The organism is Paenibacillus montaniterrae (genome assembly GCF_018403185.1).
GTDB lineage: Bacteria > Bacillota > Bacilli > Paenibacillales > Paenibacillaceae > Pristimantibacillus > Pristimantibacillus montaniterrae.
The window spans coordinates 1-115,343 of record NZ_BOSE01000010.1 but is presented as its reverse complement, the minus strand read 5'-3'; the positions used below and the strand labels follow the sequence as shown (position 1 = coordinate 115,343).

The following is a 115,343-nucleotide window of genomic DNA, read 5'->3' as shown; positions in this document are numbered from 1 at the left end:
CAATAAGCCAAGCTTCGCAACCGAGCTTTTATAAAATGCCCTGTTCCTTTTCCCAATTTGCAACTTCCTCACGCACCATTGGCGCCACAACCTTGCCATACAGCTCGATTCCGTGCATTACCTGCTCATGCGGCATCGTGCCTAGCGGCATATGCAGCATAAAGCGAGTAATGCCTACATGCTTGCGCAAATTAATAATTTTTTTCGCTACATACTCAGGATCGCCTACGTACAGTGCGCCTTCTACGCTGCGCGCATAGTCATACGTCTGGCGAGTATAAGAGCTCCAGCCGCGCTCCTTGCCCAGCTGATTCATAACCGCAGCAGTCGAAGGATAGAACTGCTCTGCCGCAAGCTCCATCGTATCTGCAACAAAGCCATGGGAATGCGAGGCTACAGGCAGCTTGCTGACATCGTGTCCACTGCGTTCGGCAGCACGCTTATACAGCTCAACAAGCGGGGCAAAATGATAAGGGCTGCCTCCGATAATAGCCAGCACAAGCGGATAACCGAGCATGCCAGCGCGGATGACCGAGCCTTGGTTGCCGCCACTGCCAATCCAGATCGGCAGCGGGTCCTGCACCGGGCGCGGATATACGCCTCGACCTTTTATGCTTGGGCGATGGTTGCCCTCCCAAGTCACGACCTCTTCTTGCGTCAGCTTAATAAGCAGCTCCAGCTTCTCGTCAAACAGCTCATCATAATCAGACAAGTCATAGCCAAACAACGGAAAAGACTCTATAAACGAGCCTCTGCCTGCCATAATTTCCGCACGCCCGTTTGAAATTGCGTCGACCGTGGCAAACTGCTGGAATACCCGTACCGGATCGTCTGACGACAGCACCGTAACCGCGCTCGTCAAACGAATTGATTTCGTACGAGCAGCCGCCGCAGCCAAAATCGTCGCAGGACTGGAAGCCGCATAATCGCTGCGATGATGCTCGCCTACTCCATATACATCAAGTCCGACCTGATCGGCCAGCACAATTTCTTCAACGACCTGACGAATCCGCTCTGCATGTGAGATCAGCTCGCCTGTTTGCGGATCGGGATTGCATTCTACAAAGGTTGAAATTCCTAGCTCCATAAGATCACTCCTATATCTTGTTAGCATTCTTTCTTTATTGTGACCGTTTTTCGATAATTTTACAAGTTACTTTATTTTTTAATGTTCAATAATATAAAGATAGCAGGCACGGCTGCTGCGCTTGGCAGCACGTGCCTGCTTCATTAAAGGCCTTGTACAAGGCAGTTAAACGCTATAATTGCAACTTAAAGCTCCTCGCTCTCGTCTACGCTTGTAAGATCGAACTCGACAAAAGATTCAGAAACTGTAGAATTGCTGCAAAGCATTCTCTCGTCAGCCAACAAAGAAGGCGGCATAGTCAATGTAAGCAAGCCGCACTACGATTTGCAAATCATCGATGCACAAGGCGTAGAGCAAGGCTACCATTTATGGGTAGGAAAAGCCGGGCAGCAAGGTATGCTAATGGATGTACAAAACTCACATACCGTCTACACAATATCCGAACAATTAACCGAAACATTAATGACTCTAGTTGAAAAGCTGCAAAACGAACAGCCTCTATGATACTCGTACTGTTTTATTAGCTACTAGAGTGACAACAAACGCAATCAACAACGCTGCAAGCATTGATATAACAAAGCCTAGCGGATTATCTGACAGATACGGCGCCACGACCGATGGAACATAAGCCGTACCCCTTACAGCAAACAATCCGACAAAGCCGCCGCCAATGCCTGAGGCGATAATCGCTCCGGCAAATACAACCTTATTAGAGAACATAAACGGATAAGCCGCTTCTACAAATGTACCAAAGCCAATATTGATTAAAAAGCCGGGCGCTGCCACTGCCGCCTCACCCTTATCACGCGGCCCAATAATATTGGCCAGCGTAATTCCGGCAGAAACCATCACCAAACCGACCATATCAATCGCACCGAGGAAGCTATTGCCTGTCGATTCCATTTCCAGCATCACAATCGGCAAAATAGCCGCATGGTAAACCCCGGCAATAATCGCTGGCCAAATCAGAAGGCCTGCGCATACCCCTGCCAGAATCGGATTGAAATCGATAGCTGCATTAATGAGCAGCTTCACCCATTCGCCAAGCTGCAAGGCAAGCGGCGATACAAGAAAATACATGACTAGACCAGAAGCAAGACCAGCAACGCCGCCTGCTACAATATTGACGGTAGTCATCGGAAAGCGCCACTGCACACATTTGGTAAATAAATAGTGCACAAGCAAGCCTGCCAAAATACCGCCAAGCATCCCGCCGATAATGCCGCCCTTGCTCGAAAGGATACCTGCGATAACTCCAGCTACAATTGAGACCTCATCCAGCTCGGAAATCTGTTTAGCCGCAATCACTGCAATAAGAACGGGCAAAGCGCCTATCAATAGATCAAAAACGCCTGATAATGACGACAATCCCGGAATTTTGCCAAGCGCCAAAATGATAGCCATGGCGATAAAGCCAGGCAACGATGCCTGCATAATGCCTTTAAAATTAATTCGTTTCCATATGCTTACTGGTGCAGTCTGCTCGCCGCTTGATGCTTGCGCATGTCCCAGCACTGGCATATAGGATATTTTCCAATATTTACACAAGGAGGTTAAAAACGAAACAGCGCGCGTACGATTAGTCGTTCCGGTCGTGCCAGAGGTCGCAATCACATTAGCACCTTTAGAGCTAATTAATGCCATCGAAGTTCCGCCTGTACCAACAATCGGTATGCCTTTCGCTGCTGCAGCCAATATCGACTGCTCATTCGCACCCTCCGGATCACCGCTCATCACAATCAAGCCATCTACTAAGCCAGTCTCTATTAGTTGAGCGAGCTTTTGATCGCTTTCCTTAGCTAATATATTGATCTCTGCCAGCGTCATGATGTCGCCCTGTACAATACGCTGGGATTCAGCATCATAACTGAACAGTGATGCATTGGTTTTGCCTTTTGCTACATCCATCGATTCATTTGCAGCGATAAACTGTATAGCTGCAATTTGTACTTGCGCACTTTGACATTGCGCAATTATTTCTCCTAAAAGCTTGTCTGGCTGCCTTCCACCCAGATTAAATAAATTGCCGCCGCTGCTGCCTATAATTGCTACATTCATTGCTGACACTCCTTAAGTCTGAGTTGAATCTCTTTAGTCTAGTAGTGCATTAACTAATTATAAGAATGATACGTTAATATGACAATCAATATTTCATATTCATATTAACTTGTTAAGGAATGCTAATTTGGACTTATTGGACAAAAGGTAGAAAATGGTTATATATGTAAAGATACGGATATTGTTGTCGGAAGAAAGCGCTGTCATAATGAATGTAAACCTTTATGAAGGAGTTGGTATAATGTGTTAAAGGCAAAAAATTGGTTAAAGATCGTGATGATGTTTGCTATGCTGCTTGCTTTGCTGGCACCAGCTGGTGTCTCTGTTCATGCATGGCAGGGCATGCCGATGTCCAAGCTCCATGTAAGCGGCAATCAGTTGGTTAACAGCAGCGGAGAGCCCGTTTTATTGAGCGGCTGGCATCAGCCATCAGGCTCCTACTGGACGTATCAAAGCAGTAATTACTATTTGAATCGCAACGGCGGCAATCGACATGCAGCAATTTTAGAGTATCTAAAGGACATAACCGATACCTTTACCGACACTTCTCCGAAATATGGCAATAACCATGGCTGGTATATGAACCAGGTGCGACTATTTATTGACCGTGAGGATATGGGTGATGTGGCAGCTGGAACTTACAGCTTCGCAGGCTTGCAAGCGGTTACTCAAAATGTCATCATTCCCTACATTCAATACGCGCGAACAAAAGGACTCTACGTAACGCTAGGCCTTGACTTTACCTTCTCCAACAATCAGGCGACAACCCCATCCAACCTCAACAAATTTAACGAAATTTGGGGCTATCTTTCATCACAGCCTGAAATAAAAAGCGCTGATAATGTAATGTTCGAATTGGTTAATGAGCCAGTTTTATCCTATGCCAACGGCCGCTGGGGAGGGCATCCGTCCGATCCTCAGTTTTCAGATTTTTGGAATGCGCTGCGAGACTTCCAAAACTCAATGATTTCTACTATTCGCAGCAATGGGGCTGACAACGTAATTTGGGCTGCAGGTCTTGGTTGGGATCAATACTACCAGCTATGCGCAACGAATCCGTTGACAGACCCATTAAACAATATAGGCTATGCGGTTCACTGGTATCCGGGCTATGGCGCTAACAATAATTATTCTACTCTGCAGCAGCAATGGGATACGAATATTAAGCCATGTGCTGATCATTACCCGATTAACATTACAGAAACAACATGGTTTAATACGCTGCCAGGAGATCCGGAATACTGGAATCTTTTTAACGGCAGCAATGAAGGCTTCGGCAAAAATACGAAAGCAATCTTTACGGCTGCAGGCAACGTAAGCATTGCGGTTCACATGAATGGATTTTTGCTGCAGCCAGGAGCAAGAAGCTCATTTGCAGATCCGACTGCAGGCTTGCTCTATGATGGCAACTCCGCGCGTGACGGTATGGCTCGTTTTATTTTTGAATGGTATTACGAGCGCGCGCAAATGAATCCGTGGAATGGCATATGGAATGGGTTAACGTCCGGCTCCACCTACAAGCTGATCAACCGTCAGTCCGGGAAGGTATTGGAGGTCCCAGGCGGACAAAACACAAATAATTTACAATTGCAGCAATATACGGATCTCGGAACTACTGCCCAGCAATGGGTGGCCACAGATATGGGGACCTCTACCAATATTTATCGTTTAAGGAGTGTCAGCTCTTCTGATGGAAAAGTGATGGACGTTCGCAATGGAACGAAAAACAACGGGGAAGCCATTCAACTAATGCAGGACTTTGCCAATACGGCTCAACGCTTCCGCATTATTAAGCTGAGCAACGGTTATTGGAGCATTATCAATATAAACAGCAATAAAGCTGTAGAAGTTGCTAATTCATCAACCGCAAATGGAGCGCTAATTCAACAAAATCTGTATCGCGGAAATTTGAATCAGCAATGGCAGCTTACAAAAGTCAATTAATTCGTTTTCGTGTTGTTGAAATAGAAGGGAAAACTTCTTACGATGGTAAATACTTCTTAACCGTAAGTGACTTTAATCCCGTCGGAGCAGAGTTTTCTGATTACTTAAGTCAATTTCAAGATCCAGAAATAGCAGTTAAGTATATTATTTTAACAAAGGACACCTATATTTTTGATCATCGAACTACCCCAGGTAAAATTATAACGATGGAAGACATTCAACTCTCGTTGTTTACATCGTCGGATCATCTTCAGTTCAAATTTTACATTGACAGATCCGATGGAATCCACCTAATCACAAAGGTATTAGAGTTATATTAAGATCGCAGCTTATATGTAAAGGTAATGACTCTTAAAAGTTAGAGATTTGGCAATTAGCTTTTTGGCTGGTTTAAGTTCGGTATTGGACTTAAACCAGCCATTTTTGTCTATTGAATCGTATAGCAATATATTAGTTCTTCTTAATTTCGCTGTATCCAGCCAGCTACACATCAGCCAACGCATCCGCGTGCATGCGAATTTCTTCAATAAAATGATTTAAGGAGCGCGTAATATAAGCATCCTTGCGCCAAATAAAGATGGTCGTAATATCGCAATACGGCTCTGGCAACGGATGCTCATCCACTACCTGCTTTTCCACAAGCTCGGTCACAGTTGACTGCGGAATAACGGTTATGCCGATTCCAGCCGCTACACTGCCAATGATCGTGCCGAAGGTGCCAAACTCCATCACCTTGCGCGGAATAATCCCTTCAACCTTCATCCAGCTCTCCAGCCTCCCCCGATAGCCGCAGCCTTTATGGTACAGCAAAAATGGCGTCGTCGTCAGCTGATCCATCGTAAAGCTGTCGCGCTTGGCAACAAGCACCAGCCGCTCGGAAATGACAGCAAGCTGCTCCACATTAGGATGGCGAATCGGCCCCGTTACGAATGCCCCGTCGAGCTTCATATCCAGCACATCCTGCACCAATTGATCCGTTACACCTGCCATAAGCGACACTTCAATATTCGGATAATGATCGTTAAATGAGGAAAGAATATGTGGCAGCGCATTGACGGTTTCGACTATGCCGATTTTCAGCAAGCCGCCTGCATCGGCTTTATCCTGAAAGCTAAGCTTCATTTCTTCTACTTTAGCTGTAATGTCCTTGGCATATTCCAGCAAACGCTTGCCTTCGGAATTGATGATCATGCCGCGCTTATGTCTGCTGAATAGCGGCGTATGCAGCTCCTTCTCAAGCAGCTTGATTCTGGCTGTTACGTTGGATTGCACATAGTTCAATTCCGCCGCTGCCTTGCTAATGCTGCCGCATTCGGCAACCTTCTGAAAAATGATTAAATCATTCAATTCCATCATACTCATCCTTCTCTCAGGAATTTTACTTCCTTCTGCAATACTATCATTATAAATGATGGATAACTTTATTTTCAATCATTTTACATGTTGCCTGCATCGTAATATGATGAATGACGGAGCTACATATACGAACGATAGGATGGAGATTATGAATAAACGTACGGTATTAATCGGAGCGGTACTATGTTTAATTGCGAGCATGTCCTGGGGTGCAATGTTTCCTGTTGCGCATGAGGCATTAAAGCATATTGATCCTTTCTACTTTTCTTTTATTCGTTATTTTATTGTCGGCATTATATTATCTGTCATTTTGCTTGTAAAGGAAGGCCGGTCAGCTTTTCGTCTGGAAGGCCGCGGTTTGGCGCTTACCTTTTACGGCTCGATGGCATTTGTCGTTTATAATATGTGTGTGTTTCTTGGCCAGCAAAAAATGGGCACTGCCGGCACGATTGTTGCCTCCATTATGGAGGTGCTGATGCCCGTTATTACAATTGTACTATTATGGCTGTTTGCGCGCCGCAAGCCTAATGCAACTACGCTGCGCAATATTGCAATCGCATTTGTCGGAGCGATTTTCGTCATTACTAGAGGGGATTTCGGCTTTTTCTCAATGAAAGGCGGGCAGCTGTTTCCGCTGCTGCTTATTTTTATCGGAGTGACAGGCTGGGTCGTATATTCGCTTGGCGGCTCCCGCTTCCAGGCATGGTCGATCCTGCGCTATTCAACATTAACATGCCTGCTTGGCAATGGGGTGGCACTGCTCGTTGTTGCTTCCGGGACGGCTGCTGGCTGGTTAAGCATACCGACTCTTGAAACATTGTCCAGCATTAAATATGAAATGACCTTTATGAGCCTGCTGCCAGGGCTGGTGGCGCTGCTCAGCTGGAACAAAGGGCTTAAAATGCTCTCCTCCACGCACGGCATTTTATTCATAAACTTTGTTCCGATTACGACCTTTGTTATTTTGGCGTTCCAAGGGTACAGCATTAATGCCTTTGAAATAGGCGGAACATTGCTTATTATCGCTGCACTGGCACACAATACTTTAATCCAAGGCGGAGCGGCAAATCGCTGGGTGCCACGAACAATTCGTACCTATGCCCGCTACTCGCGCTTGCAGCTAGTTAAAGCGATGCGCATGCTAACCTCTAAAGTATAAGCCTGCAAATGATGAGAGGGTGTACAGAATGTCAGTCAAGCCTGACAAGCTGTACACCCTTCTTATTCGTCATGCATTGCTGTGGAGTACAGCATTCCTCCAATCGCTGTCAAATGTTGCTGCTATTGATGAAGCTGGGCGATTTCCTCAGCAGTTAAGGCATAGTCGAAAATGTAAAGCTCATCCACGATGCCTTTACTTGGGATATCCCAATGATTGACAGCAAGCGCTGCTGTCGATGAGTCATCGTTGAACAGCACTGGCATATTGCTGTACTCCTTCTTCAATTCCCCGTCAATATAAAGCTTCAGATTAGCGCCATCTACGGCAGCGGTTAACGTTACCCATTTGTCCAGCTCCAGCTTGACTCCGCTTAAGCCGTCAAACCACACCTGATCCCCCGACCACAATAAATATTCATTGTCGGCGTTCAGCCCGCCAGGTACAAGACTTAGCCATGAGCCAGCCGGATTTTGCGCAAAGAACAAGGTAGAATACGGACTTACCGCATCGAGCTTGGCGCGAATTGAAATCGTATAGCTTTGGCCGCTAAAATAATGATTCGGCAGCGTGACGCCATGCTCCCCATCCAGCACAAGACCAATATGCTCGCGAGAACCGTCATTAAAGCTTGTAAACTGCGGCTCATCAGCCGTTGTGCTTATAATGCGATTGCCAACATAGCGACCTGCCTCGAGACCAGCGACCGCTTTATTGGTCAAATCCATATTAAAATCGTAATAAGCGACCGCCCCTTCTACAACATATAGCGAATAGCTGCGGGTTACAGCGGGATTGGCAGCAGAGGTAGCGGTAATCTGCGCCGTTCCACTGGCAAGTGCAGTAACAGCGCCAGTGTGCTCATCGATTGTTGCAACCTGCGGGTTGTCAATGCTCCAGCTTAGCGGCGTACCTGCTGCTGGACCTGGCAGCGCTGTAATTTGATATGGAGTATAGCTTTGACCGACAGACATAATTTTGTGCGTAATTGGCATATTAATGTCGGTTACCTCGACTTCGCTTGCCAGCAAGGCCTTGACTTCAACCTGCGTCAACACTCCTTCATAAACCTTCAGCTCATCCATATAGCCTTTATACGGAGCATCCCAGTAGTTTACAGCAAGGGAGAATATAGAATCACCCTCAGAAAATAGATCAGCAATACCGTAGCTTCTATGCGTCAGGTCTCCGTTAATATACAAGCTTACGAGCCCTTCCTCTACAGTTATCGCCAGATGCGTCCATTCTCCGATAGCCAGCTTGCCCTTTCCTTTCGCATCGAACCAGGTATCAGTCACTGCTGCACGATGCCATACTTGAGTATCAGCCGCTGCATTGCCGCCCGGCAGCACGCTAATCCAATGATCCGGGTCAGCCGCCGCGAAAAATGCTGTTGTGTAGCTGTTCAATTGCTCGGGATTCAGCCACATTGCGACTGAATAATTGTAGCTGTCGATCAAATCATTCGGCAGCACAATCCCGGTCTCACCGTCGAAATACAACGCTTGATTGGACACGCCCTGTCCATAAGCCGCCTCGCCTGCAGGCGCTGCATCAATTCGATTGCCTACAACAGTTCCGCTCTTGCTTGGATCAAGCTCATCCTTCAAGCTGCTTTCAAACGAATACTGCGCCTTTAACGTGGCAGCAGGTACTGGCTTAAGCGTAACCGCAAATGATTTCGTATAGCTTTGTCCATCCACCACAAAGCTTGCTGTCATCGTAACAGCTTCAGGCTTATCGGCTGACGAAGGCCGCGTAATCTTTCCATCGTTAGAAATTAAAGCCGGGTTGGAGGAGGTCCAAGTAATCGGTATGCCGCGCGTTGCAATAGTCGGCAGCGTCAAATCATTGGCAACAAGGTCCGTGCTGCCAAGCGACAGATCCTGCAAAATGTCCTGCGCAATGCCAAGCTTAACCGTCAGCTTGCTGCCCCAAATCGTTTGCCCCTGATCGCTTAACGCAGCAAATACCATTACATTTGCCTGTGAAGCAGAATCCCATTGATACAGGAAAGCTCCTTTATACTGCTCATCGCCAATCGTAATGATCGCCGTATAATCGTCCTTGAGCTCCCATTTGCCTGCTGCAGCCCCGCTAATGCTGCCGTCCGCCTCCAGCTTTATATATGCGGAGCGATGCACCGTTTTGGAGCTGTCCTTCCCGTGATTAATGTAGCGATACTCGCCAACAATTTCATTTGCCGTCACCTTGCCAAGCGTTTCCCCGCTGTAGCGATATGGCGTCGCGACCAGCCAGCCATCCTCATTCATGATAAGCTGATGGACGCGAAGCTGGTGCCCGTCTACTGTTTGCGAGAAGCGTGTATGGAAGACAACAAAGCGCTTGCCATTTTCATCGATGAAAGCAGAGTTATGGCCTGGTGAAATATATTGAATGCCGTTGCCGCTGCCTGGCTCGCCAATATAGCGGTCGAAGGCATAATGGCCCATCAGCTTGTTGCCGTAGTCTGCATTGGATGCACTCGCATCAGGCAGCACTGCATTTTTTCCGCTGGCGTCAAGGAATGGGCCAGTAGGAGATTCAGAGCGGAACAGGCGCATATTGTATTCCCCATCGATGCCCAGCCAGCCATAGGTAACAAACAGATAGTAATATTTCGTTTTCGGATCATACATAACATACGGACCTTCACCGGACTTCGTATAGCCGCCGGAAATTTTCGTGCCGAAATAACGGTCAATCATACGGCCATCATCAGTTGTACCATCCTCGCCCGGATAGACAGGCTTGCCTGTTGTCGGATCAATTTCCAGAACGAAAATGCCGCCGGACCAGGAGCCGTAGCTCATCCACAGCTTATTGTCGGTATCGCGGTACAAATTGGCGTCAATTGCATTCGGGAACAAAGCATTGTTGTAGCTGCCATTGCTTGTAAACCAGTCAGGACGAACACCGTCGAGCACTTCAGCCTCGATCAAATCAGCAATTTTCGTATTTTCCCAATGCTTGTCGATTTCACTATTGTTGTCCTTGGCGGACACACTCGTAAAGCCAGAATACATAATCGTATCGACATATTGGTACGGCCCTTCAATCGTTTTCGAGGCTGCCACACCAATGGCGGAGCGGATATAGGTGGAGGATACCGAGTAGTAAATTAGATATGCACCCTCCGTGCCATCCTCATTTTTAAACTCCGGAACCCATACGACATCAGGTGCCCACACCGCAAAGCCTCCAAGGCTGTCGGAATCATTGTGTCCAGCCCATGCGAACGATTCCTGCAAATTATCCACCAGATCGCCATACAGCTTATTGCCGACTGGCGTGTAGCCGTTGCCGATCGCCTGCCAGCTTATAAGATCGCTGGAGACAGCCGTATCGCCATGTGTACCAAACACATAGTAAAGCTTGTCCTTCTTTACAATCGATGGATCATGCACAGAGACTTCCGCGAAGGCTGGTGGTGTTGCTGTCGGTGATGTCGGCGGCGTAGTGACTGGCGGAGTTGTTGGTGGCGGTGTAGCAGCCGACGGCGGTGCTGTCGGGCTCGCAGTTGGCGTTGGCTCCGGCGCTTCTCCAAATGAAACATTCGTCAGCTTGATAGCAGCTTCATCCACGCTCGAGATGATGCTGCGGCCAATCGTGCTGTTCTCGATTTCAATCTGTCCAGCCACTGCTCCACGGCTAACATATAAATTGCGCTCAATGCTGCTATCCTTCAGCACGACGTTCGGTGCAGTGATAAGCAAATTTCGGGCTGTAAGTTCGCTGTATTCGCCTGGCTTGGATATAATTACGTCAACTATATTATTTAGCATTGTTATAAGCTCAGCAAATGTAACACCTCGTTCCGGCTTAAAGCTGCCGTCTGGATATCCCTTTAAGTAGCCTTCCGCTACGAGTGCCAGCACAGCGGATTTGCTCCAGTTTTTCAACTGCTTCTCATCCTTAAAAGAAACAGACGCTGCAGCAGCTTCCACAGAAAAAATTCGTGCAATAATTACAGCTGCTTCTTCTCGTGTAATGAGCTTGGCCGGGCGAAAGCTTCCGTCAGCATAGCCTTTAATATAGCCAGCTTCAGCTGCTATATTAACAATTCTCCCTTCCTCAGACTGAGGATCGAGATCGGTAAACAAAGTCTCGCCTTGCTCATCAATGCCCAGCATATGGTTAATAGCTGCGACAAAGCCAAGTCTGGTCAGCTGCTCGTCAGGCGCGAAATCCGGCAGCAGCAAGCCCTGCTCCTCCCACTTGTTTAACGTCTGTGCTGCCCAATGGCTGGTGCCCGCTTGCGCTAATAACGGAGTCTTGCCCGGCAGCATAATAACTACCGCGAGAAATGCACACAAAAACATGTTCAAGCTCTTTCGTGGCATGAGGTAATTCCTCCCTTTCGCTTATGTTTTTTAATGAACGAGTGGTTTTATTGCCGAGACCCGCTTTCCTCCTTCCAGTAAAGTAAACGTTTACAGTAAACGCTTGCAAAAGCATCCAAATAAGGATAAGTCTTAAAGCATGAGCAGTTACTGCGCTACATCTGCCATTTAATTAATGATATTATTAATGATTAGTTATAACATTAATGTTAATATAGCGAATCTTGCTTACTCCGTCAACAACATTTTCCTTTAATGCTCGTAAACATTCAGCATATACCATAGTCATCAGCATGATTAATTAAAACATTAATAAATTAAATAATGTGCAAATTAATCGGCAATAAAAAACCGCGCATGCTCCAAGGCAGCTGTGACAGCTGAACCTAAAGCATGCGCGGTTATGTAGCAGTAGTTGGATTACTTAATTTCCAACAGCTTATATACAATTGTGCCTACCGGCGCTTCAACTTGAACCGTATCGTTTATCTTTTTGCCGATAAGGCTTTTTCCTAACGGACTTTCGAAGGAAATACGATTGTTGGCAACATCCGCTTCCGCTTGCCCAACAATGGTATACTCTACATTTTCGTCGAATTCCTCATCATACAGCACGACCGTTGCGCCAATTGTGACGGCAGATGCCTGCTCTGCCTTGACAATTCTAGCCTTGCGCAGCATGCCCTCGAGCTGCTTGATGCGCGTTTCCATAAAGGCCTGGTCATCCTTGGCTGCATGGTATTCACTATTTTCTCTCAAATCACCATAGCTGATCGCCAGTTTAAGGCGCTCGGCAACCTCACGGCGCTTTGGTCCTTTTAATTGCTCCAGCTCTTCAACCAGCTTGTCATATCCTTCTTGAGTCAATACTACTTCTTCATTTCCCATTGCGTACACCCCTTTATGCTACTACTTCTATTGTACCTTATAAGCCCCAGTTCAGTGTAGCGTCCAAAAGTAATGATTTTATCGGCTGTCATGTCTACGTGCAGACAGCTAACAGATTACGTCCTAGTATACGCTTAATGCTTCGCTTTCATTAATGTTCATTAAAAATTGATTAAACTGGCCAGCCACTCCTTGCCCAAGCTGTATATGCCAAGCAATAGCAAAATATAAGTAAGTGTTAACGTATAATAAGGGTCAAGAAATGATTTACCGCCTTGTTGCCCTACCTTGTACTGCTGCAGCATAGCTGCCGCGGCTGCAAGGATGGACAAATACATGGCGAGCACCAATACGGAATAGAGTGCGATTAGATTGAGCAAGGAAACGAGCAGCAGCACAAGCGCAATCGCTGCTGGCAATACCATATAAGCAAACCACTGGGCGAGCACCTCAGTAAATGGCTTGCGCAGCTTATGAATATAGAGGACGCCGTAAATCAAACAGCCCGACAGTGCAGCATATACAAGCATGCCGAGAGCCGGTCTTAGAAACATCGAGAAGAACGATACTTGTACCTGAAACAGCCCTAACACACTGCGATTCACAAACGAACTGACAAAGCTTACATTCGCCAATCCAAATAAAATGGCTAAAGCTATAATCGTAACAAGTCCAAAGGCCAGGTTCTCTCTCTTTGCAGCAAAAGCATGCTGATAAGGAGATTTCATAATGTTCAGCGCGTATGCACCGTAATCCTTCGCATACTGGATAATTGGCTGCGCCTTCGAAGCCGCCTTAGCGCTATTTGCTGCCAAACCAGCCGCACTTTCCTGTTCCGCTGAACGATAGCTCGTCGGATTATCTTGCTGCGCTGAGTCTGCTGCCTGATTGCTGCATCGCTCACAAATCATTTGTCCTTCTTGCATTAGTTGACCGCATTGTTCACACTTCAAATCTCCATACCTCTCTTTTCTTTTTTGGCATATCGCAATTTCAATCCACATCTAATATTTTACAGTTTTCCAGCTAATTATCAATCACTATATACAACAGAGAGTAATGAACGATCCAGAGAGTAATAAACGGACTTTACATGCGGCAATAAAAGACAATAAAAAGGCAACAAAAAAGCTGTACGGCCATCAAGACCGTACAGCTTGTCTCTATTTGTTAGATTAAGCTTTGTTGTTAGAACCGAATTCGCGGATCTTGCCGATAACCGTTGCTTTAATCGCGTCACGGCCTGGAACGATATATTTACGAGGATCATAAACCTCTTGATCTTTCGCAAGCACTTCACGAACTTTTTTCGTGAAAGAGATTTGGTTCTCAGTGTTAACGTTGATTTTGGAAGTACCGCGAGCAATCGCTTTTTGAATATGCTCAGTCGGGATACCAGTACCGCCATGAAGTACAAGTGGTACATTTGTCAATTTACAAATTTCTTCCATTTCATCAAAACCTAGCTTTGGTTCGCCTTTGTAAGGACCATGTACAGAGCCTAGTGCTGGCGCTAGTGTGTCGATGCCAGTACGTTTAACAAGCTCCAGGCATTCTTGAGGGTCAGCATAGATAACGCCGTCAGCAACAACATCATCCTCTTGGCCGCCAACTGTACCAAGCTCAGCTTCTACAGACACGCCTCTTGCATGTGCATATTCAACAACTTTAGTTGTTTCTTCAACATTTTCTTCAAATGGATGGTGAGAAGCGTCAATCATAACAGAAGTGAATCCTGCATCGATTGCTGCTTTACATTTGTCAAAGCTGGAGCCATGGTCAAGGTGGATCGCAACTGGAACAGTGATGTTCATTTCCTCGATCAACGCTTTAGTCATTGCTGTAACAACTTTGAATCCGCCCATATGACGAGCTGCGCCTTCAGAAACACCAAGAATAACTGGAGAGTTTTCTTCTTGTGCTGCTGCAAGGATCGCTTGCGTCCATTCAAGGTTATTGATGTTGAATTGACCAACTGCATAACCTTCTTTAAGTGCCTTGTTCAACATGTCTTTCATTGAAACCAATGCCATTATAATTCCTCCTAAAACTGATTCCATTAACTATACTTATTAATCATATCCATTTTGCGTCGGAATTACAAATGGTAATCCTTAAAATATTGGCATAAAAATGAATGTAACCGCATACTTTTCGATTATTTTCATCAAGTTTGCAGCCAAATTAAAACTTTCATAAAAAATTCACGTATTTCGCAGGGCGAAAGCGCTAAATCAAGCAAAAATATCGTTCAGCTGTTCAAGCTCAACCTCAACGTCTGGAGCAAATTGGTCAGAAGCGACATAACGCTGCAGACCATTCATAAAATGTCTGCCTTCCAGGCTTGACGCTATTGGCTGCGGATCTGCAGCGAGCACCAGCAGCTTGCCTTGCTTCACCTTACATTCAAGCATTAAAGCCAGCTTATGGTTGCGCTCCACATTATCAATCGTCTGAACAATAGGGATTAGCTCGTACGGCAAGTCGTCAATAATGAGCGAGCTGCTGTTCATCACAATTTCCCACCACGGATATGTTGAATACGACTCTGAAGCAAAATGCGCCAACGCCGGGTGCTCCTTTTGAATCGATAAGCCTAACGTGCCTACCGGCTCCGGCTTGTTCATGCTCGCTGAAATCGATCTAAACATCGGATAATTCCAGAAATCAGTGCAATATTGTCCTTCAATTGCATGCTTCAGCCGTTTGCGATCCGGCATTAATAGTACAGCGTGACCCGCTTCAAGCAAGGAAATGACCTCTTCATTCCACTCCCGATAAATAGGTGCGTCGATCCTGTCGCGCTCCTGCTCCTGCTCCTGCTGCGGATAAACCCATAGCGAATATTCATTGCAAATTGACGTTCCTTCTATATTCAGCTTCAGCTTCATGCTGGTCATTTCCGTTACGGAAGGCATATTAAAGCATAACTGACCAATCGCCGTATAAGCGGTAGGCGATGCTGCCTGCTCTTCCAGCGTTCCTGCCGCAATCGTCGCAGTCTGTGTGCATAGCTGCCAGCCTATTTTTACGCTGGCTAGCGGCTGCGCACTGTAATCCACCAGCTCGATGCTCGCCTTGAACGGACTGCCTGCAGCATAGTGGAATGTTTCGATTCTTGCAAGCAGCACAATGTCCGAGCAAAACTGCTGCCATTGCTGCGGCTCAATCAACCCTTTTGATTCCATAAACGCATCGAGAACACCTACGAGCGCGGTTCCTTGACCGGGAAAGTCTTGCAGGTCGAGCAGCTGAAAGCCTGCCAGCTCCTTTGAACGAAATGCTGCTTCAAGCTCTTCCTTATAGCATGCGATTGCCAGCTGTCCGGATCTTTCAAAAAAATGAGGAGCCAGCTCCAGCATACCCTTCTCCTTTAACCGCTCTCTGAACACTTCGAGGTTGCGCGCCTTAATCGAGCCTGTATACTTTGCAATCTCAGCGAAATTCGGGTACATCGCATATTGCCCGATCTCATGTGAGACAACCGGAAGATGCGGAACAAGCGGAGTTGTGACCGCTTCCGCTTTCACAGTGCGCGCCTCTGTGCCATATTGAATCTGGATCAGCTGTTCATCTGCTTCCGTTGCTTCATCGGCTGTGCGGACTGCTGCTGTTGGTTTGATCGCTTGATCATAATCCTTCATCGTGCTCGGCCGATCCGTCTGTACATGTCCTAGCGGCGCATCGCACATCGCATATGAGCCGCGAATAAGCCGCTGCTCGGCAAAGCGAACGCCGCAATAAAAGTCCTCCTGCTCCAAAATATCCGGCTGAAACTGAAAGTTGTTGGAGCCCTGCGTATAAAGATGACGCGGGTCATAGCTTTTGTAGGCTGCAAGTATTTCATTTAGTCTCGCTTTATTTCCCCACAGCTCATTGCCCAAAGAAAACATGACAAACGAAGGATGATTGCCAAAATGCCGAAGCATGCGATAGCCTTCTTCAATAAGGTACTGCTGCTCTTCGGTCAGCTCATCAGCAATCGTTCCCCAAAATGGCAGCTCAGGCTCCATGTAAATGCCGAGCAGATCAGCCGCTGCAAATGCTGCTTGCGGCGGACAGCAGGTATGAAAGCGATAATGATTAATGCCGTAGTCCTTCGCTGTCTGAAGCACCTCCAACCACTCCGCGGTTGTCGTCGGAGCATAGCCTGTTCGCGGAAAAATTAATCCATCATGCTTGCCGCGCAGAAATGTTTTTCGACCATTGATCGTAAATTTGCTGCCGTCCGCATGAAAGCCTCTAATGCCGATGCGCTGCTCGACGCGATCAACGACGCGATCTGCGTCATCCAGCAATTCCAGGCTAACCTGATACAAATTAGGCGCATGCTCCGACCATAATAAAGCATCCTCGCCAAACGCCACCTCAACATCGATATTCGCATGCCTTAGCAGAGCCTCTATTGGCGCGATGCGATGCTCCCTTTCCGATTCAGTAGTAGCTTGAGCTGCAATACGCAGCTTGCCGCCAGAAGCTCCCAGCAGCTCGGCGCATATGCGGACTACCTTCCGCTTATAGTCCGGGTAGAACTGTACGTTTTCCAGTCTGGCCTGAGCAAAAAATTGCAGCTCGATCAATCCTGTAATGCCGTTCCAGTTCGTTTGCGTATCCGCCGATGTCAAATGTCCGCCCTTTGTCGGGTAATCGGTATTGTCAACGCAAATAATAAGCTCATGCTCTCCTTCGCCAAGCGGAGCCGCCAGCTCATAAATATGCGGCGTCGTAAGGCTGTTGCAGCTGCCCAGCCTCACTCCATCGATCCAAACGGTCGTCTTTCGCGTCCTTTCCAAAAACAGCCGCGGCTTCAGTATCGATTGCCCCTTCGTTACCTCGAACGTGCGACGAAACCATACCAGCCCTTCAAACGCATACTCATCAGTTAGCGCATTAACTTTTCGCTCATCGTGCTTTGCCCCTTTTTTCGCATATGACGTCGTGCCTGGCAAAACCATCGTATCGCCAAATGCTAGCGGCATCCCTTTCTTCTGCTCGTCTAGCTGCACCTGCCAAAGCCCCTTTAATTCCAATCTTTCAAGCATCTCAACACATCCTCGTTTTTAATGATAATCCCGATATTCTTGCGGTGTTCTGCCTGTATGCTTTTTGAATAAATACGTAAAATAGGCCGATGTTTGAAAGCCCACCTGCTCCGCAACCTCGTAAATGCGAATTTGCGGATCTTCAAGCAGTTGCTTCGCTTTCTTTATGCGCAATTCCTGTAAAAACTCAGATACCGTTTTGCCTGTCTCCTTTTTGAACAGCACACTCAAATAACTGGCATTCATTTGAAAGCTTTCAGCAATTTGCTTTAATGTAATTGGCTCATGAAGGCTGTGTTGCAAGCAGTCGATCATTTTGCCGACTAAATGATGCTGTTGATCCTTTTGCTGGACTTCCCTGCTTTGCAGCAGCTCTTCTATAAAGGAAAGCATAATATCGCGAATACCATTGGCATGCTGACAGTCGATCAGCCGCTGCCACACCGCCACGCTCGCTTCTGATCTTTCATCGCCCTGCTGCTTTTTGAATCTTGTCAGCTCGCTAATCAAGCCAATCGCAAACGCTTGAATATATGAAAACGATCGCTCTGCTCGCAGCAAATCACATACATGCGCCACATAATCGACAATCTCCTTGCGATCACCAGCCTGCTCAATTAACGCTATAATTTGCGGTATATATTCTTCCCGTACTCGATAATCCTGAAATTCACGCTCATTCATCCGATCCTCATACAGAAGCTGATCTCCTCCTGCTGCGCGATCATGGGCAAGCATAAAGGTCATCTTTTTGTAGCGCAGCGCCGCTTCCTGCCAAGCTTTGAAGATCAAGCTAAAGCCGATCGTCACGCTAGAAGCAAATTGCTCGCGGAGCATTTGCTGCACAAGCAGGCATTGCTTCTCAACCTGCACGAGCTGGGCCAGCTGAGGGTTGATATGAATCGCAACGACTTCATCCGCCCCTAACCTGGCGACGATCATATTGGTCATATCCTGCAAACAAATTTGTACCGCTTTCAACAATCCGCTGCTGCGCACAATCCGGCTATGGGCATCATCGTACTGTGCATCTCGCTGATCATACTTGAACAGCAGCATACGGATGCCTTGCTTTAGCGCAGGCAGCTGCAATAGATCGCTCCAGGCTTGCATCGCATCTTGAGAAATCGCTTCTCCTGACAGCAAATCATGAATAAACCTTTCACGTACGACATCGAGGCTTTCAAGCACCTTCTTTTGCAGCTTTTGCGTTTCTGTCTCAATGTCCCGCAGCTTTTTAACCGTGTCGCGCATCGAGATCAGCTTCGCTTCGATTTCCTCCATTTTCAATGGCTTTAATACATAGCCTTGCGCTCCGACATCTATCGCCTCCTGTACAAATTCAAATTCGTCATAGCCGCTGATCATAAGCGCCTGGAGCTGCGGAAGCTTCTTTTTCGCTTGAGCAACCAGCTCGATCCCGTTCATAATCGGCATCGAAACATCTGAAATTAATACATCCACGCTTTGCTTTTCCAGCAGCTCGAGCGCCAGCTGGCCCGACATCGCCGTCAAGGGCTGCTCATAACCCAGCTTCTGCCACTTAACATGACGGACCAGCCCTTGAATATGCATCGGTTCATCATCTACGATTAAAGCTCTAATCATCGTTGAGACTCCTTTCTCAGCTCAGGCGGCTGAACAAACATTGGAATTTTGATTTCAATCAACGTCCAATGGCCTTGCTCGCTTTCAATGGTAAATTCGCCTTCTTCGCCAAAATAAAGAAATAATCGTTCACGTATATTCGCCAATCCATACCCATTACCTGAGCCTGCTCGCTCGCCTTGCCGGATTTTTCGCAATGTATCCGGCGCTATGCCGATTCCTTCATCGTAGATCGACATGCAAATGCGCTGCTCCTGTTTTTGAATTGATATTTTCAAGGTTGGAGCCGCCTTGCTCGTAATTGCACCATGAATATAGCTGTTCTCGACTAGCGGCTGCAGCAGCAGCTTGATCGTATAGTAGGAAAGCAATGATTCATCAATATCCCATACAACGTTTACGAGTCCTTGATACCGCAATTGCTGAATTTCTAAATAAGCTTGAACATGCTGCAGCTCCTGCTCGATTCTGGTGACATTAATCGCATTATCAAGCGCCAGGCGATAAAATGTCGTTAACGCATCTATCGTTTTAATTTGCTCCTGATCATCCAGATCCATCGCGCGCCATCTAATCAAGCTTAAGGAATTATATATAAAATGCGGATTGATTTGCGCTTGCAGCGCACGAAACGACTGCTCTCTTTCCTTTAGCTTTGCTTGCGTAATATCCTCTACCAGTACAGACAGCTTTCCGGACATCGAATTGAACAAGCTTTCCAGCTCACCCAGCTCATCATTTCCCCGATTTCTTACCGAAACCGAAAACTGACCTTGGGCAATATCATTCATTCGATTGCCCAGCTTCTGAATGCGCAGCACAATATTTTTCATAACGATCAGCACAAGCGACGTCGATAAAAACAAGAAAAAGACAATCGCTAGCAAAATTAAATACATAATCCAGGTCGACTGTCGCTCTAGCTCACTCACATGCAGCACACCAACAATCGTCCAGTCCGCTTCAATATTTTTCATAAAATATTGCTTTCCTTCCGTTACCGAGCCGACCGCCGCCTGACCGTCTCCTGCTTCCGCCGCAGCAAACAGCGTCGAAAATTGCTCGCTAACCGTTCCGATCTCCTCGCGGATGGAGGAAGCGATTATCGTATTCGATTTATCAAGCACATACAGCTCTCCCAAGCCATTGAACGGATCACCCAATAAGTCGCCAAACACCTCTTCATAGTCAAGCTCCATAAAAATCGCGCCGATGCCTTGACCATTAGATGAAATGATTTTATGAGAGACAACCAACTGGTCATTAGAGTGAGGGACGTTCATCCAGCTTGGTGATTTTTCCTCCTTTAAGGAGGCGTTGTACCAAATCTCCTCTGACATTCCGGCAAATATACGGTCCTCCGGCTTCCACAACAGGTTTCCATCCTGTACAAGCGTCGGATTAGTATGATAAATTCTAAAGCTTTTTACCCCTCTAAGCTGCTTGCCAATCATCGCAAAGGAGCGATCAACGTACTCCACCGTCGCCAGCTGATCGAACATATCCTGATGCTCCCTCGACAGTCTGGCAATCAACTCGCCATCCGTTGCAGTGCGCACCGCCAGTAGATCATAGCTTTGCTTGCGAAATTCAATATTTTGCGAGGTTTGCTTGACGGCTTCGTTAATGGTCACCATATAATTGTCTCTGACTGCTTTCATCGAGTAATGGATCGCAAACATACTGAATACGATCGTCGGAATGAGTACAATTAAGCCGTAGAGCAGCAAAATTTTTCTGCGAAGATTAAGATAGCTGGTCACTTTTATTACAACTCTTTCAAATCGCCTCATCATACTCACCCCCTCTGGCGAAGATGCAAAACGACAAAGGGAGCACCCCCTATTCAGGGCTGCTCCATTGCTTATAAACTAGAAAGAACCGTTAGCTTGAACGAGCGCATCGTAAGATTGCTGCCACTCCTGCTTCAATTCACTCCAATGAGCGCGTTTTTCCAGTGCATCTGTAAATTGTGTCCATGACTCCTCAAATTGAGCGTCATCCTTTGCCATAATTAATTTGGCACGGTATTCCTTGCGCAGGTTTTCCAGCTCAGGCGCATATTTCTCCCATAGTCCGCCTGCTTTAGCGGTAACCATATCGTACGTATGCGCGCTTCTGACTCCGCCCATTTCACCAATCGCCTTCGTAAATTGCTGCGTTTTCAAGCTTCCCTGCTTATCCACCTCGCCGTAGTTCCACCAAGGATACCATTCATTATTATAAGAAGAAAGCATATAGAGCTCAGGCGTTACCGTAGATTTTTGCGCAACATCTCCTGAATTGCGTGCTGCGCTATAGCTTTCATCAATGTATTTCCACTTGCCAAGCGGAGCATCCATCCAATCCCAGTATAGACCAGCAGGGCCTTCATTAATGACCTGCTGCTGCTCTGGCGCAGGGTTGAGGCTATAATCAAAAAACGTCAAAATCGCCTCTAAATTTTTACTGTTTTTATTGATATATACATCATACCCCGGATACGGATTGACAACCTGGCTTGCTCCGATTGCATCCACCCCTTCGATCTTCGGAAATGCAATTGGCTCATAGTACCAGCCCGGCTCAGTCGGGCCATCGAGCGTTTCCCATACAGAGGTATCGATATTCCAGAAAGTACCGACGTTAAGCGCCGTTCTGCCTGCTTTATTTTTCTCTTTATAACGCTCCTTCTTATCGGTCACAACCTCTGGATCAATAAGTCCCTCACGATACATTTTGTTCAACCATTTGTAAGCCTCTTTATATTGAGGGTCGTCGTACAGCAGAACAAACTCGCCGTTTTTCTGCTCAACAGGAATGACACCGCCAGCACCGCCTGTTGTAACGCCAAAGGCGCTTAGCACAGCATTTTCATCATTCCAGCCAACGGTATCGTTAGGATCCATTAAAAAGCCCATCCCGTTAAGCGGTTTGCCCGATTCATCCTTAAGCTGTGTCGCTTTTCTCAAATATTGCTCCACACCCTCCAGCGTAGCGAGATCGTCTTTTGTCATGCCGACCTGCTCAAGCACATCAGTGCGAACCATCCACGCTACCGAAGCCCAGCCTGGCCATGGATCATCAGGATTTTGATCAAACCAGGTAGGAATCGACCAGATGTGCCCATCCTCGTCCTTGAGCGCTTCAAGATATTGCTTAGGAATTGCCGCCAAATTCGGATATTTATCCGGCATCTCAAAATACTGCTCGAGCGATAAAATCGTATTTGAATTTTTCATCGCATTTTTAACTACATCGCTATGAGTGAATATAGCTGCATCCTTAAAGCCACCTGTATTCAGCTTTAGATTCAACGCCGTATTCGCATCTCCCTGCGTCGCTTCAAGAATAACCTCTACTCCCGGCTCCTGCTCCTTCCAATACTTTTGAACCAGGCTGTCATTGTTGATCGTTGCCGACCAGCCGAGCCATAATTCAAAGGATTGGTTTTTAGGCGCAGCGCCTTGCTGTTGTTCCCCGTTGCCATTAGCAGGCTGATTAGTTGTCGAGGAACAAGCAGATACTATGAGCATTAGCGCCAGCAAGCCTGCGATAATACTAATCTTGCTTCCTTTCACCATATACGTTAACCTCCCCATAACTCTCCATAAATTTGGTATATTTGAACAATAGCGTATACCTGTTTGTTGCACTAGCCTTTTACAGAGCCGATCAAAACACCCTTTACAAAATACTTTTGCAAAAATGGATACACACATAAAATCGGAATCGCACTGACCATAACAACCGCCATTTTAATCGACATCAACGTAATATTTTGCATTTGAGCGCCGCGAGCAAGCGCCTCCTGATTGCTGTTGGAGCCAAGCACGGTTGACAGGTCGGAAGCGGATAGCAGCTGCTGCAAAAAGGTTTGTACCGGAATCAGGCTTTGATCGGTTACATAAAATGCGCCGGCAAACCAATCATTCCAATGTCCCACTGCTGTAAACAAGCCAAGCGCTGCAAGCATCGGCTTGGAAAGTGGAACGATTAATTGAAATAGAATGCGTACAGGGCTCGCTCCGTCCAGCTCAGCGGACTCGATTAACGCTTCCGGAATGCCTTGAATGAACTTTAGCATGACGAACATATTCCATGCCGAAAACATGCCCGGAATAATAAATACCCAAAACGAATTGACCAGTCCCAAATTATGAAGCTGAATATAAAACGGTACGAGACCGCCATTGAACAGCATCGTAACCAATACATAGCCAAGCAAATATTTACGCATAGGCAGCAGGCGGTAGGATAGGCCGAAGGCAGCAATTAACGTAACCAGCATGCCTGTAATCGTTCCGACTACTGTACGCAATATCGTAATCAAATACGCATGGCGAATAACCGAATTGCCAAGCACGATTTCGTAGTTGATCCATGTAAAGGCTCGCGGCCACAAGTAAACACCGCCCTTGGCAGCGTCTGTCCCTTCGTTAAGCGAGACCGCCATCATATATAGAAACGGGTAGATAACCGACAGACATAGCAGCGCCAGCAAGCTTATAATGACGATTTGCCCCAGCTTTTCTTGAAATGACATTCTCATCGTTACCAAAGCCCTTCTCCGTTAATTTTTCGCGACAGCTGATTGGTCGATAATACGAGCAATAAGGCGATAATAGACGATAGCAGTCCTACAGCGGTGGCCATTCCAAAGTAACCCTGCTGCAAGCCGCTGCGCAGCACATACGTATCGAGCACATCCGCAACCGGCATATTGGCCGAGTTCATCAACGGATAAATTTGATCCATACCGACTGTAATTAAGCCCGGAATGCTTAAAATGAGCACAATCGAGACGGTTGGCAAAATACCAGGAAACGTAATGTATCGAATTTGCGCCCATCTTCCAGCGCCTTCAACCTTGGCTGCTTCATACAGCTGCGGGTCAATCGCTGTAATTGCCGCTAAATACAAGATCGAATTCCAGCCAATTTCCTTCCATAAGCCGCTCGATACAATCATCGGCCTGAACCATTCTGTCGAACCGAGGAAAAAGATCGGCTCGCCTCCGGCTTTAACGATAAGATCATTGACCAGTCCGCCATCAAGCGTCAGAAACGACTGCAAAATGTAAGCGATAACAATCCATGAGAAAAAATGCGGCAAATAGCTGACTGACTGCACAAAGCGCTTAAAGCCGCGATGGGCAACCTCGTTAATCATTAACGCTAAAATAATCGGTGCCGGAAAACCGAAAATGAACTTTAACACTGAAATATAGAGCGTATTTTTTACGACAACCCAAAACTGCGGCTCAGATAAAAATGTAAAGTTGTCGAATCCGACCCATGGACTATTCCAAATAGAAGAGCCGATGCGGAAATCTCGAAATGCGACCATAATACCAGCCATTGGAATATAAGAGAACAAAAACAATAATAGGACTGCCGGTGCAATCATAAGAAATTGCCAGCGGTATTTGTATAGTTTGCCCATAGCGCCCCTCCTTTTTCTTAATCTTAAGTTGCGCGCCGTGGTTGCACCATATCACAATGATTGGTTATGTATCACAATGATTTGGTTGCCAACCAGTATGGGAATCAGCTTAGACATAAAAAAGAGGTGTTCAAAAAGTCAGCTACACCTGACAATTTGAACACCTCAGCTTTATATATTGAATATTAAATTTTCATCGGCTCGCCTTTATAGTTAATGAAAGCAAGCTCCGAGTCAACTGCGATTTTTCGCTCGATGATGCTGACGATATGCTGTGCGCTTTCCTGTGGCGACAATGGCGCTGACGGTCCGCCCATATCCGTATGCATCCAGCCTGGATGAATGCTCCACACCTGCACATCCTCCTGTGCAAGCACTCGTTTTAGCTGCTCCGAGAACAAATTCAACGCGCATTTTGATAAGGAGTATGGATAGTCGCCGCCGTAAGCATGTTGGATGCTTCCTGCCTCTGATGAAATATTGATAATGCTTGCTTTCTCCCTTGCCAAATGCGGCAGCAGATGCTTCACTACCCGCATAGGTCCGTACAAATTGACATCAAAGCTTAGCACCACATCTTTCATATCCAGCTGTTCGATTGGTGTATTGCGCGCTTCCAATACAGCCGCGCTATTCATAATAGACGTCAGCTTAATGTTTGATGCTTTAAAATATTGTGCGATTTTTTCAATATCATCTTCATTTCTTACATCACATATAAACGTTGTCAGCTGTTCAGCATTCAAGCCAGAGGATTCAACCTCTTGGAGCAATTGCTCTCTAGCCTGTTCATGCCTTACTGTTGCATAGACATGATAGTTTTTGCGCAAGCATTCGAGCAAAAGCTGAAGACCTAAGCCTCTATTTGCTCCGGTAATAAATATGCTCATCCTATCGCCTCCACTATTAGGGTGTGTCTGACAGTGGCCCTAGTCATTCTCAAGCAGCTCTACCAATACTTTAAGCTGCGGAATCGTATCAATATAGGCGTAACGCCCGCCCGGGTATTCACCTTTTTGCTGCAATGGAAATCCCGATTGAGCCAGCAGCTCGATCTTTTCCTGCATCCCTTTTACCGAAAACGCGATATGATGCGGACCTTCGCCATGCTCATTCAAATAATTTCTCCATGTGCTTTCGTGATGGTCAGGCTCAATAAGCTCAAGCTGCAGCGAGCCCATATCAAAGAAAGCAAGCTTTGCTCGCGCTTGACTCGGCTTGCCCTCGAACTCGGTTTGTGCCAGCTCATAGCCGTCCGTCCAAGAAATATTCGGCTTTTCTACCCCAAAAAACTTGGCGTACGCTTCGCTTACCTTCTCGATATCATGAACCAAAATCCCAATTTGCGTTACAATGTGATTTCCTAAAAGTCCTGACATTTTCATCCCTCCGGCGGTAGATTGACACGCATTTATTTTTTATTTATGTTAGTCCAGGCGCCGACACGACTGCCTTATAATTAGCGTACAGTCATAGGCTACTTCCTTTACAGCATCGCTCTGCTCTTCGATTTGCGCTATAACCATTTGCATCAAATCCTTAAACAGCTGCTTGAAATCAACTCTTACCGTTGTAAGCGGCGGGTTATGCTTTTCACTAAGCACATGATCGTCAAAGCCGATCACCGATACATGCTCCGGCACCAGCAAGCCCGCTTCACGCAGCGCTCGTATCGCGCCAAAGGCAATGCTGTCATTGGCAGCTACCCAGGCCGTAGGTCGCGCAGCATCCGCTCCGCTCCGCCGCAAATAATGCTGCATCGCCTCGTAGCCAGCCTGCTCGCTAAAGTCTCCGTTCAGCACCCATTGTTCATGAACAGGCAAGCCCTGCTGTCGCATTGCACTCAGGAAGCCCTCGTATTTCTCAATGCCCGACAAGCGCTGGCGGTCGCCATTAATGATGCCGATGTCGCGATGGCCCAGCCCTAACAAATAAGCAATCGCCTGCTTCATCCCCGATTCATTGTTGAAATTGGCGACGATCCGGTTAGGCACTCGCTCTGCGGGATGCTCCTGGTCAAATACGCCTACGATAAAGCCCTGCTTAACCAAATCGTCGACAAATGCCTCGTCATGCTTTGTACCGATAAAAATGCCTCCATCGATCCGTCGCTGATAAAACATCTCGCGTACGTTGTTGATCGTGCCTTCATCGCTTGCATCCCGAATAATATAGGTTAGCACATAATAGTTCAGGTCAGAGGCGCTTTCGATGACGCTAACAATCATCATATTGGTCAGCACGTCGACTGCGATTTCGCCAGAGCTTACCATGAACAGCCCGATTGTGCGCGACTTCTTGCCAGCCAGCATTTGCGCCGAAACATTAGGGAAATAATTGAGCTCCTTGATCGCTTTCAACACTTTTTCCCTTGTTTTAAGCGGCACATTGCTGTAGTTGTTAATGACTCTGCTAACGGTGCTGCGCGATACGCCAGCCAAGCGCGCTACCTCGTTGCTGTTGATCTCCATCTTTTTCAAATTAAACCCTACCTTTAATAAACGCGTGTTTACATTCTTATCATAGACGTCGCTTCCTTTTGTTGTCAACATGCTGTTTGACAATCTGCTTTGTATAGAAGCTGGCAAGGAAAGAAAGCATTTACATAAACGCGCGTTCATGATAATCTGTCGCTATAAGCGAAGCAAGCTATATTGACAAACGAATGAAGGAGGAATAATCAATGCTACGACTTGGAGGACAAGTATTTCTTGAGGATCAGCAGCCGGAGCTGTGGGCTCAGGCGATGCAGCGCGCAGGCTTTCGCGCTGCGACCTGCCCCTTTGATGGCAAGGATCGCCCCTTAATGCAGGAATATCTCAAGCAAGCCGAGCGCAGCGATATTGTAATTGCTGAAGTGGGCGCCTGGAGCAATCCAATCAGCCTTGACCAAAGCATCGCGCAGCAGGCGATTTCCTACTGTGCGGAGCGGCTTCAGCTTGCGGATGAAATCGGAGCGCGCGTTTGCGTAAATATTGCAGGCTCGAGAGGAACAGTATGGGATGGGCCGCATGAGCTCAATTTGAGCGAGGACACTTTTGCCTTAATTGTCGATACGGTGCGCGCTATAATCGATCAGGTGAAGCCGACTCGAGCCAAATATGCGCTGGAAATGATGCCCTGGGTTTATCCCAACAGCGCAGACAGCTATTTGCGCTTGCTCCAGGCGATAGATCGTCCGCAATTTGCCGTTCATTTTGATCCCGTTAACATTATTAACAGCCCTGATGTCTATTATTATAGCGATCAGCTAATTACCGATTTTATTCAAAAGCTGGGAGCCCATATTGTCAATGTTCATGCCAAGGATGTTTATTTGCAGCCGAAGCTGACGCTTCATCTTGATGAGGTTGTTCCGGGACGCGGCAATTTGCGCTACGATGTGCTGCTGCGGCAGCTGCACGCGCTGCAGCGAGACATTCCCGTTATAATCGAGCATCTGTCGACCAATGAGCAGGTGGCAGAAGCAGCAGCTTATATCCGCTCCGTAGCAGCAGCGCATAACATCAGCCTGTAACCCAAAGGCCCTGTTATCCAAAGCTTGCTCCCCCTGTCCGATGCGCAGCATTGTAGCACCTGCCTGGCAGCCAGCAAGAGTAGACTAAAAACAGCTCTGCCCAGCCTGATATGCAGGCTGAGCAGAGCTGTTTCAGCAGTCGCGATTCGTTAATTAGTTGTCTAGCACTTCGCGACGGTTTTTCTTAAGCATTTTCGAAAGCATTTCATATACAAGCGGTACAATAATTAGCGTTAGCAAGGTGGAGCTCGTTAGACCGCCGATTACGGTAATCGCCAAGCCTTTGGAGATAAGACCTCCGCCTGCACCAAGCAGCATCGGAATCATCGCACCAATCGTAGCAATAGCTGTCATCAGGATCGGACGCAGGCGAGTTGCTCCAGCTTCCAGAATGGCTTCACGCAGCGTCATGCCATCGCGTTCCATATGAATGATCCGGTCGACGAGCACGATCGCATTCGTGACGACGATACCTATGAGCATCAGCAAGCCCATCATAACTTGAACCGAAATCGTTTCTCCGGCAATTAGCAGACCGACGAATACCCCGATTACGGTAAATGGCAAGGATAGCAGGATGACGAACGGAGCCAAGCCCTCGCCGAAGGTTACGACCAGTATGAAGTATACGATCGCGATTGCTGCCAGCATTGCAATTCCTAGCTGAGTGAAGGTTTCTTGAATATCAGCCATTGCACCGGCAGTTCCAAGCTCTACTCCTTTAGGGAATTCCAGATCATCAATCTTTTTGTCGATTTCACTGGATGCCTTCGATACATCATTACCCTCAATTGTTCCGGACACCGTAGCGTAGTATTGGCCTTTGCTGCGTGCCAATGTATTCAAGGCATAGCCTTCTTCAACCTCAACAATATCTTTCAACTGAACTACGCCGCCAGTAGCTGATGGAACTGGAGTCGCCAGCAAATCGTCAACGGATTCAGGCGTGATAACCTCTTTCTGTACAATAACTTCAACCTTGTTGCCATCTTTTTCTACAGTAGTCAGTACATCCTTGGAGTTGTCAGGATAAAGCATCATAACAATTTGCCCTGTCGTTAAACCATGCTGCAGCAAGGTAGCCTGATCAACATGGAATACAAACTCCTCGTAGCTTTCCTCGCGAGTTGAGGAAACATCTGTCAACTGCTCGCTGTTTTGCATAACCTCTTCAACCATCAGTACGGATTGCTCCAGATCATCCAGGCTTTCACTGTAAAGCGTGTAGCTGATCTCGTTGCTGGACATGGAAGACATGGAGAAGTTTTGACTACCCCAACGTCCCGGATGGCCGATTTCTTCAACATACTGCTCGATTTCTTCACGAACTTCAGGGAAGTTTTTCATATCCGGATCAAAAATAACATACATCAATGATCCGCCAGCGCCGCCCATCATCATTGTTTGCATATCAGCACTATCCGAGGATGAGATAGAAAGCTGCACAATATCAACATCTTCGCGCTCCAACAGCTTTTGCTCTACTTCCGTAACATACTTGATTGTATCCTCCTTCAGCTCACCTGCTTTTGGCGAATACGTTAGATACATAACCTTTTCTTCGTCGCTGCCCAGGAAGCTTACTCCGATAGCCGCTGGCAGGAAGCAGCTGCCGACTAGCAATGCGATTGAAACAATCGCGGTAATCGCTTTATGCTTAAGCGTCCATTCCAAAGCGCCGCGGTACTTTTTCGCAAGCGCGCCAACCTCTTTATGCTTCGATTCTTCCTTCGGCGCATAAAGCTTTTTCTTGAACAAGAAGTGTGACATTGCCGGAACGATCGTAATCGCCACGATCAAGGAAGCAATCAAGGCAAATGACATCGTCAATGCGAATGGCACAAACAGCTCGCCAACCATGCCGCCTACAAACACTAGCGGCGCGAATACCGCTACCGTTACAAGTGTGGAGGACAGAATCGGCTTGAACATTTCAATCGTTGCCTCGCGAATCAAGGCGCGACCCGTAAGCTTCTCGTCCTTCAGATGCAGTCTTCGATATATGTTTTCCACGACGACGATGGAGTCATCGATAACGCGCCCGATCGCAACCGTAATCGCACCAAGCGTCATAATGTTCAATGTAATATCGAGCCAGTTCAGTATGAGCAACGCCATAAATACAGAAACCGGAATCGACACAATGGCAATGAGCGTAGACTTAATGTCGCGCAGGAATAACAAAATAATAATGATCGCGATAAGACCACCGAATAACGCTTTCTCCACCATTGTCATAACAGATTCTTCAATCGGCTCGCCCTGGTCAAGCGTTGTTTCCACAACTAAGCCTGACAAGCGCTCTTGCTCCTCGGTCATCAAGTCCTTGACCGCGTTAACAACCGTTACCGTATTGGCGTCCGGAGCTTTAATGATTTGAATTGCAATAGCATCCTCACCGTTGGTGCGAGAAACCGACTGCACCTTGCCAACCATTTCGATTGTCGCCAAATCGCTAAGCTTGGCAACTGGCGCTGGATGCGTCTCTGTAGGCGTTACTGGAATGAGCATCTCGCTCAGCTCTTCCATTGTCATGAACTTGCCGTCTACCGCAATAGCTTGTTCAGCTTCAGAGAATTCAAACAAGCCAAGAGACGTATACATATCGCTGGCCTTGATCAAATTCGTGATCGTTTCTTCCGTCACACCAAGGCTTGCCATTTTTTCAGTATCATAAGTCAGCTCTACTTCTTCAATATGCTGACCAGTGATCGAAGCAGAAGCAACGCCATCTACCTTTTGCAGCTTAGGCAAAATAATTTCCTCGACCGTGCTGGTCAAATCAACAATATCATCCTCCGTGCTGCTAATGCTGAGCGCCAATACAGGCATCATGTTCATACTGATCGAGGAGACGATTGGCTCCTGCGCATTTTCCGGCAAGGTGATATCGTCCAAAGCCGATTTCAGCTCGCGCTTGGCCTCATCCATATCGGTTCCATAATCATATTCGACCTGGATGCTCGCCATGCTTGAAGAGGAACTGGACATGACGGTTTTTACACCGCTCAAATTTTCCAATGTTTTCTCCAAAGGAATTGTGACGTCCTCCATGACCTGCTCTGCTGTCGCTCCAGGATATACGCCCATTACCATCAAGTACGGGATCGAAATATCCGGAATCGTCTCCATTTTCATTCTGGCAGAGGAGTAAATCCCCGAAAACAACACAATTAGCGTCAGCAACCATACCGCTAACTTGTTGCGCACTACAAAATTTACAATCGAGTTCACTATCACACCTATCCTTTCTTGACTATTTCTATGCTGTTTTTTATAATAATGACCAGTTAGTCAGTTGTCAACTTGGACTTTGGTCGAGGAGAGTTAATATGTCGAAAAAACAATTAATTATTGATGCAGCGATTGAGCTGTTTGCCAAAAAAGGCTATGAAACTACGTCAATTCAAGAAATAACCGAGCACTGCGGTATTTCGAAGGGCGCTTTTTATTTGAGTTTTAAATCCAAGGAAGAGTTGTTTTTATCTATTATCGATCATGTAATCACGAAATTGGGCAGCACAATTGACCACTTGGTCAGTGGCGATCTCGACGATGAATATAAAATGTATATGTACTTCACCCAGCTGTTTGAGTTTCTTAGCTCACATCGCGACTTAGCAACCATATTTAATTGGGAGCGGCCGCATCAGGTGGAGAAGCAGCTATTCGATAAGTTAGTGTTTTACGATAAACAGTTTTCTTATACACTGCTTAAGCTGTTTGAATCGCTTTATGGTGAGGCGATTGTTGAAACCAAATACGATCTGGTGCTCTGTGTCAAAGGCTTACTTAAAGCGTATGGCGAATATATTTTGTTTGAAAAAGGGACTGTCAACATCTCCGCCATTACACAGAGCTTCGTCGATAAAATCAATGTGCTGGCCAAGCATGCGAAAAAACCGTTTCTGACCGAGGATGTTTTCAACAACTATGGGATAATCTCAACATACACGGTGACATTGCAGAAAATTGAAGAGCAAATTAAAGCTGCATATGAACGAGCAGATCAGGAGCTGGAAAAGGAGTCCTTGCTCGTTTTGCAGCAGCAGCTGCAAAGCGAACAGCCAAGCAATGCCATTATAGAGGGCATGCTTCATAATTTGCGCAGCTTTCCAGGATCGCATCATATTAGCTACCTGCTGCGACTTTACAGACGGCAGCAACAGAACGGAAAAAAGCATGGATAACGCTTGCTTGCGCTAAGCTTGAGCAAAACCTGGCGACGTACTTCTAAGCGCAACTTCTATCCAGTTTTGCAGCAACACTCTATTTACGAGTCGAGCCCTGTTCCGTTTCACCTTTTCAACGCTGATGTGAAATTTTTTTCATAGACAATTGCATCACTTTTGGCGCAAAGGCCTCAAGTAGCAAATTCGGCAGCGAATATGGTATGCTTAAACTAAGCGTTAAAACTGCTTTAATTTAGGAGGCTGATGCAGCTTGACTTATATGAATCAACCATTTCACATAAAAGGCATGGAGCTCAAAAATCGTATTGTAATGGCTCCGATGTGCCAATATTCTGTGGAAGCGAACGATGGCATTCCTACGGAATGGCATCATATCCATTACGCCTCGCGCGCGATTGGCGGTACAGGCTTAATCATTGTCGAAATGACCAATGTCGAGCCGCGCGGTCGCATTACGAACCGTTGTCTTGGGCTTTGGTCTGATGATCATATTCCTGCTTTTAAGCAAATTGTAGACTCCGTTCATCGCTATGGCAGCAAAATCGGCATTCAAATCGCTCATGCTGGACGCAAGGCGCAGGATGCGGAGCTGCCTGTTGCACCGTCTAGCATTTCGGTTACACATGATGATACGACGCCAAAGCCATATGCCTTGACTACTGAAGAGGTTGAGCAAATGGTGCTGCGCTACAAGGAAGCTGCAGCTCGCGCAGTTGCTTGCGGCTTTGACTGTATTGAATTGCATGGCGCGCACGGCTATCTGATTCATCAGTTTCATTCGCCGGGCATTAACAAGCGGGATGATCAATACGGAAAGGATCTTGCCTTGTTCGGTGAGCAGGTTGTGCAGGCGGTACGCAGTGTAATGCCGGAGTCGATGCCGCTATTGTTCCGTATTTCTGCGATGGAATATATGCAGGATGGATATCAGGTGGAGCATGCGATTGAGCTGTCCAAGCGTTACTTGGCGGCTGGCGTTGATTGCTTCCATGTATCTTCGGGAGGAGAAGGTCCTGTCTCAGTTGTCAAGCCAGGCAATGACGCAGGTTACCAAGTACCGCTTGCCAAGGCGTTCAAGGAAGCATTTCCCGATGTGCCGATTATCGCTGTCGGCAAGCTGGAAGAAGCTGCTGTTGCTGAAGCGGTGCTGGAAGCTGGCGATGCAGATCTTGTCGCAATTGGCCGCGGCATGCTTAATGACCCTTACTGGGCGCTGCATGCCATTAAACAGCTGACAGGCACGATTACTCCTCCGGAGCCTTATGTGCGCGGCATGTAAGCTTCAAATCTTCTTGTTCGTGCTTATTCAACACTACGGAGCAAATCATTCCGACAATCGTTTTCGGAGTTGATTTGCTCCGTAGTGTTTTTAGCCTCTTTCATTTAACTGCTCGATGTAATGGTCAACAAGCTGCTTTAGATCGTCGCATATAAGATCAGGCTGATGCTCATATGCAAGCGCCTGCTCGCGCGTCGTATTGCCTGTCAGTACGAGTGCGGTAGCCATGCCGTGCTGCTTGCCAAGACCAATATCAGAGCCGAGACTATCCCCTACAACGACGCATTGTTCGGCCTGCAGACCATCCAGCGCCGCCAAAGCGGTATGAGCCATAAGAGCAGACGGCTTGCCCATCACATGAGCCACAGACTCGCCCGTCGCATGCACAATTGCGCCAATCATGCCTGCAACATCAATGCAGTCTCCCTCCTCGCCAGGAAACATGCGATCATTGTTCGTGGCGATAATCGAGGCTCCATTTCTGACCGCGCGAAAGGCCAAATTCAGCTCACGATAGGTTAAGCTTTCATGCAAGGTAATGACCAACCAACGGGCAGATTCCGGCACGTCTGCAATTGGAATATGATGCGAGCGCAGCTCCTCCTCCAGACCCGAATCGCCGAATGGCCAAACTGCTTCTCCTGTATAATGCTGCTGCAAAAAATGGGCGGTAACCGTTGAGCTAAGCACAATCGCGTGCTGCGGCACCTCGATCCCCATCTTGCTTAGCTTTTCCTGACACATTTTCCGCGAATAATTGCCGCGGTTGCTTAAAAAAACAAATGGAATGTTATATTGCTGCAGCTTGCGAACCGCCTCTACCGCTCCTGCAAGTGCATGCTGTCCTGCATAAACCGTTCCATCAAGATCAATAATAAAGCCCTTTATATGATTCAATTCCATATCCCATTTACCTCTCCCGTGTTTTCTGCCTTCCTGACAAGCTTTATGCCAGCAGCGGAATGACGATGCCTCCGTATAAAAATGCCGCTACAACGACGAATGCAGGGTGAATCTTTTTCACAGCCATTGCCCACCAGGCGATCGCAGCCAGCAAAATCGTTTGCAGCCAGCCGATGTCAATCAAGGAGTCATGCACCATATCCCAGGTTAACACAGCCATCAGCACTGCGATAACAGGCTGGACAAGCAGTCCAATTCCTTTGACGATTTTGGATTCGCGATGCTTCTGCAGCAGCTTCAGCATCATAATAAGCGCAATAATCGAAGGCACAACGGTTGCCGCCTGCGCCACAAACGACCCAAACACCCCTCCTGCATTATAGCCTACATATGCAGCAATTTTTGTCGCAATCGGCCCAGGCAGCGCATTCCCCAAAGCAATAATATTGGAAAAATCAGTAGGCGTCACAAACGCATAGCGGTCGACCACTTCAGCGTATGTAAGCGGAATGCTGGCAGGCCCGCCGCCGTATCCGAGTATATTGGAAACGAGAAATGCCATAAACAGCCGAAACAGCTCTAACCAATCCATTACTGCTCGCCTCCTTCTTGCTTGCGCCCTGCCTTCCAACGAGCAGTTAACGAGAAGTGAAAGCTTCCGTACAGCATAAACAGTAAAATGACGATTGCCGGATGCAAATCAATCCAGGCAAGCAGCGCCAAAGCCAGTGCAAAGCTGCCCACTCCGGCGAGAATCCCCAAGCCCTTCACCGCTTTTTCAGCAAATTCATAGGCCATCATGCCAAGCATTACTGCAACAACGGGCACAACCGCGCTAATCATCCCCTGTACGATCGGAGAGCTACTAAAAAAACTAACCATTGACATGCATACTATCATCGCCAGAGACGACGGAAAGATATGCGCCAGCACCGCCACAATTGCGCCAGGCACTCCCTTCAGCTGATAGCCCAGGTAGCCTGCCATTTTCGTTGCGATCGGGCCGGGCAGCGTATTGGCCAGCACGAATATTTCTCCAAATTCATCATCATTCAGCCATCGATACTGCTGCACTGCTTCATGACGAATAAGCGGAACTACCGATGGCCCGCCGCCAAAGCCAATTACGCCCGTTTTAACCATCGCCCATATCAATTGTAGGTATTGCTCTGTCATAATTTTCCCACTCCAAACATTCATGTTAGTATTCCTTACATTAATTTTCTGTTTATTTGGTAACCCCTCACATAAATCGAGCTTATTATTGTGTGATTGCACAACATAATTCGAATATTTTGAAAATTTTTATTGATGTGTTAGGAAATATTACATAAAATAGTGTTATCGCTAGTTCATTATGGAGGAGGTCTAGCTATGACGCTTTCTATTGGAGACGCCTTGAAACTATCACCTTTAGCACATGGTCAGCTCATTGCTGGGGCAGAAGGCATCGCTCGCAATCTTTGCGATGTACATGTGCGAAATCAGCTTGCCCAAAATCATCTCATTAATTACGGTGAGCTAGTTGTGCTTCCGTCAACCTCTATCCAGGATCCAATCGAGCTTGCCAGCTGTGTGCAGGTATTGGATGAGCAGCATGCTGCGGCGCTGGTTATAGCCGATAAAGGGATTCCTAGGCAGCTTATTGAACAATGCGACGCCTTGCAGCTTCCACTTATTCAAATAAGTGATGAAGCGCCGCTCCACGATTTAGAACAGCAATTATTGCATACAATCCACTCACATAAGGAAAAATCAGCATTAATCGATAAGCAAAGACAGCTTATGAGATTTGCCTTGCAGGATGAGCAGCCTGCTGCCCTATTTGACAACATCGCTTATATTCTCAACTACCCGATCGCGATAATCAGCTGCAGCAAGCAGCTGCTCTTTAACAACAGCGGCTTGAAGCCGCAAAAGCTGCTGGAGCATGTTCCTGATAAAGCTGCTGCAGATATGTATATTAAAACAGAAAATAGCATTTGCTGCCTCTCTATTATGTCACATCATGAATGCATCGGCTATTTGCTTATTGTACTAAAGCGCGAATACTGCTATGCCCAGGAAGAACTGCTGTTTATCCAGGCAGCAGAAGTGCTTGCCGCTCATCTTGGGCGGTTCATGAATGCAGAGCTGTCACCAGACAGCTATCGCTGGTCGTTGGCGCTGCAGCTTTATTTGCAGCATAAAATAAGTGATGAGGCATTCGTGCAAGCGGCGGCGGCTTATTGGGGAAAGCACAGAGCCGCTCAATCCTATACATGCCTGATTGCCTCCGTCAAGCCGCGCGATAACCAGCAGCAGCTGCAGCGGCTCGGACAACAGCTTAATCTGCTTGGCAGCACTTATGGCTTTGCCTGCTTTAATCTGATCGATGAGCAGCAGCTCATTACCATTATGCTGCAGCAAGATGAGCATGCCAATCCCCAGGCCGTAGAAGCTGAGCTGGAGAAGCTGCTGGCAGGAGACAGCCATCCAAGGCTGCAAATCGCAATCAGCAAGCCGAAAACCCAACTGCAGCAGCTGCTCGCTGCTTATGAGGAATGCTTGCATGCACTGGAAATGTGTGAGCAGCTTAAGATTACGAAGCAGCTTATTCGCTTTGCTGATCTTGAGTTCAATTATATTTTACAACAAATCCCTCCAGCGATACGCGCACAGTTCAGCAGTAGCCTGCTGCGTCCTTTGCTTGAAAAGGATGAGCAATACAAAGCAGAAATCCTTAAAACATTGGACGCTTATTTAGAGCATGAAGCCAGTGTGTCCGAGACCGCAAAGGCACTGTTCGTTCATCGCAATACTGTGCTGTACCGCATTGATAAGGTTAGCGAGCTGCTCGGGCTCGACTTCAAGAAGATGAGTCATCTTATGCAATTGAAGCTTGCACTCGTTTTCTATAAGCTCGCAGCCTCCCCGTAATTCATTTGCCTCATTGGAAGCTTGTGTCAGCGCTCCGGAGCAAAGCATCCTCCAGTCAGCGCTCCGGAGCAAGCATCCTCCAGTCGCTTTTTAAATCGTAATGCTCTCTATTTGAATTTTTATGGTTGCATTACGATGTTAAAGGCGACACACTTGCGTTTTTCGGATTGCTTGCTCCTCCGCTGGGGCCTTCTTGCAGCCATGCCCAAGAAGCTTGAACGTGAGTAGGATGCTAGAAGCGCTAGCATGGCACTTGTGTTTTTCCGATTGCTTTGCTCCTCCGCTGATGTTTTTCTACCCTCCATTTCCATTTCTCCTAATGACTTATTATTTGCTGCCTTGCTTTTCTGCTGGCTTGTTTATTTTTTAAAGGCAATGGTGCTTTTGTCATGCGCTGTGCTTCGCTGTATAATCAACTGCGTATTGTAGCGAATTCATAGTACGATGGCTAATCGGTCATGCTACGATATAATCTGGCAAAAAGGAGCAGCGTATGTTTAAACGCATCATTTCAGTTGCTTTATCGCTTATTGTGCTCGGCTCGTTAATTGTATTTATTGCCTCGGCGCTGCGCATCAACGCCTCGCTGTCTGATATGAAGCTGCAACCCTCGCCTAATGCTGCGCACAAACGGGTTATTTTAATTGCCCCGGAGCTTGATACCCCCTATTGGAAGCTGCTTGAGCAAGGGGCAAGGCAGCAAGCGGAGCAGTATGGCTACCTGCTGCAATATACGGGACCAGGACGTCATGATGCCGCAGAGCAGCAGCGCTATTTGCAGAAAGCGATTTCCTCCAGGCCAGACGCAATTATTATGCAGGGCCTATCAGCCCATGAAGAGCTGATAGCAGAAGCGAAGCAAAAAAATATAACTGTAGTAACGGTCGATACTGACGCGCCACAGAGCAAAAGAATTGCATATGTTGGCACAGATAATGCAGCGGCCGGCAAGCAATTAGCCGAGCTGATGCTGGAGCGGATCGATTCGGTTAGCGAGATCGGCGTTATTATTGGCAGTCAGGAGGCTCAAAATCAGCTTGCGCGACTACAAGCTTTTCAGGATACAGTTGCGGAGCTGTCGGAGGCAAGTATAGTTGATATCCGGCTTTCCAATATTTCGCGGCTGCAGGCAGCCAGAATGACTGTCGCCATGCTGGAGCAGCACCCGTCTATTGATGTAATCGTTGGCTTAAGCGGTCTGGATGCGGTCGGTATTGTAGACGGGCTGGATGCATTGGATAAGCAACATGTAGCTGTGCTTGGCTTCGATAATTTATCGAATACTGAAGCGCTTATTGCAGAAGGCCGCATTATCGGCAGCATCGTGCAGCAGCCGGAGATTATCGGAAAGCAAGCGATTGAGGTGCTGTATCGCTACTACAATGGCGGAGATTATGAAGTGGAGGACTACGTATCTACCACGGTGCTGACCGATTTCCGATTGGAGGACAAGCCGTGAAGATTCGCACGCTGCTATTTATGATGATCCCGCTCCTGTTCGTCGTAAATAGCGCAATCAGCCTATTGCTGTTCGACAGCAGCCATCGCGTTAATCAAAGCTACGCTCAGCTTCAGGAGCGAATGCTAGTCTATGAGCGCGTCCAGGAACGTGTGCAGCACCAAGTGCAGCTTGCCGGGAGCTGGCTAACAAGTCGCCTGCCAGAGCAGATCAGCGCCCTGCAGACCAACTCCGAGCAGATCGCCTCGCTGCAGGAGCAGCTGCAAGGCTACTCGCCGCCATCCAACGCTGAAGCTGAGGCATTAAGCCTGCAGAAGCTGCTTGCAACCTTTCTGGAGCATGCACAGCAGTTTAACGATGCGATGGCTGAGGAAGAAACGCTCACCTTGAGCGCTTATGTGGAGGAGGCTCAGCTGGTCGCCTCTTATATATCCGAGGAATGCTTCCGCTTGATCAGCCTTGAGCTGGCTGCCTACGAGACTCGCTATCACAGCATTTTGCAAAATATGTCCTTTATGCGCATTTCAGGCATCATTTTGCTGCTCGGCGTATTGCTGCTTTGCTTATGGCTTGCCTATATCATATCGCAGTCGATTTCCAGGCCAATTGGCGAGCTTGTTCAAACTGCGGAGGCTATCTCCCAGGGCAAGCTGGATGGGCCTATTCCCCTTTCCCCCAAGCAAAATGAATTTCATAGCTTGGGCACCGCCTTTCAGCGCATGCAGGTGCAGCTGAAGCAATATATCGCCAAGGAAAAGGAAACACTGGAAAAGGACAAGCAGCTGAAGGAAATGGAGCTCGAGGTGCTGAAAAGTCAAATCAATCCGCATTTCCTCTTCAATTCGCTGAATGTCGTATCCAAGCTAGCGCTCATCGAAGGCGCGGAGCGGACGAGCGATCTTACAGTTGCGATATCCAACCTGCTTCGCTACAGCCTCAAGCAGCTGGACAGCCAGGTTCCGCTGCGGGATGAAGTGAAGCATGCGCGCGACTATGTGTACATTCAGCAGGCGCGCTATCGTGAGCGGGTTCAGTTTCATATGGACATTGATGAAGCGCAGCTGGATACGACTGTCCCTGTGCTTACCATTCAGCCGATTTTGGAAAATATATTCGTCCATGGCATCGAGCAGCTCGAGCATGGCGCACAGATTACGCTAACGATTTACGGCGATGAACGCTATACCTGGATTGCTATCGCCGACAATGGCTCAGGCATGAGCGAGCCAACAAGGCTGCAGCTGCTGCAATATACAGACAAGGAGCAGACTAAGCTGCCCTCTGTCGGACAATCGACAGGACTCGGTACCCGCAATGTGTTTCGCCGCTTGCAGCTGCTGTACGGAGATGAGCATCAGGTTGAAATCGAGAGTGCGCAAGGCAAAGGCACTTCGATCACACTTCGCATACCGAAGCAGAAGGAGGAGTAATGTTGTACCGCATATTAGTTGCAGATGATGAGGCGCTGGAGCGCGAGGGAATGCGCTGGATTATTGACCAAATGGTAGACCAGCCAACCGAGGTAATCGAAGCCGGGAACGGACGCGATGCGCTGCAGCAGGCGAGCATTCATAAGCCGCACATCATCTTTATGGATATTCGCATGCCCGGCATGGATGGGCTGGCTGCTTTGCGCGCTATACGCCAGCTGCTGCCGCAAGCAAAATTTGTGCTAGTAACCGCCTATGAATACTTCGACTACGCGCAGGAAGCCGTGCGGCTCGGCGCCAAGGACTATATCGTAAAGCCTGCCAACCGTCAGGAAATTGCAGCTTTAGTGAAGCGGCTTATTGCTGAAATCGAGCTGGAGCAGGAAGCAGCCCGCTCGCAGCAAGCAAAGGAGCAGCGCTTGCAGGAGCTGCTGCCGCTTGTAAAGGCGGAGCTGGCGCTGCGGCTTATTTCAGCCGCTGCAAATGAGCAGGAATTGTTAGCCATCGCCGACTCGCTGCAATTGGAGCTGGAAGGTCTGTGTGCGGTCGTCGTAGCCCTGCCGCAAGGCGAACAGCATCGCCAGCTGCTGGAGCAGCAGGTGCAACAACTGCTCCAGCAGCAAGCCAGCATACACGGCTATGATCGCTATATAAGCAGCCCGTTCGTTCATGAGCATATCGTGCTGTTTCTTACAGCACGCGAGGCCGACCGCGATAAGCCCGAGGCACTGCTGCAGCATGCCCGTTCGGTTAGCAGTGAGCTGCTGGAGCGCTGCAAGCAGACTATTCCAGAGCAGGAAGTGCAGATTGGAATCGGCAATAAGCATGAGGGCGTAGCCGGCGCGCGCCGCTCCTACTTCGAAGCGGTATTCGCCTCAACTACAGCGGTGGACAGCAGTCATGTCTGCTTGTTTCAGGACATAGAGCATCTTAGTCCACAGCCGCTTCTCTCTAGCAAAGCCGAGCACTATGCTTATGTGCAGCAGGCGATAAAGCTTATTCAACAGGAGCGCGAGCAGCAAACCTTTTCCATGATCGACGCCGCCCTTAGCTATATTGCCCGCAATTATCAACGCGAGCTGCTGCTGGAGGAGGTAGCCGAGCATGTGCATCTCAATCCGTACTACTTCAGCAAAGTGTTCAAGCAGCAAACCGGCCAAACCTTTATCGACTATATTACACGGATTCGCATTGAAAAAGCGAAGCAATGGATGGGCAACAAGGAGATGAGCCTGAAGGAAATCTGCTATCTGGTCGGCTACAATGATCCTAACTATTTTAGCCGCGTGTTCAAGAAAGTAACCGGCATGACCCCTTCGGCTTATCGCTCGCAGCAGTAGACCCGCTGCTGGCACGCTTAAAAATATGCTAGCTTAGCACAAATAAGTGAAGGCATCTCTTTCCCTCAGCACGTGCAGCGCATGCTAGAATAGCACTCGTACACTAAACTGATTGAAGCATAACTATGCTGGAAAGGATGCTTAATGAGTAACATACAACAACAAGATGCTAGCCTCAAATTTGTCACTCTTATATCCATAGTTGCTGCTATTGGCGGCTTATTGTTCGGCTTCGATACTGCTGTTGTCTCAGGCGCGATCGGCTTTATGGGTGATCGCTTCAGCTTAACTGATTTTCAGGTCGGATGGGCGGTATCCAGCCTTATCGTCGGCTGTGTTGTAGGCGCAGCGTTCGCTGGCGTACTGAGCGACAAATTTGGCAGAAAGCGCGTACTGATTGGTGCTGCCCTTTTATTTATCGTTAGCTGTATCGGCTCAGCATTGCCTGACAGCTTTAACACTTATATTTTATTCCGCATCATTGGCGGCCTTGGCATCGGTCTTACCTCAACGCTATGTCCGCTGTACAATGCCGAAATTGCACCGGCTCGCTATCGTGGCCGCCTCGTTGCCTTGAACCAGCTGGCTACCGTTACAGGCATTTTTCTCGTTTATTTTGTAAATTTGTGGATTTCCAATAGCGGCGAGCACGCCTGGCAGGTGGAATATGCTTGGCGCTGGATGTTTGGCGTAGGCGCGATACCGGGCATTATCTTTCTAATCGCATTATTGTTTGTGCCGGAAAGCCCGCGCTGGTTAATGAAGCAGGGGCATCGCGAGCAGGCCTTTACGATTTTGAACAGAATTCACGGCTCAGAGCTGGCGAAGCTGGAAGTGGACGATATTGAGCAATCGTTCAAGCAGAAAAAAGGTAGCTTTCGCGAGCTGTTCCAAAGCCCAACACTGAAGGCTGCGCTTATTGTAGGTGTTGTGCTGGCTGTGATGCAGCAGTTTACTGGGATTAATGCGGTTATGTACTATGCACCGGAAATTTTCAAGCAAGCAGGAGCCGGCACCAACGCCGCGCTCGTCCAAACGATTTTGATCGGCTTCATCAATTTTGTATTTACAATTGTTGCAATATGGCTGATAGATAAGGTCGGTCGCAAGCAGCTGTTGATGGTTGGCTCGGCAGGCATGGCGATCAGCCTGATTGTGATCAGTTTCGCATTTAATGCTGCAGAAACAAACAGCACATTATTGCTTGTCTTTCTGCTCATTTATGTCGCTTCCTTTGCTGTGTCGCTTGGACCAGTTGTATGGGTCATCATGTCGGAAATTTTCCCGAATCATGTACGCGGTATTGCGACTGCTATCGGTTCGATGTCGCTATGGATTGCAGATTACATCGTTTCACAATCGTTCCCGTCGCTGCTGGCATCAATCGGTTCATCTGCAACATTTGCTGCATTTGCCGTGCTTTCTCTGTTTACCTTCTTCTTCACATGGAAAAAGGTTCCCGAAACAAAGGATGTGCCGCTTGAGCAAATCGAGACGCTTTGGCAGGACAATTTATCTGCGCGCACGCTTCAGCCTGTAGAATACGAGCAGGCGCGATAAAAAACTGAAAACAATAAAGGACTCACCAACGTATCGGCTGGTCGATAGGCTCGTGAGTCCTTGTCGTATATAATAGATGATTGCAATGGCGCCAGCATGCTACGCATGCTCAGTGAGCGCTGCACTGGCCCGCGAGCGCCGATGCTTGGCGATGATGCCGTAGCGTGGAGCTGCAATGAAGCTAATCAGGAAAATGATGCCTGTTGCGAACGCCATCGCCCCTGAAATAGACGTATCCAGCCATACTGCCACATAATACCCGATCCATGCTGCGGCAACGCCAAAGCTGCAGCTTAACACGAGCATCGTTGGCAGCTTATCCGTCCACAAGTAGGCGGCAGATGCTGGTGTAATCAGCATGGCTACAACCATAATCGCCCCTACTGCATCAAAGGCTGCAACACTCGTAATCGAAACAAGCGACATAAAGATATAGTGCATAAGCGTCACAGGAATGCCAATGCTTGCGGCAAATACCGGGTCAAATGAAGTTAGCTTCCACTCCTTGTAGAAGAGCAGCAGGACCAGCAGCACAATAAGCAAAACGATGCTTAGGCTGACGACTGCCATCGGTACAGAGCCAACAAACGGCAGCTCCACTGTATTCCACGGAATAAATGTGATTTCACCCATTAAGGAATGCTGAATGTCAAGATGGGCGTTGCCTGCCTTGGTCGAGATTAAAATAACGCCAATCGCAAACAGCGTCGTGAACACGATTCCGATCGACGCCTCCTGCTGTACGCCAAGCTGATGAAAGGATTGGACTAGAAGTGCTGTAACAAGACCAGCAATAATCGCGCCGATAAACATATGAATGCCGCTGAGCTGCAAGGTGACCAAATAAGCCACTACAATACCGAGCAGCACGGAGTGGCTGATCGCATCCGCCATCATCGCCATACGTCGCAAAATTAACAGCACGCCAACCAGACCGCAGGACATTCCTACTAATGAAGCCGTTAATAAAATCCATGCTGAATAGCTCATCCTCTTCCTCCTTCCGTCACCCCGCCTGCCATGATCGCTTTTTGCCCGCTGCCCTTGGCGCGCTTGCGATAGTAGCGCACGACCAGCAGCCCTTTACTTGCTCCAAATAGCAGCGAAATAAAGAACATAGCCGAGGCTGATACGACAATAAATGGCCCGGTAGGCAAACCTTTGCCTAATGTGCTGATCAAGGTACCAATTAGTCCGGCACCGCCGCCAAACAAAGCAGACAATATGAGCATTTTGGCAAAGGAATCAGTCCAGTAGCGTGCGCTAACCGCAGGGATAATCATCAATGCCGCAATTAAAATAACGCCCACTGCTTGAATGCCGATCACGATAACCAGCACAAGCAAAGCGGTATATAAGCTGTTCATCGCTCGTACCGACAAGCCTAGCCCTTGTGCAAAGCTGGCATCAAACAGCGAAACCTTCCACTCTTTAAAAAGCAGAAGGATAACGACTAATACGACTGCCGCTACGATAGCCATCCAGGTCACATCGCTTCTTACCATCGCTGCCGCTTGACCGAATATAAAATGATCAAGCCCGCTCTGCCCGCCACCCGGCATGCGATTGGCGAAGGTAAGCAGCATAATGCCCAAGCCGAAAAAAACTGAAAGCACAATCCCCATCGCTGCATCCTCCTTGACGCGCGAGGAATTGCGAATAGACTGCACCAGCCAAGCGCCGAAGTATGCGCTGACTGCCGCAGCAAGCAGCATAACCGGCAGCTGCTTGCTGCCCATAATCATAAAGCCAATGACAACACCGGGCAGCGCCGCATGCGACAGCGTGTCACTCATCAGGCTCTGTCGCTTCCAGTAAGCGAGCACACCGACGGAGCCGGCTGCCATGCCAAGCAGCAGTGTGCTCAGCAGTACCCATTGTGCGTTATAGGAAAGTAAATTCATAACTACACCTTCTCTCTCATCCAGCGCAGCGCTCCGCCATAGGTTCTGTGCAGCTGCTCGGCCGTAAATACCTCATCGGTCGGACCGTGAGCAACAACGGTGCGATTCAGCAGCAAAACATGGTCATAGTAGTCTTCTACTGTCTGCAGGTCATGATGCACAACCATCACAGTGCGACCGCGGTTTTTAAGCTGCTGCAGCGTATCCATAATGATGCGTTCTGTTGCAGCATCTACGCCCGCCAGCGGTTCGTCCAAAAAATACAGCTCCGCATCCTGCACAAGTGCTCGCGCTAAAAATACCCGCTGCTGCTGTCCACCGGACAGCTGGCTAATTTGCCGATTCGCATATTGCTCCATCCCCATCGAGCGCAGCGCCTCCATCGCCTGCTCGCGATCGGATTTGCGCGGCAGCTTGAGCCAGCCTATTTTGCCGTATAGGCCCATTAGCACGACATCCAGTGCATCAGTCGGGAAATCCCAATCGACTGAGCCGCGCTGCGGCACATAGCCGATTTTCTTTTTGGCCTTCTGGTAGGGCTGGCCGAGGAAGCTGACCTCCCCCGCAGTACGGGGGTGCAGCTCCAGCATGCTTTTGATCAGCGTCGATTTGCCTGCTCCATTTGGTCCAACAATGCTTGTTAACGTGCCGGGCTTAACCGTAAACGATACCTGTGACAGCACCTCAGTCTTGCGGTAGGCAGCGCTTAAGCGGTTGACTACGATTGCCTCGTTCATGTTACTCACCCTTTCCAAGCAAGCCTTCTGTTATCGTCTTTACATTATGTGTATACATCCCGATATACGTTCCTTCATCCGTCCCTGCTGCTCCCATCGCATCCGAGAACAGCTCGCCGCCAAGCTTAACTTCCAATCCGTTCTTTTTGGCGCCTTCAATAACCGCATTAATGCTGTCAGGGTTAATACTGCTTTCAATAAATACTGCCGGCACCTGATGCTCCATCAGCAATGCAATTGTATCGTTAATATCGCTCAAGCCAATTTCATCCTCCGTGCTCAAGCCCTGCAGGCCAACCACCTGCAAATCGTTAGCAGCCCCAAAATAGCCAAATGCGTCGTGCGCCGTTACGAGAATGCGCTGTTCCTGTGGAATTTCAACCAGCTTGGCCTTGCTTTCCTGCTGCAGCTCATCAAGCTTCAAAAAATATTGCTCCATATTTTCTGTTAGCTTAGCCTTATGCTCTGGCACAAGCTCGATAATTTGCTCGACTGCAGTACCAAGAGCGGTTTTCCATAGCTCAATATCGAACCAAATATGCGGGTCGATCGCACCCGTTTCGTCCTTAAGCAGCTGATCCTCTGGAATGGACTCGCCAATTGCTACTACCGGCTTGGATTTGCTCATTTCCTCAAATGCCTTCAGCATGTTCGCTTCAAGATGCAAGCCGCTGTAAAAAATAACATCGCTTTGATCAAGCTTCGTAATATCCCCGGTTGTTGCTTGATGCAGATGCGGGTCCACGCCTGGCCCCATCAGGCTTGTTACCTCGATCATATCTTCACCAATTGCAGCTAGCGGCTCGCCGATTTGAGCAATTGTGGTTACGACCTTTAATTTGTCCCCATTTTCATTAGTATCATTGGATTTTGTACCAGTCTGGCAGCCTGCCAGCAGCAGGCTGAACGCCATCAGTACAACGACAAGATGGCTTGATAATTTTTTCATCTCCCTCATCCCTTCAATTTTTTTATGATACGATCAGTATAATACGAATTTTTCCCTAGTGCAACATTTTTATATTTAAACAAAACTTATTGAGTTGTACAACAGTTATAGTTATAGGCAAATTGATGGACAAATAAAAAAGCTAATCACATATTTTGGACTTTTGTCCTGTGATTAGACTAAAGAATGTCGTAGGACGCAACGAAAAAATTCGACTTAATTCGTAATTTGTCCATGTACATCTATTTTTTTGTTTGTTACACTTTTATTGATAATAATTCTCAATATCAATTAAGACTTTTGTTGAAAGAAATTGAGGTGAATAGATGAATTACCATATCAATCAATTAGTCGATTATTTTGCCGAAGCACCTCTTCACTTTGTTGAAGCATATGCGCATGAAATTCCAATCAGGCAGGCGAGCTCCGGGCATACAGCAATTGATAGCAGCGGTCTCGTTTTCACTTGCAGCGGCAGTGCTTACGTTGCAGTCGATGGAGCGCAGTACAAGCTTGAGCAGGGCGTGCTGCTTCATGCAGCACCGAAGATGAAGCTTAATATTCATGTTATTGGCGATGAGCCTTGGCGATATGCAGTCGTAAATTACCGCTTGCCTGTAGAGGAGCAACAGCAGTTTCCACTCTACCTGCAAAACTTCGTGATGCATACTGGAAGCAGCGCAAGCCTGTCACAGCAGCTAACAACACTTATTGCGCGCTATCAATTGGCAGTTCCACTTACAAAGCTGCAGGCTAAAACCGATTTTTATCAGCTGCTTCGGCTTATGCTGCAGGCTGTTCAGCAGCAAACGAAAACTTCGAAAACCGAGTTGATGCTGCAAGCAGTCGAATATATGCATGAAAGCTACAGCAAGCCGATTTCGGTTACTCAAATTTCACAGTATGTCGGAATTGAGCGAAGACGCTTCGCTTACTTGTTCGAGCGTTATACGGGCATGACCCCTAACCATTATTTAACCAGCTTTCGCATGAAGCGCTCTCGCGAGCTGCTACGCGCCCAGCATTACACAGTGGCACAAGTGGCAGAGCTGGTAGGGTATCACGACAGCTTTTACTTTAGCCGCGTATTTAAAAAATATAACGGAATTTCCCCAAGCGATTATCGCAAAAAGCTGATCTCTTCTCATTATTAGCGGCTGCTCCCGCCTTGCTCTTGCCAGCTCATTGCAGTTGACAGAGCAAGGCATATCTTTTTTCACCTCCGCATGCTGACTTCAGCTGCTTTCCGCATAATTGACTTCAGCTGCTTTCCGCACAAATCACTACTGAACCGCCGAAGCGACTTGCGGAATTCGCAGCATGCATTGAACTCCTGCATGCTTGGCGGTCGTAAAGCTAATTTGCCCGTTTAAGCATTCCACCCTGCTGTAAATCCCTTTCAAGCCGAGCTTTGCTGTAGAGGCCTGCTCAATGCTGTCTATGCCAATTCCATCATCTCTGTATTGGATCAAGAAGCAGTCTCGCTCTTGCTCCATATACAGCTCAACACGGGTAGCATGAGCATGCTTCTCCGTATTGTGAATCAGCTCCTGCAATATCCGATATACATGCAGCGCACGCTCCCCTTCCAATCCTCGCTTCTGCCAGCGATTATGATAAATGACTTCGATATTGGTACGCAGCTGCAGTCGATCGAGCAGCAGCTGGATTTGATTGTTCAGCTCTCCATCCGCAAGCCTGGGTACGAAATGAGACTGGCAAAAATCACGCAGCGTATAAATGCTGCTTGCCTGCTGCTCGCGAATGCGAAACAATCGCTTTTTCAGGTCGAGCCTTTCCTGCAATTCAGGCTCCGTCAGCAATAAATCAAGCTCTCTTAGTGCGATAATTTGCTCCTGCAGCGCAGTATCGTGCAGCTCGCGCGTTAATTTGAGCTTTTCCTGCTCTAACTGGCGAAAATGCACGACGTACTCGAAGGCATTGCCATACTTCTTTCTCAAGTTTTCAATCATGTTCCTCACTCCCCTATTTAAATCATCCACTGATGTTACTTATTAGACTTACTTGAATAGTTGGATTTCCTTAGCAGTTACAGGAAATTGGCAATAAAAATTTGGTAATAGCTGTATTTTGTTTGTGTTATACTATAGATGCTTTTATCTGTTCTGCGTCACGCATATCAATCGAGCAAGCGTTTCAATGCAATATATCAAAGGAGGAAATTGTAATGATTATTACGACTACATCAACAATTGAGGGCTACCCTGTCAAGCAATATCTAGGCGTAGCTACTGGCGAGGTGATTATGGGGGCTAACGTTGTTCGAGATTTTCTGGCTTCGATCACCGATATTGTAGGGGGACGCTCAGGTGCCTACGAGAGCAAGCTGCAAGAAGCGCGTGATGCTGCAATGGCTGAGATGCAGAACAAAGCTCAGCGTGTCGGCGCTAATGCAATCATAGGTGTTGATATTGACTACGAGGTAATCCGTGAAGGCATGCTAATGGTTGCCGTAAGCGGCACTGCTGTACTTATATAGTCCATATGCTGGGAGAGCGCAAATTGGGCTCTCCTTTTCAATTTATTCAGAAAAGGAGCAGATAGACCTATGGCAATGCTTGATACCTTAACGATCTCGACACAACAGCATGATGCAATGATTGATATTACGAGCAAGGTCAAACAATATGTACAAACAACTGGTGTAAAGGAAGGGCAAGTTATCATATACTGCCCTCATACAACAGCTGGCATAACGATTAACGAAAATGCAGATCCCGATGTCGTTACAGATGTGCTGCGCCGTCTGGATGAGCAATATCCATGGCATCACAAGCTTGACCGCCACGCGGAAGGCAATACCGCGGCTCATCTTAAAGCGATTACAACCGGCTCCAGTGCTACTGTCCTTATCCATAAAGGGGAGCTCGTGCTCGGGATATGGCAAGGCATTTATTTATGCGAGTTCGATGGTCCTCGAGCAAGAAAAGTCGTGATCAAGGTGATTGCAGACTAGCATAGCCAGCCGCAGCTTAACCACGATTATTTATACCTTTAACATAACATAGGCCAAGTAGAATGTGCGGATATCGTCATATGATGTCGATTTATCGTCTCAAAAGACCAGCTTGAATAAGCTGGTCTTTCCTGAATTGAGCTATTTAGATCGATTCGCTGTATTCTGGGCGCCACATGCAGGACCAACGGCTTGTCAGGCCGAGCAAATCAACCGCTTTTACGACGATAAATAGCGATGTCTCTGCATGAAGCTGCACTGAGTGAACAAGCTGCTGATCAAGAGAGTGCCATTGATAGAGCAGCCTTTGCTGCTCGTCATAAACTTCCACACTCCAATAATCCAGCAAAGACAAGGAATCGCGATCAAGCTGCTCCAGCAGCCTGGGCTTGCTTCTCGCCTCAAGCGGCAGCGCCTCGCGCGATACATAATCGTATTTCTCCAGCTGCAGCTCAAGCTGCACATGATGTTGAGTCTCTATTGTGCAGTTCAAGCCTACCTGCAAATACGGCAGCGTTGTAAAAAATCGATGCTTCCTTCTCGCCAGCTTGATCCGACTCGCCTTCCATTTCCACTGATCCAGCAGCTCATCTTGAATTTTAAGCACCTGAAGGCGATCATCAGCTGAACGATACAGCGCTTGCCCAAGCTCGGCTTCGACTTGCCAGCAGAGCAGAGCAAGCATCGTACAGTCGTACTGCTCCAGCAGTCGCATTGCTTCATCTACCGTTTGCTGTGTGCAGCAATGCTCAACAGCAAGCAGCAGCACCAATGTCTTGCTCTTGGCAGACCATCCGATATAAAAAGGCTGGCGATATTCGCGCTGCTCTGCATCAAATAAGCGGAAAACAGCCTCGCAAAGCTTCTCCTGCTTGCCGTCAGGCTGCTTGACGAGCAAGCCAAGCCTGGTGTAGTCCTTCAAGGCTGCTATAGCAAAGGGACGCTGCTGATCAGCAAGCAGCCGCTTGCGCGTCAAATGAACGGCCTGATAGTTAATATCTGCGCAAATCCATTTGCGGCCAAGCCGTTCGGCAACAGCAGCCAGCGTACCTGAGCCGGCAAAAAAATCCGCCACCAAATCACCGGGATCGCTCCCCGCAAGCAACACTCGCTCTAGCAGCCGCTCCGGCTTTTGCGTATCGAACGGGAGCCGCTCCGTATTTCTGCCGTGAGACAGGTTGGGGATATCATTCCACAGTGAGCCAATCGCCAGCTTGAACTCATCCAAATAATATTTGCGGTATTCCGTGCCTTGTCTCGTTGTATAGATAAGCTTTTGCTGGCGCAGCCGCTCGATTGTTTGCTGAGAGTAGTCGCCGAGCGTTACAATTTTAAATTTGCGCCCGTCCTCTTCCTGATAGCGAAACTCCTTAAGCTGTGTATGCGTCAATTGCTCAGCGTGCTTGTACGGCTGATTAAACTTCATATCCGCCGAGCGAGAATAGACGAATATGCTTTCCAGCTCTCTCGACCATTGGCTGGACGATTTTTTTGCTCCCTTGCCAACCGCATCACGCTGCCATACAATTTCGTTGCGAAACTGCTCCATGCCCATAATTTCGTCCAAAATAATTTTGACATAGTGCCCGACATGCCAATCAATATGGACATAAAGTGCGCCTCTCGCATGCAGCAGCTCCTTCATTAGCAGCAATCTTGGCGTCAGCATGCGCAAGTAGCTGACGATTCCTTCACTCCATTGATCGGTATAAGCCAATTGCTTGATCTGATGCGTCTTGGCGTGAGCATCGCCAGCAGGCAGCTTGATCGTAGATGCATAATCGGACTGACTATTATAGGGCGGATCGATATAAATTAACTGGATCTTGCCGCGCAGCGAAGGCCTTGCCGCATCCTCTTGCAGCAAAGCAGCCATATGCAATAAGTTATCGCCATGCAAAATGAGCTGCGAGTCAGGCTGCATATCCGCAGCCGAATTGCCGCCAGCTGCTGCATAAGAATAAGCGCCGCTGTCAGGTATATTGCTGGGCATCATCCATTCATCAAGCTGATGCTGAAACGGCTGCAGCTTGCTTCTGTCCAGCAATTCAGCCACCAGCTCCCTGCTGTCGGCTATAATTTGCGGCAGTTGACTTAGTACACTTTGCATGGCAATTCTCCTTTCGCTAAGGACGGACTCGCAAACTTGTCAGCAACGGATTAAGATGGTTGCGTATAATGCGACAGTACAAACAAGGCAGGCGAGTTCCAATAAATCGTAATTTCATTGGTAGCGTAGCTATCCTCGTGATCGGCATAGCATGCGGCTGGCGCTCTGCCCTGCAAATGAGCCTCTGCATATTCATCCTGCAAATTGCGGTTTGGTCCGCCGGATACCATCCCTGGCACAGCTTCCTTTACTCCGTCAGCAACGGACGGACGATGATGCGGAAAAGACATCGCATGATGGCCAAAGCCGCTGACATAGCTAATGCCATTCACATTCATGCCAAACAAATAATGAACATGCTGGGCAATGAATGGCTCATAGCGAGCATGATTAGCAAAGCGCTGCGCCAACAGCAAATGCATCGCATTGTTCATCACATCCATATTGCTGCCCCAACGGTATTGTTCCGGCTGCAAGGAAATGCCATAGCCGTCCCGCTCGCAAACATCAACGAGCTGCTCGGCCTGATGCTGCCACTGTGCCAGCAGCAGCTCAACTACTGCTTCGTCGCGTTTATGCTGTTCACTTAATAAATAGCTAATTGTGCCGTAGCCGCCCATATCGGTCCAGCCAAGCGCTGTTTTACTAAAGGACGGCTCGCTCGCATAGCGCAGAAAAGCGTTATGATAATGCTGCTCGCCTGTTGTGCGATACAGCTCGGCGGCAGCCCAATAACGCTCATCCGTATCCTGTTGATCGCCGTATTCGCCTGTGCCAACATCAGCAGGATTACGGAAGCCTTCCACGTCAGGATTGGCTTCAAGCCAGGTAAATGCCTGCTTCGCCGCCTGCAGGCAGCGCTCGGCATAGGGCTCGTCCAGATCAGCATACACGCGCGCAGCCATCGCCATTGCTGCGGCAAAGCTGGCCGTCGCAGTAGCGGACACAGGCAGCGCGTACAAATCCGCAGTATCATCCTCCGGCATCGTAGCAAGCGGCGGGAACTGCAGCGTCGTCAGCTTGTGATAAACTGCTCCTGAATGCGGCTGCTGCATTTTCAGCATCCAGTCAAGCTCGAACTTTACTTCATGCAGCAGATCATCCATTGCAGCATTGCTTTCAGGCAGCGGCACCTTGCGCTTGAACGCTTGCGGATAAAGCTCGTATGCAAGCAGCAAATCAGCAACTGCCTTGCCTGCCGCCACGATGTATTTGCCATAGTCGCCGGCATCATGCCAGCCTCCCGTGCCATCAATTGTAAGCTCTGGCTGCCCGTACACCTTGACTGGCGAGTTATGGCACGCCTTGTGCCCCCAAGCGCCAGCATACTGCGCATCAAGCTCCACGCCGCAGCGCAAATAATAGAAAGCCTTGAATAGTGCAAGCTGCGCATCATAATAAACGTGCTCGCGAATAACAAATGGCCAGGACGCGCCCAGCTCCCCTTCAATGTAATATTCGCCTTCGACTGTCAGGCTGGAGAAATCAAGCTTGCCTACGACAGCTCCACTTGCTTCATCCCACTCTGCTGCTGATGATTCCCCTTGCCATACTACTTCCTTCGTATGCTGGTCTACGATCCGATACTGCGCCTGCGGCCCCTGGATAACCGCGAGCTTGTGATCCTTCGGCCGATAACCGAGCTGGTTGATCGCGATTGGGCTCGTTTCCTTCATAATCTGACCTCCTTATAATCGAACAATTTCATTATAATTTCGGTATGTATGCGCTATCATAACAGAAGACAATAAAGCTGATTCAATGAATTTACGAATATTGTAGCATATGGCAGCTGCCTTGTGTGCAGAAACTGTTGGAAATTTAATGGAAGCAGAGGATGAGCTTGCCTTATACCATATTAAACTGCGTTCATGCCATTGCCATCATGATTTTATATATGGCACAATACATATGACTAGTGTTCCGCAAGTAGGTGTATACTAGCTCGTATTCATGCTGTATGGAGGTTGAAATGATGAAAACAATGAAGCTCGGTGCATCAACACTTGAAGTTCCGGTAATTGCAGTTGGATGTATGCGTATAAATTCGCTGGAAAAAGCTGAAGCAGAACGGTTTGTGCAAACCTCGCTGGAGCTTGGCGCTAACTTTTTTGACCATGCCGATATTTATGGCGGTGGCGAGTGCGAAAAAATATTTGCAGATGCTGTACATATGAACGATGATGTTCGCGAAAAATTAATTATTCAATCCAAATGCGGCATCCGCAAAGGAATGTTTGACTTCTCCAAGGAGCATATTCTAAATTCTGTAGACGGCATCCTGCAGCGTTTGCGCACCGATTATTTGGACGTGCTGCTGCTGCATCGTCCAGATACATTGGTCGAGCCCGAAGAAGTGGCTGAAGCGTTCGATTTGCTGGAAAGCTCGGGCAAGGTGCGTCATTTCGGCGTGTCCAACCAAAACCCGATGCAAATTCAATTGCTGAAAAAGGCAGTCAAGCAGCCGCTTGTAGCCAATCAGCTGCAGCTTAGCATTACGAATGCAACGATGATTTCACAGGGCTTTAATGTCAATATGGAAAATGAAGCCGCTGTTAACCGCGACGGCAGCATTCTCGACTTCTGCCGCCTGCATGATATTACGATTCAGCCATGGTCGCCTTTCCAGTATGGCTTCTTTGAAGGCGTATTTCTCGGCAATGAAAAATTCCCTGAGCTTAACGCGAAAATTGATGAAATTGCTGAAAAATACAATGTCAGCAATACAACGATCGCAATTGCCTGGCTGCTGCGCCACCCTGCCAATATGCAGCCGGTAACAGGCACAATGAACATTACACGCTTGACAGATTGCTGCAAAGCAAGCGAAATTAGACTAACGCGCGAGGAATGGTACTCCATCTTCCGTGCGGCAGGCAATATTTTGCCTTAATAGCGATTGGAAGCAAAACGAGCATGCTGTTTCACCGGATCAGGTGACGCAGCATGCTCGTTTTTTTGCTTGAGCAGGCTCAGACTAAACGATGAGATGAGAGTCACCGGCCGCAGCAATTTTACATCAATATGCCTAAGGGCCCTTCCTGATCAATAATGTCGCTAATTTCATAGATCGAAATAGGAAAATACAAAATGCCATATACGTACGGTGCCAGCTCATAAAGCTGGTAATACAACACAAGCGTTTTATCGGCGACATAAAACTCCTGATCCGGCGATATGCTGGTGAACGGCTCCAGCACATCAATATTGCGCTGCTTGATCTGCTCAGCCACTATTGCAGACAGCCTTGCCACGTAGTCGCTGCCGGGCTTGAACAGCTGACCAAGCGTATAGACGCGCTTCTTGGCCATATCAAAGGTTAAGGAGCGCACTACGGTCATGCCATGCGCCGCATGATAGTGATAAACATAGTTTGATTGCGTCAAGCTTAAAATATTGCGCTGGTTATTTTTCAGCTCATAATGCCCGAGCAGCGTAGTTACCGAGGATAAATCCTCGCCTACCTGCAAATGAATCAGCTCCTGTGCCTGTCTGGCAATCATTGCGTTCACCGTTGACTGCCACGCTTTATCGTGCAGCCCGACCACTTCCGGGTAATATACGACTCGATCTTCGCCAGCACGCACTGTAATCGTCCGTGTTGCAATTGGAAATGCTTCTGTCACTGCTACCATCCCCACTTTCTTGATAGCATATCGTATGCTTTAGGCGCCTGCCAGGTGTCAGCTGCCCACAATAAAATCCCCTTCCCAGACAGCCCATTCAGCTATTCAGAAAAGGGGATTGCTTATTGCTTACTGCTTATGTCATTAATAAGGGTCAGAAGGCTCGCCCAGCTCCATCGCTTCAGAAACAGCCGTTTCATTTTTTGTAGGCTGCTGCTGTCCTGCCGCCTTTAATCCTTCTGCAACACGTCGGCCATAGTCAGGATCCGCTGCAGTAAAGTTGGCGATATGGGCATCCTGGATTTCCTTGCGGCATACCGCAAGATTGGCGACCAGATTGGCAATTAGCTCATCGCGCTCCCAGTCGCTTAACCGGCGATAGGTTTCTCCCGCTTGTCCGAAATTGTTCTCGCGAGGAATCGTCTCGCGTACAAGATTTCCTTCGACATATGGCGTAAATTCCTTGCCTGGATTACTCGCTTCCTTTAGTCCGCCGATAAGTGATGGCTCATAGTTGACATGCGGGTTTTTGTCCTTGTCAAAATCGGTGCGATAATCCATCTGGCCCGCTTCGGCATTGGTCGCGACATATTTCTTGGGACGGTTGATTGGAAGCTGCAAATAGTTCGTGCCTACACGGTGACGCTGTGTATCCGAGTAGGAGAAGGTTCTGCCTTGCAGCAGCTTGTCATCCGAAAAGTCCAGTCCATCTACCAATACCCCTGTACCAAATGCAGACTGTTCAACCTCGGCAAAGTAGTTTTCCGGATTTTTATTTAGCACCATTTTGCCAACCTTATGCCAAGGGAATTGATCCTTATACCACAGCTTGGTTGGATCAAGCGGATCAAAGTCTAGCTCCGGGTGATCATGGTCCTCAATAATTTGCACATATAGCTCCCATTCCGGATAATCTCCACGCTCAATAGCTTCATACAGATCAAGCGTAGCATGATCATAGCTCAGCTTCTGAATTTCATTCGCCTGCATTTGCGTTAAATTGCGAATTCCTTGCAGCGGCTCAAAATGATATTTGACGAGCACCGATTTTCCTTCAGCATTGACCCAGCGATAGGCATGGACGCCTGAGCCTTGCATTTGACGGTAATTGGCTGGAATGCCCCATGGTGAAAACAAAAAAGTGAGCATATGCGTCGCTTCCGGCGTTTGCGCCAGAAAATCAAACATTCTTTCCGGATCGGATACATTGGTGACTGGATCTGGCCGGAATGAATGAACCATGTCAGGGAATTTCAACGGATCGCGGATAAAGAAAATTTTCAGGTTGTTGCCTACCAGATCCCAGTTGCCGTCCTCTGTATAAAACTTTATAGCAAAGCCTCGCGGATCGCGCAGCGTCTCAGGCGAATGACCGCCATGCACAACGGTCGAGAAGCGAACAAATACTGGCGTCTTTATTTCCGTGTTTGTGAAAACCTTGGCTCTCGTATATTGGGAAATCGGCTTTCCATCTACTGTGCCGTATGATTGAAAATAGCCATGAGCGCCGGCGCCGCGCGCATGAACGACACGCTCCGGGATTCGTTCACGGTCAAAATGACTGATTTTTTCCAAAAAATCGTAGTTTTCCAATGTTACAGGACCGCGATTGCTTACAGTGCGCACGTTTTGATTGTTAGTGACCGGATGCCCCTGCTGATTCGTAAGCATATTGGGGTCTTGATTTTCCTTATTCAAAGCAATTCCTCCTATTACATGATGAAGCTAGTATTTCCAATTGATGCAGCTTTATGTAGCGCAGTGCTCCACTTATTGACAAAAAAACTAGCCCTGCTGGCTGCAGAAGCCAGCGGGGCTAGTTTTTGATTAGAATAAGCCTATAGATGTCTGTTTACTTATTTTTTGCTTTACCTTGAATTTCAGGAACCGGGGGAATATCGTTTTTCGGCATATGCATTTTATGATTGCTTTCTGTTCCATGCGGTTCTTTAGGGTCTGGTCTTCTCATCCCTGCTTTAGCCATTATGATCACCTCATAAAACAGTATCCCTAATATCAAAATTATTATGCGAGCTTGAGGCGTATGAGCCTGTGGTTAATGCTGGCTGCCTTTGCATGCAGCATCCCTTCCGCCTTCAGCCTGCATTGCTGCGGTTGCGGCCATCATGCTTCGCTTTATACAAGCGTTGATCCGCCAGCTGAAACAGCTTGTCGGCTTGTCCGCGCTCGCTTGAATCGGCTATGCCTGCTGATATCGTGATTATGTCGCCGCTGGGACTGTCTGTTTCACATACGAGCATACGCAATCGCTCAGCAATCTGAAAAGCCTTGGAACGGTTATGATTGGGCAGCAGAATAACAAATTCTTCACCGCCATAGCGGCAGCATAAAGCCTGTTCGCCAGCAGCGGCCTTCATCCTTTCGGCCAAATAGACGAGCACCTTGTCGCCAACCGCATGTCCATAGGTGTCGTTAACCTGCTTAAAGTGGTCAATATCAACGACGACCAGCGCAAACATTTGGCGTTCAAGCAGCCATTGATTGATCAGCCTGTCCATCGTACGGCGATTTGTCAGCTTGGTTAACGGGTCTGTATTCGATTCCTGCGTAATATGGTCTACTTTATCGTGAAGAAAGCCCAGGCTAAAGGTTAATGCACGCTTTAGCTGCGTTGCTTCATAATACCACGCCTTAACTTTGTTAAAGCGGTCATGCTCATTGCTTTTCGTGCTCGATTCAGTAAGCACAGCAAGCCTTTGCAGCGGCCTCGCGATCAAATTGGAAATGAAGAAAATAACCGCGATCGACACAAGCAATATAGGCAACGCATTCAACAGCATCTGATCAATCATTTTGCGATTGGCTTCCAGCGCCATCGCAGTTGGACGCTGCGACACAATTCCCCAGCCCAGCGTAGGCACATAGGCATAGCCGGCGAGCATGTCAACATGCTCCGTATTGCTGACTCGCTCCGCACCGCTCTGCCCGTTCATCAGCTTCTGGACAACCTGATTGCTGCTAACATCATCATTTACTCTTAGCAAATCCTGATGGTAAATAATATGCCCTTTCGCATCGACAACATATACGTATGAGCCGTCGTGGTAGAAATGCTCGCCCAACAATTCATTCAAAAAATTATCCTCTCGCAGATACAACGAGCCACCAACAAGCCCGAGATATTGTCCTTGCTCATCAAAAATCGGGTAGGAGATAAAAATTATTAATCGCCCGGTAATCGCCATATAAGGCTCGCTAATTAACGGCTTGCGCTCAAGCAGCGCTTGCTTGCCGCCTTGCGAGTCCAGCTTTTTTCCAATCAGCTCCAGATTCTGCGGCGAATTTTGCACAATGGTCCCATCCGCGCTGACAATGACTACAGAATTCAATGTATTCGTCTGCAGTCTTAAGCGCTCGGCCTCAGCCAATAGCTGCTGCTCGCTGGCTCCTGCCTCCATCCATGGCGTCAGCGCCTTGGCGCTCTGCTCCAGCGTTTGCAATGCTGTACGAAAAAACAGGTCCGTCGTGGAGGCAAGCTTTTGCGCATAAACACGATTCGTTTCCAAGCCGTTCTCGATCAAGTTTTGCTCATTCGTGCGATAGCCTGAATAAATACTGCCGAATAAGGTCAACGCTACTGCCAGCATTGCGACTGCTAAAATCAAATGCTTTAAAGATAGCTTCATAAATTGCGAGGTTCTCCCTTTATGCAGTGTAGTTGTCTCTATATTATATGATCAGGATAAGCTAGCAAACCCCTATTATTCTATTAAGCTCGTCCACTTCTCGACCTGCCGGCTCATTGAATGCCGCATTTCTGCAAATTGCTGATGTCGATGCCCATTAGCACCCGACGGATGCGGAAAGCCCCACAGCACCAGCTCCTCCGCGAGCAGTCCTTGCTCTACGAGCAAGCGCATCATCCCTTCCACACTGCGACCGAGCGGAATAATCGGGACATTGGGTAGTAGCTGCAGTTGCTTTTTCATATGGGCCTGCACGTAGCTGCACAGTGGCTGATGCTTTAGCAGGCTCGGCTGAGAGCCGCTGTAGTTGCGCCCCTTGTAAAAGGCAGGATAAGGAATAATCGACGTTGTATTCAGCAGATGCGCCTGCTCGTTAAATAAGCTTGAGCTGCTGTCCAGCTTCAGCCACTTATGCACGCCCAGCTGATCGAGCATCGCAATCAGGTTGCTGCGCATCGGCCCTGCAAAGCGGGCTTTGCGCTTGGCGCGATAGCACGCGGCTGCATCGCTTTCTCCGGCCTGAATTGCAGCTTGCGCTTCTGCCAGTGCAAGCTGCATCTGTTGAAAGCCGGGCGTCAATCCTGCTATAACGAGCCTGGCGTCCTGAAACACAACATCATTATGCGGCGCATAGTACAGCTCCAGCGGGGCCAAGCTTTGCACATGAAGCGCATCGATCAGCAGCTCCTCCTTTTTCAGCTCCATAATTGGCGGCATGCTCGCAATGATGTCACGATAGCGTGCCAGCAGTAGTTCATTCGTCATCGCTGCTCCTTTAATTGATTTTGTTGGCGCAAGCTACGATTGCAGCACCATAACCTGATAGGCATAGGTTTGCGGCGGAATGCTCATTGTCAATGCAAGAGGATGCTCAACCTTAACTACCATACTAATTTCCAGCTCATCAAAGGAAATAGCTTTTCCATGGGCGCACAGCAGCTCTGTATCGCTATCGATATGCACAATCAAGCCAAATTGATCAATGCCGTCCAATTGAATGCTTTGCTGCTGGTCATTTCTATGAATACTGAAAATTACACCTACCAATGTTACGCTTTGCTCCAAATCGCCACACCCCTTCATCAACTTATTTAAAATCTGTTAAGCTTCGGGTACATGACACTTTCCATAAGCGAAAAGAGTCTTGTGCAACATACGCACAAGACTTAAAAATGTTACAATGATTTCGTTTACTAATTGTCAACCATTTTATCCTTGCTCGGCTGGCGAAGAACTACGTACCGCAGTAGGTGACATAGCCGCAATCCATCTTCTCATCCGGCGGATCGACATAAGCAAGCTGCTCGGAGGCATAGGCATAGGGCTGGCGAAGCGCTTCAACAAATTGCTCTAGCGGCTCATAGTCCCCTTGCTCAACTGCAAGAGCAAGCACCTTTTCCACCTGATGATTGCGCGGAATAATCGAAGGGTTGCTGCGGCGCATAAGCTGTACAGCCTCTTCCTCCGTTGCCTGCTGCTCTGCACGGCGCTTCAGCCAGCGCTCCTGCCAAGCCGTCCAATTATGATGCTGCTGAACCGCAAGCGACTCGTCCTGCAGCGTCAGCCCGCGAAATGTATTCGTGTAATCTGCGCCTGCCTCCTGCATCATTTCCAGCAGCTCGAAAATAAGCGCTTCATCCTCCGCTGCCTCATTCGCCAGCCCAAGCTTGGCACGCATGCCAGCCAGCCAATGGTGCTTGTAAAGCGCGGAAAACTGCGAAATCTCCTGCTGTGCCAGCTCAACTGCGCGAGAAGAATCCGGATCAATTACCGGCAGCAGCGCCTCGGCAAATCTGGCCAGGTTCCACGCTGCAATTTGCGGCTGATTGCCATAAGCGTAGCGGCCACCTGTGTCGATGGAGCTAAACACAGTCGCCGGATCGTATTTGTTCATAAATGCGCAAGGACCAAAGTCGATTGATTCGCCGCTAATTGTCATATTGTCGGTGTTCATCACGCCATGAATAAAGCCAACATGCTGCCAGGAAGCGATCAGCTTCGCCTGATTGTGGATAACAGCCCGCAGCAAGGCAAGCGCCTGGTTGTCAGCTTCAGCATGCTCGGAATAATGGCGCTTGATGGCATACTCGACAAGCTGCTGCAATACATCCGCCCCGCCCCAATTGGCTGCATATTGAAACGTTCCGACGCGCAAATGGCTGGCGGCTACACGCGTTAAAACTGCACCCGGCTGAGCCTTTTCCCGCTGCACATTTTCGCCTGTTTCCACGACTGCCAAACTGCGTGTTGTTGGAATGCCCAGTCCATGCAGCGCTTCGCTAATGATGTACTCGCGCAGCATCGGCCCAAGCGCTGCCCTGCCATCTCCCCCGCGCGAATACGGCGTGCGGCCCGAGCCCTTTAATTGAATGTCGACGCGTTCGCCATTTGGCGTCAAATGCTCGCCAAGCAGCAGCGCCCGACCGTCTCCCAGCATCGTAAAATGCCCAAACTGATGTCCTGCATAGGCTTGAGCCAACGGCTCGGAGCCTTCTGCCAGTTTATTGCCGCTTAGCACTGCGATTCCTTGCTCTGAAGCAAGCGCCTCGGCTTGAAGTCCAAGCTGCGCTGCAAGCGGCTCATTCAGCACGCCAAGCTGAGGAGCCTGAACAGCAGTCGGCTGCTGCAAATGATACAGCTTGTCCGATAGCCGGGCATAGCTGTGATCCCAGTTCCAGCCCACGTTCAATGATGTTGTCGTTTCCTTCATCGCTGTACCCCCTATATCCAAAATCAACGTTGTTGTTCCCGTAACGTTGTTGTACCACAAACGTTGTTGCTCCACTATTATAAGTGCTTAAAGCAGCTTGTTCCTACTATAGCATATTGAAGGTTGCGAGTGCTTACTGTCACGCTTTTACTATGTACAATTTCTCAAAAAATAACCTTCTGCCACTATGCCCAGTGACAGAAGGTTATCGGAGCAGCGTCTATTTATTTAACTTCGATCACATATGGATATACATTGACTACGCCATTAAATTGAAACTCCGCCCAAAGCTTGTACAGCCCTGGCTCGCTAAATTCGGTCGCGAATATCGTCTGATCCTCGGCTGCCGGATGGACATGGATGAATCGCTCTGCCTTCTCATCCAGGATCACAACGTGGCCCAATGCGCCTAAATAGCGTTCAGGAGTTGCATCCTTTATATGAAACTCGAGGCTGATCGGCTGATCGACTTCAAATGCTTGCGGCTTCAGCTCGACAGCTTGACCATTGACGGTTTTAATCCATTCGCGGTCTGGAGCAAGCTCGCTAGCCTGCGGCTGATGCGCTTCTCCGATATGCAGCTCCAGCGGCTGAACGGCATAGCTGAGCCCGACCGGTTTAATATCAACGAATGCGCGATAAGCGTTGTCAGGCAGCTCGAGCTGCTGCACAAATATGCCGTCCTGCTGCTCCTGCGGGTGCAAATGGTAGTATTGCTGCAAATCCGAGCTGACAACAATGAGATGCATCAGCTTTTCATGGCTAAGCTCCAGCTGCGGCATGGCATTGTTTTTGTCCTTCAGCTCAATCGCAATTTCACCATCAGCATAGGAGATATTCGCCGCAACCTCGCTTGCCTGATTTCCATCATGCGAATGCTCGCTATGCTGAGCAGAATGCTCATTGTTATGCTCATTGTTATGCTCATCTACGGAATGGCTGTTATCTGCAGCTTGATCGTCCGACGCGATATGATCATCCAAGGCTGCAGCATGTTCATTCGCTGCATGTTCATCAGCGCCGTGCTCATTGCCGCGCTCGCCTTTGTCCCCCTGCATGCTTGCATAAACGCTATAGCCGGCAATCACGACGCCTAGATATACGATCGCTGATGCAGCCCAAATAAGTGTGCTCTTTTTCATATAAGCCTGCTCCCTTCTTCGCTTAGCGCTTTAGCTTGATCCGTTGCAATCGTAACGCATTAAGCACAACCGATACGGAGCTGAACGCCATCGCCGCTCCGGCCAGCCAAGGTGCCAACAAGCCTACTGCTGCAATCGGCACGCCAAGGCTGTTGTAAGCCAGCGCCCAAAACAAGTTTTGCTTAATATTTACGATCGTTTTTCTGCTTATTACGATCGCATCCGCGATGCTGTTAAGATCGCCTCGGATAAGCGTAATGTCAGCCGCCTCCATCGCTACATCTGTCCCTGTGCCGATTGCCATGCCAATGTCGGCTGTAGCAAGCGCAGGAGCGTCATTAATGCCATCCCCTACCATTGCTACCTTCTTGCCAGCCGACTGCAATTTTTTAACCTCTTCAGCCTTGCCTTCCGGCAAAACCTCGGCAATAACATGCTTGATGCCGGCTTGATCGGCAATCGCTTGCGCTGTCTGCGCATTATCGCCTGTAATCATAACGACGTCCAAGCCCATGTCATGCAAGCGGGAAATCGCTTCTCGCGACGTATCCTTAATCGTATCAGCGACTGCCACCAGCCCGGCATAACGGCCGTCAATTGCTGCCAGCATCGCGGTTTTCCCTTGCTTCTCCAAGCCCTCCATCACATTTAGCTGCGACTGGATGTCTATGCTATGCTTCGCCATCAGCTTGCGCGTTCCCACCAAGACTTGCTTGCCTTCCACAACCGCTTGTATGCCGTGACCAGGAATGGCGGTAAACTGTTCAACCGAGGACAGCGCGATTCCTTTTTCTTTAATGCCGTCTACAATAGCTTCTGCTAACGGATGCTCAGAGCTGCGTTCAGCCGAGCCGACTAGAGCTAGAAGCTGCTGCTCGTCAACACCATCCGCAGCAATTACATCAGTCAAATCAGGCTTGCCATTCGTAACTGTACCTGTTTTATCAACGATAATCGTATCAAGGCGGTGGGCTGTCTCCAAATATTCCCCACCTTTGAACAAAATGCCGAATTCAGCAGCTCGCCCAGATCCCGCCATAATCGAGGTTGGAGTGGCAAGACCAAGCGCACATGGACATGCAATAACGAGCACGGCAATAAATTTCTCCAGCGCTTCAGCAAATTCGCCAGGGCTTACTGCAAAGTACCATATTAAAAAGGTAATAACCGCAATGCCAACTACAATTGGAACAAACACACCGGAAATAACGTCAGCCATGCGCTGGATCGGCGCTTTAGAGCCTTGAGCCTCCTCAACAACCTTAATAATTTGTGCCAGCGCAGTATCCTTGCCCACCTTGGTCGCTTCAATTTTAAGAAAGCCGTTTTTGTTAATGGTCGAACCGATTACATAATCGCCAACAGATTTGTCAACCGGTATGCTTTCTCCAGTTAGCATGGACTCATCAAGCGCCGATTGCCCTTCCACAATTTGACCGTCAACCGGCACCTTTTCACCAGGCTTAACATAGACCAGATCTCCTGCAAGCACCTCTTCGATCGGAATGACGAGCTCCTGGCCGTTGCGCACAACCGTTGCTTGCTTGGCCTGCAAGCCCATCAGCTTTTTGATCGCCTCCGAGGAGCGGCCCTTGGCCTTCGCTTCAAACAGCTTGCCTAATATAATTAATGTAATGAGAACAGCACTTGTTTCATAATACAGCTCTACCATATGAGCATCGGAGCCAATCGACGCGATACTTAAGTAAAGGCTGTAAAAGTAAGCGGCCGACGTTCCCAAGGCAACGAGCACATCCATATTTGCGCTTTTGTTTTTTAGCGCCTTGTACGCGCCGACATAGAACTGTCCGCCAATAATGAATTGAACCGGCGTTGCCAGTGCGAATTGCACCCACGGGTTCATAAACATATCCGGCAGCCATATAAACGAAGTAAATTCAAAGTGACTGACCATCGCCCATAGCAACGGAAAGGCTAAAATCGCTGCAAACAAAAATTTGCCCTGCTGCTTTTCAATCTCCTTTTGCCGATGATCGACCTGCTCTCCCGCTTTTTCCTGCTTTTGCTCAAGTGAATAGCCTAGCTTTTTGATCGCTTCTTTCATATCCTGCACAGAAATTTGCGAGGGGCTGAATTCCACCTGTGCTGTTTCCAAAGCGAAGTTAACAGTCGCTTTCTCAACGCCATCCAATTTATTGAGCCGTTTTTCTATTTTATTGGCGCAAGCCGCACAGGTCATGCCCGTTATATCAAATTCAGTCCGATCCATGACGAGATCGTAGCCTAACGCTTGAACCTTTTCCTTAAATTTTGCGATATCCGTTTTATTAGGATCATATTTTATTTTGGTCGTTTCAAGCGCAAAATTTACGTTAGCTTCTTCTACGCCTTCAAGCTTATTCAATCCTTTTTCTATGCGATTGGCGCAAGCTGCACAGGTCATGCCCGTTATTTGCAGATTTGCTTCCTTCTGATCCATCCCGCTCACTCCTAACAGTTGTATACTCCACCAGGGTATCATATTTTCCAAAAACAGATCGTGCTGACTGGCACGACCTGCTTTGGATATGGTATAGAATGCTGAATCATGGAAACGTACTAAAGCCTGTTAGACGATATCGTATCCTTGTTCCTCGATCACTTCAGTAATTTGCTCCAGGCTGATTGCATTTGCATCAAAAGCAACATCAACCTTTCCATCTGCAAGATGTACTTTAACAGATTGCACGCCGTTAAGCTTGCCAACATTTCCTTCAATAGAATTGACACAATGTCCGCAGGACATTCCTTGTACGCGTAGTGTTACTTGTTCCATCATCTATTCCTCCCTGGCTTGATTTCATTGTTTTACAGGATCAAGTGTAGAATGATGATCCTGTTGTCATAAATTTACCATACCCCCGTTGGGTATGTCAACGTCATTTAAAAATGTTTCACAAAAAGAACCGCGCTCATCTAAAAAAGACGGCCCGGTTCTCATTATCACCATATGTTCGACATTTATGAGTCTCTATTAATTTTAAATTGCAATAAAATTTGCTGCAGCTCTTGCGACAGCTCATTAAGCTGCTGAGAAACGTCAACCAGCTCGGAGCTAATCGCAATTTGGTTTGCTGAGGTAGAGGCGACCTCCTCGGAGATGGCGGTTGACTGCTCTGCTGTTGCGCTAACATGCAAAATCATTTCCGCTAATGTCGACTGAGCATGATGAAGCTTATTCGCCGAAGCTGTCGTATCGTTAATTTTGCTTACAAAATCACTCATTCGCTGCTCAACCTCATGGAAAATCGCATCGACATGACGAGCAACTGCAATCTGCTCCTGATAGATCGGATAGCTGTCATTCATCGCCTTAACGGTGCCTTCAATTTCCTCTACAATCGCAGCAATAATTTGCCCAACGACGACAATCGACTCACGTGATTGATCGGCAAGCTGGCGAATTTCGTGAGCTACGACCATAAATCCGCGTCCATGCTCACCAGCGCGAGCAGCCTCAATTGATGCATTCAGCGACAGCAAATTCGTATTTTTTGCAATGCTGTCCAGCAAGTCAAGAATTTTGCGTATTTCACTTGCTCGCGACAGCAGCTTGTCCGCCCGCTGCATGTTCTCGCGTGTCAGCGCCTCACCCTCGCTTGTTTTGTCCAGCAGGGCGTTCATCTGCCGTATCCCTTGATTGCTTTCTTCTTGAACGCTGTATGCATGCTGCTGCATGTTAAGGTTGTTGTCCATAAGCGTGCTCATCTCTTGCTGAATCGAAGCAGCATGCGTGCTGCCTTCCTCGGATTGCGTTGCCAGTACATCAGCGCCTCTTGCGATTTCATCTGTCGCAGCCGCAATTTCTCTAGCTGAGTTGTCCATCTGCCTGGATACGATATGCAGCTTTTGCGCGGAGGCCAACACATATTCCAGAGCAGCGCTTGTACGGGAGATTAGCGCGCCAACATTATCTGCCATTTGGTTAAAGCTTTGTCCTAATGCGCCTATTTCGTCCTTGCGCTTGCTTTGCATCCGCACCGACAAATCCCCCTGCTCGACCCGCTTCATCAGCGCAGAAACCTCGCTAATAGGGCGACTGATCATCCGTGCAATTAAGCCACCCAGCAGCAAGGAAATGAGGATTGCACCTGCAATAAGCACCCATGTAACCGTAACAATTTGATCAATCCCTTGTGTAAGCTCGGCTAGTGGAATGTTTTGCACCAGGCTCCAGCCGGTACGCTGCGAGATGCTGTATACGATAAGCTGCTGCCCCTGTATGTATGAGCCCGTCGCCTGATCGCGATCAGCGGGCACTTGGTACTTGCCATGCGTGCGTCGCTCCAGCACCGCTCCATCTGGGGCTTCCCCGCTTGCTTCAGCTATTCCTTCAACGTATGGAGAATCGGTGTAGACGAGCTCGCCTGCAGTGTTGACCAGCTCAGGCAAGGTTCCATCGCTAAGCTTCACGTTCTCCAAAGCCTCGGCAATAAGCTCGTCTTTAAATTCGATAAACAGCAAATAGTTGCCGCTATTCGTTTTCAGCAGCTTGCCCATCGAAATATACGTTGTTTCTGCGCCTGCTTCGCCTTTAGGGATTGCCCCGAGCCATACTGCTTTGCCATCCCCTTCGATAACAGCTGCAAAATAAGGCTGATAAAAGCTGATCGCAGACGTTCCATTGCCCGAGGAAAACAACGCGGAAATATAATCTCGTCCAGTATCGATCTGCGTATACGTTTTTTCGTCAAACAGCTGAATATATACTTTGTTGGTCGTCGCCGTTTGCTTAAGCTTATTATTAATTTTGCCTTCTACATTCATTCGATTTTCGGTTGTCCCTGCCTGAATCAGGTTCAACCGATAGGCGAGATCCCCCATAAACTCCTGATCCAAAATAAGCTGAATCGATATATTCTCGTAAAAATTAAGCAGGTAATCAAGCTTCTCCGACGTTTGCTGCAAGCTTTGCGCTGCAACCTCCGACACCTTGTGCTCCATAGCACGGCTCGATACCGAATACGAAATAACCCCTACTACAACGACCGCACTTACCATACTAATAATAAAAAATAAAAAGAGCTTGGCACCTATCGTATGTAAAAACGTAAACCGGCCAGAGCGTGCGGCAGCATTTTGCTCCGATATGTAAGCGCCTACATTTTGTTGCACCTGCTTGTTTCTTTTCATAAAAGCAGCCCCTTTAGCAAATGTTAATATAAATATTATTTATTAACACTAATATTACTATATAACATTTGCGAGCACAATACATTTATAAAAGGGGCTTTAAAGAAACAACTCAATTGGTTGCAGCTGCTAAACCAAGCCACTGGATAATGGCATTATTCACGCTGTTTCTTTCTTCCCAAAACGCACCGTGACCTCCATTAGCGAGCGGTACAAGCTGAGACCCCGGCAGCAGCTTGTGCATGAGCTCCGCTTGCGAAAACGGAACAACTTGATCATGCACGCCATGCAAAATTAATGCCGGAACTTGGATTTTTGCCAGGTCAGCCGTAAGATCAAATTCGCTAAGCATCCTCATAATCGCGGCGGTCGACCAGCCAGAGGCCTCCAGGCCCAAATTAAAAAACCATTGCTGCAAGGGCTGCGTGGCATATTGAAAGAAAAATTGATTAGTGAGCATCTGCAGCATATGCGGACGATCGTTTAAGGTCATCGAAATAAACTGATCTGCCGTTGCCTGCGGAATGCCAGTAGGCACTGCTGCGTCAAGCAGCACAATGCCCTTGGCGCCAAACCCTTGATGGCGCGACATATAACGGACCGTGATCGCTCCGCCGGTGGAATGCCCGAGCATAACAAAATTGGCGAGGCCTAGCGCATCAATTACCGCTCTTATATCATCGGACAAGCGATCCAGATTGTAGCCGGTAAACGGCTTATCCGATTTGCCGAAGCCGCGCCAGTCAATACCGATGCAGCGAGCACCATAGCTGGGCAATACATCAAATTGATATTCGAACTGCTTATGGCTCAATGGCCAGCCATGCAAAAATACAATTGTCTGCGAGCCCTGCGGGTTCACATCCTCAACATATAGCTTAACGCCTTGCTCAACCTCAACAAAAAAGCCCATGCTCCATCCGCCCTTTCTTTACGCCTATCACTACTATATTCATAGCATGCTTGGCGAATGCAGGTTCATCGGCGATTGTATAAACTTTTGGCGGTAGGGGGCGCTGCGCCGGTTCATAGCTTTTCAAGGTTTAACAATCTTCTTTGGACAAATAAAAAACCGTCCTGTCTGAAATACTGCTGGGCCAGCATTTCAGAGGACGGTTTGGTTTGGTGCATGAGTTGCTATTCCTTTAAAAAGCTTTGCTGGGCAAAGCTTGGATTCGGGTATTGGTAGAAGCCCTCGCCTGTCTCGCGCCCAAGCTTGCCTTGATCGATGTACTGCGTTTTTAGCATTTGTGCGATTTTGCCATATAGCTCGTTGCCTGTGGCCTTTGCCTTGCCTGCTGAAATGTTGTAGGCGGTATTAATGCCGACGACATCCAATATTGCGAACGGACCAAGCGGAGCTCCAGTGCCGATCATCCATGTTTTGTCGATTGTCTCGACATCCGCTATTTCCTTGACAAGCAGCTGCTGCGCTGCTTCCAGAAACGGCACTAGCAGCGAGTTGAGAATATAACCAGGCTGCTCCTTATGCAGCGGCAAGGCAACCATGCCGATCGACTTGGCAAACTGCACAATCGCCTCAAACACCTCGCTGGCTGTACCTGGATGCTTCATAATTTCAGCCGTATTGTTTTTCCAAATTTCATTGGCAAAATGAAGCGCAAGAAATTGGCTTGGACGCCCTGTTGCCTCAGCGAACTGGCTAGGCAGCATCGTTGAGGAGTTGGTGGCAAAGATCGTCTTGGCAGGTGCAGCAGCAGCGAGCTTCGTATAAAAGTCGCGCTTTATATCCGCTACCTCCGGTACCGCTTCGATGACGAGGTCGGCCTGCTCCACCGCCTGCTTTAAATCGCTGGAATAGCTGATCCGCTGCTGTGCAGCAGCAAGCTCCTGCTCATTTGCCCCAAGATCCTCAATATAGTGCTGCGGCAAGACGGCTATCCGTTGCTTCCCTTTGCCCAGCGCCTCGTCATTAATATCGTATATCGTAACCTGATAGCCTTTATATGCGGTTTGGAAAGCGATCTGGCTGCCTAAAACGCCGCTTCCGGCAACAGTAACATGCTTGAAATCCATCAATCTAACTCCATTCTTAGTAGATTTTCAATGTTACGTTGCCCACTGCCCAAGATGTTATACGAGCTTAACGCTATATTTTTTTGAATTCAATCCAATCAATGACCATGCCCGGCTTCGTAAAATCAAGCTTCAGCTCGTAAACGCCTGCCTCCAGCTCCACCTTCACAAGCTTTTGCCTAATCCATTTGCCGTCTGTTCCATTCGTTTGAATCGTTGTCGCCAGCTGATCGTTGAGCAGCACATTGCAGGCGCTTTGTGCAACGTTAGTATGCGGCGACATAATATGGACGATAATGCGATATTGCCCGCCCTCGGAAGCCTTCATAAACACCGAGCCATCCACAACAGGATGAATTTGCGCCTGAACTGCAATATCCTGCGCCTCAACAGCCGCAAGCGCAGAGCTTGCCTGCAAAAATGTGACAGATTCATTGAACTCCTGCTTTCTCGTAAACACGAGCGCATTCATAATAAATTTGCAAATGTTCATCGCACTGCGCTGAAGCTCGCCGCGTGTCAGGCTGCCGTTGGTCAGCGAGGCGATGGTATTGTCGTCATGCGAGTTGATCTCGGCGCCATAGTTGTTGACAACCATATACAAATCGTTTTGCGCGCGAACCATAAAATTCGTGTTGCGCGCATCGGCTGGGCCGCCATTTATAACATCGTTCATAAGCGCCCACCAATCGGTCATAACGATGCCGTCAAAGCCCCATTCGCCGCGCAAAATCGTTGTGTTCAAGTCATAATTGGAGGCTGACCAATGACCGTTGATCGGATTGTAGGAGGTCATGATTGAATTTGCTCCAGCCTGCTTGACTGCAATTTCAAAGCCCTTCAAATAAATTTCACGCACCGCGCGCTCGGATACGACGGCATTCACCTTTGTCCGGTATTGCTCCTGATTGTTGCAGGCAAAATGCTTCAGCGTAGCAGTCGAGCCGCCTTTTTTAATCCCTTTCGTGCAAGCTGCGGCAAATGCGCCGGTAATAAGCGGGTCCTCTGAAAAATACTCGAAGTTGCGGCCATTAAGCGGACTGCGGCGAATGTTCATGCCCGGTCCCAGCAGCGTATCGATTTTGTTGCTGACAAGCTCTTGCCCTTCCATTACGTATAGTCTTTCAATCAGCTCAACATCCCAGGTTGCGGCTAGCAGCGTGCCAATCGAGACCTGTGTTGCCTTCAAGCCGCTGTCCATGCGAATGCCGGATGGACCGTCCGCCGTGCAGGCAACCGGAATGCCGAAATTGTACAACGCATCGCTTACGCCGCCAAAGGCAGACGCTGTACCGGAGGTAACTAGCGGGCTGCTCATCCCTTCTCCGCGCACAAGCGCAGCTAAATCCTCATCGCTGAGCTGAGCGATAAACGCTTCCAGGCTCACTCTGTTTTCCTTGACGTCCTTCAGTTTGTAGCCTTGGTCGCCCGTTTGCGGAATCGTTGGCGGCAAATGCTGCTCGATTCGCTCCTGCAATGAAATTTGTCTCTTTGGCACAAGCTCGTAGGTCAGCTCATAGGTGCCATCCGGCTTTAAGGCGCCGGGCTTGATCCGCTTGTAGTCAGCTGTCGGAGCTAACGCCTCGCTTAGCTGCTCGACAACACGAAGCTCGTCGAGTACAAATCCAGCCTGCCCGGCAAAACGAACACGCTGCGCATTTTTTACACTGTTGCCGACATAAAATACATATTCTCCCGCTTCAAGCACATAAGCAGAACGAAGGCCTGTTGCACCGCCATCATCATACGATGCCATCGAATCGACAGAAAACGTGAGAACAAGCTTCTCTGTCTCTCCAGGCTGAAGCTGCTTCGTCTTGGCAAATGCCGCAAGCGCCTTGACCGGCTGGCCAAGCTTGCCCTGCGGAGCGCCGTAATACACTTGCACAACCTCTTTGCCGCTGTACGTATCGCCAATATTCGTTACTTGCACGGCGATTTCAATATGATCCGCCCCATAGACGTTGACCAGCTTCGCTTCCTCAGCTTCAATTAGAAACTCGGTATAGGACAAGCCGTAGCCAAACTCATACTGAACCTTCTGCGGGCAAAATGTTTCAAAATAGCGGTAGCCTACATAGATGTCTTCTTCATAAATGCTTTCAATTTCACCGCCATAATTTTTCGTTGAAGGATAATCTTGAATCGAATAAGCAATCGTATCCGTCAGCTTGCCGCTTGGCGTAACCTCGCCGACAAGCACATCTGCAATCGCGTTGCCGCCTTCCATGCCACCGTGCCACGCATAGATGACCGCTGCAATCGGATGCACGTAGCTGTCATCATTAAGCCAGCTCATATCGATGATATTGGATACATTAAGTACGACAATCGTTTGTTCAAACTGAGCAGTAACCAGCTTCAGCATCGCTTTCTCGTCCTCAGTCAGCTGGTAGCTGCCAGGCGCATCAGCATTGTCCTGATCCTCGCCTGCGGTGCGTCCGATCACAACAATTGCTTTCGAGGATTGCGCTCTTGCTTCTGCAACCAGCTCTTCCGTCAGCGGCATTTCCTGCTGATGCCAAGGCTCGGCTGCCCAGCCACCGCCGCCATTGTCAAATGGATGCTGCTCAATCCATTGCTCGTATACGCTTGCAAGCTGCTCATTGACATGTATTTGCTGCTTGGCGCGCAGTCCATTCAGCAAATTGGTCGTATGCGTCACATGAACGCTGCCGCCAGAACCGGTCCCGCTGCGGTAATAGTTGATTTGAATTCGCCCGAAGATCGCTACATGCTCACCCTTCAGCAGCGGAAGCGCGTGCCGTTCATTTTTAATAAGCACTGTGCCTTGCGCTGCAACCTCCCTGCTAAATTCGGCAAAGCCAGGCAATGGAATGCCTAATGTTTCTACTGCCATGTTCAACACTCCCCATCGTTATCTTATATGCGCGTATATCGTAGCTGTTCTATAATAAGCGTACATCAGAATGTATAAAACGCCAACTAAACCTTAGGCGTGTCTGATAACCCGCTCAGTGGCACCTTGCATCGCCTTTTCGTTCTTTCCAGTATAATTTCAAACGCATCATCAATCTACACTCATATTTGTATCAGTTATCAGTGGTTTACTAGACATCATCCTTTGCATGTAAAAAGCGCCTCTTGTGTACTGAGAAAATGTTCCGCTCAAAGAACAAATCTCACATACAAAAGAGGCGCTCAATATGATAATCAAGGATACGTTACCTCACAACCCGGTATCGCAGGTGAGTTTCACTCGCAAAGGCTGATGTTTCTATCCGCTCCAACTTAATACGCTCTCCGAGTCCACCAAACAATGAAATGCCTTCACCTAATAGCAGAGGCACTACATCTAGTACAATTTCATCCACTAGACCGAGTTTAAGACATTGCCTGGAGATGCTTCCTCCCAAAAGAGCGACATTTTTATCGCCAGCGCTTTCTTTGGCAGCCTCAACAGCCTGCTTAATATCGTTAACGACGAAACTGTACGTGATACCATCTTTTTCAACCGGTTCGTGGGCTTCGTGCGTCATCAGAAATACCGGGACTTTCAACATGCCACCATACGGTATCTCCCCTTCTTCAATTGTGTTCGTTTTGTTGGCGCCGCCCACTATAGCACCTATTTCCTCCATAACTTTATTGACTACTGCATAATCTTGTTCCACAGCTTCAAAATCAAACATCCAATCGATACCACCGTCTTTGTCGGCCATAAATCCATCAAGTGTCGTTGTAGCATGAATCAAAACTTTTGCCATTATTGTGTCTCCTTTATCGTTCATTTTCTTCCTTGTATTGCTGCATAGTAAGCCTTCACTACTTTTTTAGGAGACACGAGACTCCATGCCAGCATAAGTAAATCGCGGAATTCTCCAGAGTCTACGCGATCCATGCGAACGATCATGAAAGCCAGATTGCTAAAACTGTCTGGTATGCGATAAACCTCGGGCGCCATTGTCGTGTAAGCCAGCAGGTCGTCCTTTGTCGTTTTGATGACCAGTGACACACCGTCCAATTGGATCACTGCAAATATTTTGTTTCGTACACGAAAGGAAGGCTTTCCCCAGTGCTCTACTTCTTCCGTTTCCGGTAAGGATAGCGCCAATTGTCGAACCTGATCAATAGTAACCATGGCCTTCTCTCCCAGTAAAGGTCGCTATGTACCAATGGTTTCCGAAAGGATCTTCCACTCCTCCACTGCGTTCTCCATAGGGCATATCCGCCGGCTCGTACAGTGATGTTGCACCAGCAGCTATTGCTCGTGAATAACATTCATCTGAATCCGCTACAAACAGATGAATCGTATTCGTTCTCGGCGGGAACCTCTCATTCCCTTCTGACAATTCAACGATCGTGTCGCCAATTCGTACTTCTGCATGAGTGATGGCTCCACCTTCACTTGTTCCCCGGTTTAACTCTTCTGCTTCAAACACCTTTTTCAGAAACTCAATCAACTGATTTGCATCTCTTACTGTAAAGTGCGGTGTTACTGTGTGATAACCATGCGGTGCGATTTTTTTAGCCACTTATGCATCCCTCCTTCATTTCGAAAAAACCTTCTTCAAGACAACCTTGATTCCATGAATGTATACACCTTGTTAGATTTATTATAGCCTGTAACCATGAGGATTTATTGTAAATTTTTGACCTTAGGTGAAAATCGCAGCGTGATTATAATGCCTTCCGGATATGGGCTTATATTCGCTTGGATTAAGCCCGGAGAATGATTGGAAATCTTTAATGAAATGTGCCTGATCGTAATAACCGCATTCCAAGGCAATGTCTGTCCATGAACGAGATTCCCCGGAATGAAGATTGCGCAGTACTTCCTGAAACCGATAAATGCGATTTAATCGCTTTGGCGTCATGCCCACTTCTTCCTTGAATAGTTGATTGAATCTTCGATGACTGATGCCGACCTGTTCAATGACCTCGCCTATCCGATGCCCATGAAGGTTGTTCAGCACATATTGTACTGCCGGATGCCTTTCTAAATCCTTTATCGCAAGCGACAGCAATCTTCGTTCAAGAATGTGGAACATCTTTTCTGGTACTAAGGAATCTAGCAGTTCATCACGAAGCCCACTTATTTTTGATCCCCATAATGCATGTAACGGAAGATGTGTATTATGAATCTCATCAAGCCGTTCTTTCAGAAACGGGTGAATACCGCCCGGCTTGAAATGGATGCCGATCACCCTTGACTCACATGTCGAATTGATCACAAAATATTCCGAATGCGGACCGCAGACAATGGCATGGCCAAAAACCAACTCGCGATTGTTGCGATCAAACAGTCGAATCACATCCTCCCCAAGATCGATAATCATTTCCACAGAACCGTCCGGCAAAGTCAGTTCTCTCGAATGAGAAGGATTGTAAGCTTCCATATACCAAAAGTAATCGACAAACATAGATAAAGGCATTTGCGGACTGTAAGTACGAATCAGCATATGACCACCCACTTTGGCTAATTTTTAGGGATAAGTATTTATTTTTTAATCCAATAGTGCCGTTTTAAATTAATTGTAGCTTGAAGCAGCGTGGTCCGAAAGCTGAAAAATTAAATCAGAGAGCTCATCCAAGCTTAATGTAAAGTCATCTTCAATCCACTTTTTAATTATGCTTAAACACCCCATCGTTAAATAACGATATATATAGTCGGCAAGATGATTTGGGTATTCATACTTCAAATTCAACTTTAAGGTATCAATAGCGATACTAATAAAGCTCGTCTGAAATGATAAATTTTCAAGTCGAAACAAGAGAATGCGAACAATTTGGGCATTATTTTTAATATAAGCAAGAAGCTCTTTAAGGAAATTTCTGTCGTTTGATGGATGCTCTATTTTTATTAAATGAGTTTTCACGTGATTGAGAAAATCATCTTCAATTTCATTAAGCAATGCAAATTGGTCTTCATAGTACAAATAAAAGGTGGATCGATTTATTTCGGCATGCGCACAAAGCTCCTTAATTGTGATTTTATGAATCTGCTTATTTTGCATCAAATCAATAAGACTTGTCTTAAGTAATGTTTTAGTTAATCTTACACGTTGATTATCCTTCTTCACCATCATTATCGTATCCTTTCACTCATTAATTTACTGTAATATGCTGATTTCACTACATAAAAACGTAAAGTGTCTTGTACACAACAGATCATACTCAACTGATGGTTGTAAAAACAACACTGTGTCAGTATAAAATAATTATACTATAAATTAATTTAAGTCGGCTAAAACATCATTTGGAAAGGACGCGAAAATGAAAAAACAAAGAGTTCTGTTAACTGGCGCAACTGGAGGAATGGGGTTTTTAGGTCTGTTGGAGCTGCTTAAAGATATTGACAAGCAGGACATTACAATCCTTGTTTTGGATACCGAAGCTGATCGAAAAAAATTACAGCCTTATAAAAACATAGATGGTCTTACGATTTATTGGGGAGATGTGACCCATTATAAAGATGTGTATGAATGTGTAAAAAGAGCCGATATTGTACTGCATGTAGCTGCGCTCGTCTCTCCTGCTGCAGATTACAATCCCAAGCTAGCAATGAAAGTAAACTATGGCTCTATGCGCAACATTATTCAAGCGATTGAAGAACAGAATCGTATGGAAGATGTAAAAGTTGTATCAATCGGAACAATTGCTGAAACAGGTGATCGCATGCCGCCTATCCATTGGGGGAGAGTCGGCGATCCAATCAAACCGAGCATGTATGATTATTATGCGGTTTCAAAAATCGCTGCTGAGCGCCTGCTAATTGAGTCTGGGTTAAAATATTGGGTTAGTCTCAGACAAACAGGGATTATGGGCCCCGCTATGAGCAAGATCAAAGATGCGATTATGTTTCATAACTGCTTGGATAACGTACTGGAATATGTATCAGATAGAGACTCTGGCAGACTACTGGGCAATTTATGCAGAAAGCATTATACAGGCGAATTATCCGAGAGCTTCTGGGGGCATATTTATAATATTGGCGGCGGAGAAAGCTGCAGAGTAGATACGTTTACTATGTACAAGAAGCTTTATGGCGCAATTGGATTTAAAGATTTAAGCTATGTTATTGACCCAAAATGGTACGCTACCCGCAATTTTCACGGGCAATATTACCTTGACTCAGACAAGCTGGAGCAGCATTTGCAATTCCGGCGTGACTCCATGCAATATTTTTATGACGCTTATCTTGAAACACTTGGACCAACAGCCACTATTTCACGCATAATTTGCAAGCTGCCCGGTGGACAAAGGCTGATGGGGAGTATGATGAAGAAGGTCTTCCTGAAAGAAGCGCGAACGGAACACGGAACTGTAAGGTTTATTGAGCAAAACATGGAAGCACACATTGATGCCTATTGGGGAAGCAAGGAAGCGTGGCAAGCTATTCCAGGTAATATTAATGATTTCGAGCATTTCACGGACTGGAATAAAATAGTGTGGATTGATCATGGATATGATGAAACAAAACCAGAAAGCGAATTAAACCTTGTGGATATGAAAGGGGCCGCTCAATTCAGAGGCGGCAGCTGCAATTCCGCTTCCATGAAAACAGGAGACTGGAAAGGCAAACTGGACTTCACCTGTGCTTTTGGCCATCGTTTTTCGGCAAGTCCTCGCCTTGTATTAGAAGGAGGTCATTGGTGTCCAGAGTGTGAAAGAAAGAGCTGGAACTATGCGGCAAGAGCTAAGGTTGATCCTTTCTTCGCTCAAGTGTGGGACCCTCTCCACAATAAGAACGAGCATCCAAGGGAATATAAAAAAGAGGTTTCAGAACTGGATATTTAAAAGAAGTAGTACGGCCACCATTGGTCGTACTACTTCTTTTATGCCGGGACCATAGAAAATCAGCTCAAAGCTAGCGAATAAGCCTGAACAATCATTTAAGCTTGCATGTAAATACATGATTGCCGCTTTTTATAATTTGCGCCTTGCCGTTAGGCAGTACTAGTTCCGCTTCTGTTGACACTGGTACGCGCAGCTCGATAGAGAAGATGTCCATCTGCAGCTCCCAGCTTACTGCAGCCAGCCCATATGGTGTTTTTATGCTTCCCTTGGCATAAGTAATGCCTCCGCCAAGCACTGGTTTCACCATAAAAGTTTTATAGCCTCCGCTGGTGGGCTCAAGGCCCAGCAATCTTCGATACAGCCAATCTCCTACAGCTCCGTTAGCATAATGATTAAACGACACCATGCCGCCGTTAGAATTTTCATCTGATTTATCCCCATTAAGCTCGCCAATGTTGACCGTGCCATCAGGACGCAAAGCATCCCAACGCTCCCAAATTGTAGTTCCGCCCGCCTTGACCTCATATAGCCACGATGGACATTTATCCTGCAGCAGCAAATCATACGCTACATCAGCATGACCATGGTCAGACAAGGCAAATAGCAGATAAGGTGTTCCTGTGAAGCCAGTTGTCAGATGATTGCCTGCTTCACGAACAAGACGGACTAAATTTGCTGCCATTGCTTTCGTTTCTTCGCCCTCGGTCATCGCAAAATGAAGCGGCAGTACATAAGCAGTCTGAAATTCCTTCTTCAGCTTGCCTTTACCATCTGTAAATACTTCACGGTAAGCTTTCACAATATTGCTTCGCAGCTTGCGATAATACAAAGCATCCTGCTTATGTCCAAGCAATTCGGCAATTTCTGCTGCAATGCCGCAGGAGTTGGCAAAATAAGCCGTTCCTACCCATTTCCCTTTTTTCAGCCATTGTCTTACCGTTTCATCAGGCGCACACCAGTCGCCAAAATGAAACGGAAATCTCCATATATGACGCGCATTTGGTGTAACCGATAAAAAGCTCGACCACCATTTTGCTGCCTCAAGAAATTTTTTAATTGTAGGATACTGCTTATGCAGCAGTTGCTTATTGCCACGAGCCAAATACTCCGCCCAAGGAACAAGAATACAGCTATCGCCCCAGGCTGAGTTTGCCATTGTTGGCCACATATCTCCGGCACGCGGGATTACCATCGGCAAACCACCGCCCGATCCTTGCTCTGAACGCATATCCAGCAGCCATTTATCAAGAAAGCGGCTCAAATCAAAGTTATAGCAGGCTGTCCGGGCAAAAACTGCAATGTCCCCCGTCCATCCCTGACGCTCATCGCGCTGCGGGCAATCGGTTGGAATGTCTACAAAGTTCGATTTCCCTCCCCAGCGTATGTTGCTTTGCAGCTTATTGATCCATTCATTAGAGCATTCGAACGTACCGATCTCCTCAAAATCAGAATGCAGCACCAACGCTGACAGTTCCAGCTCCTCTGGATCAATTCCTCGTACCCCTACATAACGAAAGCCCATATATGTTAATCGCGGCGAATATTCCTGTTCTCCCTGCTTGCATATATAAGTAGCAGTCGCTTTAGCAGTGCGCAATGATTTAACAAAAAGCTCTCCGTCTACCAGCACCTCAGCATGACGGAATACGATTTTCTGTTTTTCATTCCCTCGCAGCTTTGCTGAAATGACACCTGCAAAATTTTGACCAAAATCATAGATCAGCTCACCACTTGGCGAATAGGTGCAGGAAATTGGCTTCATCACTTGTTGGACACGAACAGCCTCACCGTATTGAGCCAGCAAGATAGGTTGCTTGCGTGGTCTAGTAATCGTCACAGGCTTCAATGAAATATGATTCAGATCAATGGTTGCATCGTAAGTTTCTCCATCATACCATTCAGCCATACGATAATTGCCTTCCAAAGATACCTGCCATGACTGATCTGTAGCAATCACTTCGTTTGTTCCATCCTCATACTGCACATGCAGCTCACATAGCAGCGCTTGGCGATCCGCGCTGATTTTACTTTTTCTATTATAGTTGAATGAGCCTGCAGCCCACCCCCCGGCCACTACAGCAACGATCTCGTTATTTGCGACAAGTTGTGCGGTTACATCATAGGTTTGATATTGAATCTGATAATCGTACGATGTAAAGCCAGGAGCAAAATAATCGCAGCCTACCTTGTCTCCATTAAGCAGCAGCTCGTATACACCAAGTGCAGTGACATTAACCCAAGCATGACGTATCGTTTTTTTTAGGTTAAATTGCTTTCGAAAGGTCATCGGCACTGGAGATTCCTTTTTCGGAAAATCATAGCTGCCATCAGTAATCCATTTTGCCTGCCAAGGAATGTTCATTCTGCCTGTTTGGAAGGAAGCATCCGCTTCAGCCTGCTGGCCGCTTGTACTAACAGCAGTAACTTTGACTGAATACGTAGTAAACGGCTTTAATTCCCCTCCATAAATATTGTTTAACTGATCTGTCGTTTTATAAGACCAGTCGCCAACCTTGATTACAGCATGCTGCAGCGCATCCCCTTGTGCCTCGGACTCCAATGAAAAGGTAATATTTGGCCGTTGATCCGTTATACAGCCTTGTTTTAATCCGTCTATTTTTAAAGAAGAGATTTTAAACATGTGTTTGTTCCTCCTGACGAGCCGCCATTTCCTCCTGTTTTTTCGTGATATCCTTTTCTACATTAAAGAATAACAGCAGCCCGATAATAATAATGCTCGTAATCGTTTCCAGGCCAACAAATGCAAACGTAATCATATGCTGCGCCGCTTCTGTCTGAACCGCTATTAATTGTCCTGATTCATTGTAAAAAGGAGCAACATAGCCTGATTTGGCAAGCAATCCATTAAAAATACCTGTACATATCCCGAGAAGGGCAACGGTGATCGTATTGTAAATCGACATTGCAATTCCATCGGAACGAAAATCTGTTTTCCACTCCAAATGATCCAATGTATCAGCAAAAAGCGCCATAAATACATACGCACTTGGCAATAGCCCAAAATTTTTAATAAATTGTCCGATAAGCACAATCACCATATTGGTGGGAAAAGCCCAGCAAATTGCACTGCCAATCACCACGAGTACAAATCCAGCCAATGTCAAATTTCTCTTACCAAACCTTTTCGCCAGCGGCCAGACAAGAAAAACACCGATCCCCATTGGAATCCCACCAATGGCTGAGAGCAACATTTGCGTAATTCCATCATTATACGTTCCTAAAACATAGTTGGAATAATAAATCAGACTTAAATTTTTAAAATGCATCGCAAAGTTATATATAAGAAAATAAATTAAAATAATCAGCATGAATCGATCGGTTACAAGCGCTTTCAATTGCGTACTCAGCGGTAATTTTTTAGTTTGTCCAGCAAGCTCATGCTGCATTGTTTCTTCACTTACGCGTTCCTTTGTAAAATAATACTCGAGCAAGGTCAACGGCAGAGCGATAATTGATATAATACTCATCGTTATCACCCATAGATTTTTATCCACTCCGATCACAGGAAGAATAATCATCGGAAAAACCATCGCTACAATAATACCAGAAATCATAATCGTGGATATTTGACTGAATACCGATAGCTGACCACGCTGAGTCGTATTTCGTGTAGAAAGCGGAACCATCAAATTATGGCTCATGTTATACATCGTAAACGCAAACGAGTAGTACAAATTGTAAGATAATACAATCCATATAATCTGAACAGCCATGCTTGCTTGAGGCACTGTGAACAATAAAATTCCTGTGAGCGATAAAAGCGGTGCAGAAAGCAGTAGCCACGGACGAGCTTTACCTTGCCTAGTCTTTGTACGGTCAATAATATATCCCATAATAACGTTAATAATTGCAGATATTATTTTTGATATGATCGGAAATATTACGAGAAAAAGTCCACCGCCAATTGAAGTAAGATCCAGCACATCGGTATAAAATACATTCAAATATGTGGCGAGAACAGCATTAAGCAGCAGTGCACCCGCTGGTCCTAGCAAATAGCCGAGCCAGCGTTCCTTGCCTGTCGTGTCTTTACTTGTGATCTTGGAATTAAAAGCTGGTGATTGTAAGCCTGCTCTGAAGGATTTCATGAGATTTCTCCTTATTGTTCACTTGGCAGCGGAAGTCGTCTATCTTTTTTCATAATGGTTCTAATACCTTGCAGTAGACGGCCATTAGCCATCTCCACAAAGCCAATCGCAAAGTTATAGGTGAATTTTCCGCTTGACGACATGCACATGGAGCGTAGCGAATTTAACGGCATCATTTTGACAACAAAATAACTGTTCTTTAGTCTAGTATCACGCTCCAGAGAATCGGGCATTGCCAATGCTTTTTTATATTCTTTTTCAATAACATACATCACAGCATAATAAAGAATGCGCCCTGCCAATGACCGCTTGAACTCTAACAGCGAGGATTCGAGTGTCAGCTGTCTATGAGATTGACTTAGCTCAGCAGTTTCGTAACCGACCAACTGTGCGAAGCACTCTGGTTTGCTTTGCGGAGGACGGGCATAGGCCCTCATCACTTCGGCTGAATATGGGGATGGAATATTCTCGCCTTCTGTAATAAGGAGCTCCGCTTGCAACCGAATATCGTTAGCAGCAGCAGCAACACATAGCTCATAGCTGCCATTTTCCAGAACCCATCTATGCTGATCTACATTCCAGTACGATAAATCATTTAGCTGAAAGCTCATCGTAACCGTTTTCGTCTCTCCGGCCTGCAAAAACACCTTAGTAAACGCCTTAAGTTCTTTTTCGGCCTTAAATACATTGCTTTGATTGTTCTTTACATACAATTGGACAGCTTCAGCACCAGCGTACGCGCCAACATTCGTAATGTCGGCCTTAACGGTAAGCATCCCCTCGTGCTTAGTGAAGGAAAGATTACTGTAATTAAAGCTCGTATAAGACAAGCCGAAACCAAAAGGAAATAGTAGCTTCGTTTTCGCTTTATCATAAAAGCGATAGCCTACGTAAACGCTCTCATAGTAATTGGATGACAAGCTCTTATTATAATCGGCAAAGCAGCTGCTATCCTCTATTCGCATTGTCCAGCTTTCTGTAAGCTTTCCAGAAGGGGAAACTTCACCATACAGCAAAGCAGCCGCTGCCTCACCACCGTACATGCCAGGCAAATACATATTAAGCACTGCGGATAAACCGTCTAAAAACGGCAGCTCGACAGGCGCTCCCGCAAACAAAATCAAGACAACCTTTTTTCCTGTTGCAATCAAGCTTTGCAGCAGAGCTGTTTGATTTTCTCCCATACGTATATGCTCGCGGTCAAAGCCTTCGCTCTCCTCGAAATCAGAAAGCCCGCCAAAGAATAAAATAGTGTCCGCTTGCTTGGCAGCAGCAAGCGCGGCCTGCTCTAATTGTGGATCTCGTTCCGCATAAAAGCAGCGAAACCCTTTTTCATAACGATACACAATGCCTCGATGGTCAAATGCCTGCTTGGGAGAAATAACTTTAGGTGGATTGATGAGTGAGGAGCCTGCTCCCTGGTAACGCATTTTTTCAAACATTTCGCCAACAACAAGCAGGCTTTCTCCACGGCTGAGCGGGAGCACCCCATCATTTTTAAGCAACACGGCGCTATCTTTAGCTACCTCGCACGCTAACTGTGCATGCGATTCCATATTTACAGCGCTTTCTTTTTTGTAGGATGTACATTTATCAATGAGCGTCAGCATTCGTTCAACTGCTTGATTCAATTCCTTCATTGTAAGCTGACCCGTTTTAGCCGCGGAAATAAGCGACTTGCGATTATGCCATACACTTCCAGGCATATCGAGTTCACAGCCTGCCTTTACTCCTGAGACACGATCACAGGTTGCGCCCCAATCTGTCATAACCACCCCGTCAAAGCCCCATTCCTCACGCAAAATTTGTGTGAGCAGCAGCCTGTTTTCCGATGCGTAAACTCCGTTCAGCCGATTGTAGGAGCACATGACCGTGTAAGGCTTTGCTTCCTTGATAACGATTTCAAATGCTTTCAAATAAATCTCACGCAACGCTCGCTCATCCACGATGCTGTCGCCGTTAAAGCGAAAGTTTTCATTGGAATTCGCCGCAAAATGCTTAACGCTGCAACCAACCCCTTTACTTTGCACGCCTTGTACAAAGGCACTGCCGAATTTTCCTGACAGCAAAGGGTCCTCTGAGAAGTATTCAAAGTTTCTGCCGCATAACGGGCTTCGCTTAATATTAATGCCTGGCGCAAGCAACACATCAACGTCAGCTGCGACACATTCCTCTGCGATAGCGGCACCGATCCGATAAGCATGCTCCGGGTTCCAGGAAGCAGCCACAGTAGCAGAAGTCGGAAAAGAAGTAGAATGCTCGTTATTAGAAACACCAAAACCGCCATTTGCCACTCGAACCTTGCGAAGTCCATGCGGACCATCTGTCAGAAACAGCTTGGGAATACGAAGCCTTGGGATCTCATTGGTATTCCATGAATCAACACCTTCAAGCAATGCTGCTTTTTCTTCTATTGTCAGCTCATGTACAAGCTCTTTTATATTTTCCATTACGCCCTCCTTACAATGGATGTCTTAGCGATAATGTTATAGGAATACTTCGCAGACGTATTGTAATTTTGGGCTGCATATTGTAAATAAAAGCTTTGCTATAAGAAAATCAATTCATCTTTATGATTTGTGTTGATTAAAGCTGTTCCGATACTGCATTGGAGTCATACCGACTATCTTTTTAAATAAATTTTGAAAATAACTCTGTGAGGAAAAGCATAAATAGCTGCTTATTTCACTTAGTGATTTATTTGTAAATGCCAGTAAATTTTTAGCCTCCTGAATTTTTTGAGCATTAATATAATCATTGAGATTAACCCCCATTTCCTTGGCAAACTTTTTCGATATATAAGAAGCGCTGAAGCCCACTGCCTCTGATATATCGCGCAGTAAAATTGGAGAATTAATATGTTTTTTTACATACTGCATGCATTGGAGCGTAACAAGTGAGGCGTTTGCAGGGTACTTGCTTTTTGCCACTCTGTCTGCAAACTCCAGCACCATTTGCTGACGCAGAAGTGTGATCGCTTCAATGCGTGACAAGCCTTCTGCTTGTTGAATATAAATATCGCTCAGGTGGAACGCTGTCTCAATATTCAGTCCTCCTTCTATGGCAGCCCTCGTCACCAATGTTACCGTTACGATAAAAATGTTCTTCTCCTGACGCAGCGCTTCCTTGGCTACCGGTCCTCCTTTGCCATGCACAGAATTTTCGAATAGTGCAGCGAGCTTGTCTCTTTCGCCATTGCGGACATAAGTAATAATTTGCAGCTCCAAATTGTAAGTATTATGAAAATATGCTGCTTCTGCAGCATGATACAATGCATTCGTTAAATGGGTTGTAATCGCAGGCTCAACAGAATACGAGCTATTGACGCGCAATAGCAGCTGCTCTACGCTTACTCTGTTACGATTTAATGCAAAGTTCAAAAATGATAGCGCATTCAAAAAACCTTCAAAGGATAGCAATGGAATTTCACTCATCCATTCCGTAAATAGCTCACGATCTCGTGCAGCGATCTTGGCGCTGACCATAATTTTAGTCAACTGCGGTTGAGATAATGGCATATTATAGCCTGGTCCAATGATAAAGCATCCCTTGTTTGCCGTATCATCAATTTTACCGTAAAACAGAAAATCCTCCGTGACAACATATTGCACGTCATGCGATGCTTCAAGCAGCTTAGGTAATACAGAACTATAGGGATCCAGTTGTTGAGACGAATTAGGCAGCATGCGAACAAGCATGCCGTCAGTTTCGCAATAGCGAATTGGCAGGCCTGTCAAATTATAAAATGATTCCATTAAAAAGCTTAAGTTTTTGCTTAGCATACGGAAAGCCTCCTAGCTTCAACAATTTGTTCATCCTTATCTGCACAGTCTGCTTGCAGCTTGCACAGAAATCCGCCGCTGCCTGCCTGTACAGCTATTGTACAAGCAGGTAGCAGCGAGTTTACAAAGACAATTTTGATGTTATTCAACAAATAGCTTGCCTGATCCTGTTTAAACCGAATGATTGCTGCTGTTTTGCTTTTCCATTTCGTGTATAATTGCTTCTCCTTCAATATCAACGGATGGCGTAATGCGCTCCAGCCATTTCGGAAAATACCAGGCACTGCGCTTCATCATGGTCATTATGGCAGGAACAAGCGTCATTCTCACAATAAAAGCATCCACAAATATGCCAAAGGCCAGCGCTAGCCCCATTGATTTGATCATGCCATCCTCGACAAATATAAAGCTGGCAAATACGACAACCATAATCAAACCAGCTGCTACTACGACACCACCACTGTTTTTGATGCCTGCAAGCACTGCCTTCCTAGCGTCTTTCGTTCTCGCATATTCCTCTCTCATGCGGCTAACTAAAAACACCTCATAGTCCATCGCCAAGCCGAACAATATCCCTGCTGTTAATACAGGCAAGAAGCTTAAAATAGGGCCAGGCTCGGCAATGCCAAACCAGCTTGCCAGATGACCCTCCTGAACAACAAACACGATAAAGCCAAGTGTGGTCGTAAGCGTAAGCAGATAGCCCAGCACTGCTTTAATTGGAATCCAGATAGAACGGAACACAATAGCAAGCAAAATAATTGCCAATGAAACAATCAATATCGCGAACTGCGGCAACGCCTCCGTAAGCTTGCTGGAAATATCAATATTTACCGCAGTGCTTCCCGTAACCATAAGCTCCACGCCATACTGAGCTGATAGATCATCTGCTTTCAGGCGAATTTCTTCCACCAGTTGCTTCGTTTTTCGATCATTCGGACCCGTTTCGGGCAGTAAATTAATAATTGCGGCACTACTATCCTCATTAAAATATGGTGGATGTATAGTCGCAATATTAGGCAGCTCGTTAAGCCGCTCAAGTGCTTCAGTAATTTGCTGCGATGAATCATTACCCTTCTCAGCAACTGCGACAATGACTAGCGGACCATTAATTCCGGCACCATAGCCCTCTGCCAGCAAATCATAGGCTCTTCTTTCTGTCAGCTCTTCAGATTTCATCCCGTTGTCTGGCAAGCCAGTCTCCATGTTAAGTGCGGGAATGCTGCAAAACAATAACAGCATGATGGTCATAATTGCAATTGGCAGCGGATATTTTACAATGGTGCTGCCCCAGCGCTCTACCAGACTTTTTTTGCTTGCTTTTTCTTGCTTCGCTACCAGCTTGGCTTTCGGTCTAATACGCTCGCCTGCAATAGCCAGCAGGGCAGGCACTATCGTGATAGCGACAATAATAGCCGCTGCTACCGTAATGGCTGCAGCTATCCCCATGGTCGTTAAAAATGGAATTCGAACAACTGCCAAACCAAGCAGCGCAATAATAACGGTCAGTCCTGCAAATACGACAGAGCTGCCAGCGGTTGCATTAGCAATTGCCAGAGCCTGCTTCACACTTTTGCCTTCAAGCAAGCTCTGTCGATGGCGTGAAATAATGAACAGCGCGTAATCAATCCCAACTGCCAGACCAAGCATTACCGCTAAAGTCATCGATATTGCCGATACTTCCATCACATGCGTGCTTAATAGAATCAACATAATTCCGATACCAAGGCCGATTACAGCAGTTATAATCGGCAACCCGGCAGCGAGCAGCGAGCCGAAGGTCAGCGCTAAAATTAGATAGGCAACTACAATTCCCACGATCTCGGACAAGCCTCCAATTTCCGGAATAACAGAACCGATGTTGCCTGTATATTCCGCCTGCAACCCTGCTTGGCGAGCCAGTTGTACCGCTTCTTCAATGATGGCCGTTGATTGCTCTCCTACCTCAGCGGCAGGGAGTTTGTAGTTTAAGGTCGCATATGCAATTTCTTTTGTCGCATTAAGTGAGTAATTATCATATGGACTAATAATCGACTCAAGATCGTGATCTGATGATAAATACTCAAGTACTTGTTCTACTTCAGCCTTTATCGTCTCATCGTCAAGCACTGCTCCTGCCGGAGCCTTAAAGACAAGCTGTACACTGCCATTGCCTGTACTTTCATCGCTTGGAAACTTTTCATTCATAACCTCCATCGCCAGCTCAGACTTCGTTCCTGGAATTTCGATATCTCCAGTAAAGGCGGCTCCTACACCAAGCGCAGCTGCTGCTGTCATAATTAATACAATCAAGCCGCCAAGCAGAGCCTTCCACTTATGCTCATATATCCTTTCACCCAGCTTGAACAATTTTGTTGCCATACAATGCTCACTTCCTCTACAGCAATATTAGATTATAGATGTAGTGTAATAAAAAGCATTGCAAAAAAAATCGTACAAAAGGGCATTCCCCCATGTACGATCGGGCAATAATGATTTGTTGCAATAAAACAGCTATAAATGAATCAAGCCTTGCTCGATAGCGAGTGCCACTGCCTGTGAGCGAGAATCAACTGACAGCTTATTATAAATATTGGTCAAGTGAGCCTTTACTGTTCGTTCGGAAATTCCTAAATCAAAGGCAATTTCCTTCGTCCGATAGCCACGTGCTGCTGCTTGCAGCACTAGCTGCTCCCGCTCTGATAAAACAATAGCTGTCTTTCTCTGACTTTTGTCAAGCTGCTGCATCGACTGCTTGACAGCAAACATTTTCTCAGCTACTTCTGGCTGAAGCAGCGTCTCACCTCGCAAAGCAGATTCGAGCGTATGAAACAAAGCATCTCGACTCGTATCCTTTAATAAATACCCCTTTGCCCCGAGCGCCAAGCCTTGCAGCATATAATCACTTTCATTATAGGTTGTCAGAATTATAATCGGAATATGAACTCCGTTAGCCTGAATATGCTGCATGAACTGCAGTCCATTCATAACTGGCATATTCAAATCCAGCAAAATGATATCCGGCTTGGTATGTGTCAGAATTTCCAAAGCCTCATTGCCGTTCTCTGCTTCTGCCACAACCTGATAGGCAGCATTCGTCTCAATAATTAGCTTCAAGCCTTCTCTTACAAGCAGGTGATCATCCACAATTAAAATTTGCTTTTTCATCGCTCAGCTCCATCCTCATTTGCTGCTATTTCTACGACAACCGTCGTTCCTTTGCCAGGCTCACTTTCTATGTTAATCGTGCCGCCAATAAGCCGTGCGCGTTCGGTCATGCCTACTATTCCATAATGCCCTTCCAGCTTGCCAATACGTCCAGTGTCGAAGCCTTGTCCATTATCTGCAATCATAAGCTGAACAGCCCCGTGTTTTTCTTGCTGCAATGTCAACCATATTTCGCTTGCCTCAGCATGCTTGATGGCATTCATAATGGCCTCGCTTATAATGAATAAACAATGCTCCTTGATGATGGCAGGCGGCTCTACAGCTACTGAAGTATTTATGTGCAGAGCAATATCTTTCGATGCGACCAGCTTCTGGGCTGTGCTGAAGACACGACTGGAAAAGTCTTGTTCCACCTCGGCCTGTAGCCTGAGCTCGTCTATAACGAGTCGTGCATCAGCAAGCGTGCTTCGGGCACGTTCCATTGCAGTATGGATGATTTGCTTGGCACGAATAGAATTACTGCGTTCCAAATGCGCATCGGCTGCCTCCAATTGCATAATTAATCCAGCCAAGCCTTGAGCCAGTGTATCATGCAGATCACGTGCCATTCGCTGCCGCTCATTAGCAAGTGTTAGCTCCTCTACCTTACGATGGGTCTGCTCTAATTCATTAAGAAAGGACTGTGTGCGCAAACGTGCATGAACCTGACGGAAAAATAAATGGGCATAAGAGATAACAATCACATTCATCAAGAGAAAAATCGGAATAAGCAACAATAATTGATCAAGCCAGTCTGTTACCAGCAAAGCGATAATCGTTAATATAAGATAAGCTGCTGCTACAAGCCCAACCATTGTTTTTGATTTATTGCGCAGTACGCCAATACATTGACCGAGAAGCACGGGATATAAGCCAATCAATACAACAGGAGATCCGATAAATACAAGAAAGGAAGCTGCATATACGATCATTCCCTGTATTACAAAATAAAACCATGCATGCTTAAGCAGCAATGTTTTAGCGTGCCAATACAATGAAATGTGGAGTGCAATAAACCCTGTAAAAAACATCAGCATCAGCCAGTTCGGCTGATCCACGCTTATATACATGACTAATGCAGCAATATAGGAGAGCACAACCCATATGATGATCGGAATTTTGGCGTCCTCTACTGCCGCTGCATATGTATCAGTCTGTCCCAGATCCAGCCCATGTTCTCTCATATCGACTCTCCCCTCTAATTCGTGATGCTCTTCTTCATCTTGACATGAATAAATGATTGGTTGCAAGCCTAACCTCTCACCATTAGGATCAAGAGCATAGATAAATAAAACGTATAGTACACGTTCACCTAACAATTGACCAGCTTATTCCAAACCATTCATAATTACTCATTTGCTAAGTGACGCTTAAATTGTTTAGAATAATGATAGTAACACTATCATTTTGTACAGGAGGAATATACAATGGCAAGATTGTCTGAGAAAATCGCAATCGTAACAGGCGGAGCTAGAGGAATGGGCGAGGCTCATGCAAGAAAATTTGTGGCCGAGGGCGCTAAGGTTGTCATTACCGACCTTAATCAGGAAGCCGGAGAAGCGCTTGCGCAGGAGCTTGGCGAGCAAGCGATCTTTATTAAGCAGGATGTGACGAAAGCAGAGGACTGGGAGCAGGTTATCCGCGAAACAGAGAATGCTTTCGGTGCAGTCAATGTGCTAGTCAATAATGCAGGCATCAGCATTAGCAGCAATATTGAAAATATGACGGAAGCGCAATATCGCAAAATCATTGAAATCAATCAAGTGTCCGTGTTTTTAGGAATGAAGGCGGTGCTTCCATCTATGAAAAAAGCAGGCGGCGGCTCCATCGTCAATATCTCCTCCATCAACGGCTTGGTAGGCGGAGCACCGGGGTATACGGACTCAAAATTTGCCGTTCGCGGCATTACGAAAGCGGCGGCGCTTGAATTTGCAAAATACAACATCCGGGTAAATTCCGTGCATCCAGGTGTAATCGAGACACCGATGGTTACAGAAGGGGATGCGGTTGAGCAGATTAAAGCATTCGCGAAAATGATCCCGCTGCAGCGCATGGCAAAATCTGAAGAAATTACGAATCTCGTGCTGTTCCTGGCTTCGGATGAATCCAGCTATTCGACAGGCTCGGAATTTGTCGCAGATGGCGGTTTGACAGCAATGTAAGCTGACTTGAAGCCTCAGGCTCGTACTAGCAAAATTATGTAAGTAAGGGGCAAGCTCATCTTGTAGCGCACAATGAGCTTGCCTTTTTGGCATTGATGCTAGCCCGATCTCTAGATATGTCTGTGTGAGCAGACATATCCGCTTGTGAAAACTGTCCACATAGTGCAGAGAGTCCGCCCGCTTAGTGCAGACAGTCCACCCGTTAGTGCAGCAGTTCAGCGATATAGCCAGCGAGCTCCTCAGCCGCTTTGGCATGAGCCAGCTTGCCTGGGTGACTTCTTGCGCCTGTTGTGGCATCAGTCATGCTCGGAAGCTGAAAAACACTCACCTTGCGATCTCCGCTTTGCTGCATATACCGATCAACAGCGCGGTAAATTGCAGGCAGCATCGGTGTCCCCAGCATCCCATATGCCCATAGCAAATGTGCATCCGGGTTGCAGCTACGCAGCTTTTCTAAAAACTGCTGCACCGCAAGCTCAAAGCGTGCCAAATCATCAGGATGAAAGCTTCCGTCAGGCAGCAATCGCTGCTTGTACAGCTGACCGCTTGCTTCATCCTTCCATGCTGGCTGATGAAAGGCTGAGTAATCATTGGTTGCCAAGTTAATAACGACTACATGCGGCTGCCATGTCGCAAATTGGTATGCCTGCTGAGCGCCTAGCTGCTTATGGCGTTCCCCCGTGAGTACCCCGCAAACCTGCTCATAATAAAGCGGTATAGCATGGTTTGGATTGTTATCCCAGCTGCTCAGCATGCCCCAACCGCTTTGCGAAATTACTCGATAGTCGGCTCCAAGCGCATCGGCTGTCAGCTTTGCGTAGCTGTCGCTGGCGCTAAACCACATTGGAATCCAATCCTCCTCCTCACGCGCGCCAATTCCGCCCTCGCCTGAGGTGATGCTGTCTCCGATAAATTCAAGGCGAACTGGCTTGCTTGCGACAGGCTGAAGCCGTCCGTCACCGCGCAGTGCATGGAATTGCAGTAGGCTCAGTTGATCGGCGCCCATAGGCTGCACTTCCTTTACGACCTGTACATGCTTTACTTTTTCCGGATTCATGCCACGAAACAGCGTTAGCCAATTTCTCCCCTTTTGCAGCATGAGCCGGCTAACCTGAACCCCATTAATCCAGATGCTAAGCCATTGCTCAGCATGGTCATAATCTGTTTCTACCTCGAGCTCAAGCTGGCTTCCTGTCGTATGCAGCTCTATGCCGCTGCCTGACCAAAACAATGTTAAGGGCGAGCGCTCTCCTGTCGTTCTCCCGTTAATGATTACATGCTCGAGCTCCGCAAGCGGCATCGTGATTAGCTTGTGCTGCTGAACCATTAGCGTATTCTCCTCTCCAGTGTATTTTCAGAATATACGGTGTTTAAGCGTCTACCTCTTGTCCAGCAATTGCTTGATCGCCTCTGCTACTGTTGGATATTGAAAGGAATATTCGTTCGCCAGCAGCTTCTCCGGCATGACGCGCTGGCCTTCAAGCAGCAGCAGGCTCATCTCTCCCAATGCCAGCTTCAGTACAGCACCAGGTACTGGAAAATAATGCGGCCTGTGCATTTGCGCAGCGATGGCTTGACCGAACTGCCCCATTGTTACAGGCTCGGGAGCTGTGAAATTGACAGCTCCTTGAATGGAAGGCGTCATCATACAGTGATAGGCGGCTCTAGCCGCATCTTCAACATGAATCCACGACAGCGGCTGCTCACCGCTGCCAAGCTTGCCGCCAACAAACAGCTTGTAGGGCAGCATCATTTTAGGAAAAGCCCCCTCATCAGCACCGAGTACAACACCCAGGCGCATTAGCACAGTTCGAATCCCGCTTTTCAGAGCTTCCTGCTCCCACTGATGCACGACGAGCGACAAAAAGTCTGTTGGCTCTACGACATCCTGCTCAGTAAATGTTCGGTCGCGTGAAATTCCGTAGTAGCCGACCGCGCTTGCATTAAGCAGAACAGATGGCGGCTGCTTCAAAGCCTTAATCATTCTTATTATCTCCTTCGTTGTGGCTAGCCTGCTTTCCAGCAGAGCGGCCTTGCGAGCAGCAGTCCAGCGGCCGCTGTTTAGCGATAATCCTGCCAAATTAATAATCGCATCCACCCCTTCCAGCTCCTGCTCCGGCTGATCGCCCTCATGCATCCAGCTAACATACGTGACACCTGGCTGCGGCAAAAGCCTCTCCGGTCGGCGTGTTAAAATATAAACCTGGCACCGCTGCTCCAGAAAGAGTTGGCACATCGCCTTTCCAATAAAGCCATTTCCGCCGGCAATTGCAATCTTCATAGCCTCACCTCCTGCAATCGTTTACGCTATCATTAGTATACCTTCCAGCATCTTGCTCTGACTATAGCAGAGCAGCCTTCAGAACGACATTGCATTTGCTTGAAAATGTTGAATTCGTTACTATGATAATATGAGTTGAGATGCTGGGCTTTCAGGATCTAGAAGATAGCACTAGGCTAGAAGACGAGGAGTGTGTATCATGTATATTCACTACACCAAGCAAAACCATTTTGAAACGTATGTGCTGGCGGAGCAAAACAGTGACACCTATATCGAGGTCGTGCCGCAGCGAGGGGCGATCATTAGCAAATATGTGCATCAAGGTCAGGACGTGTTCTATTTGGATGAGGAAACACTGGCGGATGCAAGCAAAAATATTCGCGGCGGCAACCCTGTGCTGTTCCCGATCAGCAGCTATTTGGAGAACGAAACCTATACCTATGAGGGGCAAGCGTATCAGCTAAAGCAGCACGGCTTTGCACGCAATCTTCCTGGCCGTGTCATCAATGTGCAAGCGGACGAGCATTCAGCCTCGATTGCTATAGAAATCGTACATAATGAAGAAACACTAATACGATACCCGTTTCAATTCAGGCTCGTCATGACCTATACGTTAAGCGAGCAGGGGTTGTCCGTGCATGCTGCCATCACTAATTTGGACAGCAAGACGATGCCATTTTACCAGGGATACCATCCATATTTTTATGTTGCAGATAAGGAAAAGCTGCTGCTAAATGTCCCATCTCAAAACTATCGTGATATGATTGCTGGCAGCGTTGTACAGGGCAGCTTTAATTTGCAGCAGCCGGAATCGAATGCGATTTACGAGCAGCTGCAAGCAAACCGCTGTGAAATGATCGATCAGACTAGACGGTTGAAGGTGGCGCTTGAATTTGACGAGGTGTACCAATATGTCGTGCTTTGGGCGTTAGAGGGCAAGCCTTTCATATGCATTGAGCCTTGGATGGCGCCAGTCAATGGCATGAATGTCGGTAAAGGCATTCAGCAGCTAGCCGCTGGCGAAACTCATAGCTCTACAGTTCGGATTGAAGCTGCGGCATTATAAGGCGGCAGGTATTAATGGCTGGTAAACGCAAATAGCTGGAACCGCCTCTGTTGACCTCAGCGTCCTATTCAATAGAGATAAGCTCAACTGAGACAGAAGGTTCCAGCTAATAACATATCGACGGTATGTTAATCCATTAACCTCATATAATTACGATGTGCTTATTTCATTTCGGGTTATTTTCCTCATCCAGGATGACGATCCTGCCCGTAATTACACCATTTTCGTCCTTGTGGAACAGCACCGCTTGATAGACTTTACCTTCACCGCTAACCGAGAGCCGTCTATCAGTAAAGCCAACCTGACCTTCTTCAAACAGGTTTTCAAGAAGGATTGTTGCGCTTCTATTCTCGTAAGTATAGACGATATTGCCTGAATCATCGTAGGTGACCTCTTTAATTGAATCCGCAATGGTCTCGCCGATTTCTTCGCCATTGCGGATTTTGGCCCGTAAAGAATCGATCCAGCTTTGCATTTCCATTTCCTCATCGCTTGGTTCCTCTGGCGTTGGGTTCAACAGCTTCTTCAAATACGACTCTGCTTTTTCCTCGTCCGCTTTAGCTGTAGCAAGCGGCAGATCAAATAATAGCGCTGCGCCAGCATAGTTTTCATTCACGTGGATTTCACCTGTTGCTGCATCGTATTTAAATGCTTCTTTGCTAAAAAAGGTTGAGCCGCTGCTGATCGCCAAGTATACGCCTCTGTCTGCGAACACTTCAACTTGATCACATTCAATCAGCCTGTACATTACGCCATCAATAACAGCCTCATTGTAAGCGCCGTTCATCGTAACAATATTGACCCTCCAAGGCTCCTGCCCTTTGATTAAAGGCGAGATAAAGAAGGGAACCTTGCCATACTCATCATCAGCAGTGCTTGGCATTGGCTCGCCGTCCTGTCTCATAATCGATACTACCGCATAGGTTCTGTCAGAATAAATTTCCTCTGAAGAATGTTCAAATGCACTAAGCCCTGCTCCCGACACAATGCCATGCAGCGTAAACCGATAGTCTCCAGAATTCTTTGACTGATTAATCTCAATTGCGTCCTTACTGTCAAATGCCTCCGCCAACAGCTGATCGCCGAAATGCTCGGCTACCTGCTTGGGACTAAACAGTTGAGTCGCAGCATAGGCAGATACAGACAATACAAGCAGCAATACCGCTGCCAGCAATCCTACAGAAAGCTTCCTTCTATATGCTTGTTTCATTTGGCTTCGCTCCTTTATTTTCTCGATAAGGCTATTATTCAACGTTTCATCGGGCTCAGCTTTGGAAGCCAAAGCTTGTCTCAGAATCTGCTCCAAATCGTCATTTTTCATGGGGAATCAACCTCCAATACCTGTCTCATTGTTTTGCGTGCTTTAAACAGTCTGCTCTTTACCGTTCCTGCAGGAATGCCAAGCGCCAAAGCTATCTCCTCTACCGTCATGTCTGCTGTGTAATACATATATAATGGCAGCTTGATTTTATCGTCCAATTGGCTGGCTGCGTTCTCGAGCATCGTTCGCAGCTCGAGCGACAGTACCGCTTCCTCCGGTGTCGCTTCACTTGCGAAAGAACCAGGCTTATTTGCAGCCTCGTCAAGCCCGGCAGTCGGGGCAATCCGTTGTCTCCAGGCAAGCTTGCGTCGATGATTTTGGTGAAGCCTGATTGCTATAGATATAAGAAATGCTTTAGGATTGCGGGACACATCCAGCTTGCGGCGCAGCTCCACAGCTTTAAGAAAAGTTTCCTGATACAAGTCATCCGTATCCTCTTTGTTCCCCGTCAATTGGTAGCAAAAACCGTAAATCGACTTGCCATGCAGCTTCACGAGCTCGATCAACTCATCAGTATTCACTTAACTTCTCCTTCCCGAATGGCCATTCATCTATATATTGTCATAACTGTCGGGCTGGTTCATCTTAATGGTCAAAAACGTTGAGTTGACCTTTAAAATAGAAAAAAGCGAGTGAATCACGCTTGAGCTTTGTGCTGCAAGCTGATTTCTTCGCTTTACTGGTGTTCCTTCATTTTAAATTTATCATCGACAATGCAAAGCTTGCTATTTTTGCTGCTCGCTATCAGCAAGCTTCTGCTGGGCAAGCCGAATCATTTCCTTAACCATCGAGCCTCCAATTTTGCCGCCAATATGACCCGCATCCTCTGTCGTAAGCTGACCATTGCCTGATGGCTTTAAAGGAACGCCTAGCTCCTTGGCAACCTCGTACTTCACATCATCCGGGCGCTGTGGATCTACTGCATAGCCTTCCTTTCTCATCACTTCCGCCTTAAACGCCTGCATGCTTTGCTCAACGGCTGGCACTGCGTATTTTCTCCGTCTTCTGGCCATTTCGTTCACTCCTACTTGCAATTTTCTTTTAAGATGCCCTTGCACATGCTGTTTCATGCTCTTTGCAAAAATTAAAATTGTTCAACGAAAAAAGGGATTCCATTTCAGAAAAGAATGTTGTATTATATATCTGAAAGATATATATCAATTAGATATAGGTGATTCGATGACAAAGTATAACCATACAACCTACGCTATTTTAGGCATCCTGACAACGGATTGTCGTTCAGGCTACTCGATCAAGCAGCTGATCGACCAAAGCTTGACCCATTTCTGGAAAATAAGCTACGGGCAAATTTACCCTACGCTAAAGCTACTGGTCGAAGACGGGCTGGCTACCATAACAACATCTGTTCAGCAAGGCAAGCCGGATCGCAATGAATATGAGTTGACCGAGAAAGGAAAGCAAACGCTGCGCCAATGGCTGGAGCAGCCAATTGAACAAATTCCTGTAGAGCGCAATGAGGTGCTGCTGAAGCTTTTTTTCGGCAGTCATCAGTCGAAGCAGCATTCTATCCAAATTGTCGAGGATTACAAGCAAAAGCTTGAGGCACGGCTGCAAACCTACCTTGGCATCGAGCAAACGATCAAGTCCTATCCGACTCAGCAGGAGGATGTAAAGTTTTGGCTGATAACATTGGATTATGGAAAGCGCACGACGGTGGCCGGGATTGAATGGTGCAGCCATACACTAGAGTCAATTCGAGATTGAGGTTTGATGACATTATAAGAAAGGAGAATTGCTTATGAGTTCATCCATTTTTAAAGGGCGCTACACGGTTGAAAATGATGAGGATCTAGTTGTATTTCTCATCGGCATGCGTATAAACAAGCGCTGGGCGCTGCATAAATGGCTGCCTGTCTTTTGGTCGATGCCCGGCATGATTCGCGAGCTTTATACGAATAAGGATAAGCTTGGCTTTAAGTCCACAGAGAGCTTCTTTGGCCTGCGTACAACGGTTATGATCCAGTATTGGCGCTCAACTGAGGATGTTATTGCTTATGCAAGGCAGGAAAAGCATTTGAAGGCTTGGCAGGATTTTAACAGAAAGCTTAAAGGGAATGATGCTGTTGCCGTCTACCATGAAACTTACGAGGTGAAGGCAGGGCAATATGAAGCGGTTTATGTCAATATGCCGCAATACGGTCTGGGCAAAGCATTAAAGCATATTCCTGTTAGTAAGGAAAGGCATTCTGCAAGCCAGCGTCTGAAGGCAGGAAAGAGCGAGAAGCGCAGCTCGTAATAGCTACAAGGAAAAAGCTGGCGAGGCCGCTAAGTCGCTTGCTTTTTCTTTTTTAAACAGGCATCTTTACTACTGCACATCATAGCTCAAGCCTCCAAACCGTCTCAAGCTCAGGTCTATGCTCTACTATCCCGATCACAGCGCGAGGTGAAGCTGTCAGCTTCCGAGAATAGATCACCTTATCTACATGGCAATTGTCACCGATTGTTATATGCTCACCTGCAATAACCTCTGCTTGCACATCATTGACCTCTATTTTACGGCCTCGCAGGCTGCCAAATCTGCCTCTCTTGCCACCCAACGAAAGCCAGCTTAAGAGCGATGTCCGATCGTTTTTAATGGTGATGCTTTGCTCGGCATAGATGTCTTCAACGCTGGCTCGTCCATGCTGCCATATAATGACTCTGCTAGCTTGCAATGCCCCGGTAATGCTCACCTTGCCTTTAGCTTCAAATAGATCAGTATTCACCCCATCGGCTGCAAAGGAGCCCGATACCACTATGTTGCGCGCCTGCACATACTGAATGCTGCTATGTCCATGGCAGCTCATCTGCTGCACTTGGCAAGCTCCGAGCACATAGCAAGAACCATAGCTCGTTAACCGCTCTGCTATGATCCCATTATTAAATTTGCCGTGCCCAAGAATGCGTAAGCTGCGGGCATGCAGCGTTTCCTGAAATACTTTGCTGCCGCTTATCGTCATGTTCTGCTCGCCTGCTAAACGTGTTTGATTCATGATAGATCAGCCTCATTTATTTTAATTAATATATATTTTAATTATTAAAATATATATTGCTACTTTAAGCTTCCACCTCCCTATCTGTCAACTGCTAGCTTAAATTTTGGGCAAATAAAAAAGCCAACCTGCGCAATTTGCAGATCAGCTTAATCGATTATCGTTGCCATCAGGCTATGAATTTGCTTGAAAACATCCAGCATTGCTTGCAGCTTCTCTTGAGGCAGTGCAGCAAAAATATCGTCTACTACCTTTTCTCCCTCAGCGGTTAGTGCGACCTGGACCACTCTGCGATCCACCTTGTGACGAATCCGATATACCAGCTGCTGCTCCTCCAGCTTGTCACACATTGAGGTAGCTGCACCCGCAGTAACCGAGAAACGCTCAGATATTTCTGTAATGCGCATACTGCCGCTTAGCTTCAAATCCATCAGCAGCATCACATGATTGGGGGATAATGGAGCATCCTCTGTCAAGCGCTCCATAAACCTTTTCGATTGATGCTGCACAGACCGCATTTCAGTAATTACATCAAGTATATTAACCTGCTGCTCCTGTTGCATGAAACAGCCTCCTCTTCGCTTCAGCTCAATAGCGCAACTCACTATTGACTAAACTATATAGAACAGCTGCTTCTATGTCAATGAACCGCCCCTTTGCCTGCAACACTTAAAGTGGCATCCATATGAAATGCCGCTCCGCTAAAGCACGATTAAACGGGTAACGGCTGCCCGCGATTTAAACATCGCTTCTACATAAGCTCGTTCATCAGCATCAATGAAAGCATGCTCGCGAAAAACGGCCAGCTGCGGCTGCTTCATAATAATATGCTCAATCAATTTCTGTGGCAAATGCTTTGCAAAGCAGGCAATAAACAAACCGCCTGCTACATAATAGAGGCGCTTGCCGTGCAACTCGCTCTCCTCAATCGACAGAGACAGCTCTAGCCCGAGCTCCAGCAACATTTGAATAAGCAGCTCCTCGGGCAGTTCATCCTGACTGCCTGCTTCCTTTTTCTCGATGGCAGCAACGCGAAGCAAGCGATAGCCGTAATCGATGTCGGCTCCAGTGTCAGCCTTAATTTTTAGCGCGGCGCGGCGAATCCGCTCCTTGCCAATATCGCAAATTGTATGGAAGCCTGCCTGCCAAGCATGCGACTGCGGCTTTATCTGCTCAGGCAGCTGCACCATGATGTAGGCTCGCCGACCATCGTCCTCCGCATTAAGCCGCATCACGGCATGGGCCGTAGTTGCTGAGCCAGAGAAGAAATCAAGCACAATATCGTCGGGGCCAACATTGGCAATGTTCATCATATAGGTAATAAGCGTGCTAGGCTTCGGCGTATCGAACACATTTTCCGGCATAAGCTCCTTTAGCTCATAGCGCGCCGACTTGTTGTCGCCTACTTTCTCTCTCGACCACCATGTATCCGGTGTTATACCTGCCTTTACTTCTGACAAAAACCTTTTCTGCATCGGTCTGCCCGTTCCATTCCTGCCAAATGTAATTCGGCCATCTGCCAGCAGTTCCTTGTACCTTTGCTCGCTCACAATCCACGCTCTGCCGGGCGGTGGATAAAATCGCTCACCCGTCGGCCCGATAATCGGATAATCGCCTCGCGGGCTGTATGTTCTTGCAGATAGATCGCTGGCACGCCACGGTCCGCGCGGATCATCATCAGGATTTCGGAAGGCGGCCAGTTGCTTTTCTCCTCTCGGCAATAGACCCGGCTGCCACGCTTCAATATTTTTCGCGAACATTAAAATATGCTCATGCGTTGCCGATACCGTCTTGGCATCGTTGGCAGGAGCATATTTTTTCTGCCAGACAATATGAGCGACAAAATTGGATGGGCCAAACAGCTCCTCCAGCAGCTTTTGCAAATTCGCCTGCTCATGATCGTCGATGCTTATGAACATCACTCCATCCTCACGCAATAGCTGGCGAGCCAGCTTAAGCCTGGCGTACATCATCGACAGCCATTCACTATGAAAGAACTGATCATTAAAAACATATTGCTTGCCGGTATTGTAAGGTGGATCAATATAGATCAACTTGATCCGGTTCCAGTAGGAGTGCTGCAGCAGCTTTAAAGCCTCCAAATTGTCCCCTTCAATATAAAGATTGCGCGTCTTGGCCCAATCCACACTGCCGGCCTTGTCTGGACGCAGTGTACTGCTAGTCGGCAGGCTCGCTTGAAGCAGCGCTTGCTTTTTGCCCGGCCAATTAAACTGATACCGTTCCATCGCTCCGTCCACGATTACGTCGGAAAGCTCTTGCTTTAACAAATCGAAATCAATCGCCTGTTTGATCTTGCCGTTGTCGGCAAGCTTCTCTGTCAGCACATGCGGAAACCATTGCCCGATGCGTGCAATGCTTGCCTGTGCTGAATGTTTAGCAGCCATCGCCAGCTTATTCATCCTCATCCCTCAACTTTTTCTTAATAAACTACAGAAATTCTAATATAATGAAACATTTGTATTTATTTTTCATTATACACGAATCTCTTTTTAGCGTAAAATCCAATACGCTAGGGATGAGGTGAGCAGGATGTCAGATCTAAGTAGTTTAATTGGCAAGCAGTTAAAGCTGATTCGCAAGCATCAAGGGCTTACACAGCAGCAGGTGGCTGACTGTATCGCCAACGCCAATGACAAAGAAGGCTTCAACAAATCGCGCGTTTCCAAAATCGAATCAGGCACGGAGAACATTACCCTCTCTACGCTTGAACTGATGATGAATGCATTAAACGTTACACCGTTTGAGCTATTTAACTTTCAAAAATATCAAAGCAGCGCAGAATACGAAAGTAAAAAGCTAATGATTGAAGCACATCGCTGGCTGCTGATGGAGCGTCCTATCAATGAAGTCAAATATATTGTCAACACAACAAACGATTTCATTAATACAATCGAGCAAAGAGATAATGATCCGCAAAGCTAAAAGCCACTCCTTTATAACGAGGAATGGCTTTTTGTTTTACCGATAAAGTCGTAATCCTTCTATAAAATCATCGGAAGTTTTTCTAAATAGAAACATTATTTAATATTTTTCATTATATACGAATCTCTTTTTAGCGCAAAATCCAATACGCTAGAAATGAGGTGAAATAGGATGTCGAACCTAAGCAAATTAATCGGCAAGCAGTTGAAGTTAATTCGCAAGCATCAAGGACTTACACAGCAGCAGGTGGCAGACCATATTGCCAACGCCAATGACAAGGAAGGCTTCAACAAATCGCGTGTTTCCAAAATCGAATCGGGCAAGGAAAATATAACGCTTTCTACATTAGAATTGATGATGAACGCCTTGAATGTTACTCCGTTCGAGCTGTTTAACTTTCAAAAATATCAAAACAGTACGGACTTTGAAAGCAAGAAGCTTATGATTGAAGCGCATCGCTGGCTGCTAATGGAGCGACCGATCAATGAAGTGAAATATATTATTAACACGACAAATGATTTCATTAATACAATCGAGCAAAAGAATAATGATTCACAAAGCTAAAAGCCACTCCTTGCAGATAAGGAATGGCTTTTAGCTTTATATACGTATGAAATGACAACTAGATTCTAGTAACGGTATAGCCTTTTTCTTTCAATAGTGTAACCAGGCCGTCTTTTCCAAGCATGTGAAGATAGCCCGCTACAACAAAGTAGGAATCCTTATTCTCATTGTTCAAGTAGCCTTCGATTTTTTCCATCATACCTGCGTGACGATTTTTCAAAAGCTTTTCGTAAAGCTCAGTATTCTGTTGTACTTCTGCCACCAGCTCTTCCAGGCCAGCGTCATCCCCTTGAATCCATAGCCCAGCCAAAACATCTAGTGTGGGCTCTGTTGAATCAGCTGTCTCAGCTACGCCGAAGATGCCATCCAACGCCTCATTTACTTGCAATTCTTGCAGCTCCTTGGAATAGCTGTCGAACACCTTAAGTTGAGAAGAATATGATTCCAGCTCTAAAATCGGCTTATTAGCCGCTAAAGCTCTGCTTAAATAATACATATCAATTCCGACGCCGCCCTGATAGCCCTCCGTAGTCGCTGCATAGTTAACCATATCTAAATATACTGCCCAAGGCTTGTAGGTATCATAGGCGTCGGTTGGCAGTCCCAGCTCCTGAAGGAAGGCTTGTACGCGCGCATAAGTATCTGCTGATACATGATCCTTTAGCGTTGTGCCATCCGCATAGGTTTGCAAGGCTGCAATTTCCGCTGCCGTTTGCTTATCTGGTACTTGAGCAATATTTATCTCTACTACAAGATGGTCTGAACTTTCGAATGCTTCTTCAATCTCATCGCGCAGCGGATACATTTTGGCGTCACCCAAATGAATGGAGCCTAGCAAATGCACAACAGCGCCATCCTTTTCCACTTTCCAAATGTAGCCTTTGCTAGCTTCCTTAACTAAGGTCACAGAACGTGCAGGACCGTTCCAGCCCACTTCATAACCAAGCGCTTCACTAATAAATCTGACAGGAACATACACAGTTCCATCTTGAACATTTGGTGCAGCAGTTAATTCAACTTCGATTCCATTAACGTAGCCAGTAGAGTTACCGACTTGGAACCCAAGCACTAGCCCATATTTTTCTGCCGCTACTGCGCTGTTTTCTTCATCCCATGTTACATCATAGCCGAGTGTTTCCAGCGTCGTGATCGCTGGAACAAACGTCGTTCCTTTAACGAGTACCGGCTGATGCTCGCCAAATTCTACTTGCTCCCCATTCAGCCACACTGTTACTGCATTGTTTGCTGCATTTTCTGCTTCTTTTGCCTGCACACCTGTTGCCAATGCAAAAATTAGCATCAGGGCAGCCAGCAACGATGTCCATTTCTTCATTTTTTCTCCTCTTTCTATATGTTAATTTTTGTTGCACACATATCTTCAAATATAGCAAAATCATCCCAAAAATAGTCTATTTGTCCTAGAATGCAGTTTTTATATCACAACTGTAAGGTTGAAGCTCCGAGCAGATGACATGACAAGATAAAACAGGCTGGTAACTCCTTAAGCGTTATACTGTTTATCTTCTTTTTTCATACGATAGATTATAGCTATTGAGTATACTATCATAAAAAGTATTATCCCTATAAAAGGAAACTGACCTTTAATACTTTGTGTCTCAACTATATTGTAGATAGCAAATGGAACTAACAAAACTATAGCTATTAAGTAAATAATTAGAATTATTTTTTCTGATTTTCTTACCCTTCGCATTTTACACCCCCATTGTATTAATCACCTGCACACCAGAGTTGGAGCAGCAATACCACTATAACCGATAAAGTAATTGGGGTGCATTTAAAGGCTAAATAGTTAGCTGCCGTTAATTAAATCAAAAAAACTGCATACAAGTTCCATAAAACATGTAAGATGTAGGAACTGGCTAAACTACTCGTTTTATACCTTACGATGGTAATAAACAAATCCCCGCAAAAGTAAAACAAAAAGTTATCATTATGCATAATAGCAAAAAGTAACGTCGTAAGAACAATGGCAGCTACCTTACCCTTTTTTATAAAAAGAAATTTATATAATACGCCTCTAAACAATATTTCTTCAAAAAGTGGTATTAATATAACTAATAAAAGTACAATCCATACTGAGGGTTGCCAGTCAGAATATTCGATATTTATTACATCTGAATTCATTAGTAAATGGACAACAAATGTAATGAAAAAAGCTACTCCCATATATATATAAGTTTTTACTTGTTTTAACGCTGCTAGATTAATTTCAGTAGCTACATACTTGAATGTCTTTGGAAAAATCAAAAATGATATTACGTATGCTAAAAATTGTGTTGTATACAATATCGTATAGTCATCCATTGAAAACCGGCTAACATGACTTCGTATCGCAACTAATAAGAATGGAAGCAAGATAGAAAAAAATACTATGGAAACTGCCAGTAAAACAATATTTCTCGTTCTCATATGCCTGTTGCACCTCTACGTATTACTGTTATGGTAATACGCCAAGTACTGCAATTCTCTTTTTCTCTTGCCAAAGCGCATACTGCAATCTACTCTTTTCAAGCTTAAATTCTAATCGCTTCAGCTCGTTGCTCGTAATTTCTAATTCTCTTACAGAGATGCTTCCGCTTGAAAGCAGCTTTTTGTCATCTCCTAGTTTGGCAGCAAGCAGCGTATGCTCATTCTCCAACTCTTTCATGGTCTGCTTGATGTTCTTTTGCTCGGATTGTAAAGAATCAACCTTTTGTTCCAGCCACTGGTCGATGATCGCTTTCTTTTCAGTTTCCACCACGACTACAGTATGTAGATAGTCTTCAAGCGGCTGGTCATTTGTTTTTGTCTTGGCAGCCTCTAGTCTTGACTTGACATAATTTATTGTTTCTTCTGCTTTGATATGATCAATCTGCTTCATAATATCAATTTTAGTTTCTTCATAGCTATTCGTTTGTTTCATAGCTTCTACAGTTGGCAGAATGACTGTATCCTCATTGTTTATTCCTAGAATCTGCTTAAATAGCTTCATTTTTTCAAGTAATTGCAACTCGAGAGAATCTCGATTACGCTTATACAGATCAACTGATTGATTAGCTTGATCAACCTCTTTTTTTGTAGCTAATCCATACCTATAAAGCTTCTCTGTATCTTTAGCAGCAGCTCCAGCTGTTTGAATTTCAAATTCGGCCGATTGAATATCGATTTGAAGCTCGATAATCTCGTAATAGCTTTGAATCGCATAAAGCTGTGCCAACAGCTCGAGCTTTTCTTTTTCCAACCTGGATAGCTTCAAATTATAGTTGCTATTGCGAATTTCTTCATCAAGCGTATTCATCTGCATGCTCCATTGCTGAACTCCTAACGTGTACTGGTATTCAGCTTGAGCTTCCAGCATGCTGTTCATCGATGCGTTAATCATTGCCTGAATCATTAAAACCGAATCAGTTTCCTGCTTCTCCTGATCCGTTAGGCTGTCATAGTCTGGTACCAGCTTGCGAAGCTCCTCTATAGTAGTGGGCAGTTTATTTACAATGGGCCTGCTATATTCCCCTTGCTTTTTACGTTGTTCCTCTGAATATCGCAGTTGAGCCGCATCTAGCTGAAGCTGCAGGTTTTGCTGTTGAACGGACATATAATTTTTTGCTGCCAGCTCCAACATTTTCTCTCTCGTTAAAGAGATCGTTTCGCCTTTCTTCGTATCTGCAGAAGCAGCGGTAAGAGTGGGGAGCTGCAGCATAAATAACAGCAGCACAATACATCCGAATGCATATACGTTACGCATGTGTCCTCCCCCCTTAATCCCGTAAATTGATTTTTTCCAGCAAGTAATGAATAATCTTTTTAGAATCTTTTATAACGTAAGCCTCCGCCGTCATACCAACGCGTATTTCTCCACTCTCTCCCTTACGGTTAACAAGCGGTTGATTAGCAATCGATGCCTCTATTGTATAGTAGCTTCTTCCGTCCTGCTGTACGATCGAGTCCGTACTGATAGAATTCACGATGCCCGTTAAGGAACCGAAGCTTTGTTTCGGAAACGCATGAAAGTTCATATCAACCTTTTGACCTACAGCAATTTGACCAATTTCATGGTTTGGTACGGCAATGCTCATTTTATACATTGATTCGTTTACTGGAATAATAGAAAAAAGTGGCTCGCCAGGTTGAACAATATCACCCTTGTTTATTTCTTTTGTCATGTGAACCATTCCCGAAATCGGTGCACGGATGCTTTGTTTATCAATAGCCAGCTCTAACTGATCCACTTGATCACGCAGCGACTGAATCGACTTTTCCTTCTCTTCAATTGCAGCCTCAATTTGAACGATACGATCGAGCTTAAACTTTTCCAATTCTATCGATGATTTCTGGCGAATACTGTCACTTTGTTGCAGTAAGCTTTCGTATTGATCACGAAGCTTTTCCTCCTCTAGCTGTAAGGACTCCTGCTCCAAAACTACTGAAGATTGCTTATTCTCAAGCTGCTCTAACAGCCGGCGCGCCTCTTTTAATTTGTTTTCATATTCGGTGATCTGAGCCTGAACCGCTAAAAGCGTTTCTTGTTGAAATTGAATAAGCTGCAGTTTGGATGCTTCAAGCTGTGCCTGCTCTGCTTCGAGTTGTGACTTGGGAACAAAGCGCTCGCCCAAAGCAGTTGATTGTGCCACTTTTTTTTCACTCTTACTAATAGAAGCCTTAAATTCATTTACCGAAAGCATGTACTTGTTAAATCGCTCAGTTCTTAACAAATCATCCTCTGGAAGCTTGTTCATTTCTTGTTCAATAGACTGCTTTAACAGCAGCTCACCAGCTATCTCTTGTTCCAATTCTTTTATTTGTCGCGTATACTCAGCTATTGCTTCATTGTTTTTTTGACTTGCTGCACGCTGATTCAGCACATTTCCTTCCTTTGCATGTAACGACTCACCCTTCGCTTGCTCCATCTGCTTGATGCTTGCTTCAAAATCGAGCTCTTTCTGGGAAAACTCCAACAAATATTGCTCAACCAAATGATAATAAACAGTCTCTTCTTCAAGCTCTTTACTGAATAAATTGTTATGATCGTTTACGCTATCTCTATAGCGCTTTAGAAATTCAGCGTCTTGTTCAAATGTTTTAAGTTCTTCTTGCTTGGTTAATAAATCTAGCTGAAGGCTGTCATGCTCGAGTGTCATAAGAAGATCTTCTTCTTCCACCCATTGACCTTCTTTCACATGCAGCGACTCAATTGTTCCAAGTACAGAGGTCTGAATACTGCTTACCTTTTCATTGGGTCGGACAATCCCCGATGCTTTGGCTACTTCGTCTATTTCACCAATAAATGCCCATGTTAAGCCAGCCCCAAGCAATAGTACTAGAATCGCAATAAAGGTTGTGATCGCTGGATGTGTGCGAGCTTCAAGAATCTCTCTGCTATCTGTCATTTCTGACATTTCTCGAATGATAGCTCTCATTAAACTCCACCTACCCCTACTGCAACATTCGTGTCGGCATAATTATTCTCCAGTCCTGGCAGCTGGTCCTTCCATAACTCGAAGTACTTCCCTCTTGCTGCCAGAAGCTGCTCGTGTGTGCCCTGCTCCAATATTTGACCTTGCTCCAGCACATAAATGCGATCACAACGCATAATGGTGCTAAGACGGTGCGCAATTATAATCGTCGTTAGATTTTCAAAATTGTTTATCGTTTCCGATACTGCTTTTTCCGTAATGGAATCTAAATTACTCGTTGCCTCGTCCATTATTAGAATATCGGGATTTTTTAGAATAGCACGTGCAATCGCCAGCCGCTGCTTCTGACCACCTGAAATATTGGTTGCGTTCTCCTCCAGCAACGTCTGATAGCGAAGCGGAAAGCTATTAATAAAATCATGCGCTTGTGCCATTTTGCAAGCTTCAATAAGATGCTCAAGATCAACAGAATCGTCCACCCCAAGACGAAGATTATCCTCAATCGTACCGCTGAAAAAAAATGTATCCTGCGGGATATACGCAATCCGCTCTCGCAATGCGTCCAGGTGAATGTCCCGAATATTATAGTCATGAATTAATATTTCTCCCTTTTCATGCTGATAAAATTGCATGAGCAGCTTAATCAAGGTTGTTTTGCCAGAGCCGCTTTCTCCTACGAATGCTATTTTTTCTCCTTGACGAATCGTCATGGTAATTCCTTGTAATGTCAAAGCTCGTGTCCCGTAGCGAAAATCAACATGCTGCAGCACAATATCGCCTTTTAGACTGGCAGGCTGCAGTTTTTTGTCCTCTTGCTCGCTTTTTTCCGTTTCCAAATCCAATATTTCTCCCAGCCTGTCAGCGGCCACCACTGCTGTTTGCAAGGTAGGCTGTAAATTAATAAGATTTTGAATAGGCTCGAGAAAATAAGCAAGCAAGGCATTGTATGTAATAAGCTGCCCCATCGACATATTGCCCTTCATGACTTGCACGGCGCCAACCCATAATATAACGACTCCGCCTACAGATTGCACAAGTCCCTTCAACGATCCCTGCACATTGTTGAATATGCCGAATTTAAACACTGATTTGAGAAAGCTGACAAATTTGCGTTCCGTTTCAAAGTTGGCCTTGGATTCGGCATGGTAGGCTTTTACAGTCTCAATGCCGTCGATAGATTCGACAATGTATGAGGTCAGCTGCGCATTTTTTTCCATTTGTTCACGATTGAGGCGGTCAAACGGCTTATGGAACCCCCAAACCAATGCGATGTACAATGGAACGAGTAATACGGTGACACCGAATAGCATCGCACTTTGCGAATAGAGAATAGCACCGCCTGCAATCACCATTAAAATATCAATCATAATCGTCAATGTCGCACTGGAAATAGCGTCTCTCACCTTGGAGGCGTCCATTAAACGGGAAATAATTTCTCCCGTTTTGCGCGCACCAAAAAAGCTCATAGGGAGCTTTAAGACGTGATGGTAATAGCCGAGAATGAGCGAAATGTCCAGCTTTTGGCTTAGAAAAATAAGAAGATGCGAACGGAAAGCGTCGAGCAGCACTTTGAATAGATACAGTACAATAATGCCGATGGAGAGAATATGAAGCGTTTTCTCCAAGCCATACGGCAAAATTTCATCCAACAAAAATTGAAAATAAAAGGCGCCTAAAATACCTAAAATCGTATACAGCAAGGAAGCCAAAAATATTCCAAAAATCATCCGTTTTTGCGGCAACAGCAAGCCGAAGAAACGCGCAAACAGCCCCTTTGTCTCGTCTCCTTTGCGAAACTGAGGGGTTGGCACCATAAGAATAAGCACACCCGTCCAAATTTGAAAAAAATCTTCGGGTGTATATTTAACAAGCCCTTTAGCAGGATCGGCTACAAGGACTTCTTTTTTCGATATTTTATGAATCACAACATAGTGCAGCAATGTGCCATCGATTACAACATGGGCGATAGCGGGCAAAGGAAATTCGCTGAAAAAAGCTTCCTGATCACCTTTAACGCCTTTCGCCGTAAACCCTAGCCGCTCCGCTGCTTTGACCAAGCCATAAGCATTCGTGCCTTGCTTATCTGTCCCTGCTATTTCTCTTATTTTAGATATTGGATATTTTAAGCCATGCTGTCGAGATATGGTGGCAAGACAGGCTGCTCCGCAGTCTTTAATGTCATGTTGTTTGATGCAGTGGTATTTTTTGAAATAAATAATCATAGTTTAACCCCTTGATTGGTACGACACATTCTTATAATACATGATCTTGATCTATTTATTTAATCTAAAGGAGAACAACAAAAGAGCGATTCCTACAACAAATAAAAACAACTGATAGAATTCTAATATATCAATTAAGGCAAAAATAATGAAACCAAAACCCAATGCTGTAAGCAAAATGGATTTTAGACTAACACGACTGCCCATTGTATTTTTCATCTTTACACCGTCCTCTTTAACTACATCTATGTATTTTTCAATCTCATTTATCATAAAAACCATGGTCCATCCGACAAAAAAACAAACTAGCTCCAATACACCTAAATATGGAATAAATGAAATAACAACCAGTGTACTTCCGACAATTGCAATATAAAATCCTTTTTCAACTTTTTTGAAATTCCGTTTATAATCTATCATTATCACTACTCCTTGAAAAAGTGAAGGGAAATATTCCCCTCCACTTTTAGATTTAAAACATTAACCCTATGCCGGCACTTGCTCCACCAGTTACTGCACCTGCTACTGCACCTCTTGTTCCAAAATAAGCAGCTCCTGCCATTGCACCTGCCACAGCCCCACCAGGTCCAGCCGTTGCCCCTATAAGTGCTCCCATAGCAGCGCCAACAACTAACCCTCTAGCTCCTCCAACTACTGCTCCAATTACAACATCAGAAACCCATCCTCCGCCCTCAACATTTTGAAGGCTATTTTCAGAAATTTCTGTAAAATATGAACGATTAATCACTAGCTCCATAAACTTCGCCTCCATTCTTACTTCCAAATTTGTTTCACAATACTGCTTGCTGCCCCAAATACTGCCCCGCCAATGCCGCCAACAATAGCACCTGCGGTTCCTGCACCTACAGTACCGATAACAGGTAATACCACTGTTCCTGCTCCTGCAAATGTTAATCCTGTAGACACAGCGCCACTTGCTCCACCGATCAAGGCTGAAGTGCCAACTTTTCCCCAATCAATACCACCATGTAACTGAAAAAGTTCTTGTTCATTCATTTCGTAAAAGATTGATGATGAATTCACAATTAAACCACTATTCATTTTTTTCACCCCCTTTCAAACTATATTAGGGTTAATAGATACGTATAAATCAATGATTGGCGATGCTCCAGATTCAATTTCCATGTCATTTACATTTACACTATATACTGTACTTATTTGATTTAATTTATTTTTGTTAATATAATCTAATAACTCATTGTATGCATTTTCTACCCTCAGAGGATCACCAACATATCTTGTATATAAAGCATTGTGTAATAAAAATTTCTGTTTGAATTGATAAGGTGACTGTAATTCTATTGGGTGACTAACTGGAACCAAAAATTCGATATCTAGAAATTCGGATCCCTCTATTCTATCAACTCCATGTGTTGTTGATATCATAGGACCAGACTTTACAGCCCCTCTATTCTTTAAATTTTGCATAAATTGTATTACTCGATTATGAATTTCAGAAACATTTAACTTCTCTCTAAATGATGCTACATTTTTATACTCAAGATTTTTTCCTTCTTCAATCACTAATTCAAATTTCATTCCAACCTCCTTTAATTATTTGAGATTAATTGAATGTAAATTAACATTTGGTAATATTTAAGTTACTATAGGCAAATAGTATTGTATATATACCAAATTGGGTACAACAAGTCGGTAAGGTGAACATAGAGCACGAGTATAGAATATAATCAAAATATTATCAGGACAGCCAGTATGCTTCTCAACAAGGATCCCCCTTTCCTCTATTAGATATTTCATACCCAATTAACAAATGTCTAATCTATTGATATCGGTACAATTTATTTATTAGTAAAAGCCCAAATGGAGAGATTTATTATCGACTTTTCATAACGCAAATCAAAATCTAAGAGGTAATAAACTTCCTTATAAATTGTCCCTTATCAGAAACTCTCGTCTTACGATAAATCCTTTTGATCATAGTCCTAACCGTTCCTTCTGCTATCCCCAACTCACTTGCTATTCTTAACGCACTATAGTTGTTAAGCCACATATATCCAACTTCTTTTTCTCGCGGAGAAAGCCGATAACTTTCAAATTGTTCGTAAATCATTTGTCGCTGATCATATGTGTTTAATTCTTCTTCAATACGTTTATGTGTTAAAGCGAATAGGGATGCCATTAATAAATGATCGTCCTTAACCGAACACGACATATCCAAATAGCCTATAATTTCACCGTTTTGCCGTACTGGGGCACAAAAACAGTTCCATTGCTTAAATACGCTCAGATCATGTTCAGCTCCACTTAAAAACACCCAACCCTTTAATGCAATAGAAATATTAATCGCATTAACTCCTGCATTTTGAATGGTGAAGATGGAGCCTTCTCCTAAATTTGTTGCTCTATTTAAGGTCTGGACAAGCTTTTGAGAGCCAAATACTGATAACGCGATCCCCTCTGTTGTCGTCAAAATAAATAGAATGGATTTATAGGTATCAGAAAGCGTGTCTTCACAGTGCTTTTGGACTACTTTTCTTAGTAACTCGTAGCTTGCATATAGTTGTTTTAGTTGCTTCTCACTTACTCTTTGTCTCAAATAAGATTGCACATAGTAATCTTGACTTGCTTCTCGTTGCAACTCCCATTTCTTCAACAGTTTATTATCTAAAGATTGCAATGTCTTCCAAGGCTGTTTCAGCTTTTCCGTTTCAAGTCTAAACGTTAAAGTCACAGCATCTTTCAACTCCTTTTGTCTACTTCTTGATTTCTAGTGTTAACATTTAAATATGTTAGCGACAACTTGTTAATATATGGAACAGATTCCTGCATCCCTAATATAACAGATTCCTCATAAAAATAGTTATTTTTTCCTAGAAACCCATTCTAACGTCCTAACCGTATGGTTGTTTCCCTACTTTCCTCAACTTCTCGAAACCGTATTTAGTGTTTAGCTTGCAAACATTCAATCAGCTTACTTTTTTGAATACGAAAACTATTAAGGAAACAACAAAAATCAGGAATGCCTCACCTTGCTTCGAAACAGCAATATTGCAATATCAAGAATCAAAACTACAACAACTAAAATATAAAAATATGGAATCTTCATACGGAATATTTCCACAACTAAAAACACTATAATCAATAAAAATTTCAAGAAGCTTACGGAGTTATGAAAACCTTCAAGTACACTACTACTATTTTGACCATTGGACTTCATTACTAATTCACCGCCATTAAATATAGAATATACTAAGAAATTCAGATTATAGAGCCACACAAAAAAGAGCCATGGCGAGATAGAATATTCCAGTAAAAAATCAATGACTAAAATAATGCTCATTATAACAATAGACAATAACCACCATTTTGAATGTTTGTTAATAAACATTTAGAGTATCCCTCCTACTATAATCATAATTTTTCTAAACGCTAAGGTCACAGCATCTCTCAGCTCCTCGGATCTACTTATTAATTTCAAGCATTAACATTTGACTATGCTCAGGATGAACCACTAATATATGGAACATATTCCTATATTAGAGTATAGCAGATGCACCATAAAATAGTTATTTTTTCCTAGAAATCGATTTGAGTATGCAAACTTTATGATCGTTTCAGTTAAATTCCTTTGACCGACCGTAGAATGACTGTATAACTCTCACCCCACCCCCTATCGCGATTGCAGCAATTGCAAAAACAAGCAGGAGCAGAAAATAAGCTGCTGATTCTTGTTCCTTAATAACCCTGGACAAAAGAATCGTTGTTAAATTAAAAGAACTATGCGCTAGAATGGACGTCAAGAGACTGTTGGTACGATTTGCTAACCACATAAACAGTAGTGCCAACAAAAACGTATACATAATTTGCAGAGGATTAATATGGATGATTGCAAATATAGTTGCTTGCAAAAAAATAGCCGCCGTATTAGAATAACTATTTCTCAGTGACTGATAGATCAAGCCACGGAATAATATCTCCTCCATTATTGGAGCTAAATTATTTCCGACCATGCTTTCCGCTTGCTTTTCATTCATACGCCTCCATTTCCATCCTAAAATATAGCAAAATCATCTTAAAAAAGTAGCCGATTTTCCTAAGATGCGGTTTTAATATCTTTGGCGTGCACTATTGACAACCGAGCTACTACGTGATACTTTATAGCTGTAGTAAGTAATACTTCATACCAGTGATACAGAATAGCAAAGGGTGATTGTGTTGGAAAATTTAACGGAAATGCTGAAAGGGGTGCTTGAGGGCTGCGTCCTTGAAATTATAAGCCGCAATGAAACCTACGGCTACGAGATCACGCGGCAGCTGAATGCTCTCGGCTTCACAGATGTTGTGGAAGGAACCGTGTACACTATCTTGATTCGACTTGAAAAAAACAAGCTGGTGGAAGTGAACAAAAAGCCCTCTGATATGGGGCCGCCGCGAAAGTTTTTTGCGCTTAATGACGCAGGGCGCGAGGAGCTGCGCAGGTTCTGGGAAAAATGGGGATTCGTCTCATCCAAAATTAACGAGTTAAAGGAGAAAAAACAATGAATTTTTGGGAGAAAATCACTGGCAGTGACATGAAAAAGGAATTCAAAGCATTTGAAGCGCGAGTCAAAAAGCTGCCAGCCGATTATCAAGCGGCATGGGAAGAAATTAATTCCTACCTTTGGCAGCACTCCGATTTCACGGGCCGCAATCTGATGCCAATTTTAGACGGTGTGCTTGGTCTGCTTGAAGAAACAGCGGCGGACGGTCAAAGTGTCCAGGAGGTTTTGGGCGATGATATTAAAGGCTTCTGTTCAGCGCTGGCTGGCGAAGAAGGAGCAAAGTCTATTCGCGACAAATGGCGCGAGCAACTCAACAATAATGTTGCTAAAAAATTAGGCAAATAGGAGGATAGTTTGAAAGAATGCTAAAGTAACTGCTGAGAAAAAAGTGGGCATAACAAAATAAGCCTACTAAAAGTGGCTTTTAAAAAATTTTCGTTATATGGAGGTTCACATTTTAATGGGCATGTGGGGT

General features: G+C 46.3%; 95 protein-coding genes and 2 pseudogenes. 25 read left to right on the top strand and 72 right to left on the bottom strand.

What is annotated here, in order from left to right:
• Positions 1 to 28: 28 nt before the first annotated feature.
• Positions 29 to 1,087, bottom strand: a complete 1,059-nt coding sequence (locus KJS52_RS21830) for an LLM class flavin-dependent oxidoreductase (RefSeq protein WP_213519413.1) — start codon at positions 1,085 to 1,087, stop codon at positions 29 to 31.
• Positions 1,088 to 1,324: 237 nt separating this feature from the next.
• Here KJS52_RS21830 and KJS52_RS21825 point away from each other — a divergent pair.
• A pseudogene (locus tag KJS52_RS21825) lies at positions 1,325 to 1,591 on the top strand (YhfM domain-containing protein); the annotation flags it as partial.
• On the opposite strand, the gene KJS52_RS21820 reads toward KJS52_RS21825, so the two are convergent.
• Positions 1,586 to 3,145, bottom strand: coding sequence for a PTS sugar transporter (locus KJS52_RS21820; protein ID WP_213519411.1), 1,560 nt, complete (start codon positions 3,143 to 3,145; stop codon positions 1,586 to 1,588). The pseudogene KJS52_RS21825 and the gene KJS52_RS21820 overlap by 6 nt on opposite strands.
• 243 nt (positions 3,146 to 3,388) lie before the next feature.
• On the opposite strand from KJS52_RS21820, the gene KJS52_RS21815 reads away from it, so the two are divergent.
• Both KJS52_RS21815 and KJS52_RS21810 read left to right on the top strand, forming a co-directional pair.
• Positions 3,389 to 5,089 carry an RICIN domain-containing protein gene (locus KJS52_RS21815; RefSeq protein WP_246563860.1) on the top strand — a complete coding sequence of 567 codons (1,701 nt, stop codon included), beginning with the start codon at positions 3,389 to 3,391 and terminating at the stop codon, positions 5,087 to 5,089.
• Complete coding sequence (locus KJS52_RS21810; protein WP_213519410.1) at positions 5,065 to 5,409, top strand: hypothetical protein; 345 nt, start codon at positions 5,065 to 5,067, stop codon at positions 5,407 to 5,409. The genes KJS52_RS21815 and KJS52_RS21810 overlap by 25 nt, the downstream gene beginning before the upstream one ends.
• Before the next feature lie 163 nt (positions 5,410 to 5,572).
• On the opposite strand, the gene KJS52_RS21805 is transcribed toward KJS52_RS21810, so the two are convergent.
• Positions 5,573 to 6,442 carry a LysR family transcriptional regulator gene (locus KJS52_RS21805; RefSeq protein ID WP_213519409.1) on the bottom strand — a complete coding sequence of 290 codons (870 nt, stop codon included), beginning with the start codon at positions 6,440 to 6,442 and terminating at the stop codon, positions 5,573 to 5,575.
• 151 nt (positions 6,443 to 6,593) lie between these two features.
• Between KJS52_RS21805 and KJS52_RS21800 the strand changes: the two genes are divergently transcribed.
• Positions 6,594 to 7,604, top strand: coding sequence for a DMT family transporter (locus KJS52_RS21800; RefSeq protein WP_213519408.1), 1,011 nt, complete (start codon positions 6,594 to 6,596; stop codon positions 7,602 to 7,604).
• 122 nt (positions 7,605 to 7,726) lie between these two features.
• On the opposite strand, the gene KJS52_RS21795 is transcribed toward KJS52_RS21800, so the two are convergent.
• The 13 genes from KJS52_RS21795 to KJS52_RS21735 form a co-directional block, all read right to left on the bottom strand.
• Positions 7,727 to 11,947, bottom strand: a complete 4,221-nt coding sequence (locus KJS52_RS21795) for a LamG-like jellyroll fold domain-containing protein (RefSeq protein ID WP_213519407.1) — start codon at positions 11,945 to 11,947, stop codon at positions 7,727 to 7,729.
• A gap of 420 nt (positions 11,948 to 12,367) precedes the next feature.
• On the bottom strand, positions 12,368 to 12,835 hold the full coding sequence (greA, locus tag KJS52_RS21790) for a transcription elongation factor GreA (protein WP_213519406.1): 468 nt from the start codon (positions 12,833 to 12,835) through the stop codon (positions 12,368 to 12,370).
• Positions 12,836 to 12,996: 161 nt separating this feature from the next.
• On the bottom strand, positions 12,997 to 13,788 hold the full coding sequence (locus KJS52_RS21785) for a hypothetical protein (RefSeq protein WP_213519405.1): 792 nt from the start codon (positions 13,786 to 13,788) through the stop codon (positions 12,997 to 12,999).
• Positions 13,789 to 14,010: 222 nt separating this feature from the next.
• Positions 14,011 to 14,868 (bottom strand): class II fructose-bisphosphate aldolase, encoded by an 858-nt coding sequence (locus KJS52_RS21780; RefSeq protein WP_213519404.1) that lies wholly within the window; start codon positions 14,866 to 14,868, stop codon positions 14,011 to 14,013.
• A gap of 201 nt (positions 14,869 to 15,069) precedes the next feature.
• Positions 15,070 to 17,877: a DUF8487 domain-containing protein gene (locus tag KJS52_RS21775; RefSeq protein WP_213519403.1), complete on the bottom strand. Its 2,808-nt coding sequence runs from the start codon at positions 17,875 to 17,877 to the stop codon at positions 15,070 to 15,072.
• Positions 17,878 to 17,895: 18 nt separating this feature from the next.
• Positions 17,896 to 19,485, bottom strand: a complete 1,590-nt coding sequence (locus KJS52_RS21770; protein WP_213519402.1) for a response regulator — start codon at positions 19,483 to 19,485, stop codon at positions 17,896 to 17,898.
• The gene (locus KJS52_RS21765; protein WP_246563858.1) at positions 19,482 to 21,278 is read right to left on the bottom strand and encodes a sensor histidine kinase; all 1,797 of its coding nucleotides are present in this window, start codon (positions 21,276 to 21,278) and stop codon (positions 19,482 to 19,484) included. Before KJS52_RS21765 ends, KJS52_RS21770 begins: the two co-directional genes overlap by 4 nt.
• A gap of 78 nt (positions 21,279 to 21,356) precedes the next feature.
• Positions 21,357 to 23,048 carry a type 2 periplasmic-binding domain-containing protein gene (locus tag KJS52_RS21760; RefSeq protein WP_213519400.1) on the bottom strand — a complete coding sequence of 564 codons (1,692 nt, stop codon included), beginning with the start codon at positions 23,046 to 23,048 and terminating at the stop codon, positions 21,357 to 21,359.
• Positions 23,049 to 23,119: 71 nt separating this feature from the next.
• Positions 23,120 to 24,016, bottom strand: a complete 897-nt coding sequence (locus KJS52_RS21755) for a carbohydrate ABC transporter permease (protein ID WP_213519399.1) — start codon at positions 24,014 to 24,016, stop codon at positions 23,120 to 23,122.
• Between the two features lie 2 nt (positions 24,017 to 24,018).
• On the bottom strand, positions 24,019 to 24,909 hold the full coding sequence (locus tag KJS52_RS21750; protein WP_213519398.1) for an ABC transporter permease: 891 nt from the start codon (positions 24,907 to 24,909) through the stop codon (positions 24,019 to 24,021).
• Positions 24,910 to 25,094: 185 nt separating this feature from the next.
• Complete coding sequence (locus KJS52_RS21745) at positions 25,095 to 25,799, bottom strand: SDR family NAD(P)-dependent oxidoreductase (protein WP_213519397.1); 705 nt, start codon at positions 25,797 to 25,799, stop codon at positions 25,095 to 25,097.
• Between the two features lie 39 nt (positions 25,800 to 25,838).
• Positions 25,839 to 26,288, bottom strand: a complete 450-nt coding sequence (locus KJS52_RS21740) for a VOC family protein (RefSeq protein WP_213519396.1) — start codon at positions 26,286 to 26,288, stop codon at positions 25,839 to 25,841.
• A gap of 48 nt (positions 26,289 to 26,336) precedes the next feature.
• The gene (locus KJS52_RS21735; protein ID WP_213519395.1) at positions 26,337 to 27,461 is read right to left on the bottom strand and encodes a LacI family DNA-binding transcriptional regulator; all 1,125 of its coding nucleotides are present in this window, start codon (positions 27,459 to 27,461) and stop codon (positions 26,337 to 26,339) included.
• A gap of 131 nt (positions 27,462 to 27,592) precedes the next feature.
• Between KJS52_RS21735 and KJS52_RS21730 the strand changes: the two genes are divergently transcribed.
• Positions 27,593 to 28,426, top strand: coding sequence for a sugar phosphate isomerase/epimerase family protein (locus tag KJS52_RS21730; RefSeq protein ID WP_213519394.1), 834 nt, complete (start codon positions 27,593 to 27,595; stop codon positions 28,424 to 28,426).
• A 153-nt stretch (positions 28,427 to 28,579) separates the two neighbouring features.
• On the opposite strand, the gene KJS52_RS21725 is transcribed toward KJS52_RS21730, so the two are convergent.
• On the bottom strand, positions 28,580 to 31,660 hold the full coding sequence (locus KJS52_RS21725) for an efflux RND transporter permease subunit (RefSeq protein WP_213519393.1): 3,081 nt from the start codon (positions 31,658 to 31,660) through the stop codon (positions 28,580 to 28,582).
• Between the two features lie 98 nt (positions 31,661 to 31,758).
• On the opposite strand from KJS52_RS21725, the gene KJS52_RS21720 reads away from it, so the two are divergent.
• Both KJS52_RS21720 and KJS52_RS21715 read left to right on the top strand, forming a co-directional pair.
• Positions 31,759 to 32,616, top strand: coding sequence for a TetR/AcrR family transcriptional regulator (locus KJS52_RS21720; protein ID WP_213519392.1), 858 nt, complete (start codon positions 31,759 to 31,761; stop codon positions 32,614 to 32,616).
• Between the two features lie 253 nt (positions 32,617 to 32,869).
• The gene (locus KJS52_RS21715) at positions 32,870 to 33,898 is read left to right on the top strand and encodes an oxidoreductase (RefSeq protein ID WP_373871381.1); all 1,029 of its coding nucleotides are present in this window, start codon (positions 32,870 to 32,872) and stop codon (positions 33,896 to 33,898) included.
• Between the two features lie 90 nt (positions 33,899 to 33,988).
• Here the strand turns inward: KJS52_RS21715 and KJS52_RS21710 are convergent, their stop codons facing one another.
• The 3 genes from KJS52_RS21710 to chrB are packed head-to-tail and all read right to left on the bottom strand — an operon-like array spanning position 33,989 to position 35,977.
• Positions 33,989 to 34,801, bottom strand: a complete 813-nt coding sequence (locus KJS52_RS21710) for an HAD-IIA family hydrolase (protein ID WP_213519390.1) — start codon at positions 34,799 to 34,801, stop codon at positions 33,989 to 33,991.
• A gap of 43 nt (positions 34,802 to 34,844) precedes the next feature.
• On the bottom strand, positions 34,845 to 35,393 hold the full coding sequence (gene chrA / locus KJS52_RS21705; protein WP_213519389.1) for a chromate efflux transporter ChrA: 549 nt from the start codon (positions 35,391 to 35,393) through the stop codon (positions 34,845 to 34,847).
• Positions 35,393 to 35,977 carry a chromate efflux transporter ChrB gene (gene chrB, locus KJS52_RS21700; RefSeq protein ID WP_213519388.1) on the bottom strand — a complete coding sequence of 195 codons (585 nt, stop codon included), beginning with the start codon at positions 35,975 to 35,977 and terminating at the stop codon, positions 35,393 to 35,395. The genes chrA and chrB overlap by 1 nt, the downstream gene beginning before the upstream one ends.
• Positions 35,978 to 36,175: 198 nt before the next feature.
• Here chrB and KJS52_RS21695 point away from each other — a divergent pair, with 198 nt between their 5' ends.
• From KJS52_RS21695 to KJS52_RS21675, 5 genes are all read left to right on the top strand, one after another.
• Complete coding sequence (locus tag KJS52_RS21695; protein ID WP_213519387.1) at positions 36,176 to 37,720, top strand: helix-turn-helix domain-containing protein; 1,545 nt, start codon at positions 36,176 to 36,178, stop codon at positions 37,718 to 37,720.
• A gap of 493 nt (positions 37,721 to 38,213) precedes the next feature.
• Positions 38,214 to 39,179: a substrate-binding domain-containing protein gene (locus KJS52_RS21690; protein WP_213519386.1), complete on the top strand. Its 966-nt coding sequence runs from the start codon at positions 38,214 to 38,216 to the stop codon at positions 39,177 to 39,179.
• Complete coding sequence (locus tag KJS52_RS21685) at positions 39,176 to 40,609, top strand: sensor histidine kinase (RefSeq protein WP_213519385.1); 1,434 nt, start codon at positions 39,176 to 39,178, stop codon at positions 40,607 to 40,609. Before KJS52_RS21690 ends, KJS52_RS21685 begins: the two co-directional genes overlap by 4 nt.
• 2 nt (positions 40,610 to 40,611) lie before the next feature.
• Positions 40,612 to 41,949, top strand: a complete 1,338-nt coding sequence (locus KJS52_RS21680; protein ID WP_213519384.1) for a response regulator transcription factor — start codon at positions 40,612 to 40,614, stop codon at positions 41,947 to 41,949.
• A 144-nt stretch (positions 41,950 to 42,093) separates the two neighbouring features.
• Complete coding sequence (locus KJS52_RS21675) at positions 42,094 to 43,509, top strand: sugar porter family MFS transporter (RefSeq protein WP_213519383.1); 1,416 nt, start codon at positions 42,094 to 42,096, stop codon at positions 43,507 to 43,509.
• 99 nt (positions 43,510 to 43,608) lie between these two features.
• Here KJS52_RS21675 and KJS52_RS21670 read toward each other — a convergent pair whose 3' ends face one another.
• From KJS52_RS21670 to KJS52_RS21655, 4 genes are read right to left on the bottom strand one after another with little or no spacing between them, the layout of a single operon-like run.
• On the bottom strand, positions 43,609 to 44,499 hold the full coding sequence (locus KJS52_RS21670) for a metal ABC transporter permease (RefSeq protein WP_213519382.1): 891 nt from the start codon (positions 44,497 to 44,499) through the stop codon (positions 43,609 to 43,611).
• Positions 44,496 to 45,413: a metal ABC transporter permease gene (locus KJS52_RS21665; protein WP_213519381.1), complete on the bottom strand. Its 918-nt coding sequence runs from the start codon at positions 45,411 to 45,413 to the stop codon at positions 44,496 to 44,498. Before KJS52_RS21665 ends, KJS52_RS21670 begins: the two co-directional genes overlap by 4 nt.
• 2 nt (positions 45,414 to 45,415) lie before the next feature.
• Entirely contained in the window at positions 45,416 to 46,150 is a 735-nt protein-coding gene (locus KJS52_RS21660) for a metal ABC transporter ATP-binding protein (RefSeq protein ID WP_213519380.1), read from the bottom strand.
• Position 46,151: 1 nt separating this feature from the next.
• A complete protein-coding gene (locus tag KJS52_RS21655) occupies positions 46,152 to 47,099 on the bottom strand; it encodes a metal ABC transporter solute-binding protein, Zn/Mn family (protein WP_373871380.1) in 948 nt (315 codons plus the stop codon).
• A 326-nt stretch (positions 47,100 to 47,425) separates the two neighbouring features.
• Here KJS52_RS21655 and KJS52_RS21650 point away from each other — a divergent pair, with 326 nt between their 5' ends.
• Complete coding sequence (locus KJS52_RS21650) at positions 47,426 to 48,253, top strand: helix-turn-helix domain-containing protein (RefSeq protein WP_213519378.1); 828 nt, start codon at positions 47,426 to 47,428, stop codon at positions 48,251 to 48,253.
• 129 nt (positions 48,254 to 48,382) lie between these two features.
• Here the strand turns inward: KJS52_RS21650 and KJS52_RS21645 are convergent, their stop codons facing one another.
• Positions 48,383 to 49,072, bottom strand: a complete 690-nt coding sequence (locus KJS52_RS21645; protein ID WP_213519377.1) for a sensor histidine kinase — start codon at positions 49,070 to 49,072, stop codon at positions 48,383 to 48,385.
• A 215-nt stretch (positions 49,073 to 49,287) separates the two neighbouring features.
• On the opposite strand from KJS52_RS21645, the gene KJS52_RS21640 reads away from it, so the two are divergent.
• Positions 49,288 to 49,599 carry a YbjQ family protein gene (locus KJS52_RS21640; protein ID WP_213519376.1) on the top strand — a complete coding sequence of 104 codons (312 nt, stop codon included), beginning with the start codon at positions 49,288 to 49,290 and terminating at the stop codon, positions 49,597 to 49,599.
• Between the two features lie 75 nt (positions 49,600 to 49,674).
• On the top strand, positions 49,675 to 50,076 hold the full coding sequence (locus KJS52_RS21635; protein ID WP_213519503.1) for a secondary thiamine-phosphate synthase enzyme YjbQ: 402 nt from the start codon (positions 49,675 to 49,677) through the stop codon (positions 50,074 to 50,076).
• Between the two features lie 145 nt (positions 50,077 to 50,221).
• On the opposite strand, the gene KJS52_RS21630 is transcribed toward KJS52_RS21635, so the two are convergent.
• On the bottom strand, positions 50,222 to 52,186 hold the full coding sequence (locus KJS52_RS21630) for a site-specific DNA-methyltransferase (RefSeq protein WP_213519375.1): 1,965 nt from the start codon (positions 52,184 to 52,186) through the stop codon (positions 50,222 to 50,224).
• A gap of 50 nt (positions 52,187 to 52,236) precedes the next feature.
• A complete protein-coding gene (locus tag KJS52_RS21625) occupies positions 52,237 to 53,862 on the bottom strand; it encodes a glycoside hydrolase family 9 protein (RefSeq protein WP_213519374.1) in 1,626 nt (541 codons plus the stop codon).
• Between the two features lie 299 nt (positions 53,863 to 54,161).
• On the opposite strand from KJS52_RS21625, the gene KJS52_RS21620 reads away from it, so the two are divergent.
• Complete coding sequence (locus KJS52_RS21620; RefSeq protein WP_213519373.1) at positions 54,162 to 55,079, top strand: aldo/keto reductase; 918 nt, start codon at positions 54,162 to 54,164, stop codon at positions 55,077 to 55,079.
• Positions 55,080 to 55,200: 121 nt separating this feature from the next.
• Here KJS52_RS21620 and KJS52_RS21615 read toward each other — a convergent pair whose 3' ends face one another.
• From KJS52_RS21615 to KJS52_RS21530, 19 genes and pseudogenes are all read right to left on the bottom strand, one after another.
• Positions 55,201 to 55,812 carry a DUF3298 and DUF4163 domain-containing protein gene (locus KJS52_RS21615; RefSeq protein WP_213519372.1) on the bottom strand — a complete coding sequence of 204 codons (612 nt, stop codon included), beginning with the start codon at positions 55,810 to 55,812 and terminating at the stop codon, positions 55,201 to 55,203.
• Between the two features lie 144 nt (positions 55,813 to 55,956).
• Positions 55,957 to 57,501, bottom strand: a pseudogene (locus KJS52_RS21610) (catalase); the annotation flags it as partial.
• A gap of 163 nt (positions 57,502 to 57,664) precedes the next feature.
• Positions 57,665 to 57,796, bottom strand: coding sequence for a hypothetical protein (locus KJS52_RS27815; RefSeq protein WP_281425673.1), 132 nt, complete (start codon positions 57,794 to 57,796; stop codon positions 57,665 to 57,667).
• A gap of 112 nt (positions 57,797 to 57,908) precedes the next feature.
• On the bottom strand, positions 57,909 to 59,459 hold the full coding sequence (locus tag KJS52_RS21605) for a sensor domain-containing diguanylate cyclase (RefSeq protein WP_213519371.1): 1,551 nt from the start codon (positions 59,457 to 59,459) through the stop codon (positions 57,909 to 57,911).
• A 75-nt stretch (positions 59,460 to 59,534) separates the two neighbouring features.
• The gene (locus KJS52_RS21600; protein ID WP_213519370.1) at positions 59,535 to 60,284 is read right to left on the bottom strand and encodes a hypothetical protein; all 750 of its coding nucleotides are present in this window, start codon (positions 60,282 to 60,284) and stop codon (positions 59,535 to 59,537) included.
• Positions 60,285 to 60,317: 33 nt separating this feature from the next.
• Positions 60,318 to 60,584, bottom strand: coding sequence for a hypothetical protein (locus KJS52_RS21595; protein WP_213519369.1), 267 nt, complete (start codon positions 60,582 to 60,584; stop codon positions 60,318 to 60,320).
• 169 nt (positions 60,585 to 60,753) lie between these two features.
• Positions 60,754 to 62,229, bottom strand: coding sequence for a protein adenylyltransferase SelO (locus KJS52_RS21590; protein WP_213519501.1), 1,476 nt, complete (start codon positions 62,227 to 62,229; stop codon positions 60,754 to 60,756).
• Between the two features lie 224 nt (positions 62,230 to 62,453).
• Positions 62,454 to 63,371: a DUF8832 domain-containing protein gene (locus tag KJS52_RS21585; protein WP_213519368.1), complete on the bottom strand. Its 918-nt coding sequence runs from the start codon at positions 63,369 to 63,371 to the stop codon at positions 62,454 to 62,456.
• Positions 63,372 to 63,393: 22 nt separating this feature from the next.
• Positions 63,394 to 65,811: a heavy metal translocating P-type ATPase gene (locus tag KJS52_RS21580; RefSeq protein ID WP_213519367.1), complete on the bottom strand. Its 2,418-nt coding sequence runs from the start codon at positions 65,809 to 65,811 to the stop codon at positions 63,394 to 63,396.
• A 129-nt stretch (positions 65,812 to 65,940) separates the two neighbouring features.
• Positions 65,941 to 66,147, bottom strand: coding sequence for a copper chaperone CopZ (gene copZ / locus KJS52_RS21575; RefSeq protein WP_213519366.1), 207 nt, complete (start codon positions 66,145 to 66,147; stop codon positions 65,941 to 65,943).
• 185 nt (positions 66,148 to 66,332) lie between these two features.
• Positions 66,333 to 68,504, bottom strand: coding sequence for a methyl-accepting chemotaxis protein (locus KJS52_RS21570; protein WP_213519365.1), 2,172 nt, complete (start codon positions 68,502 to 68,504; stop codon positions 66,333 to 66,335).
• A 112-nt stretch (positions 68,505 to 68,616) separates the two neighbouring features.
• On the bottom strand, positions 68,617 to 69,417 hold the full coding sequence (locus tag KJS52_RS21565) for an alpha/beta fold hydrolase (protein WP_213519364.1): 801 nt from the start codon (positions 69,415 to 69,417) through the stop codon (positions 68,617 to 68,619).
• A 224-nt stretch (positions 69,418 to 69,641) separates the two neighbouring features.
• Positions 69,642 to 70,541 carry a 3-hydroxyacyl-CoA dehydrogenase gene (locus KJS52_RS21560; RefSeq protein WP_213519363.1) on the bottom strand — a complete coding sequence of 300 codons (900 nt, stop codon included), beginning with the start codon at positions 70,539 to 70,541 and terminating at the stop codon, positions 69,642 to 69,644.
• Positions 70,542 to 70,614: 73 nt separating this feature from the next.
• A complete protein-coding gene (locus KJS52_RS21555; protein ID WP_213519362.1) occupies positions 70,615 to 73,401 on the bottom strand; it encodes a glycoside hydrolase family 3 C-terminal domain-containing protein in 2,787 nt (928 codons plus the stop codon).
• Positions 73,402 to 73,726: 325 nt separating this feature from the next.
• Positions 73,727 to 74,269, bottom strand: a complete 543-nt coding sequence (locus KJS52_RS21550; RefSeq protein ID WP_213519361.1) for a dihydrofolate reductase family protein — start codon at positions 74,267 to 74,269, stop codon at positions 73,727 to 73,729.
• A gap of 20 nt (positions 74,270 to 74,289) precedes the next feature.
• The gene (locus tag KJS52_RS21545) at positions 74,290 to 74,643 is read right to left on the bottom strand and encodes an MmcQ/YjbR family DNA-binding protein (protein ID WP_011246262.1); all 354 of its coding nucleotides are present in this window, start codon (positions 74,641 to 74,643) and stop codon (positions 74,290 to 74,292) included.
• Complete coding sequence (locus KJS52_RS21540) at positions 74,630 to 75,037, bottom strand: VOC family protein (protein WP_011246263.1); 408 nt, start codon at positions 75,035 to 75,037, stop codon at positions 74,630 to 74,632. The genes KJS52_RS21545 and KJS52_RS21540 overlap by 14 nt, the downstream gene beginning before the upstream one ends.
• A 123-nt stretch (positions 75,038 to 75,160) precedes the next feature.
• Positions 75,161 to 75,964 carry a helix-turn-helix domain-containing protein gene (locus tag KJS52_RS21535; protein ID WP_213519360.1) on the bottom strand — a complete coding sequence of 268 codons (804 nt, stop codon included), beginning with the start codon at positions 75,962 to 75,964 and terminating at the stop codon, positions 75,161 to 75,163.
• Positions 75,965 to 76,033: 69 nt separating this feature from the next.
• Complete coding sequence (locus KJS52_RS21530; RefSeq protein WP_213519359.1) at positions 76,034 to 76,588, bottom strand: TetR/AcrR family transcriptional regulator; 555 nt, start codon at positions 76,586 to 76,588, stop codon at positions 76,034 to 76,036.
• Positions 76,589 to 76,778: 190 nt separating this feature from the next.
• Here KJS52_RS21530 and KJS52_RS21525 point away from each other — a divergent pair, with 190 nt between their 5' ends.
• Positions 76,779 to 78,302, top strand: a complete 1,524-nt coding sequence (locus KJS52_RS21525; RefSeq protein ID WP_213519358.1) for an NAD-dependent epimerase/dehydratase family protein — start codon at positions 76,779 to 76,781, stop codon at positions 78,300 to 78,302.
• A 91-nt stretch (positions 78,303 to 78,393) separates the two neighbouring features.
• Here the strand turns inward: KJS52_RS21525 and KJS52_RS21520 are convergent, their stop codons facing one another.
• From KJS52_RS21520 to KJS52_RS21490, 7 genes are all read right to left on the bottom strand, one after another.
• Complete coding sequence (locus tag KJS52_RS21520; RefSeq protein WP_213519357.1) at positions 78,394 to 80,943, bottom strand: family 78 glycoside hydrolase catalytic domain; 2,550 nt, start codon at positions 80,941 to 80,943, stop codon at positions 78,394 to 78,396.
• The gene (locus KJS52_RS21515; RefSeq protein WP_213519356.1) at positions 80,936 to 82,411 is read right to left on the bottom strand and encodes an MFS transporter; all 1,476 of its coding nucleotides are present in this window, start codon (positions 82,409 to 82,411) and stop codon (positions 80,936 to 80,938) included. The genes KJS52_RS21520 and KJS52_RS21515 overlap by 8 nt, the downstream gene beginning before the upstream one ends.
• A gap of 11 nt (positions 82,412 to 82,422) precedes the next feature.
• Positions 82,423 to 84,861 (bottom strand): glycoside hydrolase family 3 N-terminal domain-containing protein, encoded by a 2,439-nt coding sequence (locus KJS52_RS21510; RefSeq protein ID WP_213519355.1) that lies wholly within the window; start codon positions 84,859 to 84,861, stop codon positions 82,423 to 82,425.
• Positions 84,862 to 84,981: 120 nt separating this feature from the next.
• The gene (locus tag KJS52_RS21505) at positions 84,982 to 86,193 is read right to left on the bottom strand and encodes an AraC family transcriptional regulator (RefSeq protein WP_213519354.1); all 1,212 of its coding nucleotides are present in this window, start codon (positions 86,191 to 86,193) and stop codon (positions 84,982 to 84,984) included.
• 171 nt (positions 86,194 to 86,364) lie between these two features.
• Entirely contained in the window at positions 86,365 to 88,554 is a 2,190-nt protein-coding gene (locus KJS52_RS21500) for an MMPL family transporter (protein ID WP_213519353.1), read from the bottom strand.
• Between the two features lie 132 nt (positions 88,555 to 88,686).
• On the bottom strand, positions 88,687 to 89,340 hold the full coding sequence (locus KJS52_RS21495; RefSeq protein ID WP_213519352.1) for a response regulator: 654 nt from the start codon (positions 89,338 to 89,340) through the stop codon (positions 88,687 to 88,689).
• Positions 89,337 to 90,563 carry a sensor histidine kinase gene (locus KJS52_RS21490; protein ID WP_213519351.1) on the bottom strand — a complete coding sequence of 409 codons (1,227 nt, stop codon included), beginning with the start codon at positions 90,561 to 90,563 and terminating at the stop codon, positions 89,337 to 89,339. The genes KJS52_RS21495 and KJS52_RS21490 overlap by 4 nt, the downstream gene beginning before the upstream one ends.
• Before the next feature lie 243 nt (positions 90,564 to 90,806).
• On the opposite strand from KJS52_RS21490, the gene KJS52_RS21485 reads away from it, so the two are divergent.
• Positions 90,807 to 91,541: a glucose 1-dehydrogenase gene (locus KJS52_RS21485; protein ID WP_213519350.1), complete on the top strand. Its 735-nt coding sequence runs from the start codon at positions 90,807 to 90,809 to the stop codon at positions 91,539 to 91,541.
• 202 nt (positions 91,542 to 91,743) lie between these two features.
• Here the strand turns inward: KJS52_RS21485 and KJS52_RS21480 are convergent, their stop codons facing one another.
• Positions 91,744 to 92,868, bottom strand: a complete 1,125-nt coding sequence (locus KJS52_RS21480; RefSeq protein WP_213519349.1) for an SGNH/GDSL hydrolase family protein — start codon at positions 92,866 to 92,868, stop codon at positions 91,744 to 91,746.
• A 51-nt stretch (positions 92,869 to 92,919) separates the two neighbouring features.
• A complete protein-coding gene (locus KJS52_RS21475; RefSeq protein WP_213519348.1) occupies positions 92,920 to 93,822 on the bottom strand; it encodes a TIGR01777 family oxidoreductase in 903 nt (300 codons plus the stop codon).
• A 199-nt stretch (positions 93,823 to 94,021) separates the two neighbouring features.
• Between KJS52_RS21475 and KJS52_RS21470 the strand changes: the two genes are divergently transcribed.
• Positions 94,022 to 94,888, top strand: coding sequence for an aldose epimerase family protein (locus KJS52_RS21470; RefSeq protein WP_213519347.1), 867 nt, complete (start codon positions 94,022 to 94,024; stop codon positions 94,886 to 94,888).
• A 166-nt stretch (positions 94,889 to 95,054) separates the two neighbouring features.
• Here KJS52_RS21470 and KJS52_RS21465 read toward each other — a convergent pair whose 3' ends face one another.
• From KJS52_RS21465 to KJS52_RS21455, 3 genes are all read right to left on the bottom strand, one after another.
• Positions 95,055 to 96,098: a hypothetical protein gene (locus KJS52_RS21465; protein WP_213519346.1), complete on the bottom strand. Its 1,044-nt coding sequence runs from the start codon at positions 96,096 to 96,098 to the stop codon at positions 95,055 to 95,057.
• 107 nt (positions 96,099 to 96,205) lie between these two features.
• Positions 96,206 to 96,730: an RNA polymerase sigma factor gene (locus tag KJS52_RS21460; RefSeq protein ID WP_213519345.1), complete on the bottom strand. Its 525-nt coding sequence runs from the start codon at positions 96,728 to 96,730 to the stop codon at positions 96,206 to 96,208.
• Between the two features lie 204 nt (positions 96,731 to 96,934).
• Positions 96,935 to 97,222: an alpha/beta-type small acid-soluble spore protein gene (locus tag KJS52_RS21455; RefSeq protein WP_213519344.1), complete on the bottom strand. Its 288-nt coding sequence runs from the start codon at positions 97,220 to 97,222 to the stop codon at positions 96,935 to 96,937.
• 166 nt (positions 97,223 to 97,388) lie between these two features.
• On the opposite strand from KJS52_RS21455, the gene KJS52_RS21450 reads away from it, so the two are divergent.
• Both KJS52_RS21450 and KJS52_RS21445 read left to right on the top strand, forming a co-directional pair.
• Positions 97,389 to 97,934 carry a PadR family transcriptional regulator gene (locus KJS52_RS21450; protein ID WP_213519343.1) on the top strand — a complete coding sequence of 182 codons (546 nt, stop codon included), beginning with the start codon at positions 97,389 to 97,391 and terminating at the stop codon, positions 97,932 to 97,934.
• Between the two features lie 34 nt (positions 97,935 to 97,968).
• On the top strand, positions 97,969 to 98,466 hold the full coding sequence (locus tag KJS52_RS21445; RefSeq protein WP_213519342.1) for a DUF4188 domain-containing protein: 498 nt from the start codon (positions 97,969 to 97,971) through the stop codon (positions 98,464 to 98,466).
• 79 nt (positions 98,467 to 98,545) lie between these two features.
• Here the strand turns inward: KJS52_RS21445 and KJS52_RS21440 are convergent, their stop codons facing one another.
• The 3 genes from KJS52_RS21440 to KJS52_RS21430 form a co-directional block, all read right to left on the bottom strand.
• Positions 98,546 to 99,202, bottom strand: a complete 657-nt coding sequence (locus KJS52_RS21440; RefSeq protein WP_213519341.1) for a hypothetical protein — start codon at positions 99,200 to 99,202, stop codon at positions 98,546 to 98,548.
• A 149-nt stretch (positions 99,203 to 99,351) separates the two neighbouring features.
• Positions 99,352 to 99,765 (bottom strand): MarR family winged helix-turn-helix transcriptional regulator, encoded by a 414-nt coding sequence (locus tag KJS52_RS21435; protein ID WP_213519340.1) that lies wholly within the window; start codon positions 99,763 to 99,765, stop codon positions 99,352 to 99,354.
• A gap of 138 nt (positions 99,766 to 99,903) precedes the next feature.
• The gene (locus KJS52_RS21430; protein WP_213519339.1) at positions 99,904 to 101,622 is read right to left on the bottom strand and encodes a site-specific DNA-methyltransferase; all 1,719 of its coding nucleotides are present in this window, start codon (positions 101,620 to 101,622) and stop codon (positions 99,904 to 99,906) included.
• Positions 101,623 to 101,752: 130 nt separating this feature from the next.
• On the opposite strand from KJS52_RS21430, the gene KJS52_RS21425 reads away from it, so the two are divergent.
• Positions 101,753 to 102,145, top strand: a complete 393-nt coding sequence (locus KJS52_RS21425) for a helix-turn-helix domain-containing protein (protein WP_213519338.1) — start codon at positions 101,753 to 101,755, stop codon at positions 102,143 to 102,145.
• Positions 102,146 to 102,316: 171 nt separating this feature from the next.
• Positions 102,317 to 102,709 carry a helix-turn-helix domain-containing protein gene (locus KJS52_RS21420; protein ID WP_213519337.1) on the top strand — a complete coding sequence of 131 codons (393 nt, stop codon included), beginning with the start codon at positions 102,317 to 102,319 and terminating at the stop codon, positions 102,707 to 102,709.
• A 58-nt stretch (positions 102,710 to 102,767) separates the two neighbouring features.
• On the opposite strand, the gene KJS52_RS21415 is transcribed toward KJS52_RS21420, so the two are convergent.
• From KJS52_RS21415 to KJS52_RS21365, 11 genes are all read right to left on the bottom strand, one after another.
• Positions 102,768 to 104,042 carry a TraB/GumN family protein gene (locus KJS52_RS21415; protein WP_213519336.1) on the bottom strand — a complete coding sequence of 425 codons (1,275 nt, stop codon included), beginning with the start codon at positions 104,040 to 104,042 and terminating at the stop codon, positions 102,768 to 102,770.
• Between the two features lie 491 nt (positions 104,043 to 104,533).
• Positions 104,534 to 105,139, bottom strand: a complete 606-nt coding sequence (locus KJS52_RS21410) for a CPBP family intramembrane glutamic endopeptidase (RefSeq protein WP_213519335.1) — start codon at positions 105,137 to 105,139, stop codon at positions 104,534 to 104,536.
• Positions 105,140 to 105,167: 28 nt separating this feature from the next.
• Positions 105,168 to 106,454, bottom strand: coding sequence for a TolC family protein (locus KJS52_RS21405; protein ID WP_213519334.1), 1,287 nt, complete (start codon positions 106,452 to 106,454; stop codon positions 105,168 to 105,170).
• Positions 106,455 to 106,467: 13 nt separating this feature from the next.
• Positions 106,468 to 108,126 carry a beta-barrel domain-containing protein gene (locus tag KJS52_RS21400; protein WP_213519333.1) on the bottom strand — a complete coding sequence of 553 codons (1,659 nt, stop codon included), beginning with the start codon at positions 108,124 to 108,126 and terminating at the stop codon, positions 106,468 to 106,470.
• Positions 108,126 to 110,345 (bottom strand): peptidase domain-containing ABC transporter, encoded by a 2,220-nt coding sequence (locus tag KJS52_RS21395; protein WP_213519332.1) that lies wholly within the window; start codon positions 110,343 to 110,345, stop codon positions 108,126 to 108,128. The genes KJS52_RS21400 and KJS52_RS21395 overlap by 1 nt, the downstream gene beginning before the upstream one ends.
• A 51-nt stretch (positions 110,346 to 110,396) precedes the next feature.
• On the bottom strand, positions 110,397 to 110,765 hold the full coding sequence (locus tag KJS52_RS21390) for a hypothetical protein (RefSeq protein ID WP_213519331.1): 369 nt from the start codon (positions 110,763 to 110,765) through the stop codon (positions 110,397 to 110,399).
• Between the two features lie 52 nt (positions 110,766 to 110,817).
• Positions 110,818 to 111,102: a Blp family class II bacteriocin gene (locus KJS52_RS21385; protein WP_213519330.1), complete on the bottom strand. Its 285-nt coding sequence runs from the start codon at positions 111,100 to 111,102 to the stop codon at positions 110,818 to 110,820.
• Between the two features lie 17 nt (positions 111,103 to 111,119).
• On the bottom strand, positions 111,120 to 111,407 hold the full coding sequence (locus tag KJS52_RS21380) for a hypothetical protein (RefSeq protein WP_213519329.1): 288 nt from the start codon (positions 111,405 to 111,407) through the stop codon (positions 111,120 to 111,122).
• A 15-nt stretch (positions 111,408 to 111,422) separates the two neighbouring features.
• Entirely contained in the window at positions 111,423 to 111,905 is a 483-nt protein-coding gene (locus KJS52_RS21375; protein WP_213519328.1) for a GyrI-like domain-containing protein, read from the bottom strand.
• A gap of 325 nt (positions 111,906 to 112,230) precedes the next feature.
• Entirely contained in the window at positions 112,231 to 113,058 is an 828-nt protein-coding gene (locus KJS52_RS21370) for a helix-turn-helix domain-containing protein (protein ID WP_213519327.1), read from the bottom strand.
• Between the two features lie 883 nt (positions 113,059 to 113,941).
• Entirely contained in the window at positions 113,942 to 114,361 is a 420-nt protein-coding gene (locus tag KJS52_RS21365; protein ID WP_213519326.1) for a CPBP family intramembrane glutamic endopeptidase, read from the bottom strand.
• Positions 114,362 to 114,560: 199 nt separating this feature from the next.
• On the opposite strand from KJS52_RS21365, the gene KJS52_RS21360 reads away from it, so the two are divergent.
• Both KJS52_RS21360 and KJS52_RS21355 read left to right on the top strand, forming a co-directional pair.
• Positions 114,561 to 114,869: a PadR family transcriptional regulator gene (locus tag KJS52_RS21360; RefSeq protein ID WP_281425676.1), complete on the top strand. Its 309-nt coding sequence runs from the start codon at positions 114,561 to 114,563 to the stop codon at positions 114,867 to 114,869.
• A complete protein-coding gene (locus KJS52_RS21355; protein WP_213519325.1) occupies positions 114,866 to 115,213 on the top strand; it encodes a DUF1048 domain-containing protein in 348 nt (115 codons plus the stop codon). Before KJS52_RS21360 ends, KJS52_RS21355 begins: the two co-directional genes overlap by 4 nt.
• Positions 115,214 to 115,343 lie beyond the last annotated feature (130 nt).

Bases quoted from the DNA above. Each gene is read 5' to 3' on its own strand.
- KJS52_RS21415 (WP_213519336.1), bottom strand. From the start codon at position 104,042: ATGAAGAAATGGACATCGTTGCTGGCTGCCCTGATGCTAATTTTTGCA.
- KJS52_RS21565 (WP_213519364.1), bottom strand. From the start codon at position 69,417: ATGGGCTTTTTTGTTGAGGTTGAGCAAGGCGTTAAGCTATATGTTGAG.
- KJS52_RS21375 (WP_213519328.1), bottom strand. From the start codon at position 111,905: ATGAAATTTGAATTAGTGATTGAAGAAGGAAAAAATCTTGAGTATAAA.
- KJS52_RS21510 (WP_213519355.1), bottom strand. From the start codon at position 84,861: ATGGAAAATATAAAAGAGCTTGTACATGAGCTGACAATAGAAGAAAAA.
- KJS52_RS21625 (WP_213519374.1), bottom strand. From the start codon at position 53,862: ATGAAGGAAACGAGCCCAATCGCGATCAACCAGCTCGGTTATCGGCCG.
- KJS52_RS21445 (WP_213519342.1), top strand. From the start codon at position 97,969: ATGAGTTCATCCATTTTTAAAGGGCGCTACACGGTTGAAAATGATGAG.
- KJS52_RS21730 (WP_213519394.1), top strand. From the start codon at position 27,593: ATGCTACGACTTGGAGGACAAGTATTTCTTGAGGATCAGCAGCCGGAG.
- KJS52_RS21380 (WP_213519329.1), bottom strand. From the start codon at position 111,407: ATGAATAGTGGTTTAATTGTGAATTCATCATCAATCTTTTACGAAATG.
- KJS52_RS21645 (WP_213519377.1), bottom strand. From the start codon at position 49,072: ATGATTGAAAACTTGAGAAAGAAGTATGGCAATGCCTTCGAGTACGTC.
- KJS52_RS21455 (WP_213519344.1), bottom strand. From the start codon at position 97,222: ATGGCCAGAAGACGGAGAAAATACGCAGTGCCAGCCGTTGAGCAAAGC.
- KJS52_RS21390 (WP_213519331.1), bottom strand. From the start codon at position 110,765: ATGATAGATTATAAACGGAATTTCAAAAAAGTTGAAAAAGGATTTTAT.
- KJS52_RS21400 (WP_213519333.1), bottom strand. From the start codon at position 108,126: ATGAGAGCTATCATTCGAGAAATGTCAGAAATGACAGATAGCAGAGAG.
- KJS52_RS21560 (WP_213519363.1), bottom strand. From the start codon at position 70,541: ATGGATTTCAAGCATGTTACTGTTGCCGGAAGCGGCGTTTTAGGCAGC.
- KJS52_RS21830 (WP_213519413.1), bottom strand. From the start codon at position 1,087: ATGGAGCTAGGAATTTCAACCTTTGTAGAATGCAATCCCGATCCGCAA.
- KJS52_RS21420 (WP_213519337.1), top strand. From the start codon at position 102,317: ATGTCGAACCTAAGCAAATTAATCGGCAAGCAGTTGAAGTTAATTCGC.
- KJS52_RS21745 (WP_213519397.1), bottom strand. From the start codon at position 25,799: ATGAGCATATTTATTACCGGAGCAAATAGAGGCTTAGGTCTTCAGCTT.
- KJS52_RS21360 (WP_281425676.1), top strand. From the start codon at position 114,561: ATGCTGAAAGGGGTGCTTGAGGGCTGCGTCCTTGAAATTATAAGCCGC.
- KJS52_RS21805 (WP_213519409.1), bottom strand. From the start codon at position 6,442: ATGGAATTGAATGATTTAATCATTTTTCAGAAGGTTGCCGAATGCGGC.
- KJS52_RS21620 (WP_213519373.1), top strand. From the start codon at position 54,162: ATGAAAACAATGAAGCTCGGTGCATCAACACTTGAAGTTCCGGTAATT.
- KJS52_RS21500 (WP_213519353.1), bottom strand. From the start codon at position 88,554: ATGGCAACAAAATTGTTCAAGCTGGGTGAAAGGATATATGAGCATAAG.
- KJS52_RS21435 (WP_213519340.1), bottom strand. From the start codon at position 99,765: ATGCAACAGGAGCAGCAGGTTAATATACTTGATGTAATTACTGAAATG.
- KJS52_RS21585 (WP_213519368.1), bottom strand. From the start codon at position 63,371: ATGAAAAAGAGCACACTTATTTGGGCTGCATCAGCGATCGTATATCTA.
- copZ (WP_213519366.1), bottom strand. From the start codon at position 66,147: ATGGAACAAGTAACACTACGCGTACAAGGAATGTCCTGCGGACATTGT.
- KJS52_RS21635 (WP_213519503.1), top strand. From the start codon at position 49,675: ATGCTTGATACCTTAACGATCTCGACACAACAGCATGATGCAATGATT.
- KJS52_RS21735 (WP_213519395.1), bottom strand. From the start codon at position 27,461: ATGTTGACAACAAAAGGAAGCGACGTCTATGATAAGAATGTAAACACG.
- greA (WP_213519406.1), bottom strand. From the start codon at position 12,835: ATGGGAAATGAAGAAGTAGTATTGACTCAAGAAGGATATGACAAGCTG.
- KJS52_RS21365 (WP_213519326.1), bottom strand. From the start codon at position 114,361: ATGAATGAAAAGCAAGCGGAAAGCATGGTCGGAAATAATTTAGCTCCA.
- KJS52_RS21550 (WP_213519361.1), bottom strand. From the start codon at position 74,269: ATGGCAAAAGTTTTGATTCATGCTACAACGACACTTGATGGATTTATG.
- KJS52_RS21490 (WP_213519351.1), bottom strand. From the start codon at position 90,563: ATGAGAGAACATGGGCTGGATCTGGGACAGACTGATACATATGCAGCG.
- chrA (WP_213519389.1), bottom strand. From the start codon at position 35,393: ATGGATTGGTTAGAGCTGTTTCGGCTGTTTATGGCATTTCTCGTTTCC.
- KJS52_RS21480 (WP_213519349.1), bottom strand. From the start codon at position 92,868: ATGGTTCAGCAGCACAAGCTAATCACGATGCCGCTTGCGGAGCTCGAG.
- KJS52_RS21410 (WP_213519335.1), bottom strand. From the start codon at position 105,139: ATGAGAACGAGAAATATTGTTTTACTGGCAGTTTCCATAGTATTTTTT.
- KJS52_RS21820 (WP_213519411.1), bottom strand. From the start codon at position 3,145: ATGAATGTAGCAATTATAGGCAGCAGCGGCGGCAATTTATTTAATCTG.
- KJS52_RS21640 (WP_213519376.1), top strand. From the start codon at position 49,288: ATGATTATTACGACTACATCAACAATTGAGGGCTACCCTGTCAAGCAA.
- KJS52_RS21665 (WP_213519381.1), bottom strand. From the start codon at position 45,413: ATGAATTTACTTTCCTATAACGCACAATGGGTACTGCTGAGCACACTG.
- KJS52_RS21710 (WP_213519390.1), bottom strand. From the start codon at position 34,801: ATGGAATTGAATCATATAAAGGGCTTTATTATTGATCTTGATGGAACG.
- KJS52_RS21780 (WP_213519404.1), bottom strand. From the start codon at position 14,868: ATGGCATTGGTTTCAATGAAAGACATGTTGAACAAGGCACTTAAAGAA.
- KJS52_RS21545 (WP_011246262.1), bottom strand. From the start codon at position 74,643: ATGGTTACTATTGATCAGGTTCGACAATTGGCGCTATCCTTACCGGAA.
- KJS52_RS21555 (WP_213519362.1), bottom strand. From the start codon at position 73,401: ATGGCAGTAGAAACATTAGGCATTCCATTGCCTGGCTTTGCCGAATTT.
- KJS52_RS21385 (WP_213519330.1), bottom strand. From the start codon at position 111,102: ATGGAGCTAGTGATTAATCGTTCATATTTTACAGAAATTTCTGAAAAT.
- chrB (WP_213519388.1), bottom strand. From the start codon at position 35,977: ATGACAGAGCAATACCTACAATTGATATGGGCGATGGTTAAAACGGGC.
- KJS52_RS21800 (WP_213519408.1), top strand. From the start codon at position 6,594: ATGAATAAACGTACGGTATTAATCGGAGCGGTACTATGTTTAATTGCG.
- KJS52_RS21765 (WP_246563858.1), bottom strand. From the start codon at position 21,278: ATGAGGCGATTTGAAAGAGTTGTAATAAAAGTGACCAGCTATCTTAAT.
- KJS52_RS21675 (WP_213519383.1), top strand. From the start codon at position 42,094: ATGAGTAACATACAACAACAAGATGCTAGCCTCAAATTTGTCACTCTT.
- KJS52_RS21660 (WP_213519380.1), bottom strand. From the start codon at position 46,150: ATGAACGAGGCAATCGTAGTCAACCGCTTAAGCGCTGCCTACCGCAAG.
- KJS52_RS21525 (WP_213519358.1), top strand. From the start codon at position 76,779: ATGAAAAAACAAAGAGTTCTGTTAACTGGCGCAACTGGAGGAATGGGG.
- KJS52_RS21795 (WP_213519407.1), bottom strand. From the start codon at position 11,947: ATGCCACGAAAGAGCTTGAACATGTTTTTGTGTGCATTTCTCGCGGTA.
- KJS52_RS21580 (WP_213519367.1), bottom strand. From the start codon at position 65,811: ATGGATCAGAAGGAAGCAAATCTGCAAATAACGGGCATGACCTGTGCA.
- KJS52_RS21505 (WP_213519354.1), bottom strand. From the start codon at position 86,193: ATGCTAAGCAAAAACTTAAGCTTTTTAATGGAATCATTTTATAATTTG.
- KJS52_RS21470 (WP_213519347.1), top strand. From the start codon at position 94,022: ATGTATATTCACTACACCAAGCAAAACCATTTTGAAACGTATGTGCTG.
- KJS52_RS21485 (WP_213519350.1), top strand. From the start codon at position 90,807: ATGGCAAGATTGTCTGAGAAAATCGCAATCGTAACAGGCGGAGCTAGA.
- KJS52_RS21695 (WP_213519387.1), top strand. From the start codon at position 36,176: ATGACGCTTTCTATTGGAGACGCCTTGAAACTATCACCTTTAGCACAT.
- KJS52_RS21520 (WP_213519357.1), bottom strand. From the start codon at position 80,943: ATGTTTAAAATCTCTTCTTTAAAAATAGACGGATTAAAACAAGGCTGT.
- KJS52_RS21590 (WP_213519501.1), bottom strand. From the start codon at position 62,229: ATGAAGGAAACGACAACATCATTGAACGTGGGCTGGAACTGGGATCAC.
- KJS52_RS21650 (WP_213519378.1), top strand. From the start codon at position 47,426: ATGAATTACCATATCAATCAATTAGTCGATTATTTTGCCGAAGCACCT.
- KJS52_RS21570 (WP_213519365.1), bottom strand. From the start codon at position 68,504: ATGAAAAGAAACAAGCAGGTGCAACAAAATGTAGGCGCTTACATATCG.
- KJS52_RS21450 (WP_213519343.1), top strand. From the start codon at position 97,389: ATGACAAAGTATAACCATACAACCTACGCTATTTTAGGCATCCTGACA.
- KJS52_RS21775 (WP_213519403.1), bottom strand. From the start codon at position 17,877: ATGCTTGAAAGATTGGAATTAAAGGGGCTTTGGCAGGTGCAGCTAGAC.
- KJS52_RS21630 (WP_213519375.1), bottom strand. From the start codon at position 52,186: ATGCAAAGTGTACTAAGTCAACTGCCGCAAATTATAGCCGACAGCAGG.
- KJS52_RS21605 (WP_213519371.1), bottom strand. From the start codon at position 59,459: ATGAAGCTATCTTTAAAGCATTTGATTTTAGCAGTCGCAATGCTGGCA.
- KJS52_RS21440 (WP_213519341.1), bottom strand. From the start codon at position 99,202: ATGAATCAAACACGTTTAGCAGGCGAGCAGAACATGACGATAAGCGGC.
- KJS52_RS21465 (WP_213519346.1), bottom strand. From the start codon at position 96,098: ATGAAACAAGCATATAGAAGGAAGCTTTCTGTAGGATTGCTGGCAGCG.
- KJS52_RS21720 (WP_213519392.1), top strand. From the start codon at position 31,759: ATGTCGAAAAAACAATTAATTATTGATGCAGCGATTGAGCTGTTTGCC.
- KJS52_RS21430 (WP_213519339.1), bottom strand. From the start codon at position 101,622: ATGAATAAGCTGGCGATGGCTGCTAAACATTCAGCACAGGCAAGCATT.
- KJS52_RS21740 (WP_213519396.1), bottom strand. From the start codon at position 26,288: ATGTCAGGACTTTTAGGAAATCACATTGTAACGCAAATTGGGATTTTG.
- KJS52_RS21690 (WP_213519386.1), top strand. From the start codon at position 38,214: ATGTTTAAACGCATCATTTCAGTTGCTTTATCGCTTATTGTGCTCGGC.
- KJS52_RS21770 (WP_213519402.1), bottom strand. From the start codon at position 19,485: ATGATTAGAGCTTTAATCGTAGATGATGAACCGATGCATATTCAAGGG.
- KJS52_RS21530 (WP_213519359.1), bottom strand. From the start codon at position 76,588: ATGGTGAAGAAGGATAATCAACGTGTAAGATTAACTAAAACATTACTT.
- KJS52_RS21535 (WP_213519360.1), bottom strand. From the start codon at position 75,964: ATGCTGATTCGTACTTACAGTCCGCAAATGCCTTTATCTATGTTTGTC.
- KJS52_RS21750 (WP_213519398.1), bottom strand. From the start codon at position 24,909: ATGGGCAAACTATACAAATACCGCTGGCAATTTCTTATGATTGCACCG.
- KJS52_RS27815 (WP_281425673.1), bottom strand. From the start codon at position 57,796: ATGGCTAAAGCAGGGATGAGAAGACCAGACCCTAAAGAACCGCATGGA.
- KJS52_RS21515 (WP_213519356.1), bottom strand. From the start codon at position 82,411: ATGAAATCCTTCAGAGCAGGCTTACAATCACCAGCTTTTAATTCCAAG.
- KJS52_RS21475 (WP_213519348.1), bottom strand. From the start codon at position 93,822: ATGAAGATTGCAATTGCCGGCGGAAATGGCTTTATTGGAAAGGCGATG.
- KJS52_RS21810 (WP_213519410.1), top strand. From the start codon at position 5,065: ATGGCAGCTTACAAAAGTCAATTAATTCGTTTTCGTGTTGTTGAAATA.
- KJS52_RS21760 (WP_213519400.1), bottom strand. From the start codon at position 23,048: ATGGTGAAAGGAAGCAAGATTAGTATTATCGCAGGCTTGCTGGCGCTA.
- KJS52_RS21600 (WP_213519370.1), bottom strand. From the start codon at position 60,284: ATGACGAATGAACTACTGCTGGCACGCTATCGTGACATCATTGCGAGC.
- KJS52_RS21405 (WP_213519334.1), bottom strand. From the start codon at position 106,454: ATGCGTAACGTATATGCATTCGGATGTATTGTGCTGCTGTTATTTATG.
- KJS52_RS21495 (WP_213519352.1), bottom strand. From the start codon at position 89,340: ATGAAAAAGCAAATTTTAATTGTGGATGATCACCTGCTTGTAAGAGAA.
- KJS52_RS21670 (WP_213519382.1), bottom strand. From the start codon at position 44,499: ATGAGCTATTCAGCATGGATTTTATTAACGGCTTCATTAGTAGGAATG.
- KJS52_RS21425 (WP_213519338.1), top strand. From the start codon at position 101,753: ATGTCAGATCTAAGTAGTTTAATTGGCAAGCAGTTAAAGCTGATTCGC.
- KJS52_RS21655 (WP_373871380.1), bottom strand. From the start codon at position 47,099: ATGAAAAAATTATCAAGCCATCTTGTCGTTGTACTGATGGCGTTCAGC.
- KJS52_RS21755 (WP_213519399.1), bottom strand. From the start codon at position 24,016: ATGAGAATGTCATTTCAAGAAAAGCTGGGGCAAATCGTCATTATAAGC.
- KJS52_RS21355 (WP_213519325.1), top strand. From the start codon at position 114,866: ATGAATTTTTGGGAGAAAATCACTGGCAGTGACATGAAAAAGGAATTC.
- KJS52_RS21395 (WP_213519332.1), bottom strand. From the start codon at position 110,345: ATGATTATTTATTTCAAAAAATACCACTGCATCAAACAACATGACATT.